Annotated in this window: 82 protein-coding genes (1 of these 82 running past the window's edge); 74 read left to right on the forward strand and 8 right to left on the reverse strand. The window is 64.9% G+C overall.

Annotated elements, in window-relative coordinates; all coding sequences use genetic code 11:
- The 4 genes from NE591_RS01875 to NE591_RS01890 form a co-directional block, all read left to right on the forward strand.
- The coding region (locus tag NE591_RS01875; protein ID WP_256156259.1) for a transposase at nt 1–211 on the forward strand (211 nt) is incomplete at its 5' end.
- Nucleotides 212–625: 414 nt separating this feature from the next.
- Nucleotides 626–850, forward strand: coding sequence for a DUF3791 domain-containing protein (locus NE591_RS01880; protein ID WP_114539996.1), 225 nt, complete (start codon nt 626–628; stop codon nt 848–850).
- On the forward strand, nt 847–1,329 hold the full coding sequence (locus tag NE591_RS01885; protein ID WP_114539997.1) for a DUF3990 domain-containing protein: 483 nt from the start codon (nt 847–849) through the stop codon (nt 1,327–1,329). The genes NE591_RS01880 and NE591_RS01885 overlap by 4 nt, the downstream gene beginning before the upstream one ends.
- On the forward strand, nt 1,326–1,574 hold the full coding sequence (locus tag NE591_RS01890; RefSeq protein ID WP_114539998.1) for a hypothetical protein: 249 nt from the start codon (nt 1,326–1,328) through the stop codon (nt 1,572–1,574). Before NE591_RS01885 ends, NE591_RS01890 begins: the two co-directional genes overlap by 4 nt.
- Before the next feature lie 2 nt (nt 1,575–1,576).
- Here NE591_RS01890 and NE591_RS01895 read toward each other — a convergent pair whose 3' ends face one another.
- Nucleotides 1,577–3,100, reverse strand: a complete 1,524-nt coding sequence (locus tag NE591_RS01895) for a type I restriction endonuclease (protein ID WP_114539999.1) — start codon at nt 3,098–3,100, stop codon at nt 1,577–1,579.
- Nucleotides 3,101–3,336: 236 nt separating this feature from the next.
- Here NE591_RS01895 and rplU point away from each other — a divergent pair, with 236 nt between their 5' ends.
- From rplU to NE591_RS02175, 56 genes are all read left to right on the forward strand, one after another.
- On the forward strand, nt 3,337–3,657 hold the full coding sequence (rplU, locus tag NE591_RS01900) for a 50S ribosomal protein L21 (protein ID WP_022740162.1): 321 nt from the start codon (nt 3,337–3,339) through the stop codon (nt 3,655–3,657).
- A 21-nt stretch (nt 3,658–3,678) separates the two neighbouring features.
- A complete protein-coding gene (gene rpmA, locus NE591_RS01905; RefSeq protein ID WP_022740161.1) occupies nt 3,679–3,939 on the forward strand; it encodes a 50S ribosomal protein L27 in 261 nt (86 codons plus the stop codon).
- A 112-nt stretch (nt 3,940–4,051) separates the two neighbouring features.
- Nucleotides 4,052–5,449, forward strand: a complete 1,398-nt coding sequence (gene obgE, locus NE591_RS01910) for a GTPase ObgE (RefSeq protein ID WP_227069698.1) — start codon at nt 4,052–4,054, stop codon at nt 5,447–5,449.
- Nucleotides 5,449–6,582: a glutamate 5-kinase gene (gene proB, locus NE591_RS01915; RefSeq protein ID WP_022740158.1), complete on the forward strand. Its 1,134-nt coding sequence runs from the start codon at nt 5,449–5,451 to the stop codon at nt 6,580–6,582. Before obgE ends, proB begins: the two co-directional genes overlap by 1 nt.
- Nucleotides 6,583–6,591: 9 nt before the next feature.
- The gene (locus tag NE591_RS01920; RefSeq protein ID WP_227069697.1) at nt 6,592–7,881 is read left to right on the forward strand and encodes a glutamate-5-semialdehyde dehydrogenase; all 1,290 of its coding nucleotides are present in this window, start codon (nt 6,592–6,594) and stop codon (nt 7,879–7,881) included.
- 5 nt (nt 7,882–7,886) lie between these two features.
- Nucleotides 7,887–8,555 carry a nicotinate-nucleotide adenylyltransferase gene (gene nadD / locus NE591_RS01925; protein ID WP_227069695.1) on the forward strand — a complete coding sequence of 223 codons (669 nt, stop codon included), beginning with the start codon at nt 7,887–7,889 and terminating at the stop codon, nt 8,553–8,555.
- Nucleotides 8,536–9,177: a bis(5'-nucleosyl)-tetraphosphatase (symmetrical) YqeK gene (gene yqeK / locus NE591_RS01930; protein WP_227069694.1), complete on the forward strand. Its 642-nt coding sequence runs from the start codon at nt 8,536–8,538 to the stop codon at nt 9,175–9,177. Before nadD ends, yqeK begins: the two co-directional genes overlap by 20 nt.
- Before the next feature lie 280 nt (nt 9,178–9,457).
- Nucleotides 9,458–9,913, forward strand: coding sequence for a ribosome silencing factor (gene rsfS, locus NE591_RS01935; RefSeq protein ID WP_227069691.1), 456 nt, complete (start codon nt 9,458–9,460; stop codon nt 9,911–9,913).
- A 604-nt stretch (nt 9,914–10,517) separates the two neighbouring features.
- A complete protein-coding gene (locus tag NE591_RS01940; RefSeq protein WP_227069689.1) occupies nt 10,518–13,127 on the forward strand; it encodes a BTAD domain-containing putative transcriptional regulator in 2,610 nt (869 codons plus the stop codon).
- Nucleotides 13,128–13,305: 178 nt separating this feature from the next.
- Nucleotides 13,306–14,796 carry a cytochrome ubiquinol oxidase subunit I gene (locus tag NE591_RS01945; RefSeq protein WP_256156260.1) on the forward strand — a complete coding sequence of 497 codons (1,491 nt, stop codon included), beginning with the start codon at nt 13,306–13,308 and terminating at the stop codon, nt 14,794–14,796.
- Nucleotides 14,797–14,801: 5 nt separating this feature from the next.
- The gene (gene cydB / locus NE591_RS01950; protein ID WP_114540051.1) at nt 14,802–15,833 is read left to right on the forward strand and encodes a cytochrome d ubiquinol oxidase subunit II; all 1,032 of its coding nucleotides are present in this window, start codon (nt 14,802–14,804) and stop codon (nt 15,831–15,833) included.
- A gap of 959 nt (nt 15,834–16,792) precedes the next feature.
- Complete coding sequence (locus NE591_RS01955; protein WP_147272707.1) at nt 16,793–17,905, forward strand: hypothetical protein; 1,113 nt, start codon at nt 16,793–16,795, stop codon at nt 17,903–17,905.
- Nucleotides 17,906–18,720: 815 nt separating this feature from the next.
- Complete coding sequence (secA, locus tag NE591_RS01960; RefSeq protein ID WP_114540010.1) at nt 18,721–21,552, forward strand: preprotein translocase subunit SecA; 2,832 nt, start codon at nt 18,721–18,723, stop codon at nt 21,550–21,552.
- A gap of 197 nt (nt 21,553–21,749) precedes the next feature.
- On the forward strand, nt 21,750–22,850 hold the full coding sequence (gene prfB, locus NE591_RS01965; RefSeq protein ID WP_114540011.1) for a peptide chain release factor 2: 1,101 nt from the start codon (nt 21,750–21,752) through the stop codon (nt 22,848–22,850).
- A gap of 23 nt (nt 22,851–22,873) precedes the next feature.
- The gene (locus NE591_RS01970; protein WP_117283960.1) at nt 22,874–23,707 is read left to right on the forward strand and encodes a transketolase; all 834 of its coding nucleotides are present in this window, start codon (nt 22,874–22,876) and stop codon (nt 23,705–23,707) included.
- A gap of 10 nt (nt 23,708–23,717) precedes the next feature.
- The gene (locus NE591_RS01975) at nt 23,718–24,695 is read left to right on the forward strand and encodes a transketolase family protein (protein WP_256156262.1); all 978 of its coding nucleotides are present in this window, start codon (nt 23,718–23,720) and stop codon (nt 24,693–24,695) included.
- Between the two features lie 229 nt (nt 24,696–24,924).
- Nucleotides 24,925–25,629, forward strand: coding sequence for a cell division ATP-binding protein FtsE (ftsE, locus tag NE591_RS01980; RefSeq protein ID WP_197536813.1), 705 nt, complete (start codon nt 24,925–24,927; stop codon nt 25,627–25,629).
- A complete protein-coding gene (ftsX, locus tag NE591_RS01985) occupies nt 25,622–26,536 on the forward strand; it encodes a permease-like cell division protein FtsX (protein ID WP_022740139.1) in 915 nt (304 codons plus the stop codon). The genes ftsE and ftsX overlap by 8 nt, the downstream gene beginning before the upstream one ends.
- Before the next feature lie 103 nt (nt 26,537–26,639).
- Nucleotides 26,640–27,953: a S41 family peptidase gene (locus tag NE591_RS01990; protein WP_114540014.1), complete on the forward strand. Its 1,314-nt coding sequence runs from the start codon at nt 26,640–26,642 to the stop codon at nt 27,951–27,953.
- Nucleotides 27,954–28,010: 57 nt separating this feature from the next.
- Nucleotides 28,011–30,011: a ribonuclease R gene (gene rnr / locus NE591_RS01995; protein ID WP_114540015.1), complete on the forward strand. Its 2,001-nt coding sequence runs from the start codon at nt 28,011–28,013 to the stop codon at nt 30,009–30,011.
- Between the two features lie 46 nt (nt 30,012–30,057).
- Nucleotides 30,058–31,008 carry an NrfD/PsrC family molybdoenzyme membrane anchor subunit gene (gene nrfD / locus NE591_RS02000; RefSeq protein ID WP_114540016.1) on the forward strand — a complete coding sequence of 317 codons (951 nt, stop codon included), beginning with the start codon at nt 30,058–30,060 and terminating at the stop codon, nt 31,006–31,008.
- A 100-nt stretch (nt 31,009–31,108) separates the two neighbouring features.
- Entirely contained in the window at nt 31,109–31,549 is a 441-nt protein-coding gene (locus tag NE591_RS02005; protein ID WP_232325683.1) for a GntR family transcriptional regulator, read from the forward strand.
- A 94-nt stretch (nt 31,550–31,643) separates the two neighbouring features.
- The gene (locus NE591_RS02010) at nt 31,644–32,504 is read left to right on the forward strand and encodes a slipin family protein (RefSeq protein ID WP_114540053.1); all 861 of its coding nucleotides are present in this window, start codon (nt 31,644–31,646) and stop codon (nt 32,502–32,504) included.
- Between the two features lie 286 nt (nt 32,505–32,790).
- Nucleotides 32,791–35,532 (forward strand): molybdopterin-dependent oxidoreductase, encoded by a 2,742-nt coding sequence (locus NE591_RS02015; protein ID WP_114540017.1) that lies wholly within the window; start codon nt 32,791–32,793, stop codon nt 35,530–35,532.
- A gap of 13 nt (nt 35,533–35,545) precedes the next feature.
- Nucleotides 35,546–36,154, forward strand: a complete 609-nt coding sequence (locus NE591_RS02020) for a 4Fe-4S dicluster domain-containing protein (protein ID WP_114540018.1) — start codon at nt 35,546–35,548, stop codon at nt 36,152–36,154.
- A gap of 237 nt (nt 36,155–36,391) precedes the next feature.
- Complete coding sequence (locus NE591_RS02025; protein ID WP_181869717.1) at nt 36,392–36,685, forward strand: hypothetical protein; 294 nt, start codon at nt 36,392–36,394, stop codon at nt 36,683–36,685.
- Between the two features lie 168 nt (nt 36,686–36,853).
- The gene (locus NE591_RS02030; protein ID WP_256156263.1) at nt 36,854–38,233 is read left to right on the forward strand and encodes a sodium-dependent transporter; all 1,380 of its coding nucleotides are present in this window, start codon (nt 36,854–36,856) and stop codon (nt 38,231–38,233) included.
- A 385-nt stretch (nt 38,234–38,618) separates the two neighbouring features.
- On the forward strand, nt 38,619–40,109 hold the full coding sequence (gene ftsY, locus NE591_RS02035; protein ID WP_231699608.1) for a signal recognition particle-docking protein FtsY: 1,491 nt from the start codon (nt 38,619–38,621) through the stop codon (nt 40,107–40,109).
- Between the two features lie 13 nt (nt 40,110–40,122).
- Entirely contained in the window at nt 40,123–41,538 is a 1,416-nt protein-coding gene (gene ffh, locus NE591_RS02040; RefSeq protein WP_022740128.1) for a signal recognition particle protein, read from the forward strand.
- Between the two features lie 294 nt (nt 41,539–41,832).
- Nucleotides 41,833–43,503 (forward strand): ABC transporter substrate-binding protein, encoded by a 1,671-nt coding sequence (locus NE591_RS02045; RefSeq protein ID WP_114540020.1) that lies wholly within the window; start codon nt 41,833–41,835, stop codon nt 43,501–43,503.
- A 185-nt stretch (nt 43,504–43,688) separates the two neighbouring features.
- Entirely contained in the window at nt 43,689–44,687 is a 999-nt protein-coding gene (locus NE591_RS02050) for an ABC transporter permease (protein ID WP_114540021.1), read from the forward strand.
- Entirely contained in the window at nt 44,680–45,555 is an 876-nt protein-coding gene (locus NE591_RS02055) for an ABC transporter permease (RefSeq protein ID WP_114540022.1), read from the forward strand. The genes NE591_RS02050 and NE591_RS02055 overlap by 8 nt, the downstream gene beginning before the upstream one ends.
- A 9-nt stretch (nt 45,556–45,564) precedes the next feature.
- A complete protein-coding gene (locus NE591_RS02060) occupies nt 45,565–46,557 on the forward strand; it encodes an ATP-binding cassette domain-containing protein (RefSeq protein ID WP_173112683.1) in 993 nt (330 codons plus the stop codon).
- On the forward strand, nt 46,551–47,174 hold the full coding sequence (locus NE591_RS02065) for an ABC transporter ATP-binding protein (RefSeq protein ID WP_173112686.1): 624 nt from the start codon (nt 46,551–46,553) through the stop codon (nt 47,172–47,174). The genes NE591_RS02060 and NE591_RS02065 overlap by 7 nt, the downstream gene beginning before the upstream one ends.
- Before the next feature lie 123 nt (nt 47,175–47,297).
- Nucleotides 47,298–47,543, forward strand: a complete 246-nt coding sequence (gene rpsP / locus NE591_RS02070; protein WP_173112690.1) for a 30S ribosomal protein S16 — start codon at nt 47,298–47,300, stop codon at nt 47,541–47,543.
- A 5-nt stretch (nt 47,544–47,548) separates the two neighbouring features.
- The gene (locus NE591_RS02075) at nt 47,549–47,803 is read left to right on the forward strand and encodes a KH domain-containing protein (protein WP_173112693.1); all 255 of its coding nucleotides are present in this window, start codon (nt 47,549–47,551) and stop codon (nt 47,801–47,803) included.
- Between the two features lie 12 nt (nt 47,804–47,815).
- A complete protein-coding gene (locus tag NE591_RS02080; RefSeq protein ID WP_231699609.1) occupies nt 47,816–48,328 on the forward strand; it encodes a ribosome maturation factor RimM in 513 nt (170 codons plus the stop codon).
- Between the two features lie 59 nt (nt 48,329–48,387).
- Nucleotides 48,388–49,197: a tRNA (guanosine(37)-N1)-methyltransferase TrmD gene (gene trmD / locus NE591_RS02085; RefSeq protein ID WP_256156264.1), complete on the forward strand. Its 810-nt coding sequence runs from the start codon at nt 48,388–48,390 to the stop codon at nt 49,195–49,197.
- Between the two features lie 46 nt (nt 49,198–49,243).
- Entirely contained in the window at nt 49,244–49,858 is a 615-nt protein-coding gene (gene lepB, locus NE591_RS02090; protein WP_173112702.1) for a signal peptidase I, read from the forward strand.
- 18 nt (nt 49,859–49,876) lie between these two features.
- On the forward strand, nt 49,877–51,016 hold the full coding sequence (locus NE591_RS02095) for a glycine--tRNA ligase subunit alpha (protein WP_331458084.1): 1,140 nt from the start codon (nt 49,877–49,879) through the stop codon (nt 51,014–51,016).
- Nucleotides 51,017–51,019: 3 nt separating this feature from the next.
- The gene (gene glyS / locus NE591_RS02100; RefSeq protein WP_173112705.1) at nt 51,020–53,107 is read left to right on the forward strand and encodes a glycine--tRNA ligase subunit beta; all 2,088 of its coding nucleotides are present in this window, start codon (nt 51,020–51,022) and stop codon (nt 53,105–53,107) included.
- Nucleotides 53,107–54,018 (forward strand): pyruvate, water dikinase regulatory protein, encoded by a 912-nt coding sequence (locus NE591_RS02105; RefSeq protein WP_114540029.1) that lies wholly within the window; start codon nt 53,107–53,109, stop codon nt 54,016–54,018. The genes glyS and NE591_RS02105 overlap by 1 nt, the downstream gene beginning before the upstream one ends.
- 834 nt (nt 54,019–54,852) lie before the next feature.
- Nucleotides 54,853–55,872 carry a hypothetical protein gene (locus NE591_RS02110; protein WP_114540030.1) on the forward strand — a complete coding sequence of 340 codons (1,020 nt, stop codon included), beginning with the start codon at nt 54,853–54,855 and terminating at the stop codon, nt 55,870–55,872.
- An 880-nt stretch (nt 55,873–56,752) separates the two neighbouring features.
- The gene (gene ppdK, locus NE591_RS02115; RefSeq protein ID WP_161128072.1) at nt 56,753–59,470 is read left to right on the forward strand and encodes a pyruvate, phosphate dikinase; all 2,718 of its coding nucleotides are present in this window, start codon (nt 56,753–56,755) and stop codon (nt 59,468–59,470) included.
- A gap of 381 nt (nt 59,471–59,851) precedes the next feature.
- Entirely contained in the window at nt 59,852–61,045 is a 1,194-nt protein-coding gene (gene mtnA, locus NE591_RS02120; RefSeq protein ID WP_114540032.1) for an S-methyl-5-thioribose-1-phosphate isomerase, read from the forward strand.
- A gap of 94 nt (nt 61,046–61,139) precedes the next feature.
- On the forward strand, nt 61,140–61,901 hold the full coding sequence (locus tag NE591_RS02125) for a ParA family protein (RefSeq protein ID WP_256156265.1): 762 nt from the start codon (nt 61,140–61,142) through the stop codon (nt 61,899–61,901).
- Nucleotides 61,894–62,682 carry a hypothetical protein gene (locus tag NE591_RS02130; RefSeq protein WP_256156266.1) on the forward strand — a complete coding sequence of 263 codons (789 nt, stop codon included), beginning with the start codon at nt 61,894–61,896 and terminating at the stop codon, nt 62,680–62,682. The genes NE591_RS02125 and NE591_RS02130 overlap by 8 nt, the downstream gene beginning before the upstream one ends.
- A 217-nt stretch (nt 62,683–62,899) precedes the next feature.
- The gene (locus NE591_RS02135) at nt 62,900–74,884 is read left to right on the forward strand and encodes an SdrD B-like domain-containing protein (RefSeq protein ID WP_256156267.1); all 11,985 of its coding nucleotides are present in this window, start codon (nt 62,900–62,902) and stop codon (nt 74,882–74,884) included.
- A 288-nt stretch (nt 74,885–75,172) separates the two neighbouring features.
- The gene (locus NE591_RS02140) at nt 75,173–75,961 is read left to right on the forward strand and encodes an AzlC family ABC transporter permease (RefSeq protein ID WP_161128070.1); all 789 of its coding nucleotides are present in this window, start codon (nt 75,173–75,175) and stop codon (nt 75,959–75,961) included.
- Nucleotides 75,958–76,287, forward strand: a complete 330-nt coding sequence (locus NE591_RS02145; protein ID WP_117285282.1) for an AzlD domain-containing protein — start codon at nt 75,958–75,960, stop codon at nt 76,285–76,287. Before NE591_RS02140 ends, NE591_RS02145 begins: the two co-directional genes overlap by 4 nt.
- A 19-nt stretch (nt 76,288–76,306) precedes the next feature.
- Nucleotides 76,307–78,229 carry an ABC transporter ATP-binding protein gene (locus NE591_RS02150; protein ID WP_256156318.1) on the forward strand — a complete coding sequence of 641 codons (1,923 nt, stop codon included), beginning with the start codon at nt 76,307–76,309 and terminating at the stop codon, nt 78,227–78,229.
- Nucleotides 78,226–80,124 (forward strand): ABC transporter ATP-binding protein, encoded by a 1,899-nt coding sequence (locus NE591_RS02155; protein ID WP_114540039.1) that lies wholly within the window; start codon nt 78,226–78,228, stop codon nt 80,122–80,124. Before NE591_RS02150 ends, NE591_RS02155 begins: the two co-directional genes overlap by 4 nt.
- 248 nt (nt 80,125–80,372) lie before the next feature.
- Complete coding sequence (locus tag NE591_RS02160) at nt 80,373–81,230, forward strand: HAD family phosphatase (RefSeq protein ID WP_227069638.1); 858 nt, start codon at nt 80,373–80,375, stop codon at nt 81,228–81,230.
- A 216-nt stretch (nt 81,231–81,446) separates the two neighbouring features.
- Nucleotides 81,447–82,877, forward strand: a complete 1,431-nt coding sequence (locus NE591_RS02165; RefSeq protein ID WP_114540040.1) for a ribonucleotide reductase subunit alpha — start codon at nt 81,447–81,449, stop codon at nt 82,875–82,877.
- Nucleotides 82,878–83,106: 229 nt separating this feature from the next.
- Nucleotides 83,107–83,997, forward strand: coding sequence for an adenine glycosylase (locus tag NE591_RS02170; RefSeq protein ID WP_114540041.1), 891 nt, complete (start codon nt 83,107–83,109; stop codon nt 83,995–83,997).
- A gap of 18 nt (nt 83,998–84,015) precedes the next feature.
- Complete coding sequence (locus NE591_RS02175; protein ID WP_114540042.1) at nt 84,016–84,657, forward strand: manganese efflux pump MntP family protein; 642 nt, start codon at nt 84,016–84,018, stop codon at nt 84,655–84,657.
- A gap of 330 nt (nt 84,658–84,987) precedes the next feature.
- Here NE591_RS02175 and NE591_RS02180 read toward each other — a convergent pair whose 3' ends face one another.
- Nucleotides 84,988–85,920, reverse strand: coding sequence for a DUF559 domain-containing protein (locus NE591_RS02180; protein ID WP_161128419.1), 933 nt, complete (start codon nt 85,918–85,920; stop codon nt 84,988–84,990).
- A 501-nt stretch (nt 85,921–86,421) separates the two neighbouring features.
- Between NE591_RS02180 and pheA the strand changes: the two genes are divergently transcribed.
- The 8 genes from pheA to NE591_RS02220 all read left to right on the forward strand — a co-directional run bounded on the left by pheA (nt 86,422) and on the right by NE591_RS02220 (nt 97,954).
- Entirely contained in the window at nt 86,422–87,270 is an 849-nt protein-coding gene (gene pheA / locus NE591_RS02185; protein WP_114540044.1) for a prephenate dehydratase, read from the forward strand.
- A 553-nt stretch (nt 87,271–87,823) separates the two neighbouring features.
- The gene (locus tag NE591_RS02190; protein WP_114540045.1) at nt 87,824–89,101 is read left to right on the forward strand and encodes a hydrogenase small subunit; all 1,278 of its coding nucleotides are present in this window, start codon (nt 87,824–87,826) and stop codon (nt 89,099–89,101) included.
- A gap of 17 nt (nt 89,102–89,118) precedes the next feature.
- A complete protein-coding gene (locus NE591_RS02195) occupies nt 89,119–90,792 on the forward strand; it encodes a nickel-dependent hydrogenase large subunit (RefSeq protein ID WP_022740096.1) in 1,674 nt (557 codons plus the stop codon).
- Between the two features lies 1 nt (nt 90,793).
- Complete coding sequence (locus NE591_RS02200; RefSeq protein WP_114540046.1) at nt 90,794–91,480, forward strand: cytochrome b/b6 domain-containing protein; 687 nt, start codon at nt 90,794–90,796, stop codon at nt 91,478–91,480.
- A 356-nt stretch (nt 91,481–91,836) separates the two neighbouring features.
- Nucleotides 91,837–94,488: a YhgE/Pip domain-containing protein gene (locus tag NE591_RS02205; protein ID WP_256156268.1), complete on the forward strand. Its 2,652-nt coding sequence runs from the start codon at nt 91,837–91,839 to the stop codon at nt 94,486–94,488.
- Nucleotides 94,481–96,673: a YhgE/Pip domain-containing protein gene (locus NE591_RS02210; protein WP_256156269.1), complete on the forward strand. Its 2,193-nt coding sequence runs from the start codon at nt 94,481–94,483 to the stop codon at nt 96,671–96,673. The genes NE591_RS02205 and NE591_RS02210 overlap by 8 nt, the downstream gene beginning before the upstream one ends.
- Before the next feature lie 333 nt (nt 96,674–97,006).
- A complete protein-coding gene (locus NE591_RS02215; protein ID WP_173112719.1) occupies nt 97,007–97,444 on the forward strand; it encodes a viscotoxin-A3 in 438 nt (145 codons plus the stop codon).
- A gap of 9 nt (nt 97,445–97,453) precedes the next feature.
- Nucleotides 97,454–97,954 carry a hydrogenase maturation protease gene (locus NE591_RS02220; RefSeq protein ID WP_173112722.1) on the forward strand — a complete coding sequence of 167 codons (501 nt, stop codon included), beginning with the start codon at nt 97,454–97,456 and terminating at the stop codon, nt 97,952–97,954.
- Nucleotides 97,955–98,126: 172 nt separating this feature from the next.
- On the opposite strand, the gene NE591_RS02225 is transcribed toward NE591_RS02220, so the two are convergent.
- The 3 genes from NE591_RS02225 to nth all read right to left on the reverse strand — a co-directional run bounded on the left by NE591_RS02225 (nt 98,127) and on the right by nth (nt 100,635).
- Entirely contained in the window at nt 98,127–99,125 is a 999-nt protein-coding gene (locus NE591_RS02225) for a hypothetical protein (protein WP_173112725.1), read from the reverse strand.
- Between the two features lie 190 nt (nt 99,126–99,315).
- Nucleotides 99,316–99,720: a sigma-70 family RNA polymerase sigma factor gene (locus NE591_RS02230; protein ID WP_173112728.1), complete on the reverse strand. Its 405-nt coding sequence runs from the start codon at nt 99,718–99,720 to the stop codon at nt 99,316–99,318.
- Nucleotides 99,721–99,972: 252 nt separating this feature from the next.
- Nucleotides 99,973–100,635, reverse strand: coding sequence for an endonuclease III (gene nth, locus NE591_RS02235; protein WP_173112731.1), 663 nt, complete (start codon nt 100,633–100,635; stop codon nt 99,973–99,975).
- Nucleotides 100,636–100,885: 250 nt separating this feature from the next.
- Between nth and mfd the strand changes: the two genes are divergently transcribed.
- Nucleotides 100,886–104,761, forward strand: coding sequence for a transcription-repair coupling factor (gene mfd, locus NE591_RS02240; RefSeq protein WP_173112734.1), 3,876 nt, complete (start codon nt 100,886–100,888; stop codon nt 104,759–104,761).
- A 159-nt stretch (nt 104,762–104,920) separates the two neighbouring features.
- Nucleotides 104,921–106,030: an EamA family transporter gene (locus tag NE591_RS02245; RefSeq protein WP_173112737.1), complete on the forward strand. Its 1,110-nt coding sequence runs from the start codon at nt 104,921–104,923 to the stop codon at nt 106,028–106,030.
- 379 nt (nt 106,031–106,409) lie between these two features.
- Here NE591_RS02245 and NE591_RS02250 read toward each other — a convergent pair whose 3' ends face one another.
- A complete protein-coding gene (locus NE591_RS02250; RefSeq protein WP_173112740.1) occupies nt 106,410–107,273 on the reverse strand; it encodes a hypothetical protein in 864 nt (287 codons plus the stop codon).
- 376 nt (nt 107,274–107,649) lie between these two features.
- On the opposite strand from NE591_RS02250, the gene NE591_RS02255 reads away from it, so the two are divergent.
- On the forward strand, nt 107,650–108,096 hold the full coding sequence (locus NE591_RS02255) for a hypothetical protein (RefSeq protein WP_173112743.1): 447 nt from the start codon (nt 107,650–107,652) through the stop codon (nt 108,094–108,096).
- A 210-nt stretch (nt 108,097–108,306) separates the two neighbouring features.
- Here the strand turns inward: NE591_RS02255 and NE591_RS02260 are convergent, their stop codons facing one another.
- Nucleotides 108,307–110,595, reverse strand: coding sequence for an LPXTG cell wall anchor domain-containing protein (locus tag NE591_RS02260; protein ID WP_173112746.1), 2,289 nt, complete (start codon nt 110,593–110,595; stop codon nt 108,307–108,309).
- 316 nt (nt 110,596–110,911) lie between these two features.
- Here NE591_RS02260 and gltX point away from each other — a divergent pair, with 316 nt between their 5' ends.
- The 3 genes from gltX (at nt 110,912) to NE591_RS02275 (ending at nt 114,409) form a co-directional block, all read left to right on the forward strand.
- Nucleotides 110,912–112,534: a glutamate--tRNA ligase gene (gene gltX, locus NE591_RS02265; protein ID WP_173112749.1), complete on the forward strand. Its 1,623-nt coding sequence runs from the start codon at nt 110,912–110,914 to the stop codon at nt 112,532–112,534.
- 30 nt (nt 112,535–112,564) lie between these two features.
- Nucleotides 112,565–113,848: a hypothetical protein gene (locus NE591_RS02270; protein ID WP_173112752.1), complete on the forward strand. Its 1,284-nt coding sequence runs from the start codon at nt 112,565–112,567 to the stop codon at nt 113,846–113,848.
- Nucleotides 113,849–113,992: 144 nt separating this feature from the next.
- Nucleotides 113,993–114,409 carry a PaaI family thioesterase gene (locus NE591_RS02275; protein WP_173112755.1) on the forward strand — a complete coding sequence of 139 codons (417 nt, stop codon included), beginning with the start codon at nt 113,993–113,995 and terminating at the stop codon, nt 114,407–114,409.
- Between the two features lie 222 nt (nt 114,410–114,631).
- Here NE591_RS02275 and metK read toward each other — a convergent pair whose 3' ends face one another.
- Nucleotides 114,632–115,343, reverse strand: partial view of a methionine adenosyltransferase gene (gene metK / locus NE591_RS02280; RefSeq protein ID WP_114540531.1) — the 3' portion only. Its footprint extends 557 nt past the window's final position; the window shows 712 of its 1,269 coding nt (coding positions 558–1,269); its start codon lies beyond the right edge, outside the window; it ends in the stop codon at nt 114,632–114,634.

Below are 115,343 nucleotides of genomic sequence, written 5' to 3' on the forward strand. Positions count from 1 at the left end.
GGGCAAGAGCGCGCTCATGATGTTCGACAAGCACGCCAACCTCAAGTACAAGTTCGGCAACAGGCACTTCTGGTCCGAGGGCTACTACGTGTCGACCGTCGGCCTGAACGAGGCGACGATAGCGAAGTACATCAGGGAGCAGGAGGCCCACGACATCGCGCTGGACAAGTTGAGCGTCAAGGAGTACGAGGACCCGTTCAAGAGGAAGTAGGGGAGCCCCTTTAGGGGCTGCCCGGTAGTACGAGGGCCGCTTTGTGCGGCCCGCGAGAGACAAGGGCGGTACGGCTTGAACGAAGTGAGAGGCAGCGCCTTTAGACGCTGCCGGCCCCCCTCGGCCTTATAGGCCCAGAGCAAACCACCCCTTTGAGGGGTGGTTCATGATTGCTCCGCTTGACTTCTCCTCGTTTCGGAAAACGTGCTATTTTGGCTCGCGAAATTTGGAAAACGTGCTTTTTTGTTTTCAGGAAACACCTAGTTTGACCTGGTATAACTCCAGATTTCCCAGGTCAGAGGCCTGAACAAAAAAGCACATTTTCCAGATAGCTGACAGCGTATTGAAAGACTACGTATAGCGGGTTGTTTGATGCTTGTGCTATGATGAAAATCTCTTCGAAAGGAGCGGGCCGTGAGCGAGAAAACGAGGGACGAGATCGCCTTTAGCGTGTTCCTTCTGCACGCTCTTGCTGACGCATGGCGCATATCGGTCCCTGATGCCTTCCGCCTGCTTCAGGAATCGGAGATCATGCAGGGCTATATCATTCCTTGCTACGACGCACTGCATTGCCTTGGCAAAGAATACCTTGTCGACGATATAACGACCTTCGCTCGCGAAAAGGGCTATGCGGTATGAAGCTCTTTCATGGATCGAATACCGTGGTCGATCGCCCCGATGTTGCGCGATCCCGCGATCGTCTCGACTTCGGCCGGGGTTTCTATCTGACGTCGGTGAAGAAGCAAGCAGAGTTGTGGGCGCGCCGGAAGGCGATGCGTGCAGGTGGGAGGCCTCTGGTAAACGTCTACGATTTTACAGAGGGGGACGTTAGCGGCAACGTTCTCGTCTTCGAACAAAATGATCGCGAGTGGGTGGAGTTCGTTTGTTCGTGCCGTCGCGGCGAGTCGCAGGACGAGGGTTTCGATCTAATTGCCGGTGGTGTGGCTGACGATCAGGTGTATCGGGCCGTCGATCTCTATTACAAAGGGCTCTGGACGCTGGATCGCACCATCGAGGAACTGAGCTTCTACGATCGCAACGATCAGTACTGTTTCAAATCTCAGCCCTTCTTGGATCGAACCTTAGTATTCGAAGAGGCCTATGAGGTGACGCAATGATTGACGCGCCAATAAGTCCGGATATTTTGGAAGAAACGCTGAAGCGCAATCAGGACACGGAAATCGTGACGCTTTTGGCGGAACGCCTCAACATTGATGCCGAGGAAGCCCTCCGCATCTATTACTCGAGCCGATTGGCCGAGCAGATTAACGAGGGCGCCTACGGCATCCAGTACATGGATCCCGTCTATCTCGTCGAAGATCTACTGGAAAACGAGCCGGAAGTTGCAGCTCGCCCCATGTAAAATCACGAGGAGAATATGTCCTGCGCGTGGCTTTGGAGCCATGACACGAGATAAGGCCGATCGTTATTCGCGGGCGATTCGTGCCAATCGTTGCAGAGTTTGTAGGCGATGCCCCTAATGAAAAGGGGGGTAGCGTAATATCGCGCGCGGTCGTGGGGGCTTGATGTGGGAACGAGCAACGGGTAGTTGATTCCGAAAACGCGTTTACTGTATTCTCTGGTTTCCATAAGTTGGATTTCTTCAGGAGATACGTTTCCCCTCTCTAGCATGGCCCTCAGGTGGTCGTTCGCAATTTGGCCGACCTTTTTGCCTCGAAAGAGGGAGGGTTCTTTTGTGGGGGAGTAAGATGACTCTCTGTTGGTGTGCTCCTCGCGAGCCGATGTTTGGCCGAGCGGGGAATTGTTCGACCGAGGTTGATTTTCCCATTTGATATCGAGACCATCGAGTGCTTGAGAGACAACCTCCTGGGGATACTCCTTTTGGAGGTAAATTCGGAGGGCGTCGTGAATGACGTCTTTGGCGGCCTCAGAATGGAAAAAATCAGTAAGCGCCTCGTTGACCAGCGTAGCCCCTTGCTCCGAAAGAAGCCGGGACCTCAAGTACTGCACCTGGGTTAAGGTGGTTTGCTGCGAGAGAGTTTCCGCGATATAAGCATTGAGGCTCGATTTAGCGAAGCCGTCTTTCATAAGGAGATCGAACAAGAGCGGCCCCTCTTCGCAGTCGCTCCTTGCAGGGATGCTCTCGACGAGGCGCGGATTGCCTGCATTCGAGGGGTCATCATAGTAGAGTTGGACGACGTCGGAGATCAGCAGGCCCACATTGAGCTTGAGGAGGCGCATGTAGGAGAACAGTTGATCGGCGTTTCGCGGGGTTGCTCCAGATGACGGCTTTTTGAGCTCGACGACAAAGATCGGCGTGCCTTCTTTGGTGATGATGAGATCGGGGCGCACTGAATGGGCTGAGCCTACGGGGATAGTGTATTGGGCGATCACCTCTCCAAGCCTTCGGGACCACCCCAATTTCTCGAAGGCGTTCTCCATTTCGATCTGAAATTCGCGTTCGGGGGCGCCGTCTTTGCGATACTTGTCTATGATGAAAGCTATCTCCTCCCAAATTCGTCGAGCGTTCGCATTCGACGAATTCTGAGCATGATAATCTTGCTGGCAGGCTGCCGATTCGTTTGCCTGTGACGCCGAATAGCTTCCGCAAGAGGAGGAAGCATTCAGAATTTTGGCAGCGTAGTAGATCGAGAGAACGGCAGACTTTTTCGAATAGCCGCTTCGCGCAACATCGTCGACGATATGGGCGTACTCCGGAAGCAGGAGATAAGCGCGCTCGCGAAAGAGAGTGTCGGAGATGATGTTCTTTCCGGCCTTACCTGTATCTGACCCCGTCTTTTCTGCTGCTTCTTTTGACGCCAAGGAAATCATGTTAATGAAGCGCTGGTTGCGACAGAGCGAGCTTAGCTGCTCTTCGTAACGATCAAGGAAGGAACTGCCTCCAAGAAGCTCTCGTTGATAATCCATCGCGCCATCCTATCTCATGCCAACCTATGACCTAGATGCTATTGTATAGTTTCAGTCTTGAAAATGGATGACTTGCCTGTTCTCCGGGCTCGAACTCAGGGAAGTGCCCTCCTCGTCTCTTATATATGTAGATGCTCGGTGAACGGCGGGTTTTTGCGGGAGAAAATCATTGACTCGCGCGGGGGTGTCGGGTAAGATATCGCCTTGCGTTTAGTCACATTCAAGGAGAAACTTACATGTACGCAATCGTGAAAACGGGCGGCAAGCAGTACAAAGTCGCCCCCGGAGACAAGATCAACATCGAGAAGCTCAACGTCGAGCCTGGCGACAAGGTGGAACTTGAGGCCATCTGCGTGGTGGACGGCGACAAGGTGGAGGCCGACCCCGAGAAGGCCGCCAAGACCAAGGTTGTGGCCACCGTGCTCGAGCAGTTCAAGGGCGACAAGGCGCTGGTCTTCAAGTTCAAGAAGCGCAAGAACTACAAGAAGCTGCGCGGTCATCGTCAGAACCTGACCCGCGTGAAGATCGAATCCGTCGGTACGGCCAAGGCCGAGTAACGGGTTAAGGAGGAATCTCTCATGGCACACAAGAAAGGCTTGGGCTCTACCCGTAACGGTCGCGACTCCCACGCGCAGCGACTGGGCGTGAAGAAGTTCGCCGGCGAGGCTGTGAAGACCGGCAACATCATCGTCCGCCAGCGCGGCACCCACTTCCATCCCGGTGAGAACGTGGGCCGCGGCAAGGACGACACCCTGTTCGCCCTGTGCGATGGCACGCTGAAGTTCACGCGCGGCCAGAAGCGCAAGATTCACGTCATCCCGGCCGAGCAGACCGCCTAAACGCTTTAAGTCTCAACGACTGCGTAACATCAACGGTAACCCAATGCCCTCTGAAGTTTCAGGGGGCATTGTTGTATCATCTACTCACCATACTAGCTTTCGAAAGGCTCCTATGTTCATCGATAAGGTTCGCATCAATGTGAAGGGCGGCAATGGGGGCGCCGGGTGCATGTCGTTCCGGCGCGAGGCCCACGTGCCCAAGGGCGGCCCCGACGGCGGCGACGGCGGTCACGGCGGCAACGTCATCGTTGTGGCCGACGCCTCGGTCTCCTCGCTCATCGAGTACCGCTTCAAGCACCACTTCAAGGCCGAGCGCGGTACCCATGGCCGCGGCAGCCGCATGCACGGCGCTACCGGCGAGGATCTCGTGCTGAAGGTGCCCGTGGGCACCGTCGTGCGCGAGTATTTCGAGGAAGAGGGGGAAGTGGGCGAGATGATCGCCGATCTGACCCACGACGGCGAGTCGGTCACCGTGGCGCGCGGCGGCATGGGCGGCCGCGGCAACATCCACTTCGTCACCTCCACGCGTCGCGCCCCGGCCTTCGCCGAGCTGGGCGAGCCGGCCGAGGAGCGCTGGATCGAGCTGGAAATGAAGCTCATGGCCGATGCGGCCTTGGTGGGCATGCCGTCGGCGGGCAAAAGCTCGCTCATCGCGAAGATGAGCGCCGCGCGGCCGAAGATCGCCGACTACCCGTTCACCACGCTCGTTCCCAACCTCGGCGTGGCCACCTCGGGCGACCTCTCCTTCGTCGTGGCCGATATCCCGGGGCTCATCGAAGGGGCTTCCGAGGGCCGCGGGCTGGGACACGAGTTCCTGCGCCACATCGAGCGCACGGCCCTCATCGTGCAGGTCGTCGATTTGACCGGCGACTGGGAGGGCCGCGATCCTTTGGAGGACTACGAGATCATCAAGAACGAGTTGGCCCTGTACGCCGACGAGCTGGCGGCGCGGCCCCGCATCATCGTGGCCAACAAGATCGACGTGCCCGGCACCGAGGAGGCCTGCGAGGCGCTGGCCGCCCGGGTGCGCGAGGACTCCATTGCCGCGGCCGGGGGCAACGAGTTCGTGGAAAGCCCCATTGATCCGAAGCTCTACCGCATAAGCGCGCTGACGGGCGCCGGCGTGGATTCGCTGAAGGCCGCCATCGCCACCAAGGTGCACGCCCTGCGCGAGGCGGCCCGCGAGCAGGCGGCATCCGACATGCAGTACGACCACGTGTGGGAGCTGCGCCGCGAGGCCCGCGAGAAGCGCTTCGACATCATCTCCGAGGGCCCCGGCGCCTGGCGCGTTTCCGGCGTGCAGGTGGGGCGCATGGTGGTGCAGACCGACTGGGAGAACGAGGAGGCCGTGGCCTTCTTCCAGCACCGCTTCAAGCGCATGGGGGTCGATACGGCCCTCGAGAAGGCCGGCGCCCGCGACGGGGACGAGGTGCGCATCCTCGGCTTCTCGTTTGCTTTCGAATCTCCCACGGCCGGTGCCGTGGACGTCTACCAGGAGCTGGATATCTGATGAGTGACGCGACGCACAGGCGCAAGCGCCTGGTGGTGAAGATCGGCTCGGCCACCCTCACCACCTCCGAGAGTTCCATCGACTACGGGTTTCTGAACGATCTGGCCGATCAGGTGGCGCGGGTTCGCGCGGCCGGATGGGACGTGGTCATCGTCACGTCGGCGGCCATTGCCTGTGGCTTGGAGGCGCTGGGCATCGCCAAGCGCCCGACGGACATGCCGAGCCTGCAGGCGGCGGCCTCCGTGGGGCAGAGCGCCCTTTCCACGGCCTATGCCGAGGCCTTCGGGGCGCAGGACATGCTGACGAGCGTGGTGCTGCTCACCCGGCGCGACACGGCGGACCGCTCGGCCTACCTGCACGCGCGGGATACGCTTGACCGGCTTCTGGAGCTGTCCGTGGTGCCCATCGTGAACGAGAACGACACGGTGTCCGTCGAGCAGATCCGCTTCGGCGACAACGATACCTTGGCGGCGCTCGTGGCCTGCCTCATCGACGCCGACCTCATGGTGATCCTCTCGGATATCGACGGGCTGTACACGGCGAACCCGCAGATCGATCCGGCGGCCACGCTCATTCCCGTCGTGGATCGCGTCGGCCGCGACATCTTGGCTGCGGCCGGCGGCGCGGTGTCCGGCGTGGGAAGCGGCGGCATGATCACGAAGATCAAGGCGGCCCGGGTGCTCATGGCCGCGGGCATCCCCATGGTCATCTGCCAGGGGAGGCGCGCGGACTGCATCGTTCAGGCCGCTGCCGGAGAGGCAGTCGGCACGCTGTTCACGGCGCCGGATCGCCCCCACGAGATCACGGCCAAGAAGCTGTGGATCGCGCTCGGGGACTCCGTGCACGGCACCGTCGTCGTGGACGAGGGGGCCCGCGATGCTCTGGTGATGCGCGGCAAGTCGCTCCTTTCCGTGGGCATTCGCGCCGTGGAGGGCGACTTCGGGTTGGATGACATCGTGGACGTGGCCGACGAGACGGGGCACGTGTTCGCGCGGGGCCGTGCCGCGGCGGCGAGCGACCTTCTGAAGCTGGCCTGCGGGCGCAGCCGCGAGGAGGTGGCGAGCAACGCCATCCTGGCCGTGCTGGCCGACCGCCCCGTCATCCATCGCGACGAACTGGTTCTATTCGAATAGGAGAGGCCCATGACTTTGGAAGAGGAAGTGCGCGAGCTGGCGAAATTCGCAAAAGCGGCGAGCGTTAAGTTGGCTCAGGCGACGACCGAGGAGCGCAACGGGGCGCTGCTCGCCATGGCGGCGGCCCTGCGGGCGCAGGCGCCGGCTATCGTGGAGGCCAACGGCGAGGACATGGAGGCGGCCCGGGCGGCCGGCACCACCGAGGCGCTGCTGGACCGGCTCATGCTGGACGAGTCCCGCGTCTTCGCCATGGCCGACGCTTTGGAGGAGGTGGCGGCGCTGCCCGATCCGCTCGGCGTCGTGTCGCTGGAATCGACCCTCTACAACGGCATCGAGCTTCGGCGCGTGTCGGTGCCCCTCGGCGTGGTGGCCATGGTCTACGAGGCCCGGCCCAACGTGACCGCCGACGCCGCCGGGGTCTGCGTGAAGTCCGGCAACGCGTGCATCCTGCGGGGCGGCAGCCTTGCGGCCCGCTCCAACGAGGTCATCGCCGACGTGCTGGCCGCGGCTGCCGTGGAAGCGGGGCTGCCGGAGGGCTCCATCTGCGCGGTGACCACCACCGATCGGGCGGCCACCGATGTGCTCATGGGGCTGCACGGCCTGGTGGACGTGCTCATTCCCCGAGGAGGCGCGGGCCTTATCCGCCATTGCGTGGAGCACGCCAAAGTACCGGTCATCGAGACGGGCACGGGCAACTGCCACGTGTACGTGCATGCCTCCGCCGACCCCGCGATGGCCCGCGACATCATCAAGAACGCGAAGTGCCGCCGCTACGGGGTGTGCAACGCCGCCGAGACCCTTCTGGTGGATGCGGCGGTGGCCGATGCGGTGCTGCCGCCCATTCTCGCGGACATGAAGGAGGCTGGCGTGCTCGTCCACGGCGATGCGCGCGTGCTCGCCATCGCCGAGGCGGCCGGGCTTTCCGCGGCCGGCGACGCGCCCGATGTCGTGCTCGCCTGCGAGGCCGACTGGGAGACCGAGTATCTGGGGCCCGAGCTGGCGGTGAAGTGCGTGGAAGGGTTGCAAGAGGCCATCGACCACGTGAACCGCTACGGCACGAAGCACTCCGAGGCCATCGTCGCCTCCGACGAGGCGGCCCAGGACGCCTTCCTCGCCCAGGTGGACGCGGCGGCGGTGTACGCCAACGCCTCCACGGCCTTCACCGACGGCGGCCAGTTCGGCCTTGGCGCCGAGATCGGCATCTCCACCCAGAAGATCCACGCCCGCGGGCCCTTTGCCGCCGACGCGCTCACCTCTTACAAGTACGTGTTGCGCGGCGCGGGCCAGGTGAGGGCCTAAGGGCGATGGACGGCGCCGTGGATTCGCTGGCGCAGCGGGCACGGGCGGGCGAGCTCGCGCGGCTGGGTATCATGGGGGGCACCTTCGACCCCCCTCACCTGGGGCATCTCGCCTGCGCCGAGGAGGCCCTCGAGGCTGCGAACCTCGATGCGGTGCTGTTCGTGCCCACGGGCCGTCCCGCCTTCAAGCAGGATCGTCTTGTGACCGCCGGCGAGGTGCGGCTGGCCATGGTGGCCGCCGCCGTGGCCGGCAACCCCGCCTTCGCCGTGAGCGCCCTGGAGGTAGAGCGCCCCGGCGTCACCTACGCCGTGGACACGTTGCGCGAGCTGCGCGAGGAGCTTCCGGGGGTGGAGCTCGTCTTCATCGTCGGCGCCGACGCGGCCCTTACGCTGCCCCGATGGCGAAAGAGCGCCGAACTGGCACACCTCGCGGCGTTCGCGGCGGCCACACGGCCCGGTTTCGAGCTGGGGGAGCAGGCCTTGCGCGATCTGCGCGAGCACGGATTCGATGTGCGTCCCTTCGCCGTGCCGGGCCTCGACATTTCCTCGAGTGGGCTGCGGCGGCGCGTGTACGCGGGGCGCACCATCCGCTATCTGGTGCCTGAGGCCGTGCGAAAGATCATTGAAGAGGAATCGTTGTACCGAAGGGAGACCGATGGTGGACGGGTGGCGTAGCGATGCATTCTACGAGGCGCGCCGTGACGAGCTGGAGAAGCGGGTGGGCCCGCGTCGTTTCAAGCACAGCCTCGGCGTGTCCGAGACGGCCGAAAAGCTGGCTCGCGTCTACGGCGCCGACGAGACGGCGGCCCGGGTGGCCGGCCTTCTCCATGACTGGGACAAGGGCTATGACGACCCGGGCATTCTCGCGCGGGCCGACGAGCTGGGGATGGAACTGGACGCCGAGCTTGTCGCCATGCCCCGCGTCCTGCATGGCCTCACCGCCGCCGTGGCCTTGGGGCGCGCCTTCCCGGAGCTGCCGCCCGAGGTGCTCACCGCCGTCGAGCGCCATACGCTGGGCGATGCGGGCATGAGCGACTTGGACATGATCGTCTATATCGCCGATGCGCTGGAGCCGGGGCGCAAGGGCAAGGTCGTGGAAAAGCTGCGCGAGAAGATAGGCGAGATCGAGCTGCGCGAGCTGTTCTTAGAGGTGTACGCCTATTGGGTCCAGCTCATCATGGAGCGCCGCCACCCCATCTATTCCAAGACCACGGAAATTTGGAACTCCTATATGCCCGAGCAGGAAGTCTACCGCGCCGAGGCCAACCCCGACCCGGTACCTTACGGGAGACCTTAGCTCAGTGAAGGCAACGTAGGGGAGAGCTCCGGAAGGGGCGCGCGGAGACCTCTGAGCGCTCCCGGAGAACACAGTTATTAAAGAAATAGCTTCCACTTCAGCAGCAGCAATGTTGGGATGGTACCGACTTATGTGCGTCATCTTCGCTATTTCCCTTAACTGTGTTCGCAGGGAGAGAAAAGCGAACCGGGCTCCGCGCGCCCCTTCCGGAGCTCTCCCCGGAGAGACTTGTGCTAAGGTATGCAAGCAAAATCTGATGTTCCCGAAAGTGAGGATAGCTATGACCGATGCTGTAGAGCAGCAGGCCGCCTTCTCGCGCGAGTGCGCGCTCATCGCCGCCAAGGCCGCCGACGAGAAGAAGGCCACCGACATCATGGTGCAGGAAGTGCGCGATCTCATCGGCGTGACCGACTACTTCGTTATCGCGACGGCCGCCAACTCCCGCCAGGTGGACGCCATCATCGACGAGATCGAGGACAAGCTGCGCGAGGAGGCGTCCATCAAGCCCACCCACCGCGAGATGTCTGCCGACGGAAGCTGGTCGCTTCTGGACTATGGCAACATCGTCGTGCACGTGTTCATGCCCGAGACCCGCGAGTACTACCGCCTGGAGGCGCTGTGGAACGACGCGCCGGTGATCGACCTGGCCGCCGAGGCGGGGCTTGAGAACCTGCAGTACTCCGATCGCATCGCCAAGCTGCTCGGCCGCGAGGCGGCCCAGGGCGAGGAGGCTTAAAGCTCCGAGGGCGTCCGACGGGCGATTGGGCCGGCGCGGCAGTGCGCAGAAAGGCAAGGGGCGCGAGGCGCGCATTCCGAGAAGAGAGACCCCTCCGCAACGGCGGAGGGGTCTTTTCTTATGCCCGCGCCGACCGCCGCGGTTTCGCGGAAGTGCTCTCGCCTGACGCCCGCGCCGACCCCCACGGTTTCGCGGAAATGCTCTCGCGCGAACCGTGGAGAAACCGTGGCGGCGTCCCTGTTTCTTGTCGGCGCCGTCCCTCCTGGGGCGGCAACGGGCGCTGGCGGCTTTCTGCCGGCGGCGCGAGAGGACGGCGAGAGCCCGTCGCGCGGGTGCCGTTCGACTGCTTGTCGCTTGCATGGAGCGCGAATGGCGCTGGAGCTTTTTCGCAGATGACTGGAGACGCCTGCCGCGGGCCTTCCTCGCGCGTTCCTTGTGCTTGCGGGTGCCTTTTGCGAGGCTGCCTGTATGTTGCGGGCGGTTTGTCCGGGCGGCAATGGAAGGGGATCGGCGGCCTTGTGTTCCTTGCTGGTTGCCCGGACGGTTGGGGCTTCGTAAGGTGCGATCTGTTGTTAGCGAGGGCCGACAGAAGAAGGAGATGTCCATGACCCGTTTCATCCAGCAGAGCGCTTGCGAGGGGAGGCGCCCCCACGGAGTGGTTCCCGACCGTCTGAGGAGCCGACCGCGCCTCCTGTCGCGGCTCCTCGAGGATCGCGGCGCCCTGCGTCTAATCGTTGCGCCGCCGGGGTTCGGGAAGGCGACGCTCGCATTTGAGTACGCGTCCGTGATGTTCCAGTTCGAGCACGTATTCTGGCTGCGCGGCTCGTCGCCCTGCTTCTTGCGGGATTTGGATGCGGGGGTGCTGGCCGAGGCGGTGCTTGAAGCCGACGAGCACGCCGCGCTGATGGTGGTGACCGATCTTCCGCTCCTTACCGATGATCGCGCCGAGGCCTTTGCGGAGGTCGTGGAGCGCTTGGCGGATGCGAACTGCGAGGTGATCGCCACGACAACGCGGGCCGATGCGCCGATGGAGCTGTTCGGCAGGCGCGTCGTCATCGGGGCCGCGGAGATGCTGGTAGCGCGGGAGGATTTGGAGGAGGAGCCCGAAGGGGTGACGGATCGGCGCCCCTTGGGGTTGGCCGAGCGCATTGCCGCCCTGCGATGGGGGTCTGCGACGCCGATCCAGCTGGCGCTCGGCGCGAGCCGGGCGGGATGCACTCCGGAAGAGGAGCTTGCCCTGTGGGCCATGACGGTGCTCGGAAGGGGCACGATAGACGACGTGCGCGCGCTGCTCGGGGCGCGCCGGGCCGAGAAGGCCTGGGATGCTCTCGCCGCGCGTTGCCCTCTTGTGGGCATTTCCGCCGGCGAAGAGAGCTTCGCCGCACTTTCCGTATCCCTTGGGGAGGTGAGGGATCACGGGCGGGCGCGTCTTCAGGCGCTCGCCGAGACCTGCGGGTTCGCCGGCAGGGAGGAGGCGATAGAGGTTTTGGCGGAGCGCTTGATGGAGCGCGGGGAATGCGGGCGCGCCGTGAGCGCGATGACGCTGCTGGCGCGCCGGCGGGCCCACGGCCGGTGGCTGGCGGCGAACGGCTGGGCGGCCCTGTGGGGCGGCGCGGCCGTCGAGGTGTGCGAGCTCTACGAATCGGCGACCCGCACCCAAATGGCAGCCCGGGCGGATATCAACGCCATGATCGCCTGGGCCTGGGCGCAGCGGGGCGATCGCGCGCGGGCCGTTCAGTTCGCCCAGCGCAGCCTTGTCTCGGAGAGGAGCACGCCGCGAACGGTTCTCTCTGCGGCGTTGGCGGCCTGGGAGGTGGGCAACGCGGCCACGCGCCGGGCCATGGAGGAGACGGTCGCCTCCTGCCTGGCTGAACTGGATGGCGCCGGGGGAGTCGAGCGGGAGGACGGTCTGGCCGAGCTGGTCGTGGTGGCGCATGGAGTGCTGGCGCTGGGCCGTGGCGGCGACGTCCTGGCGGTCTGGGCGTCCCAGGTCGGCGAAGCGCTGGACTGGGGAGGCGGCTCGCGCATCGACGTGGAGCGCAGGCTGCTCGGCGCCGCGGCGGCGCTGGAGGGCCTGGAGGCGACCGGAGCGCTGGGCGCCGGCGCCGATACGGCCATTGCCGGCCGACCCGAGCTGGTGCGGCTCGTTGCTTGCAGCCATCGCGCCCTGGACGCACTCGTGGAGCGCGGCTGGAGCCTCGGCTTCGGAGCCTACCGGGCGGCCGCTGCACTGGAGCGGGCAGGGGAGGTGCTCGAAGGCCTCGGCCTGCCGCGGCTTTCTGCCCCTGTGGCCGCCGCATTATTTGCGGCTCACGTCGAGAAGGGGGCGGCCCGCTCGCGCCGCGAGAAGTCTTCTGGAGCCCCTGTCGTCGAGGCTCCCGAGCGCGGGCGCAGTTTGCCGGTGCCCAGTGCGCCCCGGACGGCGATGGCCGTCGCGCCCGAGATGTCCGTGGAGCCGCTGCGCCTGAAGCTGTTCGGCACCATGGAAGTCGCTTTGGGGCGCCGCGACATCACCTATCAGTTCGAGGGCCGCCCGAAGACCCGTCTTCTGCTGGCGCTGCTCGCCCTGCACCGCGGGCGCGAGCTGGGACGCGACCAGATCGTCTCCATGTTGTGGCCGGCCGCCGACAAGCGCACGGGGGCGAAGAGCTTCTACCGCGTGTGGGGAGATCTGCGATCCCTCCTTTCCCAGCAGGGGTCGTGCCCCTACCTCATCCGCAGCCGCTATGGCTGCCGGCTCGATCCCGATTTGTTCGAGAGCGACTTAGACGAGTTCGAGGAGCTGATTCGCTGCCTTCTGTTCGGCCCTGCCGACGATATGGCCTGGGAGAGGGCCATAGCGACGATCCAGGGCTCCTTCGGCAGCGTGCTTCTGCCCACCGAGCGCAAGTGCGAGGCCATCGTCGTCTTCCGCGATCGCCTCGACGCGGAGTTCGTGGACGGCCTGGTGGCAGCTTCGCGGCGTCTTCTTGTCCGGGGTGAGCTCCAGGGGGCGCTGTGGCTCGCTCGGGAGGCCTTTCAGCGCGATGCGGGGCGCGAGGACGCGGCAGCGGCCCTCATGCGCGCGCAGATGGCCACCGATCAGCGCTCGGCCGCCGTGCAGACGTTCTTCGCCTGCCGCGACCGCCTGTCGCGAACGCTGGGACTCGATCCCTCGCCGGCGCTGGCCGCGCTCTACCGGCAGCTGTTGGAAGGCGAGTTGTCTTTCGCCTAGGGGTGAGGCAGGCGAGGCGGCGAAACGGGCAGGAAGTGACACCAGGTTGACACGCTGCCTTCCGCAAAGAAGGAGTACCATGGAACCTGACCGTTCCGCTTAGGGATGGGAACGTATTCGATTGCGCCCAGGGGCGGCCGCATCTCGGCCGCGGGCGCGCAGAGAAAGGGGGTGTGCAATGGAGGCTTTCGCTGATGTGGCGGTGCTCTCGCGCATTCAGTTCGCGCTGACGGTGGCGTACCACTTCCTGTTCGTGCCGCTGTCCATCGGACTCGGGCTCATTCTGGCCATCAACGAGACCCGCTATTACCGCTCGCGCAAACCTGAGGACGCTGCGGCGACGAAATTCTGGGTGAAGGTGTTCACCGCGACTTTCGCCATCGGAGTGGCCACGGGCATCACCATGGAGTTCTCCTTCGGCACCAACTGGGCGAACTACTCGCGGTTCGTGGGCGACATCTTCGGAGCTCCCTTGGCCGCTGAGGCGCTGTTCGCCTTTTTCCTGGAGTCGATTTTTCTGGGTGTGCTCCTGTTCGGGCGCGAGCGGGTGAGCCCGAAGTTCTACATGGTGTCCTCGTGGCTCGTGTGGGCCGGGTCGTGCCTATCGGCGCTGTGGATCCTCATCGCGAACTCCTGGATGCAGACGCCGGCCGGCGCGGAGCTTAACGCCGACGGCACCGAGGCCGTCATCACCGACTTCTTCTCGGCGGCCTTCAACCCGTCCATCTTCGCCCGCTACACCCATACCGTGGACGCACTGCTCATCATGGGCGCGTTCGTGGCCATGGCTGTGGCCGGCTGGTATATGCTCAAGGGCCGCAACGCCGAGTTCGCCATGAAGACCATGCGCATCGCCGCCGTGGTGGGCATCGTGACCTCCTGCGCCATGATCGTGTTCGCCCACTCTTCGGCCGTGGTGGTGTGGAACGAGCAGCCCACCAAGCTCGCCATGATGGAGGGCATGTACGATTCCGAGGTGCCCCCGCTGTACGCCGTGGGCATTGTGGATGAGGACAACCAGGAGGTCATCGCTCCCTTCGCCATTCCCGGCGGTACGAGCTTTCTGGCCACGGGCAACTTCGAGACGGAGTATCCGGGCTTAAACGAGCTCGCCCAGACCGAGGAGTACGGCGACATGGTGGTGGAGGACATGCCCGTGGGGCTCGTGTTCCAGAGCTACCACCTCATGGTGGCCATGTACGGGCTCATCATGCTGACGAGCATTCTCGTGCTCGTGTTCACCTTCAAGGGCGGCCGCATCGCGAAGATGCGCTGGCTGCAGTGGGCGGCGGTGCTGTCGCCCATCTGGCCGTTCATCGCCATTCAGACGGGTTGGATCACCGCCGAGGTGGGGCGCCAGCCCTGGGTGGTGTACCCGTCGGTCACGGGCCCCGACGGCGTGTCGCTGCTGACGGCCGGCGGCATCTCAATGTCGGTGTCGGCGCCGGAGCTGTGGCTGACGCTGGGCCTGTTCGTGCTCGTGTATCTGGTGCTGCTCATCGGGTGGGCGCGGGTCATCGGCCGCTTCATCAAGGAAGGGCCGGTTGCCGAGGGCGCTGCTGCCGCCGATGCGGCTGCAGTGGCCGTGGTCGCCGCCGACGCCGAGGGCGATGTCGTCGTTGCGGAGGCCGTCGCCGCCGCGGGCGATAGCAAGAAGGAAGGTGAGTAGCCATGATGGAGTTCTTAAGCGTGCTGTGGTTCTTCCTCATCTTCGTGCTTATCGCGGGCTATTTCGTGCTTGACGGGTTCGACTTGGGTATCGGCGTGCTGTCGCCCTTCATCGCCAAAAACGACGAGGAGCGCGCGGTGCTGCGCCGGGCCATAGGGCCTGTGTGGGACGGCAACGAGGTGTGGCTGCTCACGGCGGGCGGCGCGCTGTTCGCCGCCTTCCCGGACGCCTATGCCACGACGTTCTCCGGGTTCTACCTGGCCGTCATGCTGGTGCTGTTCGGCCTTATCGTGCGTGCCGTGTCCTTCGAGTTCCGTGCCGGCGATCCGTCCTGGGGAAAGCTCTGGGACGCGTGCTTCTTTGTGGGCTCGCTGCTTCCGGCGCTGCTGCTCGGCGTGGCGGTGGGCAACATCTTCGCCGGCATCCCCATGGACGCCGCGGGCGATTACGCCGGCGTGCCCCTGATCGGCCTCATCACGCCTTTCACGCTGCTGACGGGGCTTTTGGGGCTGGCGATGTTTCTGGCCGCCGGCTCCTGCTGGGCCGCGCTGAAGGCGCCGCTGCCCTCTTGCCTTCAGGCCCGCGCCGCTCGTCTGCGCCTGCCCCTGCAGGTGATTGCGCTTGCGCTGTTCGCCGTGGTGTCCGTGTACGCCCTCGTCCTTGTCGGGCCCGAGATGGATCCGAACCTGGGCATCCTGCGGTGGCTGTTCGCGGCGCTTGTGGTGGTGGGGCTGTTGGCCTCGCTCGTCGTGGGCAAGACGTCCGGGGACGACCTGAAGGCGTTTCTGGCCCAGTCCGCGTCCATGATCGCGCTCGTGGCGCTTCTGGCCTGCTCCATGTTCCCCGTGCTCGTGAACGCCACGGCCGATTCCGTGGGGCCGGCCATCACTTTGGCCAACGCCGCATCGTCGGAGCTGTCGCTCACCTGGATGACTATCATCCTGTGCATCGGGCTTCCGCTCGTTCTCGTGTACCACGTGGTCATCTACCGCACCTTCCGCGGCCGCGTGAACCCCGCCGATCTGGAGGAGTACTAGTCTCTCCGCGGCATTTACTGGGGCGTTACGGGCTGCTCGCTTGCATGGGCCGAAGTCTCCGCCATCATGTTTCGGGAGGGGTTGCCGCGATGCCCGGGCCTTGTGGGTCTCACATTGGTGGGCGGCGATGTCTCGTCGGGAGAGGGGCCGCCATGATGCTTGGGTCTCGCAGGATGCTTCGTCTTTGTTGACGTACTTTCGGGGAGGACCTGCTATGGCGGGCCCTCCCCGTTTTTCCGTGGTTCTGTCCGGGCTACTTCGCACTTGTCTGCAGCTTGCGTTTGGCCTTGCCTGGCCCCCTCTGCCTGCAGCTTGCGCCCGGGCTGCCCCGGTTTCTCCTGCCTGCAGCTTGCGCCCGGGCTGCCCCGGTTTCTCCTGCCTGCAGCTTGCGCCCGGATCCTTCTGGCCTATCTGCCTGCAGCCCGCGCCCGGGCTGCCCCGGTCCCGCTGTTGACTATTTTGCCTCTGGCGGTCTTGCTCCTGCCAACTCCCGCCAAATTCTCGGACGGTAATTTCGAGTTGTTAGACTTTTGTTCGGCGCTATGCCGAGGTAGGTCGCCATGACGTTCGTCAATGTATCCGAATATGGTGAATAGCCCCAGGTCAGAGATGTGATGTGGAAAACGAGACATCGTAGGGGGGTGGGGCTGCTGTCTGCGAAACTCTAACAACTCGAAAATCTTGCGCCATTTTAGTTCGCTGATTGAAATGCTTTGATCCCGGACGGAACGGGATCGCACTTGCCCTAATGTCCTTTGCGCTCGGACGGAATGGCCCTCCGCTTGCCCTTGCGTGCTTTGATCCCAGACGGAGTGGGCCTCCGCTTGTTCTTGTCCCGAGTTTGCTTCTGCGACCAATTGCTCGATTACCGCATCTTTCGCAGACGAATTTCCCTCTGGTGTATTTCGCTCGATTGTGATATAGCATACAGTAATACATTATTAAGTAAAGGAGGGGAAATGCGGTGCATCTGCTTAAGTCATGAGACTGCTTTGGAATTCTGGAGGTTGTGGTCCGCTCGCAATGGCATTGCCTTGCATCTTTTCCATTGTCGTAAGACGATACAGACCGATGATCTGCCTTTTCGGATCTTTCCGTCATCGGCCGTTCTGGTGGATTCGTCCTCAGCAAAACGCACCGTTGTCGAAATTATTGATGGTGCGCTAGAGGATGGTGTGCCGGAAGAACTCACTGAGCTGCTTGGCGCTTGTCGCGTTGTCTTGTCGGAGACGCATTCGTCGAAGCGCTCGAAAGAGCCTGGACTCGCTGATAGTTCGAGTGGCGCCGGAAAAGTTCTCCATGTGCTCGGGCATCGCAAGCCCGGGGTGCGTACTGCGGACGGGTTGACGTATCACCACAGCTCGGCAACATATCCGAAAGGGTCTTTCCTTAAAATCGCGCGGGGTGTGTACGTTTGTGCTCCGGAACTCGTTTTTGCCCAGATGGCATCGTTGCTTCCCTTTGGCGCGCTTCTGTCATTGGGCTATGAGCTATGCGGTTGCTATCCTGTCGAGGCCAGCGAGTATCTTGTGCGACATCCGCTCTGCTCGCCGAATCGGCTGGTTGCCTTCTGCAGCCATTTGCGTGGCTTCAAGGGGTCGGCGCCGGCGAAGACGGCTGCGCGATACGTTCTGGCAAAGTCGGCTTCGCCGGCTGAGACGTCCTTGGCGATCATAGCGACTGCGCCGCGTAATTACGGCGGATTCGGCATGAGGGGTGCGCGTCTTAATGAGCCGATCAAGTTGAGGCGAGAGCCGGAGCGTATCGCTCATGGCTCGTCGTTGGTATGCGATGTGCTATGGCCCGAGCGCGGCGTGGCACTTGAATACGATAGCTCGCAGTTCCATGGGAGCAGCTCTCGCCTTTCCCGTGATTCGCGTCGCAGGAGCGCGCTGGCTGCTCAGGGATTGGAGATAAGATCAATCACGGCGAGTCAGCTTGAGAATGTTTTCGAATTCCAAGAGACAATTCTGCATGCATTTCGCGCAGCTGGCTGTGATTTCAAGCGGCTCAACGGAAAGCAACTCGATCGCCATATGAGGCTTCGCAGCGAACTGCGCAAGTGCGTGTGAGGAGGTGGGGCGAAGTGGGCGGCCGAGGCGAAAGGCCGAGATGCGGGGCTGAACCAAATGCACTAACGCCATGAGTTTGTTCATTTGTCATACCTGAGACAATGTCTGGTTTGGTTTGAGGCAAAAATTTTGAGTTGTTAGACGTTTGCGGAGCTGGCGCTCGCATAAATCTGTAATCTGAACGACTGTATATGCTAAAGTATTTAAAAAAATATCTTAATACGTATATCAATCTCAAAACCACTGCGGGGTAGAGTGATGTGAATTGGCTCTAAACTCTAACAACTCGAAAAAAGAAGCATCTGGTTAGGAGAGATTGGCCGGTGGTCGATTTCAAGCGATTTCCGCGAAGACTGCAAGGCTGTATGAGAGTGGGCTTTCGAGCGAGATGCCGTCGGGAAAAGTAGTGGCAACGATTGAAGAAGTGACGCGAAGGGCCGGGGTGTGACGGTGCAGGAGCGCGAAGGGGTCGGGGTGCGACGGCGCTGGACGGCGCAGAAGGGCGCAGAACGGTGCGGGAGAGCGCAACCGGGCGCAACCGGGCGCAGAAGGGCGCAGAAGGGCGCAGAAGGGCGCAGAACGGTGCGGGAGAGCGCAACCGGGCGCAACCGGGCGCAGAAGGGCGCAGAAGGGGGTCTCGTCGCCTTGCAAACCCTGTGAAATTGGGCGCGCCACCTGCGCTCTGTGGTAGAGTGGAGCAGATTTGCACCGAGGCGGCCCGCGCGGTCGCCCAATGAAGGCGACGGGAGTTGTTAAAAGGGAGGCGATCGCCGACCCCATGACCGCTCGCCGACCACAGAAAGAAGACGCAACCTATGGGATTTCTCTCCAAACTGCTCACGATGGGCGAGGGCAAGCAACTGAAACGCTACCAGGCCAAAGTCGATAAGATCAACGCGCTGGAGCCGGAGTTCCAGGCGCTTTCCGATGAGGAGCTGGCCGCCAAGACGCAAGAGTTCCGCGAGCGCTACGCTGCCGGCGAGAGCCTGGACGACCTGCTGCCCGAGGCCTTCGCCGCCGTGCGCGAGGCTTCCGTGCGCACCATCGGGCTTCGCCATTTCGACGTGCAGCTCATCGGCGGCATGGCCCTAAACGAGGGGCAGATCGCCGAGATGAAGACCGGCGAGGGCAAGACGCTCGTCTCCACTCTGGCCGGCTATTTGAACGCCATTCCCGGGCACAACGTGCATATCGTGACCGTCAACGACTACCTGGCCCGGCGCGACTGCGAGTGGATGGGCCAGATCTACCGCTTCCTCGGCATGAAGACCGGCCTTATCCAGAACGGCATGCCGCCGACGGCGAAGAAGCCCGCCTACGAGGCCGACGTCACCTACGGCACCAACTCCGAGTTCGGCTTCGACTACCTGCGCGACAACATGGTCACGCGCGGCAGCTCGCGGGTGCAGCGCGGGCACCACTTCGCCATCGTCGACGAGGTGGACTCCATCCTGATCGACGAGGCCCGCACCCCGCTCATCATCTCCGGCGCCGGCACCCAGGCCGCCGACACTTACAAGAAGTTCGCCCGGGTCATGCCCGGCCTCAAAGAGGGCGTCGACTTCGACATGGACGAGGCCAAGCGCACCATCAACGCCACGGAGAGCGGCCTTGAGAAGATCGAGGTCATGCTCGGCATCGAGAACATCTACGCCGACCCGTCCGGCCAGCTGGCGAACCACCTGCAGCAGGCGCTGAAGGCCCAGTTCCTCTTCCACCGCGATGTCGACTACGTCGTCATGGACGGCGAGGTGAAGATCGTCGACGAGTTCACCGGCCGCATCATGGAGGGCCGCCGCTACTCCGAGGGTCTGCACCAGGCGCTCGAGGCCAAAGAGCACGTGCTCGTGCGCGAGGAGAACCAGACGCTGGCCACCATCACGCTGCAGAACTACTTCCGCCTCTACGACAAGCTCTCCGGCATGACCGGTACCGCCATGACCGAGGACGCGGAGTTCCGCCAGATCTACAAGCTGCCGGTCATGGCCATTCCCCCCAATAGGCCGGTCATCCGCGTCGACGAGAACGATCTGGTGTACCGCACCATCGACGGCAAGTTCAACGCCGTGGCCGACGACATCGCCGCGCGCCACGCGAAGGGCCAGCCGTGCCTGATCGGCACCGTGTCCATCGAGAACTCCGAGAAGCTCTCGCGGCTGCTCGACAAGCGCGGCATCAAGCACGAGACGCTGAACGCCAAGCACCACGAGCGCGAGGCCCATATCGTGGCCCAGGCCGGGCGCCTCGGCGCCGTCACCATCGCCACCAACATGGCCGGCCGCGGTACCGACATCCGTCTGGGCGGCGAACCGGACATGCTCGCCGAGGACCTGTTGCGCGAGCGCGGGTTCGACGTGGACGCCCAAGAGGGCGACGAGGAGGCGCGCGGTCCCATCCCATCGGCCGCCGACCGCGCCGACGCCCTCACCCGCGCCCGCGAGATCTGCGACGCGGAGCAGGAGCAGGTGCTCGCCGCCGGGGGACTCTGCGTCATCGGCACCGAGCGCCACGAGTCCCGCCGCATCGACAACCAGCTGCGCGGCCGTTCCGGCCGTCAGGGCGACCCGGGCGTGACCCAGTTCTACCTCTCGCTGGAAGACGACCTCATGCGTCTGTTCGGCGGCTCGAAGATGGACTCCATCGCGCACATGATGGAGAAGACCAACCAAGAGGACGACATGCCCATCCAGGCCGGCATGGTGTCGAAGTCCATCGAGAGCGCCCAGCGCCAGGTGGAGTCCATGCACTTCGCCGCCCGTAAGAACGTGCTGGAATACGACGACGTCATGAACCTCCAGCGCAAGGCCATCTACGAGGAGCGCAACGCCATCCTGGACGGCAAGTCCATGACCGAGCGCATTCCCGGCATCATCCGCGACGCCGTGGACGCCATCGTGGGGGAGTGCTGTCCCGGGAATTCCGCCAGCGACGACTGGGATGTGCGCGCCATCGATTTGTGGGCCGCGAACATGACCGGCTGCAACGATTTCTCCGTGGCGAAGGTCGATCACGAGGACGAGGCGGAAAACGTCGCCGAGGCTTTGAACGACTTCCTCACCTGGATTTACGAGCAGAAGAGCGAGCAGTTGGGCCACGACCTCATGGAGAACCTCTCCGCCCAGGTGATGCTGCGCATCATCGACACGCGCTGGATGGCGCATCTGCAGGAGATGGACTACCTGAAGACCGGTATCGGCCTGCGGGCCTTCGGTCAGCGCGATCCGCTCGTGGAATACAAGAACGAGGCCTACAACGCCTTCCAGAACCTGACGAGCTCGATGTACGACGACTACCTGCGCACGCTGTTGCGCTTGGAGATCGCCGCGAAGCCCGCCCCGGAGGGCGCTCCGGCCGGCGCCGGCCGTCCGGCACCGGCGGCCCTGGCGGAGCAGGAGGACCCGCTGGCCCGCAAGATGAGCTACTCGGCGCCGGAGCAGGCTCTGGAGGAGTCGAGCATCCGCGGTCGCCACGCCGCCGCGGCCCGCGCCGCCTCCGGCGTTCCCGCCGCGCCCACGCGCCCCGCGGCCGGCAAGCCCCAGACCTACGTCAAGGACAAGGAAGACCCCTACGCCAACGTGGGCCGTAACGACCCGTGCCCCTGCGGCTCCGGCAAGAAGTTCAAGAAGTGCCACGGCCAGAACCTTTGATGCACACTCAACTATGGTTGAGCGAAGCGGGATGCGGGGTGCCGCTCACCAAGCGAGTTCCGCAGATGGTATCGAAGACGGTAAGCGAGGGGGAGTAGTAGCCTTGACGCCTTCGATACCAGCGAGGACTGTCTGAGCGACTGAGCGGTACCCCGCAGCCCGCCCCCGGTGAGTTTCAAGGAGATTTAGATCAAGGCATGGAACTGAGAGACATTCAGAAGGAGATCGAGAAGGCACAGGGACGGGTGTCCGACGCCTTCTCGTTCTTGCGCATCGAGGAGCGTCGCGACGAGCTGGCCGCGCTGGACGAGCAGACGGCCCGTCCGGACTTTTGGAACGACGCGGCGGCCGCCCAGGCGGTCTCGAAGAAGGCGGCGGGGCTCCGCGCCACCATCGAGGACTACGAGCGTGCCTGCGGGCTTCTCGATGATGCGTCGGCGGCGTGCGAGCTGGCCGGCGACGATGCGGCCTTCGCCGAAGAGGCCGAGCGCACTGCCGCCGAGCTTGCGGCGCTGCTCGACCAGCTGGAGATCGAGTCCTGGTTCTCCGGCGAGTTCGACGAGGGCGATGCCATCCTCACGGTGAACCCCGGCCAGGGCGGCCTTGAGGCCCAGGACTGGACCCGTATGCTCTACCAGATGTACGTCCACTACGCCGAGGACAAGGGCTGGAAGGTGACGGTGCTCGATCTGGTGCCCGGCGAGGGCATAGGGCTCGATCGGGCCACCATCCAGATCGAGGGCCGCTACGCCTACGGCATGCTGCGCAGCGAGATCGGCATCCACCGCCTCGTGCGCATCAGCCCCACCGACGCCAAGAAGCGTCGCCAGACCACCTTCGCCTCGGTGGAGGTGCTGCCGGTCATCGCCGACGACATCGAGGTGGACTTAAACCCCGCCGACGTGCGGGTGGACGTGTACCGCTCCAGCGGCCCCGGCGGCCAGTGCGTGAACACCACCGACTCGGCCGTGCGCCTTACCCACGAGCCCACGGGCATCGTGGTGACCTGTCAGAACGAGAAGAGCCAGCTGCAGAACAAGGAGGCCGCCTTCCGCGTGCTGCGTGCCAAGCTCTACGAGCTGGAGGAGCGCAAGCGGGCTGAAGAGCTGGACGAGCTGCGCGGCGAGCGGCGGGACAACTCCTTCGGCAGCCAGATTCGCAACTACGTGCTCTTCCCATACCAGCTCGTGAAGGATCTCCGAAGCGGCGTTGAGACGGGAAATGTGGACGCCGTCCTTTCCGGCGCCCTGGAACCTTTCGTCATCGGGTATCATACGTGGAGAGTAGCCAACTCCTAGCAGCGAACGGGAAAGGGAAGCTTATGGATACTGCCGCCTTGCAGGCGAAGGCCACCGACATTCGCAAGGATATTCTGACCATGATCACGGAAGCGGGCAGCGGGCACCCGGGCGGGTCGCTCTCCTGCACCGATATCCTCACGGCGCTGTACTTCGGCGGCGTCATGGACTACAACCCGGCCGACCCGCACAAGCCCGGCCGCGACCGGTTCATCCTGGCCAAGGGGCACGCGGCCCCGGCGCTCTACGCGACGCTGGCCCACGCCGGCTTCTTCCCGACCGACGAGCTGCACACCCTGCGCAAGCTCGGCACGCGCCTGCAGGGGCATCCCGATTCCAACCTGCTGCCCGGCGTGGAGGTGTCCACCGGCTCGCTCGGCCAGGGGCTTTCCGTGGCCGCGGGCCTTGCGGCCGGCCTGCGCCTGACCGGCGAGGACGGCCTCGTCTTCACGGTGCTCGGCGACGGCGAGTGCGAGGAGGGCCAGGTGTGGGAGGCGGCCATGTTCGCCGCCCATCAGAAGCTCGGGCGCCTCGTGGCCATCATCGACAACAACGAGCTGCAGATCGACGGCTGCATCCACGACGTGTGCGATCCGGGGGATTTGGGCGAGAAGTTCGCCGCCTTCGGCTGGGACGTGCAGCGCGTCTGCGGGCACGACATCCCCGCGCTCATCGAGCTTTTCGGCCGCATCAAGGCCGAGGCGGCCGATACGGCCCGTCCGGTGTGCGTGATCGCGCGCACGGTGAAGGGCAAGGGCGTCTCCTTCATGGAGAACCAGGCCGGCTGGCACGGCAAGGCGCCGAAGCCCGAGGAACTTGAGAAGGCTCTGGCGGAGCTGTCCGCCGACGCGGAATAGGAGGCCCGTCATGGTGAAACTCGCAAACACCGAGACCGCTGCCCAGAAGAAGGCCACGCGTGCCGCGTACGGCGCCACGCTCGCGGAGCTCGCCGCCGAGGGCGTGCCCGTCGTGGCCGTGGACGCCGACCTGACCGGCTCGACCACTACCAAGAAGCTCGCCGACGCGGGATACGCCGGGCGCCTGTTCAACTGCGGCATCGCCGAGCAGAACATGATCGACGTGGCCGCGGGCCTCTCGCTGGCCGGCAACATCGCGTTCACGGGCTCCTTCGCCGTGTTCGGCACCGGGCGCGCCTACGACCAGATCCGCAACACCGTGTGCTACTCGAACCTGAACGTGAAGATCGCCCCCACCCATGCGGGCATCTCCGTGGGCCCCGACGGCGGCTCGCACCAGATGCTCGAGGACGTCTCCCTCATGCGCGGCCTTCCCGGCATGCGCGTGCTCGTGCCCGCCGACTACGCCGCCGCCCGCGCCGCCCTGCGCCTCGCTGCCGCCACGCCGGGCCCCGTCTACGTGCGCATGGGCCGCGCCGCCGTGCCCTGCGTCTACGACGACGAGGCGGAGCTGGAAATCGGGCGCGCCTACGTGCTGCGCGAGGGGAGCGATGTCACCATCGTGGCCAACGGCGTGGAAATCCGCGAGGCACTCGCCGCCGCCGACGCGCTGGCCGCCGACGGCATCTCCGCCGAGGTCATCGACGCGTTCTCGGTGAAGCCGCTCGATGGGGCGACCATTCTCGAATCGGTGGCGAAGACCCGTTGCGTCGTGACGGCCGAGGAGCATTCCGTCATCGGAGGCTTGGGCTCGGCGGTCTGCGAGCTTCTGGCCGGCGCCGACCCCGTGTGCGTGGAATGCGTGGCCGTGCGCGACCGTTTCGGCAAGTCCGGCGAGTTCGAGGAACTGCTCGGCTATTTCAACATTGACGCTACGGCCATTGTTGAAGCTGTGAAAAAGGTTCGTGAGCGCGCGGGCCTTTGCTAAAATACTTCAGTCTCAGTAACGAACAACCTGAACGGAGCAAGCTGTGACGAACGAACGGAACCAGGGAATTCCTGGTCATGCCGGCCGTCACGCCGGCGCGCCGGCCCAGGGCAACAACCCGCGCGCCCGCGCGGCGGCGCCCCAGCCCGGCCACGCCCAGAAGGCGTCGATGACCTCCCAGCTGTCCCAGGCTTTGCCCATGCTCGAAGTGGACGAGATGGCCGCCCCCATGGGCGCGCCGGTCATCACCTTCGATCATGTGACCAAGACCTACCCGGCCCAGCCGAAGAAGCCCGCCTTAAGCGATGTGACCCTGCAGATCTTCGCCGGCGAGTTCATCTTCCTCGTGGGCCACTCCGGATCTGGCAAATCCACCTTCATCCGCCTGCTCACCCGCGAGATCAAGCCCACCTCGGGCAAGATCTACGTGGCTGACGAGGATCTGACCACCATGCGCAACTGGCGCGTGCCCTACCTGCGGCGCAACATCGGTTGCGTGTTCCAGGACTTCAAGCTCCTGCCGAACAAGACGGTCTTCGAGAACGTCGCCTTCGCCCTGGAGGTTATCGGCAAGAGCCGGCACGTCATCAAGACGCAAGTGCCGGAGGTGCTGCGCCTCGTGGGCCTCTCCGACAAGCTGAACAGCTATCCCGATCAGCTTTCCGGCGGCCAGCAGCAGCGCGTCTCCATTGCGCGCGCCATCGTGAACCGGCCGCCTCTGCTCATCTGCGACGAGCCCACGGGAAATCTGGATCCGCAGACCTCCCGCGGCATTATGGATCTGCTCGAGCGCATCAATCGCACGGGCACCACGGTGCTCGTGGCCACTCACGATCGCGAGATGGTCGACAACATGCGCCGTCGCGTCATCGCGCTCGACCGCGGGCATCTCACCCGCGACCAGGACCGGGGGGTGTACGGCTTCGATGTCTAGTCTCTTCTACTTCTTCAAGGAGTCGCTCCAGGGCTTCGCGCGCAACCTCTCCACGACGCTCGGCTCCATCATCACCATCTTCCTGTCGCTGCTCATCATCGGCGTGTTCCTCGTGGGCGGCACCATTGTGGAGCGCCTCGTGTCCTCCATCGAGGACGAGGTCTCCATCACCGCCTACGTGGCCGACGATGCGCCACAGGAGTCCATCGACGCCGTCACCGCGATGATCCAGGGCATGGACGGCGTGGAAAGCGTCGGCTTCACCACCAAGGAGCAGGCGCTGGAGAACTTCAGCAACTCCATGACCACCAACCCCGAGATCATCGAGCAGCTGGACGGCACGAACCCGCTGCCCGCCTCCATCGACGTGAGCCTCGCCGACCCGCAGAAGGTCGACGAGATCGCCGCCGCCATCGAGGCCGACGAGACGTTCCGCTCCATCTGCGACGAGCCCGACAACCCGGCCGATTCGCTGAAGTACGGCCAGAAGACGGTGGATCGCCTGTTCTCGGTGACCAAGTACGTGCGCTATTTGGGCGTGGCCCTGGTGCTGCTGCTCGTGTTCATCGCGCTCGTGTTCATCAACAACACTATCCGCCTGGCCATCATGGCCCGGCGCAAGGAGATCGCCATCATGCGCCTGGTGGGCGCCTCCAACGGGTTCATCCGCGGGCCCTTCCTCATGGAGGGCGCCCTGCACGCCCTTATCGGCTCGCTTCTGGCCGTGGGCGTCCTGCAGGTGCTGCGCATGTACGGCATCCCCAAGCTGCAAAGCGCCCTGTCCTTCCTCTCGCTGGACGTCTCGGGCAACACCTACATCATGATCTACATCGTGCTGGTGGTAGCCGGTCTCGTAATCGGCCTTCTCGGCTCCGCTTTCGCCATGAGGCGGTACCTGAAGGTGTAGAATCTTCCTTAAAGGTTTGGAACGTCGGCGCGACCCCCGCGGCACTGATGAGCCGAGGGGGTCGCGCTTTTCAGATTGACGGAGTCACGTGCAAGGAGCGGCCATGGCCAAAGAACGCAACGGGCGGCATCTCACCCCCAACCCCCGGGCCCGCAGCGAGCGGCGGGTCGATCAGGCGACGAGCCACGGTCTGCTCCGCGTGTTCCTCGCGGTCATCCTCGTCGCCGTCTCCTTCGTCGGGGGCTTCGCCCTGCGCAGCCAGACCGAGCTGGTGGCGAGTTGGGGCATCCCGGTTTCCGATGGCGAGCGGGAGGCGCTTGCGGCTGCGGCGGCCAACAACACCTTCGAGTCCGTCTCGGCCCGGGTGGGCGATGTGGAGGACATCCTCTCCACGTACTCCATGGACGAGATCGACCTTACGGCGGCCACCTATTCCATGCTCGACGACTTGATGAAGTCCACGGGCGACCCCTACGCCACCTACTACAACCCCGATCTGTACAACACCTACATCAAGGAGACCACCGAGCGCAGCTACGCCGGCATCGGCGTGGTGTTCGCCGACTACAACGGGCGCGCCTACGTGTCGGATGTCTTCGAGGGCTCCGAGGCCGAGGCCAAAGGCGTGCAGCAGGGCGACTTCCTCACCTCCATCGACAGCGAGGACGTATCGGCCTGGTCGATGACCGAGGTGGTGAACGCGCTGGCCAAAGACGAGGGCGCGACGGTGTCGGTGACCTGGATGCGCCCGGCGAGCCTGGACGCCCAGACCGGCGAGCAGTTCACCACGACGCTCACTTGCAAGGTCTACGAGGAGGCGAACCTCACCACCGCGCTTTCCGACGGCGTGGGCGTCGTGAAGGTGCGCCAGATCTCGAGCAACGCCGCGGAGCTGGTGGACCAGGCGACGAAATCGCTCATCGAGCAGGGGGCCGGGGCCATCGTGCTCGATCTGCGGGACAACGCCGGCGGATACCTCACCCAGGCCGTCGATATCGCGAGCCTGTTCGTGAACTCCGGCGTCCTCGTGCAGATTCAGGGCAACGATGGGCCGGCCACCACCAAATCGGCCGCGGGCGACGCGCCGTACAAGGACGTGCCGCTTGTCGTGGTGGTGAACCGCTACACGGCCGCCGCCGCCGAGGTGCTCGCCGCGTCGCTGCAGGACAACGAGCGGGCCGACGTGGTGGGGGAGACGAGCATGGGCAAGGGCTCGGTGCAGGTGGTGCGCGAGCTGGACTTCGGCGGGGCTGTGCGCTACACCGCTGCCTACTACCTCACGCCCCAGGGCGAGCCCATCGACAACGTGGGTATCGTGCCCCAGGTGGGGGTGGTAAACGGCGAGGGGGAGGATGGAGCGGACTCCCAGCTGGCCACCGGCATCGACATCGCCCGCTCGCTCATTCCGGCGGCCTAGGATCGGCCGCGCAACGTGCACGGGCGCCTTCGCGTCTCGTAAGGGAAGGGAGATAGGGTGAGCCGCAACAGGAAGCACACGCGCCGCCGCCCCAAGGCGAATCCCCGGGGCGTTCTCACCGTGAGCGCCGGCGGCTTCGGTTTCGTGCAGACGGCCGAGGGGGAGTACTTCATCCCCGCCTCGGGCCTCGCCGGCGCCTTCGACGGCGATCTGGTGGAAATCGCGCCTCTGCGGGCCGGGGCATCGAAGGGGCGGCGAGTCGCGGATGACGACGGGGATATGACAGGTCGTCCCGCCGCCCGGGTGCTCTCGGTCGTCGACCGGGCCCACGACACGCTGGTGGGGCGCTACGAGGTGGCCGAGCCCTTCGGGGTGGTGGTCCCCGCCGATCCGCGCATTCCCTACGACGTGTTCACCATGCGCGCCGAGTCGCCCGAGGTGCCCGACGGGGCGCTCGTGCGCGTGCGCATCGCCCAGTTCCCGACGCGCCGCAGCGCCGCAACGGGCTTTGTGGAAGAGGTGCTCGCCGATACCTCCGACGCGCCGGGGGCCGGCATCGACCTCATCGTCGGCCGCCACAAGCTGGAGACGGTGTTCTCGGAGGGGGCTCTGGCTGACGCGGCCGCGGCGACCTTGGATGCGGAGGGGGCCCTGGCCGCCGGCTACCGCGACTTGCGCGACCGCTTCACCTTCACCATCGATCCGGCCGACGCCAAAGATTTCGACGATGCGCTGTCCTTGGATTATCTGGAAGGGGAGGGGCTGTGGCGGCTCGGCGTGCACATCGCCGACGTGAGCCACTACGTGCCCTGGGGCTCCTCGGTCGATTTGGACGCGCGTCGGCGCGCCACGAGCGTGTATCTGGCCGACCGCGTCATCCCCATGCTGCCCCCGGCTCTTTCCGACGAGCTGTGCTCGCTCGCGCCCGGCGCCGAGCGGCGTTCCATGACGGCCGACCTGTTCCTGAACGATGAGGGAGAGCTCGTGCGCTTCTCGCTGTACCCGGCCCTCATCCGCTCGGACGCGCGCCTTTCCTACGGCGAGGCCGACGACATCCTCGTCGACTACAAGGCCGCCATCGCCGCCGGGGGCGATATTGCCTGGCGGCTCGTGGAATGCTCGCGGCTCGCCCGCGCCCGGGAGGCGGCCCGCGCCCGGGCCGGCGGCATCGACTTCGCCACGACCGAGGCCAAGGTGATCCTCGATGCGGAGGGACGGCCGACCGACATCGCGCTGCGCCGCAAGACCGACGCCACGCGCCTGGTGGAGGAGGCCATGATCCTGGCCAACGAGACCGTGGCCGGCTACCTGGAGCGGCGCGGCTTTCCCTGCCTGTACCGCGTCCACGAACCTCCGGCCTCCGATGCCTTGGGCTCGCTCATTCCCGTGTTCCAGGAGTTCGATTGGTTCGAAAAGCCCATGGAGGCGCGGCTGGTGGCGGGGGATCCGAAGGTCATCCAGGAGATTTTGACGGCAAGCGCGCCCCGCAGCGAGGGGGAGCTTGTCAGCTCGCTTCTGCTGCGGGCCATGAAAAGGGCCGACTACCGGCCCGAGAACCAGGGCCATTACGGGCTTGCCAGCGAGGCGTACTGTCATTTCACGAGCCCCATCCGCCGCTACCCCGATTTGGTGGTGCACCGTATGCTGCGCGCCGCGCTCACGCGCCGTCCGGAGAAATTCGACCAGGAGGTGGCGGCACTTCCCTGGATCGCCGAGCACTCCTCGGCCATGGAACGGGTGGCCGAGGCGGCGGCCCGCGAGTCCCAGGAGCTGAAGATGGTCGAGTACCTGGCCGCATTCGTGGGCCAGTCCTTCTCGGCCGTGATCTCCGGCGTGGCGGCCTGGGGGCTCTACGTGCGCCTCGATTGCACGGCCGAGGGCGTCCTTCCCGTGCGGGCCTTGGGCGACGAGTACTTCGTCTTCGACCCGGTGCGCTACACGCTTGTGGGCGACGAGTCGGGGAAGGTCTACCGGCTGGGCCAGCGCGTCGCCGTCACGCTGAAGAGCGCTGACGCGACCACCGCCTCCCTGGAGTTCGTGCTGGCCGGAAGACGCTGAGGGATGGGGTTGTTGAGGGAGCTGCGAGGGGGAAGGGAAATCGAGTATGGTAAGCATTTACATCGCGCTGTATCTGTTTCTCGCTGGCACGGGGGCCGGCGCGTTTCTTATCGGTGCCGTCGTCGATATGGTTCTGCGCTTTCGTCCTCGTGCAGCGGGAGGATGGTTTGCGCGTGTGAGCGCTGTTACCGATGCCGGTTTGATCCTCGGTCCGGTGCTTGTGGCGGTGAGCGCGCTTTTTCTTTTTCTCGACTTGGGTGTGCCCGATCGGGTGTTTCACCTCTTTCTTGCTTCGACCTCCAGTCTTCTTTCCATGGGTGCGTGGGCTATTCTGGTATTTTGCGTGATGGCGACGCTCGCATTGGTCCTGGGGTCACTTGCTGACGGCGAAGGGGATGGCTATGAATACGAGCTTGCTCCAGGGAAGGTTGTTCTGCGTGTGTGCGAGTTTGCCTGCAGTTTGGTGGCCATGGGAATGGCATTGTTCGTGGTGGTGTATTCTGGCATCTTTCTCGCCATGTATCCTTCGCTCCCCTTTCTTCACACAGGATGGGTTCCCGTGCTTTTCGTGGCTTCAGCGTTGGCGTGCGGGCTCGCGGCGCTCATAGTGACGGCGTTTTTCCGCTTGGCTTCGCCTGGCATGCAGCTGGCTACCAATGCGCTGCTGCCGCTCGATATGGTCTTCGTCATCGTCGAAGCGCTTGTTTTAGCGGGTTTTCTTGCCAGCTGCTTTGCCTCGGATGGGCCAGCGGGCACCTCGGCCCAGTCGCTAATGAGCGGGAGCATAGCACCGCTGTTTTGGGCTGGAGTAGTGATGATGGGGCTTGTTGCGCCTTTCTCCGTTGATGCTGTCTGTCGCCGTCTGCCCGCGCCGGTGGCTGTGGTGCTAGGGAGTACTTGTGCGTTGGTGGGAGGTTTGTGCCTTCGAATGGCGCTGCTCATGGCTACCGAAAGATTTAATCTTGTCTTCATGAGCGCGCTGGGCTTCTGGAGCTAACGGGTGGCTTCCTCTTCGGTGCTATAGAAGCTGAGAGGGTGCTTTGCTGTCGTCGTCCTCTGTGATACTATGACGCAATCACTTAGAGAAGGACGATACCATGAACATGGCGGAGACAGCATCGAATATATCAGCACAGGCGAAAGCCGATCCTATTAGCGACTTTCGCATTAACGAGAAGAGCGTCGTCCCTATCTGGATTCAAATTCGCAAGCGGTTGGTGTACTTGATATCGTCAGGCAAGTTCGAGCGAGGTGAGAGACTGCCATCGGTTCGAGAGCTATCAGTGCAGCTGGGAGTCAATTACAATACTGTGAACAAGGTGTACCAGGATCTTGAGCGCGATGGCTACATCTACACCCAACGTGGCCGCGGAACATACGTCTCCGACCTCAAGAACGCTCATCTTTCGGTTGTTGATGGCGACGTGGAAGCGCTCGCCGTTGATTTTGTCCAGCAGGCGCTCACGGCAGGGATGTCGGCGGAGGATATCCATGATCTTGTGTCCGAGCAGCTCATTCTGCTCGGTGGAGTAGCCTAGCACCAGTTCAAGGGGGAGAAGGGTGAGAAGTAAGGCGAAGCAGGCGCGAGAGGCCGAGCAGGCTCCTGCGCGCGTTAAGGCATTGACGGGGTCTATGGCGGCGCCGACGGCGAAAAAGACGTCGCGTAACAGCGTTTACCTGTTCGCTATAGCGCTCTTCTTGACTTCCGGCGGTCTGTTCGCGTTCCTTGTGTGGAACGCATCGCTGCCCGTGGCCCTTTTGGGCGGCGTAGCAGTGGGTCTGGTGGCCTCGAGTACCGTTCGCATCGCTCCGCAGTGGGAGCGTGTCGTGGTTCTGCGCCTAGGGAAGTTCAATCGCATCGATGGACCAGGATTATATGTGGTTGCTCCTGTTGTCGAATCAGTGGCTGCGCGAGTTGACCAGCGCATTATCACCACGCCGTTCTCGGCTGAGGAGGCTGTGACGGCCGACCTTGTGCCGCTCGGCATCGATGCGGTGTTGTTCTGGATGGTTTGGGATCCCAAAGACGCCTGCGTGGAGGTGGAAGACTATTCATCGGCGGTATGGTGGGCTGCTCAAACCGCCCTGCGCGATGCGGTGGGTCGCATCAATCTCGCCGAGGTGGCGACGCGCCGCGAGCAATTGGACAATGAGATAAAAGCGATCCTCGAAGAGAAAACGCGTGCGTGGGGCATCACGGTTGTCTCGGTGGAGATTCGCGATATCGCTGTGCCGTCAGAGTTGCAGGACGCTTTGTCCAAAGAGGCCCAAGCTGAGCGAGAGCGTAACTCGCGTCTGCTTCTCGCCGAGGTGGAAAAGGACATCTCTGAGATGTTTGTAGAGGCGGCAGCGGTTTACGAGCGCAACGATAAGGCACTTCAGTTGCGTACGATGAACCTCATTTATGAGTCTGTGAAAGAAAAGGGCGGCCTTGTTATCGCTCCGAGCGCCTTCGGTGAGGCTTTTAACAATATTGATGGTTTCTTGAAGTAGCCCACGGCTATCCGGTGCCGATCCAGTTCCGTTAGTGCCGAAATTGCGAGCGGATGTATCCTCCATGGTGTTCGATTTGCAATAAAAGCGCACCATAGTTCTCAGCATTGAGCAGTGAGACCGCGTATCTTCTCAAAAGGGGTTCCATTATATCCTAAATAGGATAATCAAAGTTATTGATTGTCATAGTTGAGTAGTGTACCCTGACAATAGGCATTTGAGGATGCCAGGGGAATGTCCTCTGCAGAGGGCAGGGGAATCCCTTTAGTTTAGAGGGAGGTACACCATGAGCGAGAACGACTTGAACGTCAGTCGCCGAGGGTTCGTGGCAGGAGCCGGCGCTGCGGCTCTCACCGCTGGACTGGTGGGTTGCTCGTCGGGTACGGCAGAGAAGGAGGGAACCGATCTGGCGATCACCTCGCCGGAGAAGACGGCTTACGATCCGAACGCGGGCGAATGGATTCCCACCACTTGCAACATGTGCTTCAACAACTGCTCGATCAAGGCGCATGTTATCGATGGCGTGATCGTGGAGTTGACGGGCAATCCGGATAGCCCTATCGGCTATGGCCACATTTGTGGAAAAGGTGCCGCAGGCATCATGCAGCAGTACGATCCGAACCGTATCACCAAACCCATGAAGCGCACGAATCCCGAAAAGGGGATCGACATCGATCCGGGCTGGGTCGAGATCAGCTGGGACGAAGCGTACGATCTTGTCGATGAGGCGTTCTCGAAGGCAGTTGCGGAATATCCCGGAGCTCTTGGGAGCATGTCCATGGTCGCTAGCCAAACGGGCAGCTTGGTCAAGGGCATGGCGCTCGGTGCGCTCTACGGCGCCTATGAGCCGGCTAATGCCATTGCCGATTTGTGCGGCACCGGCGTTCACCAGGTAAGCTACATCTATACGGGGGCGGGCAACGCGAAGCCCGATTACGAGTATTGCAACTACCTCATTCAGTTCGGCACCAATGCTGGCGTTGCCACGCGTCACGGCTTCAATATGACGGCCGAGCTTTTCTCCAAGCGTCGCGCGGAGGGGATGCGTCTCGTCAACTTCGATCCTCATATGTCGGCGGGCGCCGAAGCCGCTGACCTTTGGGTGCCGATACGTCCCAGCACCGACGCCGCTGCTGCGCTGGCAATGGCGAACGTCCTCGTGAACGAGCTGGGGATCTTCGATGCCGAGTATCTAACGAACCGCACGAACGGCCCGGCTCTCGTCAGCGATGAGACGCAGCGCATCTTGCGTCATCCCGAGTCGAACAAGGCGCTCTACATGGATGCGTCCGACAACACTGCCAAGCCCTACGACGAGTGCGTGCAGCCAGTGCTGGAAGGCACGTTTGAGGTTGATGGCGCTGCTTGCACAACGGCGTTTACCCTTTACAAGGCCCATATTTCGCGCTATACACCTGAATATCAAGAAGAGATCACTACGGTTCCCGCCGCTACTATTCGTCAGATCGCCAAAGAGTTTGGCGAGGCTGCCCATATCGGCGAGACCATCGAGGTCGGCGGGGTGACGATGCCTTACCGCCCTGTTTGCGTCGATCTGTTCTCCGGTCTGACGCGGCACAAACATGCTTACCATGCCTGCTGGTCTGTCATCATGCTGAATGTTATCGTGGGTGCCGCGAACTCGGTGGGAGGCCTTATCGGATTCGATCCCGCCTGCAACGGCATTACCGATGACCCTGAGAACGTTGTTCAGTTCCGTCCCTCAATTTGGGAGGAAGACGGCTTCATGAACGACGTTTCGCTGCTCATGGCCTATCCCGGCTCGTACTACGAGCGCGTGCGCAAGCCGATTGAGGAGTACAAGCCGACCGATATGAGTATGCTCGCCCTCCAGCCGCTCGGAGAGGACGCGCATTTCTTCAACCTGGCCCAGTGCGATCCCGATTTGTACGGCACTCAGCCTATCAAGGCCGCGCTTGTTTACGGCTGCAATCCCATCAAATGGTGGGGCAACCATGACGAGCAGATCGAAATGCTGAAGAATCTCGATTTCATCGTGGGCGTCGACCTGTTCCTCAACGAATCCTCCTACTTGTATGATGTGTTCCTTCCTGAGGCGAACTATCTCGAGCGAATCGATCCTTTGCCTCACATGTTCTTCAACCACCGGGTGATCTGCGGCTTGGATGTGCCGTGGGCATATCCGATCATGCAGCCGGTTGTCGAGCCGAAGGACGGCGTGAAGTCCATTTTCGAGATAATGGGCGATCTTGCCGACCGCAGGGGCATGACCGCGAATTACGTTGGGCTTATGAACATGGTGTACCGGGTTAAGGATGAATACTCTGTTCCCATGGATCAGCCTTTCGACCTCGAGGCGTTCGCGAATTCCGTTGCCAAGAGCCTCGTCGACGAGGAGCATGACTTCGAGTGGTTTAAAGAGCATGGCGTCTACACGCATCCGCGCGACGTTGATGAGGTGTACATTTGGGCTAACAATGCGCCCGGTAAAGTTCCGTTGTACTGGGATTTCATGTTTGAAGCGAAGGAGAAGGTTGAAAAGACCGTTGAGGAGCTCGGTATCTATTGGGAAACTGATGACTATCAGCCGTTCCCGGATTGGAAGCCTTGCACGGAATGGGAGGTGACCGATCCCGATTTCACCTTGTTCCCCATTTACTACACCGATTCCATCAATGTCGACTCGTGGGGCCTCGGCAATCCCTATATCAACGAGGTTAACGAGTCCAACCCTTACGCTTACGCTGTGGAAATGAACGCTGCCGTGGCTTCGGAAAAGGGGCTTGCCGATGGCGATAAGATTCGTCTCGTCAGCCAGCACGATTCCTCCGTTGAGGGCATCCTCATGACTTCGGAGAAGATCCATCCCGAATGCATGGCCGTCATCTGCGGATCATGGGGCTCCCATTCGGAGTTTATTCCGAGCAGCAAGGGCAAGGGAACGCCTATCGCCCACCTCGCGCCAGGCCATGATCCCAAGCGTTTTGACTACATTTGCTCGGCGCTCGATCAGACGGTTCGCGTCAAAGTTGAGAAGATTTCCTAGGGAGGGATAAGCTATGACGTATGGAATGCTCATCGATCTTAAGAAGTGCATTGGCTGCCATGCCTGCGCCGTTGCGTGCAAAGAGGCCCATGGAACGCCGCCTAAGGTAACGCGCGCCCATGTGGAGATCGAGTACGTCGGCGAGTATCCCGACGTTCGCATGACGGCCTATCCCATGCTGTGCATGCATTGCGAGAACGCTCCGTGTGTTGAGGTGTGCCCAACCGGGGCCTCGTTCAAGCGCGAGGATGGCATTGTCGCGATCAACAAGGACGAGTGCATCGGTTGCAAGTCGTGCATGAGCGCTTGTCCTTACGGAGCTCGTTATTACCGCGAGGATGAGAACGGGTATTTTGGCGAGACGCTCAACGAGTACGAGGAGATTATGTATCCCACGATGCCCAAGGGCACCGTTGACAAGTGCACGTTCTGCGCCGATCGCATCGATGCGGGCGACGGGCGCGTCCAGGCCTGTGTGGCCGCTTGCCCCGCTGGCGCTCGCGTATTCGGAGAACTTGACGATCTTCGCTCCCAGGCCGAGGCAGCCGAGGGCTTCCAGCTATTGTCCGAGGAGGGCACGAACCCGTCGGTGTGGTATCTGCCGAAGAAGGTGAATGCATAAGCAAGAGGGAGCACGTCTTAACTGACCTCTCCCAGATGGCGTCCGTTCTTTGCGGACGCCATCTTTTTTTTTCAGCGATCTGCAAATAAGGGGGGGAGAATAGGGCGTCTGGCGCAGATGACCGCAGCTTAACAGGTCGTCAAGGGGTCATCGTCGGATGGGATCATCGCGAGGCGGCGACGGCTGCGGCACGGTATGGTGGATGCACGCGCAAGACCCGATGAAGGGAGATTCACCATGAGTTTCATCGATAAGATGAAGGAAGCCGGCGAGGACATCAAGGAGGCGTTCCAGGATGGCGCCCACGATTTGGCCGATAAGGCGGGCGACCTGAAGGACGCCGCTGCCGAGAAGGCCGCCGACTTGAAGGATGCTGCCGCCGAGAAGGCCGGCGATCTGAAGGACGCCGCCGCCGACGCCGCCGAAAAGGCCAAGGATGCGGCCGATACCGCCAAGGAGAAGGCTGCCGATGCCGCCGATGCCGCCAAGGACAAGGCTGACGACGCCAAGAAGGCCGCCGAGGACAAGTAACGCGCCGGACGCTCCGGGCCACAGTGTTCGGGGCGCTTGGATGGAAAAGGGAAAGCCCGCTGCTTGGAAATCCCCGAGCAGCGGGCTTCTCTGTTCTGTTAGCATGATCTCTCGTGAAAAATCAGCGGTCGTGCTCGTCGGGGCGCGGCTCGTTTAAAGGAGACGTTATTGGAACGTGAGCGATTCGGCAGCCGTCTGGGGTTCATCCTCATCTCCGCTGGCTGCGCCATAGGCCTCGGCAACGTCTGGCGCTTCCCCTACATCACCGGCGAGTACGGAGGCGCGGCCTTCCTCGTCATGTACCTGGTCTTTCTGGTGGTCTTGGGCCTGCCCATCATGGTCATGGAGTTCGCTGTGGGCCGCGGTTCCCAGCGCTCCATCGCCCGCGCCTTCAACGTGCTGGAGCCGGCGGGCACTCACTGGCACAAGTACAAGTGGGTGGGCATCGCCGGGTGCTATCTGCTCATGATGTTCTACACCACGGTGGCCGGGTGGATGCTTGCCTACGTGCCGAAGTTCGCCTCCGGGCAGTTCGTGGGGGCCGACTCGCAGGCCACCTCGGCCGTCTTCGACGCGATGCTGGCCTCGCCGGTGGAATGCGTCTTCTGGATGGTAGTGGTGTGCGTCGTCTCCATCCTCATCTGCTCGCTGGGGGTGCAAAAGGGCGTGGAGCGCATCACCAAGGCCATGATGCTCGCCCTGCTCGCCATTTTGGGGGTGCTCGTGGTGCGCGCGCTCACCCTTCCGGGGGCGGCCGACGGCGTGGCCTTCTACCTGCTGCCGGACTTCCCGAAGATCTTCGGTAGCCCGGATATGTTCTTCGAGGCGGCCTACGCGGCCATGGGTCAGGCCTTCTTCACCCTGTCCATCGGCATGGGCTCCATGACCATTTTCGGCAGCTACATCGACAAGCACCGCTCGCTCATGGGCGAGGCGGCCACGATCGGCGTGCTCGACACCGGCGTTGCCCTGGCCACGGGGCTCATCATCTTCCCAGCCTGCTTCGCCTTCGGCGTGGCGCCGGACTCGGGCCCCGGGCTTGTGTTCATCACGCTGCCGAGCGTGTTCGAACAGATGTGGGGAGGACAGGTGTGGGGCACGCTGTTCTTCGTGTTCATGTCATTCGCGGCGCTTTCCACGGTCATCGCCGTGTTCGAGGGCATTCTGAGGTTCTCGATGGACCAATGGGGATGGTCGCGCAAGCGGGCCGTCACGGTGAACCTCATTGCCATCCCGCTGCTGTCGCTGCCCTGTGCGTTCGGGTTCAACGTGCTTTCGGATGTGGTCATGCCGGGAGTGGGCGACATCCAGACGGTGGAGGACTTCCTTGTGTCCAGCAACATCATGCCCTTGGGCTCGCTGGTCTACGTGCTGTTCTGCGTGTCCCGGCGCGGCTGGGGCTGGAAGAACTTCCTTGCCGAGGCCAATGAGGGCGAAGGGCTCAAGTTCCCTCGGTGGCTGCGCCCGTGGATGCGCTTCGGCGTGCCGGTGCTCGTGGTCATCATCCTCATCATGGGCTGGGTGCCCATCGTCAGCTCCTGGATGTGAGCAAAGCGACTGGTGCCTGAGGCAAACTCGGGTATTTGTGCGTTTAGGGATTGCTGGTTTTCGGGTATTCGTGCGCCGACGACAAACTTTTTTGAAAAAATGGTCACAAAATCGAGTTTTGGTTTTTTATGAGGCGCTCTTTGCGATCATGGAGGCAGCTTTTTACGCAAAACGTCATCTGGAAGGCCTTGGAAAATGCTGATCCAGCCGTTTGACCTTGAACCTCAAACCCAGAAGTCGATTTTGTGACCAAAATAATGAAAGAAATTGTCAGGGCGGCAGTGTGGGGCACTCGATGTCGTAAACTATAAGGAACATTTTAACGAAACGGCCCGACGGCCGTTGCTGACGGGCGCCGTCGCCCATGATTTTGAAGGAGTGCCCGATGGGCTTTTTCGATCGCATCAGCGAGGGGCTTTCCCGCTCGCGCGACAAGTTCAAGGAGTCGATGAACGTCCTTTTGGACCGTGGACCCGATTTGGACGAGGAGTTCTGGGAGGGCTTGGAAGAAACCCTCATCCTGTCGGATGTGGGCGGGGCGGCGGCCAGCGACATCGTGGAGAACCTGCGCGACCAAGCCACCCGTAAGGCGCTGCCCGACGCCTATGCGGTGCTCGACCTCTTGAACGACGAGATCGCCGGTGCCTTCACCGAGCCCGGGGCCGACATCTTCGGTGGCGATGAGGCCGTGGTGCTGTTCGTGGGCATCAACGGCACGGGCAAGACCACCACCGTGGGCAAGCTCGCCAAGGCGGAAACCGATGCGGGTCGCGCGGTCATCCTGGGCTCGGCCGACACCTTCCGCGCCGCCGCCATCGAGCAGCTTGAGGTGTGGGCGCGCCGCGCCGGGGTGGAGATGGTTACCCGAGAGCGCGGAGCCGATCCGGCGAGCGTGTGCTACGACACGCTGGAGCGCGCCGAAGCGACCGGTGCCGAGCTCGTGCTCATCGACACGGCCGGGCGCCTGCACACCTCCGCCGACCTCATGCGCGAGTTGGAGAAAGTAGTGAACGTGGTGCGCAAGCGCTCGAAGCTGCCGGTGTACACGGTGCTCGTCATCGACGCCACCACGGGTCAGAACGGCCTGCAGCAGGCCCGCGAGTTCAACCGCGCGCTGGATTTGGACGCCCTTATCGTCACGAAGCTCGATGGCACGGCCAAAGGCGGCATCGCGCTGGCCGTGAGCCACGAGCTGGGGCTGCCCATCGTGAAGATCGGCGTGGGCGAGGGCATCGACGACTTGCGCGACTTCGACGCCCGCGAGTTCGCCTCGGCGCTCGTCGGCACTTTCGACGAGCGCTTCGATGCGGACGAGGACGGCCTGCGCGGCGAGAACGCCAAGGAGGCGGCCGTCACGGCCGGCGAGCGCCGTCGGGACGTGCTGGAGGGCGCGCCGGCGTGCGCGGCCGAGGCCGAGAAGGCGGTCGAGGGGTCTGCCGGGGAGACGGTCGAGGACGCGACCGTGGAGGCCCTCGCGGAGATTGAGGATGGCGAAGCGCCCGTGGTGGACGCGCAGGGCGATGCGGAAGAGGCCTTCGCCGATGCCGCGGAGGAGGCGGCAGCCGAGCCCGACAATGCCGATCTGCTGGAAGCCGCTTTGGGCCGGCGCACCCACGACACCCTCGTCCTGGAAACCGAGGAGGATACCTCTGCCGGTCTTGAGGCCGCCGAGCTGACGGAGCTCGACCGCAACGCCGAGGCCGTTGCGGAGGCGGCCGAGGAAGGCGTCTTCGATGATGTCCCCTTCACCGACGACGAGCTGGCTGAGCTCGCCATGGCTGCCGCTGATGAAAACGCCGAGGGCGAGCCTGAGCCCGAGCCCGAGCCGGCCCCCGAGCCCGAAAAGAAAAGCTTCTGGAAGCGCCTGTTTGAATAGATAAGGAACCCCCATGCTCGAGAACCTCTCCGAACGCCTTCAGGGCATCTTCTCCGGCCTGCGCAGCAAGGGCCGCCTGACCGAGGACGACATCAACGCCGCCATGCGCGAGATCCGCCTGGCGCTCTTGGAGGCCGACGTCAACTTCAAAGTGGTGAAGAACTTCGTCGCCCGCACCAAGGAGCGTTGCCTTTCCGCCGACGTGCTGGACTCGCTCACCCCGGCCCAGAACGTCGTGAAGATCGTGCTCGACGAGCTGACCGAGCTGCTCGGCCGCACCGATTCCCGGCTCGTGCTCTCAAGCCGCATCCCCAATGTTATCATGCTTGTGGGCTTGCAGGGCTCCGGCAAGACCACGGCGGCGGCCAAGCTCGCCTACCGGCTGAAGCAGGAGAATCACTCGCCGCTGCTCATCGCCGGCGACGTGTACCGTCCCGCGGCGGCCGACCAGCTGCAGACCTTGGGCGACGAGATCGGTGTGCGGGTCTACCGCGGCGACGGGCGCGATCCGGTGGCCATCGCGCGCGAGGGCATCCAGGACGCCATCGACAACCTGCGCGACGTGGTCATCATCGACACGGCGGGCCGTCTGCACGTGGACGCCGACATGATGGAGGAGGCCCAGGCCATCAAGGACGCCACGCACCCCGACCAGATCCTCATGGTGGTGGATGCCATGACCGGCCAGGACGTCGTGAACGTCGTGGAGGCCTTCGCCGAGTCGGTCGACTTCGACGGCGTCATCATGTCGAAGATGGACGGCGACGCCCGCGGCGGCGGCGCCCTTTCCATCCGCGAGGTTACCGGCAAACCCATCAAGTTCATCTCCTCGGGCGAGAAGCCCGATTCCCTGGAGGTCTTCCACCCCGACCGCATGGCCAAGCGCATCCTTGGCATGGGCGACGTCGTCTCGCTCATCGAGAACGCCGTGCGCGTGCAGCAGGCCGAAGAGGAGGAACTGGAGGCCGAGCGCATGATGCGCGGCCAGCTCACCTTGGATGACTTCCTCATGATGAACAAGCAGGTGCGCAAGATGGGCGGCGTCTCCAAGCTCATCAGCGCGCTGCCCGGCGGCGACAAGGCGCTCGGCTCCGGTCAGGTTGATGAAGGGGCACTCGACGCCATGGAGGTCATCATCAACTCCATGACCAAGGCCGAGCGCGCCAAACCGGAGCTTCTGAACGGCAGCCGCCGCGCCCGTATCGCCAAGGGCGCCGGGGTTACCGTCACCGACGTGAACCAGATGATGAAGAAGTTCAACGAGACGAAGAAGATGGTGAAGCAGGCCACCGCCGGCATGGAGCAGCAGGCCTCGCGCAAGGGCAAGAAGGGGAAGAAGGGCAAGCGCCGCCGCGGCCTGGGTATTCCGGGCATGGGCGGCATGTCCATGAGCGACCTCAAGAAGATCCAAGATATGATGGGACAGTAGTTTCTCCGCTGTTGACGGCCGAGACGCCCCTCTGGACGCTGTCGCGGGGCGGGGCTCCGTGCTCAAACAGCAATGGAGTGCACCGTATCGCCGCGGTTTGGAAGGTGATGCGCGCACTCCATTGAACTGCGCGCGGAACCCCGCCCCGCGACAGCGTCCCGCATTGGCGGGGTGCCGGCTATTTACCTTTCGCATCGGCCATTCGTCTTACGAATCGAAATTCCGTAACACTGGTGGCTCGCCTATGGTATTGTTACGCATTGAAGAGACGTAACACTAACAGGAGGAGAAGCCATGGCCCTGACGAGAAGGAACTTCGTGCGTGCAGCGGGACTTGCCGGAGCGGCGGGGAGCGGCGCGCTTTTGGCGGGGTGCGCGCGGGGAGCGGCAGACTCAGGCGCGAACGAACCTGCGGCTGCCGGCGCGGCGGGTGCCGGTGTCGGTCCCGACGGCGTAAGCCAGGTGGTAATCACCATGACGCCCTCCTCGGAACCGGCCGCCGGTTTCGATCCGCTCGTGGGGTGGGGGGCCGGCGAGCACGTGCACGAGCCGCTCATCCAATCGACGCTCATCGCCACGGACAACAACCTCGCCTTCGTGAACGATCTCGCCACCGATTACGGCTGCTCCGAGGACGGCCTTACCTGGACGTTCCATATCCGCGAGGACGTGATGTTCACCGACGGCGTGCCGCTCACGGCCGAGGACGTGGCCTTCACCATCAACGGAATCGTGAACGGCGAAGCGGCCGAAGCGGATCTGTCCATGGTGGACGAGGCGCGGGCCGTTGACGCCACAACCTGCGAGATCGCCATGAAGCGCCCGAACAATGCGCTGCTGTACACGCTCGCCGTGATGGGCATCGTGCCGGCCCATGCCTACGGGCCCGATTACGGTGAGCATCCCATCGGCAGCGGCCGCTATATGCTGGAGCAATGGGATCGCGGCCAGCAGGTGATCCTGCGCGCCAACCCCGACTATTACGGTGATGCGCCGCTCATGGACCGCGTTGTGGTGCTGTTCATGGAAGAGGACGCGTCGTTGGCCGCCGCCCAGTCGGGCACGGCGGACGTGGCTTACACCTCGGCGGCGCTGGCCGGGGCGGTTCCCGCGGGCTACGCCCTGCTCAACTGCGCCTCGGTGGATTCCCGCGGCATCTCGCTGCCCTGCAATCCCGCCGGCACCGATGTCACCGTGGAAGGCGACATGGTCTACGCCGGCGGAAACGACGTCACGAGCGACCTTGCCGTGCGGCGGGCGCTCAACTACGGCATCGACCGCAGCCAGATGATCGAGCACGTGCTGGCCGGCTTCGGCCGAGCGGCCTACTCGGTAGGCGACGGCATGCCCTGGTCGAGCGAGGCCATGCGCGTGGAAACCGACGTCGCGGCGGCCGAGCGCCTGCTGGATACGGCCGGCTGGGCGCGAGGCGACGACGGGATGCGCGCCCGGGACGGGCTGCCCTGCGCTTTCGACCTGTACTACGCCGCCGGCGATTCCACGCGCCAGGCTCTGGCCTACGACTTCGCCGACCAGGCGGCGGCCCTCGGCATCGCCGTCGAGCCGAAGGGGGCCAGCTGGGACGACATCTACCTGCGGCAGTACGCCGATCCGGTGCTGTGGGGCTGGGGTTCCAACTCGCCGGTGGAGCTGTTCGAGCTCACCTACTCCACCGGTTGGGGCAACTACGCCCAGTACATGAACGACACGGTGGACGCGAACTTGGAAGCGGCCCAGGCGGCTCGTACCGTAGAGGAGTCCTATCCCTTCTACCAGGCCGCCCAGTGGGACGCGGCCACGGAAACCGGCGTGGCGCCGGAGGGGGCGGCCACCTGGGTGTGGCTCGCCAACGTGGATCACTTGTACTTCGAGCGCGAGGGCTTGAAGGTGGCCGAGCAGAAGCCGCATCCCCACGGGCACGGGTGGTCTTTGGTGAACAATATCGACCAGTGGTCTTGGAGCTAAAACTATGTTGAACATCGTCGGACGCGAGCTTTGGGCAGTGCTCAGTCGCTCAGACAGTCCTCGCTGGTATCTAAGGCGACATGATTGCCTTTTCCCGTACTCGCTGCGCCTTCGATACCATCTGCGGAACTCGCTTTGTGAGCACCGCCCAAAGCTCGCTGCTGCGAGAGTAATGGGGTTGTGCCATGGCTAGGTACGTCGTGTCGCAGCTTGGTCGGTTCCTGCTGTTGATGGTGGCGGTGGCGGTGGTGACGTTCGCGCTGGTCAGTCTCTCGCCGGTGGATCCTCTGCAGGCCAACGTGGGGCAGGCGGCGCTCATGTCCATGAGCGAGGAGAAGCGGGCGGCGCTGGCGGCCTACTGGGGTGCCGACACGCCCATGCTCGAGCGTTTTCTCGCTTGGGCCGGCGACCTTCTGCACGGCGATTTGGGGATGTCGCTGCGCTACAACGCGCCGGTGGCCGAGGTCATCGCCTCGCGGGCGGCCAACTCGCTCGCCCTCATGGGGGTGGCGTGGGTCGCCTCCGGCGTGCTCGGTTTCGTCCTGGGCGTGGCGGCGGCCCTGCGCGAGGGGCGGCTGCTCGATCGCTTCGTGCGCGGCTACTGCTTCGTTCTGGCCGCCTCGCCGACGTTTTGGGTGGGGCTGCTTTTGCTCATAGTGTTCTCCGTGTGGCTCGGGTGGTTCCCCCTCGGCTTCTCGGTGCCCGTGGGAGTGGCGGCCGCCGATGTCACCTTCGCCGATGCGCTGCATCACATGGCGCTGCCGGCCATCACGCTATCGGTGGTGGGGGTGGCCAACGTGGCGCTGCACACCCGGGCCAAGGCCATCGATGTGCTGAACAGCGACTACGTCCGCTTCGCCCGGGCCCGCGGCCTCACGCGGCGCGAGGCGCTCATCCGCCACGGCCTGCGCAATCTGGCGCTCCCGGCCATCACGCTCCAGTTCTCCCAGATCGCCGAGATCTTCGGCGGCTCGGTGCTCGTGGAAGAGGTGTTCAGCTATCCCGGCCTCGGCCAGGCCGCCGTCACGGCCGGCCTCGGGGGAGACGTGGCCCTGCTCGCCGGCATCGCACTTGTGTCGGCGGCGCTCGTGTTCGCGGGGAACTTGGCCGCGAACCTCATCTACGGCCTGGTGGATCCCCGTATGCGCCCGGTGCGTCGGCAGAAGGAGGTCGCTGATGACTGATGCGGTTTTTGCCAACCAACCCCCCGTGCTCTCGGCGCCGCGGCGCCTTCGGTTGCCCAATCGCCGCCGCGCCTTCGCTCTCGCCCTGGGCGGGGCGCTGCTGCTGGCTGCCGTTGTGGTGGCCGGTCTCATGGCGGGGCCGGCCGCCCAGGCGACCGATTTCGCCGCCAAGAGCCTGCCCCCTTCGCTTTCGCACCCGTTCGGCACCGACTGGATGGGCCGCGACATGCTCCTGCGCACGTTGGCCGGCCTTTCCACCAGCGTGCTCGTGGGCCTCATGGCGGCTGTGGCCTCCTCGCTCATCGCGCTCGCGCTGGCGGCCGCGGCGGCGCTGGGCCCCCGCTGGGCCGACCATGCGGTCAGCTGGCTCATCGACCTCATGATGGGCATTCCCCATATCGTGCTGCTCATCCTCATCTCCTACGCTTTGGGCAAGGGGTTCTGGGGCGTCACCATCGGCGTGGCCCTCACGCACTGGCCGAGCCTCGCCCGCATCCTGCGCGCGGAAATACTCCAGTGCGCATCCTCCGATTTCGTCGCGGCCGCCGCCCGTCTCGGTGCGGGCCGGCTCGCCATCTCCGCACGGCACATGGTGCCCTATGTGCTGCCGCAGTTCGTCGTGGGGCTCGTGCTGCTGTTTCCCCACGCCATCCTTCACGAGGCGGCCATCACCTTCCTCGGCTTCGGGCTGCCGCCGGAGATGCCGGCCATCGGCATCATCCTCTCCGAGGCCATGGGCTACCTGTCGGCGGGGCTGTGGTGGCTCGCGGTGTTCCCGGGGCTGGCGCTTGTCGTCTGCGTCATGTTGTTCGATGTGGTGGGAACGAGCCTGCGCAAGCTCGTCGATCCGGCCTACGCCCAGGAATAGGAGGGGAGTATGGAAGAGAAGCCTGCCGTCGCCCACGAGGCCGTCGATCACGGTGCTCAGCCGGTGCATCATCACCACTCCCATGCGGCCACGTCGCGCCACGGGCACGGCCATCACCTGCTGACGGTGGAGGACCTCTCCGTGTCGTTTCTCATGTACGATGAGGAAGCGGCGGCGATGCGGGCGCAAGGGGATTCGCGCGCAGATCGGGGACGGCTGGGGCGCTATTTGCACGCGCCCCAGCGGGAGGTGGAGGTCATCCGCTCTCTGAGCCTTTCCGTGCACGAGGGGGAGATCGTCGCCGTGGTGGGCGCCTCGGGCTCGGGCAAGACGCTTCTGGCCGACGCGGTGCTGGGCCTGTTCGAGCCCAACGCCCTCGTGCGCGGGCGCATCTGGTTCGACGGGCGGCCCATGGACGCCGCCGCTTTGGCCGCCGAGCGCGGGCGGGGCATCGCCCTTGTGCCCCAATCGGTGGCGAGCCTCGATCCGCTCATGCGGGTGGGGCGCCAAGTGGAAGGCATGCCGCGGGGACGCGGTGCGGCCCGTCGCGCCGACGCCGGCCGCCGCCGCGCCCGGCGTCGGGAGTTGTTCGCCCGCTACGGCCTTGCCGAAGAGGTCGCGCGGCTTTACCCCCATGAGCTCTCCGGCGGCATGGCCCGGCGCGTGCTTCTGTGCTGCGCGCTCATGGACGCGCCGAAGCTCATCATCGCCGACGAGCCCACCCCGGGACTCGATCTGCCGTTGGCCCAGGCGGCGCTCGCGGATTTCCGCGCCTTTGCCGATGATGGGGGCGGTGTCATGCTCATTACCCACGACATCGAGCTGGCGCTCACCGTGGCCGATCGCGTCGCCGTCTTCCGCGACGGCACGGTGGTGGAGGAGACCTCGGTCGCTGCTTTCGCCTCGCCTGACACGCTGGCCCACCCCTTCACCCGCCAGCTCTGGCACGCCCTGCCCGAGCATGGATTTGTCGTGACCACCGAAGGAAGTCCGCTATGCTAGAAGGCCGCCACCTCTCCGTCGCCTTCGACGGTCGCCCCGTTCTCGACGACATCTCCCTCGCCGTTGCCCCCGGCGAGCGCGTGCGGCTGGCCGCGCCCTCCGGCACCGGCAAGACGACGCTGTGCCGTGTGCTGGCGGGCTATCTGGCGCCCCGGGCGGGCGAGGTGCTCGTCGATGGTGAGCCGCTCCCCAAACGCGGCCCGTGCCCGGTGCAGCTCATCGGGCAGCATCCGGAGCTGACGTTGGATCCGCGCATGCGCATGGCGGCGAGCCTCGCCGAATGCGGCGCAAGCGAGGAGGAGCTGGACCGTCTGCGGGAACTTCTGGGCATCCGCGGCGCATGGCTTTCGCGCTATCCCCACGAGCTGTCCGGCGGCGAGCTGCAGCGCTTCTGCATCGCCCGGGCCCTCGGCGCGCACCCGAGCTACCTCATCGCCGACGAGGTCTCCACCATGCTGGACGCCGTGACCCAGGCGCAGATCTGGCGGGCGCTCGTCGCCGAGGCAGAGGCGCGCGCCATGGGCCTTATCTTCGTCTCCCATTCCCCGGCCTTGGCCTCCCGCCTCGCCACCCGCGTGGTGGAGTTGCCAGTCGTTCCGGCTGCCGTCCGTGGATAGTTCGTGGATGGGCGCTTGCCTTTCCCGCGCTCAAGCCGTAATATAAGCAATTGCTGTTTTCGCCGCACTGTGCGAGCAGTGCTTGCGTATAGAGAATGAAAGTACAAGAAGGAGTTCCATTTCATGGCAGTCAAGATTCGCCTCGCTCGCCACGGCGCCAAGAAGCGCCCGTACTACCGCATCGTCGTCGCCGATTCCCGCTCTCCGCGCGACGGCCGCTTCATCGAGGAAGTGGGCCGCTACAACCCCTGCGCCCATCCGCATCTGATCCAGTTCGATATGGAGAAGGTCGACCGCTGGATCGCCGACGGCGCCCAGCCCACTGATCGCGTGGCGAAGCTTTTGGCGGTTGCCCGCGAGAACGCTTAAGCGCCATGGCCGATCTCACGGAAGATCTCGCCGGCCTCACCGACGCCATCGTCCGTCCGCTCATCGACGAGCCCGATGTCCTGGACATCACGGCCGCCGAGACCGAGGACGGCAACATCATGGTGGAGATCCGCGTGGCCGCCGACGACGCCGGCAAGGTCATCGGCCGTCAGGGCCGCGTCATCAAGTCCATCCGCACCCTGGCCCGCGCCGCCGCGTCGAAGTCGGGCAAGCTGGTCGATGTGGAGCTCATCGACTAAATGCGCGGCTGGATGTCTATCGCCTATCTGGCGAAACCGAAGAATTTGAACGGAGGGCTCGTCGCACGAGGTGCGTCGGGCCTTCCCTTTGTGCTGCACCCCGGTCTCACGCTGGCCGTCGTGCCGCCCCAGCTGGATGCGCCCCGCACGCTCACCGTGCGCGAGGTGACGGAGCGAGCCGAGAACGAGGCGCTCGTCTTCTTCGACGAGGTGTCCGATCTGAGCGGTGCCGAGCTTCTGGCCGGCTGCGAGCTTCTGGCCCGCGAGGAGGGCATCGACGCCTCGGTGCTGGAAGAGGCCGAGGCGCTGCCCGCCTGGGAGGGCTGGTCGGTGCACGATGAGCGCGCGGGATACGTGGGCGAGGTCGTGGAAGTTGCCGAGCGCGCGACCCAGCCTTTGCTCACGGTGCGCCGCCTCGAGGGGGGAGAGGCGCTCATCCCGCTGGTGGACGAGTTCATCGTTGGCATCGACGAGGGCGGCCGCCGCATCGATGTGTCCCTACCCGCCGGCCTGCTCGATCTGTAGGACGCCCCGCGCGTCGTCTTCTTTCCGCCCGTTCGCGCCACCCATCGACAAGGGATCCCATGCTCATCGAAACCCTCTCCACGTTCCCGCATATGTACGACTCGGTCATGGGCGAGTCCATGATGAAGCGCGCCCAGGAGAAGGGCATCTTGGAATTTCGCGCCCACGACCTGCGCGACTGGACTCACGACCGCCACCGCACCACCGACGACGACCCCTACGGCGGCGGCGCCGGCCTCGTCATGAAGTGCGACCCCATCTTCGAGGCGGTAGAAGCCATTCTGGGAAAAGAGTTCGTGGAAGCGAAACTTGCCTCAGCCGTGGAAGAGTCGCAACAACACCGCCCCCAGATCGTCTTCCTAGCCCCCCAGGGCCGCCCCTTCGACGACGCCTATGCCGATAAGCTCGCCGCCGCCGATCACCTGCTGTTCATCTGCGGCCACTACGAGGGTATCGACGAGCGCGTTTACGCCCTGGCCGACCACGTCATCTCGCTGGGGGACTACGTGCTCACCTCCGGCGAGCTGGCCTCCATGGTGGTCATCGATGCCGCGGTGCGCAAGCTGCCCGGCGTGCTGGGGGCGGCAGACGGCCCCGTGGACGAGTCCTTCACCAGCGGCCTTCTGGAATATCCCCAGTACACGCGTCCGGCTGACTTCCGCGGCATGAGGGTGCCCGAGGTGCTCACGAGCGGCAACCACGCCGCCATCGCTCGCTGGAGGCGCGAGCAGTCCCTCGCCCGCACGGCCGCCGCCCGCCCCGACCTCATCGCCGCCGCCGAGGCCGCGGACCTTCTTACCCCCGCTGACCAGAAATTTTTGAAGTTGTTGGAACCAGCGCCGACGGGCGCGGCCGAAGGGGTATCATAGCGTTTCCGACAATTATGAGCGCAGACGTGGAAGGGGCATCGCGAAGATGTACGACAACGGCTATGGGACCGATCCTTACGGCTACCAGCCGCAGCCCCAGCCCCGTCCCTCGCGCGCCTCGAGCTTTTTGCGCACAGTGCTCTCCGTGCTCGTGCTCGTGGTGCTCGTGGTGCTGCTCTCCTGGGGGCTGCGCACCTTCGTCTTCCAAGCCTACGAAATCCCCTCCGGCTCCATGGAGGAGACCATCATGCCCGGCGACATGGTCTTCTCCGAGAAGATCACCTACTACGGCAGCGACCCGGCCCCCGGCGACATCGTCACCTTCCAAGACCCCGATCCGGAGCAGGGCGGCCGCATCCTCATCAAGCGCGTCATCGCTGTGGGCGGCCAGACCGTCGATCTGCGCGACGGCCGCGTCTATGTAGACGGCGTGCTGCAGGACGAGCCCTACACCCGCGGCGAGCCGTCCTATCCGCTAACGCCCTACTACGGGCTTACCATCGACTACCCCTACACGGTGCCCGCCGGCGGCCTGTGGGTTATGGGGGACAACCGCACCAATTCCCAGGATTCCCGTTACTTCGGCGCCATCAAGGAGTCGAGCGTCACGGGCAAGGCGATATTCATCTACTGGCCGCTGACCGACGTCGGCCCGCTGTAATTCGAGCAAAGGAGACCCATGGCACAAGACATGCCCGGGAAGGCCGGGAAGGCGACGCCCCCCACCTTCCAAGACGTCATCATGAACCTGCAGCGCTACTGGGCGAGCACCGGTTGCGTGGTGCTGCAGCCCTACGACAACGAGGTGGGCGCCGGCACGAACGCCCCGGCCACCACGCTGCGCTCGCTGGGGCCCGACACCTGGCGCACCTGCTACGTGCAGGGCTGCCGCCGTCCCACCGACGGCCGCTACGGCGAGAACCCCAACCGCGGGCAGTTCTACTACCAGTTCCAGGTGCTCATCAAGCCCTCGCCGGACAACATCCAGGACCTGTACCTGGGAAGTCTTGAGGCCATCGGCATCGATGTGGCGGCCCACGACGTGCGCTTCGTGGAAGACGACTGGGAGAGCCCGACGCTGGGCGCCTGGGGCCTGGGCTGGGAGATCTGGATCGACGGCATGGAAGTGACCCAGTTCACCTACTTCCAGCAGGTGGGCGGCTTCGAGTGCAACCCGGTGCCCGTGGAGATCGCCTACGGGCTTGAGCGCCTCACCATGTTCGTCCAGGGCGTCGACAACATGTACGACATCGTGTGGGCCCGCGGCGACGACGGCGTGGAGTTCACCTACGGCGACGTGTACCTGGAGAACGAGCGCGAGTATTCCAAGTTCAACTTCGAGGTGGCCGACACCGACTTCCTCTTCCAGGAGTTCGCCGACCGCGAGGTGGAGTGCCTGCGCACCCTGAAGGCGTCCCTGCCGCTGCCGGCCTACGACTCGGTGCTGAAGTGCTGCCACGCCTTCAACCTGCTCGATGCCCGCGGCGTCATCTCGGCCACCGAGCGCATGGCCTACATCCTGCGCGTGCGCACCCTGGCCAAGGCCTGCTGCGCCTCCTATATGAAGAACGTCGTGGGCATGGATGTCGACACGTCCGATTTGGACGCCCTGCTCGCCGATGTGCCCGATCCGCTGGCGAAGCCGGCTGCCGAGGCAGCGTCCAACGTCGTGCCGGCGTGCCCCGAGCCTGCGCCCGGCGGCGGATGCCCCGGCGCCGCAGCCGCTGCGGGCGACCACTCCGAGCGCGCCTTCGAGTTCGTGACCATCGCCGAGGACGCCGTCTCCGCCCCGTCCGAGTCGTCCGAGAAGGAGGCCTAGAAGATGTCCGATACCGCTACCCTCGCCTTCGAGATCGGCACCGAGGAGATCCCCGCCTTCGATTTGAAGCGCGCCACCGAGCAGCTCGCTGAGCTCGTACCCGCCGCCCTGGATGCCGTGCGCATCCCCCATGGGGAGGTGGCCATCTACACGAGCCCGCGCCGCCTCATCGCCATCGTGGCCGACGTGGCCGCCCGAACCGAGGCCCTGGAAGAGGTCTTCCGCGGGCCCGCCGCCAAGATCGCCTTCGACGAGGCGGGCAACCCCACCAAGGCCGCCATCGGCTTCGCCCGCGGCAAGGGGCTCGACGTGGACGCGCTTGAGCGCCGCGACGAGAACGGCACCGAGTACGTCTACGCCGTGCGCCAGGTTCCCTCCCAGGATGTGGCGGCCCTGCTGCCCGAGGTGCTGCGCGGCGTCATCGACGGCATCTCCTGGCCGAAGTCCTGCCGCTGGGGCACCACGACCGAGATGTTCTCGCGCCCGGTGCGCTGGCTGGTGGCGCTTCTGGGCGATACGGTGATTCCCGTGGAGTACGCGGGGCTCGTGGCCGATCGCGAGACGCGCGGCCATCGCTTCCTGGCCCCCGGCCCGCACACCGTGGCCTCGGCCGACGACCTCGTGTCCGTGGTGGAGGGCGCCTTCGTCGTGCCCACCCAAGAGGCCCGCGAGGCGGTCATCCGCAAGGGCGTGGCGGCCATCGAGGCGGCTACCGGCTTCACCGCCGATTTGCCGGCCAAAACGCTCACCGAGGTCATCAACCTCTCCGAGTACCCCACCCCCATGGTGGGCACCTTCGACGAGGAGTTCCTGAAGGTTCCCGAGGAGATCATCGTCGACGCCATGCTCATGCACCAGCGCTACTTCCCGCTGTACGACGCCGATGGCAAACTCACCAACAAGTTCATCATCGTCTCCAACGGCGACCCGGCCCACGAGGACACCATCGTCGACGGCAACGAGCGCGTGGTGGCCGCCCGCCTCTACGACGCGAAGTTCTTCTACGACGAGGATCTGAAGATGCCGCTGGATGCCTACGTCGATCGCCTCGATGAAGTGGTCTTCCAAGAGGCGCTGGGCACCATGCGCGACAAGACCGCTCGCGTGGTGAAGCTGTCGGCCCGCATCACGTCGGCCGCCGGCATTGAGGCCGCCGAGATGCGCGATATCGCGCGATCGGCCTACCTGGCCAAGGCCGACCTGGTGACGAGCGCCGTCATCGAGTTCACGAGCGTCCAGGGCATCATGGGCAGCTACTACGCCACCGCCGCCGGCGAGGCGCCTCGCGTGGCCCGCGCCATCGCCGAGCACTATCGCCCGCGCTTCTCCGGCGACGCCATCCCCACCGACATCATCGGCCAGGTGGTGGCGCTCTCCGACAAGATCGACACCATCTGCGGCCTGTTCGCCGTGGGTCAGGCGCCCACCGGCTCCTCCGATCCCTTCGCCCTGCGCCGCGCCGCCCTGGGCGTGCTGGCCATCCTGGAGGAGACGGGCCTGCCGATCAGCCTGGTGGAGACCATCGACGGCTCGCTCATCATCTACCGCGAGGCCGGGCTTCAGTTCGACAACGCCGAGGTGCGCCGCGAGATCATCGACTTCTTCGTCACTCGCGAGAAGGTGGCCCTGCGCGATGTCGGCGTGAAGGCCGACACCATCGACGCCGTGCTCGCCTGCGGCATCGAGGAGCCGATCGTGCTCGCTCGCCGCGCCCGCGCCCTGGAGGCCGCCCGCACCGAGAACCCGCAGGTCTTCGACGACTTGGCCACCGCTTTTGCCCGCGCGAACAACCTGCGCGAGATCGGTCTGGGCACCGGCTACAAGAAGGCCGAGCTCACCGAGGTGGAAACGGCGCTCGCCGAGGCCGTGGCCACCGCCGAGGGCAACGTGGCCGCCGCTCTCGCCGACGACCGCTACGCCGACGCGCTTGTGGCCCTGGCGGCCCTGCGCGCGCCGGTGGACGAGTTCTTCGACACCACCATGGTCATGGACGAGGATCCGGAGGTTCGCGCGAACCGCCTGAAGCTCTTGAACCGCTTCGCCAACGTCTTCGCCCACGTGGCCGACTTCTCCCAGATGGCGAAGAAATAATGCATAACAAGACGCCGGCTGAGCGCGCGGCTCGCGTGCCCACCATCCACATCATCTCCGATTCCATCGGCGAGACGGCCCAGGTGGTGGCGCGCGCCGCCGCGGCCCAGTTCGGCGTCACGAGCCCGCATCTGGAGATCTTCTCGAAGGTGAAGAGCTTCGAGGAGGTGCGCGGCTACCTTTTGGAACATGCGCGGCATCACGAGGAGGTGCTCGGCGACGACCGCATGCTCGTCATGTACACGCTGGTCAACGCCGACATTCGCGAACCGTTGCAGGGCTTTTTGGCCGAGCATCCCAACATTGTGGCCGTCGACGTGCTCACCGCCGCCGTTGCCGCCGTCTCCGAGATGAGCGGCATGGAGCCGGTGGGCAAGCCCGGTATGCTGCGCGTGGTGGATCACAACTACTTCAAGCGCATCGGCGCCCTGGAGTTCACCATCGCCCACGACGACGGCCAGAATCCCGAGGACCTCACGAAGGCCGACATCGTGCTTTTGGGGGTCTCGCGCTCTTCCAAGACGCCACTTTCCATCTACCTGGCCCAACAGGGGCTGCGCGTCGCCAATGTGCCGCTGGATCCTACCACCGAGCCGCCCTCGCAAATCTACGATGTCGATCGCACGCGCCTGTTCGGCCTCATGATCACGCCGGAGGTGCTGCTGGACATCCGGCGCAAGCGCATCAAGAAGGCGGCGGGGAAGGCCGGCGGCGGCCAGTTCGCCATGCTCGCGAAGAACTACGCCGATCCGGAGTACATCTACCGCGACCTGGAGGCCAGTCGCGCCCTCATGCGCCGGCTCGGCTGCATCGTCGTGCACACCGAGGGCCGCGCCGTCGAGGAGACCGCCCAGGAGATCCTCCGCTACTACGAGCGCAGCCACCCCTCCAATACCGACATCATCGACTAGCCCCCGCTACGCCGCCTTGCCCGCGCCCGCGCCCCGCCTTGCTCGACTTTGTTCCCAATGCTGGTCAAAAAAGTGGCGGAAACTGCTTTTGCGGAGGCTTTGAGGGCAGGTTCTGGCCAAAAAGGAGCCGCTGGCTGCATCAGCTTCACGCTGGGCTCAATCGGAGTACTAACTGCGCGCTCCTGAACAGGGAAAACTTTAGTCTGCTATAGAGCTCTTTTCGGAAAAACAAATTAGTGGGCAAAATAAGGGCGATAGCTGCCAGCTAGCGTGGCATTTTTGGCCAAAAGAATTCATGAGGCGCGCCAGAGGATCCTGATTTGTCGGTCGCGCTCTGCTGCATGTGTTGCCGGGCACGCTCCTCTTGTGTCTCGTCGAGCCCTGCGCGCCTTGCTGCTCGCGCCCCGCCGCAAGCTTCGTCGAGCGCACCCCGCTGCGGATCCAGATATCTTTCAGAGCAATTGCGTGGAATGCCGTGAATGTGCGGATCTTGTGCAGTGGGTGCTCGCCGAAGAAGAGCAACGAGAAATTTGTTCCTGAAGTATTTTGCGTTTTGGGAACGGCACGACGATCGGCTTGCGTGGTTGTTGATAACTCCCCTCATGTGACCTCGTGCTTTGAAAACTTCAACGCAATGTCTCGTTTCATTCCCGATGGAGTCCCGACTGGCGCCGGGGATGACGGCAAAATGCACCCCTAGTCAATTGCCTGCTTCTGGCATAGAGTACGCGGAACACTTTCCTCTCGCCCGTTGCGTCGGATCGCTCAAGCTGCGCGCTGCGGAGGCGAAACGAAGCGAGAGGCGGTTGTTCAAACGATCGGAAGGGGAGGTTCATGCGCGTTGCTCTCTACGGCGAGTCGGCATTCGCCTACTATCTCGTTGCGGGCGATGCGCCTTCTGCGGTGGCGCCCCCCAGCGTCCTTGATAAATCCTGCTACCCTACGCAGGCTACCCTGGACTATGTGCGTGAGCGAATGCCTTACCTTACGCGCCCCGTGCATTGCTTGGTTCCTAAGTGGGAGCGCTGCACCCTCGATGATGTGCATCTGCATGGCTCGTCGTATCCCTATCGATCGGGATCCTTTTTGCGCATCGATCATGGCGTTATTGTTTCGTGTCCCGAATTATGCTTTCTTCAGCTGGCCCAGAGCCTCGATCTTCTCCCGCTGATTCAAGCGGGATGCTTTCTGTGCGGGACTTTCGGCCTCGATCCCTCGGTGCCGTCGGGGCTTATGGGACGAACCCCGTTGACAAGCCCTCGACGCATCGGCGCCTATCTCGAGCGATGCCCAGGTCACGATGGCCTTGCACGTGCACGGGAGGCTCTGCGGTTTGTCTGTGCCGAGGCAGCATCGCCGCCTGAAGTGTTCATGCGACTTGTGCTCGGACTCCCAGCACGGTTGGGCGGTTTCGGATTGAGCGGGTCGGTGATGAACAGGCGCATTAAGCCGTCGAAGCGGGCAAAAGCGCTTGCTGGACGGGAGAGCTTGGTTCCAGACCTGTATTTGCCGGACTGCAAGCTCGACATTGAATTCGATTCGAATGCCGAGCATCTTACGGCGCGCCAGGCGACGCTTGACGCGACAAAGCGCATGGCGCTGGAAAGTGACGGCCTGAAGGTAATCACCGTTACAACTTCGCAGTTGGCCAGCGCTTCGGCTATGCGCCACGTCGCCCAGGAGGCGCACGCAAGACGAGGCACGCGATTACGCTTGCGCTGCAAGAACTTCGCATTAAGGCAAAAACGACTCTATCAGCTGAGATGGTCCATGGACGATTATCTCGACGAGGGGTGGGTTGCGGCGCAGCGGTCTTGCTGTCGGTCAAGCGCGCTGCACGTAGAGGTGTTTTAGCGGGGGTGCCCAGCCACGGGCTCTGATCGCTAGCGTTGCTCGGGTACTTTCTGGACAAAAAAGCATTGCGAACTGGCAGTTAAGACGGGAAAATTGACCACTGTCTTCAGCTGGGAAAAGAAGGGTTATCAAAAGGCCAGGTCACGGGCTTGTGGTAGAGGACGGAGATGCGATTTGCGCGTCGCTTTTGCAGCTGAGGAATGCTTTTTGGCCAAAACCCACGAAGATGGCTTGCCAAAATGCAGTCAGCGCCACTTTTTTGGCCCGTGATGCAGTTAACGCCGATTTTCTGGCCGTGGAGGGCTTGCATCGAAATGCGGCTGTATGCCACTGTGTCTATTTCCTAGACTGTTCAGACTGTCGTGTGCCGCTGTGCTCGTTGTCCAGAGTGTTTTTCCTGCTGCGTTTCTTGAGCGCCATTGTCTCGGGCGAATGATGCACCATCGGCAGATGAGCGGGGAGAGTTGGGGTTGCAAACGACCGCTTGTGAGATTTTGGGGTACTGCGGCCTGATGGGGGAGGGGAATCGCGAAATAGGCGAGATTATCCCTTATAATTGAAGCCAACTTGTTTCGTTTCGGTGCTCAGGCAACAGGGATGCCCGCGACTCGGGGATGTTCGCGACGTTCGGGATATCCACGATGCTCGGGGATGCCCGCGATGTGCCTGCGGCTAAGCTCGGAACGAAGCGGGGCGCCTTGTCCGGCTCGGCTGGCATGGCGGGAAAGGCAACCGCGCCAATGCGCGCGCACGCCGCCACTTGCGCTCGACGCGCCCGAGAGGGCGGCGGGGCGGTAGCGGATGCAGCGGGTGTAAAAGCGCGGGTAAGGCAATCGCGGCGCGCACAAGGGGCGTCGCTTAAGCTTTAAGGAGAAGTAAGGTGACAGAAGCAGTGAAGCGCGTCTACGCCTTCGGCAAGGACGCCAACGGGAACAATGTGACCGAGGGCAACACCGAGATGAAGTGGGTGCTCGGCGGCAAGGGCGCGAACCTCGCCGAGATGGCCAACATCGGGCTGCCGGTGCCTCCCGGATTCACCATCACGTGCCAAACCTGCATGGAGTACGCCAACGCCGGCAACGTGTGGCCGGAAGGCGCGCTCGACACCATCGCCGAGTACCGCGCCGACCTGGAGGAGCGCATGGGCAAGCGCCTCGGCGACGCCGAGGACCCGCTGCTCGTGTCCGTTCGCTCCGGCGCCCCCTTCTCCATGCCCGGCATGATGGACACCGTGCTGAACCTCGGCCTTAACGATGAGTCCATCAACGGCCTCATCAAGCAGACCGACAACCCGCGCTTCGCTTGGGACTCCTACCGCCGCTTCATCCAGATGTTCTCCAACGTCGTGATGGGTCTCGACGGCGATCTGTTCGAGAACGCCATCGTCGCCATGAAGAACGACCGCGGCGTCGCTTCCGACACCGATCTGACTGCCGAGGACCTGCAGGAGCTCGTCGACGAGTTCAAGGCCATCTTCGCTGAGAACGTCGACGGCGAGGCCTATCCGTCGCTCGTCGTCGATGGCGCCGTTGCCTTCCCGCAGGATCCCATGGTGCAGCTGCAGCTGGCCATCGAGGCCGTCTTCGGTTCTTGGAACAACCCGCGCGCGGTCCTCTACCGCCAGAAGGAGAAGATCGCCGACGATCTGGGCACCGCCGTCAACGTGCAGTCCATGGTGTTCGGCAACAAGGGCGACACATCCGCCACGGGCGTGGCCTTCACCCGCAACCCCGCCAACGGCGAGCGCGAGTTCTACGGCGACTACCTGGTGAACGCCCAGGGCGAGGACGTCGTGGCCGGCATCCGCAACACGAGCCCCATCGCCGATCTGAAGACCGTCGAGGGCTTGGAAGAGGCCGGCGCCCAGCTCGAGGAGATCTTCGACGTGCTGGAGAACCACTTCCGCGATATGTGCGACATCGAGTTCACCATCGAGCAGGGCAAGCTGTGGATGCTGCAGACGCGCGCCGGCAAGCGCACCGCAGCGGCCGCCCTGCGCATCGCCATCGAGATGGAGAAGGAAGGCCTCATCACCAAGGAAGAGGCCATCATGCGCGTGGCCCCCGACCAGCTCGACCAGCTGCTGCACCCGCAGTTCGACAAGAACGCCACCTACGACGTGGTGGCCCGCGGCCTGAACGCCTCCCCGGGCGCCGCGGTGGGCGAGGCCGTCTTCTCCGCCGCCGACGCCGTGGCCGCCGCCGAGGCCGGCCGTAAGTGCGTGCTCGTGCGCTGGGAGACCAACCCCGACGACCTCGCCGGCATGATCGCCGCCGAGGGCATCCTCACCTCCCATGGCGGCAAGACCAGCCATGCAGCCGTCATCGCCCGCGGCATGGGTGCGCCGTGCGTGTGCGGCGTGGAAGCGCTGAAGATCGACGCGGCCAAGAAGGAGGCCGCCATCGCCGGCACTGATCTGGTCATCCGCGAGGGCGACATGATCTCCATTGACGGCACCACGGGCATCGTGGTCTTGGGCGCGGTGGATCTGGTCATGCCCGAGCTCACCGGCGACTTGGACACCATCCTGGAGTGGGCCGACGAGGTTCGCACCCTGGGCGTGCGCGCCAACGCCGACAACCCCGAGGACGCCCAGCTCTCCCGCGACTTCGGCGCCGAGGGCATCGGCCTTTGCCGCACCGAGCACATGTTCCTGGGCGATCGCAAGCAGATCATCCAGACCTTCATTCTGAACGACGACGAGCTCATCCGCGAGAAGGCCGTCGCCGATCTGTTCGAGGCCCAGGTGGGCGACTTCTACGGCATGTTCAAGGCCATGGACGGCCTGCCGGTGATCGTGCGCCTGCTCGACCCGCCGCTGCACGAGTTTTTGGAGAGCCCGCGCGAGCTGGCTGTTGAGATCGCCAAGATGGAGGCGACCGGCGCCGCCCCCGACGCCATCGCCGAGAAGCGCGACCTGCTCGAGAAGATCGACGGCTTCGCGGAGCAGAACCCGATGCTCGGCATGCGCGGCTGCCGTCTGGGCATTGTGTATCCCATCCTCCCCGAGATGCAGGTGCGCGCCATCGCCACGGCCTGCGCTCGTCTACAGAAGGAAGGCTTCTCGCCGAAGCCCGAGATCATGATCCCGCTCGTGTCCGTGCTGCCCGAGCTCGCGAAGCTGCGCGGCGTGGCCGAGGCCGTCATCGCTGACGTGTCCGCTGCGGAGGGCGTCGAGCTGGATATCCCCGTTGGCACGATGATCGAGCTGCCGCGCGCGGCCGTCACCGCCAACGAGATCGCCACCGAGGCCGACTTCTTCTCCTTCGGCACCAACGACCTCACCCAGACCACCTTCGGCTTCAGCCGCGACGACGTGGAGGGCGAGTTCGTCCCGCAGTACCTCAACGAGCACCTGCTGCCGTACAACCCCTTCGCCACGATTGACGCCGGTGTGGCGAAGCTCGTGGAAATGGGTGTGGCGCTGGGGCATGAGGGCAACCCCGATCTCGTCTGCGGCGTCTGCGGCGAGCACGGCGGCGACCCGGAGAGCATCCACACGTTCAACCGCATCGGTCTGGACTACGTGAGCTGCTCGCCCTATCGCGTGCCGGTGGCCCGTCTGGCCGCTGCCCAGGCAGCCATCAAGCAGCGCTAGGCGTCTGCTGAACAAGCTTGAGTCCCGAGGGCCGCTCCGCACGACGGGGCGGTCCTCTTTTGCTTGACAGCGCGAACGAGGGCGCTATAATCGCAACTGAAATGGCAGGTGGACACCTTGGGTAGGACGGCCGCCTCTCATTGTCACATTACGTGAAGAGGGGCCGTTCCGCTGCTGGTGGGACGGCTCTTCTACTCTTTTCTTCGACTCAAAAGGTCTACCGTCAAGCGTATGAGCTCAATTACTATTAAGCAGAACGCGAATAGCTCTTGCAAAGAAACCATGGTAGCTCCTTCCGAAGAAGAGGCGACCACACCACCTGCCACGATTAATATAGCACAATAGTATCATGCACGAAAGTGCTAATATGAAAGATATGACATGAATCTTGATTTGGGGAACCTGCCGCGGACGATCTGGGTTGAGAAGAGCGAGGGAGGGCCCGTGGTGGGGTTCGTGGACCAGCGGCTTCTGCCAGATGATCTGGCTCTTGTGCGCACCGCGGACTGGCGCGAGGTCGTGGATGCCGTGAAGACGCTGGCCGTTCGCGGCGCGCCGGCTATCGGCGTGGCGGGGGCGGCGGCGGTGATGCTGGCCGCCTTCGAGTGCGCGGCGGACGAGAGCGCCGCCAACCTCGTGAGGCAAGGCGATCCGGAGGCAGGTGGCGGTTTCGGGAGGGAGGGCGCTCGTGCCGATTTCGACCGTCGCTTGGAAGAGGCTGCCCGCGTGATCACCGGGGCGCGGCCGACGGCGGTCAACTTGTCCTGGGGCGTGCGCAGGGCCGTGGAGGCGGCCCAGGAGGCCCGCAGCGCCGGCAAGACGGCCGCAGAGGCGGCCGAGGCGCTCTACGGGCTCGCAGGGGCCCTCATTGCCGAGGACGAGGCGGTGAACCGCCGTATCGGCGCCCATGGGGCCATGCTGCTGCGCGAGATTGCGGATAAACGGGACGGGAGGGGAGACGCCCCGGAGGCCTCCCATGGCATCGACGGCTCTTCGCGTGTGGCCGCACCTGTTCGGCGGCAGGGTCTCAACATCCTCACGCACTGCAACGCGGGCAGCTTGGCGACGGCTTTCTACGGCACGGCGCTCGGCGTTGTTTATGCGGCTGCGCAAGAAGGGCTTATCAACCGCGTCTATGCCGACGAGACGCGCCCGGTGAACCAGGGGGCGCGCCTGACGGCGTGGGAGTTGGCGCGCGCTGGGGTGCCGGTGACGCTGCAGTGCGACGATATGGCGGCGTCGCTTATGGCCGAGGGGAAGGTGGATGCCGTGATCGTCGGGGCCGACCGCATCGCCGCCAACGGGGATACGGCCAACAAGGTGGGCACCTTGGGGCTGGCGATCATGGCTCGTCATTTCCAAATTCCGTTTTATGTGGCTGCCCCAAGAAGCACCATCGATTGCATAACGAAGACAGGCGACGACATCTCCATTGAGGAGCGCGATTCGTCCGAGGTGCTCGCCGAACCCCTCTTCGGCGTTACGGTGCGCAACCCGGCTTTCGATGTGACGCCCTACGCCCTCGTCACGGCCATCATTACCGAAGATGGGATTTGGAAGCCCCTTGAACTCTAGAACCCTATAGACAACATAACATTATATGTAATAGTACGTCCCATAGAGAACGGCGCAGTGGGGCGAGGCCTCGTCGCGGCAGTAAGGGAAGGCTATGATCACACTGGCGGCCGCCTCTCAAAAGGGCGGCGTTGCGAAGGCGACGACCAACTTGGCCATCGGGGCGAAGCTGGTCGAAGACGGGGCGCGGGTGCTCTATATCGACCTCGACCCCCAGATGAACCTCTCCACCACGCTGAAGGCTCAGACAGGCGGCGTTCTGTCGTCGCTTGACGTGCTCACGGGCGAGGCGGGCGTGGCCGCTGCGGCGCAGACCATCGATGGCTACGATGCCGTGCCGGCCAGCCGCCTGAACGGGAAGGCCGACGACCTCATGCCCTCGGTGGGGAAGGACTACCGCTTGCGCAAGGCGCTGGAGGCCGTCTCCGATCGCTATGACTTCGCGATCCTCGACACGCCGCCGGCGCTCGACACGCTCACGGTGAACGTGCTCACGGCGGCCTCCTGGGTAGTCATACCCGCTCAGGCCGATGCCTATTCCCTGGACGGCGTCACCGATTTGGCGGCCACCATCCAGGCCATCCGCGAGTACACCAATCCCGATCTCAAGATAGCCGGCATCCTGCTGATGCGCTACAACCCGCGCACGCCCATATCGAAGATCATCCGTGAGGACGCCGAGGCGATGGCGGCCGAACTCGATACCAAGGTGTTCCGCGCCTGGATTCGCGAGGCCACCGTCATCAAGGAGTCCCAAGCGGTGAAACAGTCACTTTTCGCGTACGCCCCCTCGGCGAAGGTGGCCTACGACTACCGGTTCTTCATCGAGGAGCTGCTGGAGGACATCAATGGCTAAGAAGGATCTGCGCGCCCAGATGGATGCGGCGCGCGCGGCAGCCGCCTACATCGGCGCCGCCCAGGAGGATCTGGCGGCGCCCGAGAGGGGGATCTCCCCTTCGGGCAGCTCGGCGAGATCGTCCGAGAAGGACGGCGCGAAGGCGGCGCCGAGACGGTCGCGAACCCATGAGGTGAGAAGCGCCTCCCTTGATGTGACCCAGGCCGCCGCGATGCCCGATTTTTTCGCCGAGGACTATACGGAAGAGCCTCGGTGCGAGGCAATCCCATCGGTCTCCTACGGCATCGCCTCGGTGCTAGCGGCATCTGACGCGGCGGGGACGGCCGAGGCCGCCGATGCGGCGGGGATGGTCGAGGCCGCCGATACGGCGGGGATGGTCGAGGTCGCCGGTGCGGCGGGGACGGCCGAAATCGCCGGTGCGGCGGGGACAACTGAGACCGCCGATGCGGCGGCTGCTGCGGTGGAGGATGCGGACGCGCCTTCCCGGGCCGCCGGCGCGTCTAGGGCCGCTGCCCGTACGCGCAAGCCGCGCAAGAAAAGCGTTGAGGCCGAGCCGCCGGTCCAAGCCGGAGAGGGGACGAGCGGACGTATGACCGCCCAGGTGCGGGTGCCCATGACGGCCGAGCAGAGAGAACACGCCGACCTTTTGGCGTCGGTCATGAAGATCACGCGAGCCGAGGTTATGCGCCAGGCCCTTGACGAGTACTGGGAGAGCCACAAGTCCGACCTTCAGGCGGCAGTCGCGGCCTACGAGGCGCTCATCAAAAAGCTCATGAAGTAAAACCGCTCGCCCTCGATTGAAAAGAGGGGCGGATCGCTTCGTTTGCGCCAAGGTTGAAGCACCCGACCAACGGATTCGAATGCTGAGTCCGTTGGTCGGGTTTTTTGCACGGAAATCTCCTCGACGAAAAAATTTTTCCGAAGTTTCTCCTCTGTTACCTAACAAGGGCCAGGACGTTGAGCTCGCCCAGTGGTTCTACCTTGAGGGCACGGGTACCGTGGCCGAGGTGACCGAGGGCGAAGGCGAGGCGAAGCGCACCTACAGCAAGGTGACTTTCACCGCCGCCAACGTTGTGAACAACAAGGGCACCGAGCTGCGTCCCGCCAAGACGTTCACCGGCGAGGAGTACTACGAGATCGAGCTGGTGCGCGACGACGCGAACGCGGTCGTGGGCGCCTGGATCAAGAACCCGGCCTTCGGCGACAAGGTCACCAAGACCGTGACCGACGAGGCCTCCGGCACCACGGCCACCGTGGTCACCGGGTATACCGGCTTCTACACCATGAAGACCGACGCCGATGGCGCCTTCGCCTTCAACGACGACAACACCGCCGGGCTTCTGCCCTACGTGCAGTTCGACACCAACGGCAACCCGGTGGCGGCCGGCGATGCCGCGGCTACCGACGACACCCTGGCCATGGCGTCCTACCGCCTGACCGAGCCGAACCTGCCCGAGGGCCACGTGCTCACGGTGTTCCACAACGGCGACAAGAGCTCCTCGCCGGTGTGGGCCACCAACGCCGACTCGGATGCCAAGCGCGACATCCACCGCTCGGCCATGGTGGACGGCTACGACACGGCCATCGTGACGAGCTACCCGCAGTTCGCCGCTACCGACAAGAACGGCGCCATCACCGGCGCCGATGGCAAGCCTGTGGAGCAGGACGGCAAGGGCCTGGCCGAGAAGACTGGCTTCATCGTGACCGCCAACTCCTCCACGCCGGCCGCCAACACCCCCTACACCTTCTCTATGGAAGGCGTGGCCTACGACGTGGCCAACCAGGTGTTCAAGCGCGAGCACGTGAACACGGGTCTCTTCAAGGCGCCTACCTCCCAGATCACCGGCATCGTGTGGGACGACACCGAATCCGACGACAACACGGCTCCCGATGGCGTCCGCGCCGATGACGAGCAAGGGCTTGTCGGCGAAACGGTGCTTGCCACCCAGTGGCACTACGTGCCCAAGGGCGCCGCGGCCTTCGCCCAGATCAAGACCGGCGATGACGCTGGTCTCGTGGAATGGGTCGCCGCTGACGGCACCAAGTCCACCGACGATACGGCCAAGGCGTCTGCCGTGGGTGCCTGGGTGCAGAACATCGGCTTCGGTTCCGACTGGGTGACCACCAAGGCCACCATCGTCAAGGATCCGACCGACATCACCGACCAGGGCAAGGTCGTCTGCATCCCGGTTGTGAGCAACGGCGAGAACCGTGCCGATGCCCGCAACAAGATGGGCGTGGTGGCCGTGAAGACCTATGCGGCCGGAGGTGCCCAGAAGGTCGTGGCCGACGCGAAGGAGGCCGCCGGCTACAAGCTGGTGGACGTGGTCGACGGCGAGTACGTCTTCGACAACCTGCCCACGGCCGTGGTGGTGCTCGACGCCAACAGCGGCATCGACGAGTACTTCCTTGCCGCCTACCGCGTGGAGCTGGCGGCCCCCAAGAACTACCTGAAGAGCGGCTACGTGAAGGGCGAGCGGGACCCCTGGCACATCACCACGCCGCATCAACCCGTAAGCTTCGCCGACGCTGACGCGACCGCCAAAGGGCTCGCCGTCGACTCCGACGTGCCCGGCACCAAGGCGGGCGTGGCCGGCAACGCCGATGAGCTCGACATCACCGATGGCGCCATCAAGGCCCTGTACCAGAGCTGGCCCATCCAGCACCGCTACGCGGCAGACGGCTCGGTGCGCGCCAACGACGGCCAGGTCATCCTGGCCGAGGTGAACAACGGCAAGACTGATGGCATCCAGGCCAGCTTCGCCGACATCCCGGTATCCAACGCCATGGACACCGCCGATGCGGCCACCTACCAGTGGACGCATCCGGTAGTGACCGAGGTGGCCGGCGACGTGGGCGAGATCGCTCCGGCCTACCGCGCCATCGGCGGCTACGTGTGGAAGGACAACGACTACAAGGACGGCATCTACAACCTTATTCCCGGCACTTACGAGGATATGGTCAACACTGGCATGACCATCGAGCTGAAGAACCCCGAGAAGCAGCCGGTGCCCGATCGCCCGACGAGGCTGTACCTGCGCCAGTGGTACTACGATCCCGACCGCACCAACGGCGGCAACGCGAACCCCGAGGCGGACGCCCCGGCCGACCACTGGTTCCCGGTGCCCCAGGGCGCGTTCACGGAGTACGGCAACGATCGCGACTGGAGCCCGACCGAGACGACCAAGGCGCCCTTCTACTACAAGACGGTGACCACCCGCAACAAGAGCGTTACCGGCAAGGAAGCGGACAGCTACTACCAGTTCGACGACCTGCCCGTGCGCGTGTTCACCAACGGCAAGGAGTACCTGGCCGGCTACACCGTGGCCATCCGCGGCAACGCCGACTTCAAGCCGGGCAACTACGAGGTGCAGACCTCCGACTACCCGGTGAAGAACAAACTTGCTGCCCCGAACTACCTGGTTGATCAGTGGAGCTCCAAGGGCAAGGCCAACGTGCGCGGCACCTCGTCGTTTGCCTACCGCTACGGCCCCGAGACCTTCCCGCTCGTCCGCAGCCAGAAGTTCAGCTCCAACGGCGACATCCATACCATGGACTCCGTCATCGTGCTGGCCGGCTCCACCACCGCCGATGCCAAGGGCGCCCGCACGGGCAGCACGCCGTATGTGGTGAACTCCGCCGAAAAGAACGGCGACGCGCCGCTGGCCTCGTTCGATCTGGCCTTCGGCAAGAACGAGACCCGCATGAACGGCGGCTACATCGTGCCGCCCTCCGCTCCCATTGAGGGCTACATCTGGGAGGATGCCAACTACGACGGCATCCGCCAGGAGGATGTCTACGATAAGGACGGCAACCTCGTCTCCGAGGGCGAGCGCGGCATCGGCGGCGTGCGCATCCGCCTGACCAAGTACTACCTGGACGACACGGACAAGACCGGCGGCCCGGACGGCACGTGGAAGCGCACCTACAGCCTCGACGAGGACGGCAACCGTGTGCTCGACCCGTACTATCCCTTCACCACCTCCTACGGCACCGACCCTGAGGAGGATCTGGAGCTGGGCCAGTACCGCACCGACCTTGTGCCCACGAGCTTCAAGAAGCCCGATGCCCAGAAGCTGGGCGAGGCGAGCGACCGCGAGTATCTGTGCGGCTACACCGTAGCCGTGGCCGACACCAACCCGGCCGACCTCTACCAGCAGGTGCCTAACGAGGCCATCGCCGGCTACACCCTGACCCGTCCGCACGTCGCGGGCGACCTGGACGACGTGGTGGCGGCGGGTGACGCCGAGGGCATGCGCACCGAGTCCGATGCCTTCCGCTACTACACCTCCGAGGGCCTGGACGCCCTCGACAGCACCACCAAGGCCTTCGGCCTGGTGAACCGCTTCATCGATATGCAGGACTCCGTGCCGGCGATGGGCGATACCGACACGAACGCGGCCTTCAAGAACCGCGTGCCGGCCGGCCGCGCCGACGGCATGGTCATCGTAGCCCACGAGGCGGTGGAAAGCTCCACCAACAGTAGGACCCGGAAGAAGTACAAGGGCGTCACCTACGACACCGATGAGAACGTTCAGGTGCAGCAGGGCGGCGACGGCGGCTTCATAAAGATTCCCGAGACCTCCGTCACCGATGTGGTGTGGGACGACTCCTACAGCGACCAGTGGGCCGCCAGCAACCCGGTGCTCGACCGCGCCGAGCGCGAGCGCTCCTACGACGGCATCTACCAGCCTGCCTTCGAGAACGGCCTGCCCGGTCGCACCGTGGCGCTGACCCAGTGGCACTACGTGACCCACGACCTGTGGAAGAGCTTCGCGTTGCGCCATGCCCATCTGGTCTACAACCTGCTGACCAAGGAGGATCTTGAGAAGCTGGGCATCGACAAGATGGATCCCATCGAGGCCATGAAGACCATCGACAAGTCCACCGACGCGACGCTCGAGCTCGCGTGGCAGCTGCTGTACGACCGCGCCGAGCAGGGCGCGGCGGGCGATGTGCGCGCGGCTCGCGGCGACGAGGGTTCCCTGGGCTTCTGGGTGCGCACCCGCGCCTTTGGCGGCGATGTCACCTGGAAGAACAACGGCACCGCCGAGAATCCCGATTGGGAGCGCGTGGTCACCTACAATCCGACTAAGACCGAAACAGTACGCGACGGGAAAGTCCAGTATGTCATCAACGGCGACGGCGACCGCACGGTGACTACCGGTCCTCTGGGCCTCGACTACCTGGGCAATGTGGTAGACGACCTGGATCCGGGCACCTACGCCTTCTACAACCTGCCCACCAGCTGGGTGGGCTGCGGCGACGAGGTTCACAAGGAGATCGAGCTCGCGCCGCGCTACGTCGGCAAGGCGGACGCCGCGGATGCCGGCACCACGCTGGTGAACGCCGATAAGGCCACCGACTACCCGGCCGGCTCGGCCCCGATGTACGGCGATACCTATTCGCTGGCCAGCTACGAGGTGGAAGTGGACGGCCTGGCCCACGACGGCTCCGACGTCGAGGCCAACGGCACCAGCTGGATGCTCACCCGCTACCACGCCGGCAAGGCCGATGAGGTGGAGTCCGACGTGGCCTCTACCGACCGCTTCGGCGTGGTGAACTTCGCAAAATACGAGGGCGACGGCAAGACCGTGCGCCTGGGCCGCACCGTTACCGACCGCACCGTCATTGCGGCCGAGGGCGGCCTTGAGATCGCTGGCACGCGCACCTCGGTGGGCGATGTGGACGGAGAGGAGCACGGCGGACGCATCGTGGTGGCCAGCGAGGGCGTGACCGAGGGAGAGAATAAGACAAAGCTTGCTCACGCGAGCGACTTTGCCCGCGTGAGCACCGAGCAGCTGGTTCGTCCGGACGCGCCGCTGTACGGCGTGGCGGCCTACGACTGGCTCACGGTGGACATGGAAACGGTCGTGGTGGATTCCATTCCCGACGGCAACGGCGGCGCGTGGGAGCATAAGGTGCCGCTGCCCAAGGTTGTCCAGGGCGGCGACATGGGCATGGTGCACCCCACCCTGCAGTCCATCTCCGGCGTGCTGTGGAACGATGAGAACAACAACGGCATCCAGGACGTGACCTTCGACGAGAACGGCAACGTCGTCGAGGAGGAAGAGGCTCTCGACGGCTACGAGGTCACGCTCGAGCGCTACTACTTCGATGGCGCGAACTGGGTGCCCGACACCACGAAGTGGGCTGCCGGCAACACGGCGTCTGCAGCCGTGACCACGACCGATCGTGTGCTCATCGAGCGCGATACCGACAAGACGAAGCCCACCGAGCTCGGCGAGGACATCGACGGCGCGCTGACCGGCACGCCCGATCTGTACCGCTCGGGCACCTACCGCTTCGACAATCTCGAGACGGCGGGCCTGCGCAACGTGAACGGCACCGACACGTGGGTGGCCTACGGCTACAAGGTGCGCGTGAGCGATCCGCGCGTCACCGAAAACGAGCTCTTCCGCGCGAAGTACCACCTGACCGGCGCCGGCTATCGCGAGAACTCCGACCTTGCCGGCGACAACAAGCTGGTGGAGCCCGACGAGTACATCATCCTTCTGGAGACGGTGGCCGACGACGGCACCACGCCCGATGGCTTGGTGTCCCACGAGTCGAACATCGTCTACGCGCCGGCGTCGAACAACGACGACCAGACGCCGAATCTGGTGCTGGACGAGAACGGAAACCCGGTGCTGGATGCCGACGGCAAGGTGCAAGTGAAGGACCCGATGACCGCCACCGTCGGCGGCAAGACGCTCGTGGCCTACGACCTCATGATGGGCGCGAGCCGCGACCACAACGACGGCGGCCTCATTAAGCCTCCCGCCTACGCCATCGACGGCTACGTCTGGGAGGACGCCGACTACGACGGCCTGTACAACTACAACACCGAGACGCGCGTGACCACCGAGAAGGACGGCACCAAGACCGAGGCCGACTACCTCGAGTACGGCTACAACGACAAGCAGGTCATCCTGAAGCAGTACGTGCTCGGCGCCGACGGAACCTGGAAGCTCAACCCGCACTTCGGCAACGACGGCAACGTCATGGCCGAGAAGGTGGCCGACGGCGTGACCGAGGCGAAGACCGACACGCTGAACCCGACCTCTGGCACCTACAAGGTGCGCAACGAGGCGGGCCAGATGGTGGACGCCTCCCCGGCCGAGCGCCTCACCTTCACGGTGCCGAACTCCACCTACCTGGGCGGCGGCAAGGTGGCCGTGCTGACCGGTGACAACGAGAACCTGAAGGCGCTCGCCAAGGACGGTACGACCGAGCTGCACGACGTGTCCGGCTACTACCTGTTCGATCAGCTGCCCACGGCCGTGCGCACCTGGAACTCGACGGCGAAGAAGTACGAGTACGCGCTTGCCTCCTATACGGTGGAAGTGAACGGCGAGAAAGCCGCCGACGGCATGTCCTCGCTGCTTGTGACCACCTTCGAGGCCGAGACGACCGCCCACGACGTGGTGAACTCCCGCGTCCAGCCCATGGTGACGGCCGAGGAGCAGCACGAGGACACCAACACCGACGGCATGGCCGAGGTGTGGAGCCGCTACGAGACCAACAACTACCCGGTGTTCCTGGACGAGCAGAACATCCAGACCGCCGATGCGACGCACTCCGATGGATCGTGCACCATCAAGGAGTGCGAGACCGTCGAGGGCGAGATCTCGAAGAACAACGCCGCCTGGCGCATCGTGCTGGCCGGCTTGGTCGATGGCGCCAGCTGGGCGAACCAGCGCACCGCCTACGGCTGGTCCGAGAAGCACGAGGCTGTCGACGCCAACGGCCGTCCGACGACGGAGACGGTGACCGGCACCTTCGATTACGACTTCGCCATCGGCCAGAACCAGAACGCCATGAACGCCGGCTTCGTGCCGCCCGACCGCTCGAGCCTGGTGGGCCAGGCGTGGTACGACGAGGACTACGACGGCAAGAACGATTCCGACACTTCCGACGACCGCATCGACACCGACGACCGCGACAAGACCGAGCAGGGCGTCGAGGGCCTGCGCGTCATCCTGACCCAGTACTACTTCGTGCCCACCTACGACAACCACGGCAACCAGCTGCTGGAAGACGAGGACAACAACGTCTTCTTCCTCGACCGCGACCGGGCCAACGACGACTACCCGGACGGCCAGCTGCATCTGGTGGAGTCGCGCGGCGGCAACGTGGTGTCCGGCGCCGACGACAAGGTGTACCTGGTTCGCTCCGGCCGCACCTACGACTACGACGCCCTGTACAAGGCCGGCGTGCGCGAGCTGAAGGACTCCGGCTACTGGGTGGAGAACACCAACCTCAACGGCGGCCGCCAGTACAAGGACGGCGAGGACGTCGAGGTGCCCGAGACCCCGGTCGAGCCGGAGAATCCGAACCCGACCGACCCGGAGAACCCGGGCGAGACGACCGATCCCGAGAACCCGAGCCCCGTGGAGCCGGGTACCGGCGAGGATGCGGGCATCCGCATCGTGGCCGAGCCGGCCATGCGCAGCTTCTCGCTGGCGCGGATGGCACTGGCCGCCACCGAGGAGACCGAGGGCTTCGCCGACGGCGAGAGCACCGAGGTGACCGACCCGGGTGAGGAGACCTGCACCCACGAGAACAAGACCTATACGGGCAACAAGAACGGCACCCACGACTGGACGTGCGACGCCGAGGGATGCACCGCCTCGGCGACCAACGAGGCCTGCTCCGACGGCGATGGCGACGGCCGCTGCGACGGCTGCGGCGACTGCCTGCACCTGCACGACCGCACCTACACCTACAAGGATGCCGACGTCCACACCGTCACCTGCGCCGACTGCAACGAGGTGCTGGGCGAGGAGCCCCATGCCGACGCCAACGGCAACGGCATGTGCGACGGCTGCGGCGCCGATGTGTGCAAGCACACCGAGCTTGAGTGGAAGGACAACTTCGACAACACCCATACCTCTGTTTGCAAGATCTGCGGCAAGCAGACGAGCACGGCGGCCCATGTGGACGCCAAGCACAACGACGAGGCCGGCACGGAAGGCCCCGACGGGCGCTGCGATGTCTGCGGCGGCCTCATTATCGAGGATCACCAGCTGTGGACCTACACCGACGCCGAGGGTGTCTATGACTTCGACAACCTGCCGGGCTACGTGCTCGTGAGCAGCGAGGTCGACCATCCGGCCGCTCCGGGCGAGGACATCGACAAGGTGTTCCAGCCCTACGGCGTGGCCAACGCCAACGGCACGGCGCTTTCCACCTCCGACCTGGTGGCCCTGCAGAAGCGCCCCGTGTCGGTCGGCATGATCCGCCAGCTCTCGGCCTCCGAGATCGTCTCGCTGTCCGCCAGCCAGGTGGAAGCCATCAAGGCCGATGCCGACATGATGGCCGCCTATGAGGCGCGCCAGACCGAGCTCGCCACCAGCGATCCGGCCTTCACGTCGGCCACCCCGTACCTGACCGGCTACGCCATCAAGGTGGTGGACGACTCCGGCGAGTACGTGGCCAGCCGCTTCCATGTGGAGGGCGCCAGCACCGGCGACAACTCCGACCTCACCTCCTTCGAGTCCTCGCTGACCGACAACGTCAACGCCGAGAACGAGAAGGTCAACGAGGTGTACGCCGTCGTGGCCGAGAAGATCGCCGACGACGCCGACCTCACCGGCGGCATCCTGTCGAGCGCGTACGCGGTCCGCTACCTGAAGACCAACTACGACCTGGCCAACCGCATGTACTACAAGCGCGCCTTCGACGCCGGCCTCACCAAGCAGCTGCCGGTGCTCATCGACGGCAACGTGTGGAACGATGTGAACTCCGACGGCCTCATGGACGAGGAAGAGGAGCGCATCGAGGGCGCCGTCGTGCGGCTCGTGCGCTACTGGTACGACGAGACCGGCATCGGCTACTGGGAGCAGGTGCCCGGCCAGACCCCCGGCGGCGACGGCAGCTTCGAGAACTCCGGACTCACCCGCGAGGAGTACGACGAGATCGTTGCCATGGCCGACCCGTTCAAGCTGGACGAGGGCGAGACCATGACCTCCGAGGAGCAGAAGGCCGCGGCCGACGCCATGACGGCCTACATCAACGAGCTGTACGCGTCTGTGGCCGCCATGCCCGAGGGCGCGGCGCGCGCCGAGGCCGCCACGAAGAACCTGATGAAGCTGAACGTGCTGTACCACAACCACACCGAGTTCCTCACCAGCTACATGGAAGTCGTTCCCGGCGAGGACGAGGATGCTGGCGACGTCGGCACGGGCGGAGAGCCGGCGGCCCAGGCCGAGGGCGACGTTGCCGGCGACGGTGAGACCACCGAACCGGCCGGCGTCGAGGAGCTCGTGATCTACAGCGCCTGGGCCAACGCCAACCGCGACCTGACCGTCCTCGTGGGTGCCGAGACGCCCGAGGAGGAGAAGGGCGCGTGGCGCCGCGACTGGACCTTCACCCAGGATATGCTGGAAGACCTCACCGGTCGCCACGATCTGTCCAAGGACGGTCTGGGCACGAACTATCCGTACCTGCCGCTGACGGCCGACGAGGCCCTGGCGGTTGCCGACGACGACGAGAAGTTCTTCGACCAGAACGGCTACGAGTACGTGCCCGGCGCCGGTTTCGATAGGACCGACGAGAACGGCCACTGGCAGTTCCTGGCCTACGGCACCGGCACCCATCAGGCCTCCAGCGACTCGGCGGCCTTCAAGGTGCTGTTCTCCTATCGCGCCGAGATCGTGAGCTACCCGGACGAGGATGTCTGGGCGCCCACGCTGCAGCATATCGGCAAGACGGTCAACGACTGGATCAACTCCGACTTCGACGACGAGACCCAGGCCCTGAAGCCGAACGTGGAGGATGCCGCCAGCCATGCCGGCGACTACACCTTGCCGGCCACGGACAACCTGAACGAGGCCATGCGCAAGGCCGGCGACCTCATCGTGCTGACGCGTTTGGCCGACGAAAGCGAGTCCTCCACGACCTCCGGCGCCTACGCCACCTACGCCTCCCAGCCGGGCGGTTCCGAGGACGTGGAGTGCGAGCACGTGGATGAGGACACCGCCACGACGGCGGCCGACGGCCTGTGCGACAAGTGCGGCCTGTGCCTGCACGAGAAGGACGAGAACGGTCTGTGCACGGTTGAGGGATGCCAGCATATCGGCATGGAGTGCTGCGGCACGGCGACGCCGACCGAGCCCGGCGAGGACGAGGGCGACGGCGACGGCGACGAGGGCGATACGCCGGTCATCGACGTCACCAAGCCCGAGGGCGGGGACACCACTCAGCCGAGCGAGGGCGACGGCGGCGAGGTCGAGACCTTCACCACGCGGGTCATGGCTGCCAGCGCGGTTGACGCTCGGGCCGATACCAACACCAACACCGGCAACGGCATCTACAGCGACGACTACGTGACCGAGATGCTCGCCTGGATCGCCACAGCCACCCAGGACGATCTGGACAACATGGATCAGCAGCGCCACGACGCCATCTTCGGCAAGCACCAGAAGGACGCCGCCGGCAACCTGCTGTACCTGGAGACGACGATCGAGAACGGCAAGGAGGTGGAGAAGGTCGTCACCAACGAGACCAACGTCACCACCGGCGAGCCGAACCTGCCCTACTACGACAACACCGGCAGCCAGCGCCTCTACGAGGCCTACCAGGCCCGCGTGGCGTCGCTGGTCGGCGACAACCAGTGGTCCGACCTGAACTGGTTCAGCTCGCTGGCCCACGGCTACGGCCTGTTCCGCATCGCCCAGGCGCACATCGCCGGTGTGGTATGGCAGGACGACAACTACAACGGCATCCAGGACGCCGGCGAGAACGTGCGCATCCCGAACGTGCCGGTGAGCCTGAAGCGCTACTGGTTCGGCACCGATGCGACGGGCACCGGCTGGCATCTGGACGAGACGTTCAGCCAGACTACCGTGTCGGACGGCCAGGGCCACTGGATCTTCGACAACCTGGACGTCGCCGGCAAGCGCATGGTGGGCGGCAAGGAGACCACGGTGCTCTACGGTTTCGAGGTGACGGTGGACGACCTGCCGCGTGGCTACGGCGTCACCCATATGAACCGCGGGACTGCCACCACCGACTCCGACCTGAACGAGGACACCAAGCTCATCGAGCCGGGCGATCCGCAGGGCGGCCTCATCGTACTGGCCCAGCCTTCCGACCGTCGCGATCTGGTGGGCAACGGCGCCGCCTACATCCTGGGGCCGAATGGCACCGTGTGGGTGATCTCGCTGTCCGAGGATTCCGACTACAACGACACGGGCCTTGTGCCCTACGCGCTCGCGGCCATCGCCGGCGTGGTCTTCGACGACCCGGAGGCCGACGGCCTGCAGGATGACACGGCCGTTGCGGTGCCCGGGCAGAAGGTCTACCTCGACCGCATGGTCATCGACGTGGACGCCGTCGGCTTCAACGGCGCCTCCTACGCCCCCACGGCCCTCGCGGCCGTCGAGGGCCAGAAGGTGCGCTCCGAGGACGGCTGGGCCGAGGTGGCCTCCATGGAGACCGACGTCGACGGCGCCTACCGCTTCGACGGCCTGCCCATGGTGGACGGCAACGACAAGCCCTACCTGTACCGGGTGCGCTCCTACATGCCCGACGGCAAGGAGTGGGTGGCCATCAACGTCGGCTCCGACGAGAACAACGACTCCGACTGGGGCGAGGCGGCCAACTCCGTGGTCGGCGCCGGCGGCCGGGTCGGCATCACGCCGGCCATGTCGGTGCTCGGCGCGTTCCAAACGGTGCGCACGACGCCCAACGCCTACGGCCAGAAGTTCAACCTGCTGGTTCCCTACAACTGGGTGCCGGAGGACGGACGGTCGGTCGACCTCGGCATGACCGGCGACGCCGACGCGTGGCGCACCCTCGTGTTCACGACGCCGTGGGGCACCCGCCTGTTCTACGTGAAGCTCCCGCAGACCGGCGACGAGCTCCTGCCGTGGATGGTGGGGCTGGCCCTGGTCGCGGCCCTCGGCCTCGTTCTCGCCGTGGCCGCCCGCCGGCGCGACGATGACGACGAGGAGGAAGAAGAGACCCCTGAGGAGTAGGGGAGACCGCCGGGGCGGACGGAGCGCCCTCCGCCCCGGCACCTGAGACCTTTCCGAGTAGGCAGACTGCTTCGCGGAACCCTGATTACCCGCGAAGTCACCTGCCGAAGCCCGCCGGCTGCCGCCGCTTATGCGCGCGGCGGCAGCCGGCACATCATATATGCCATCTCCGATGAAGCAGACGGCCCCGCGGAATCCTGATTACCCGCGGGGCCACCTGCTATTTAGGGGTTGTGAAATCGGGGGAAGGGTCTTTCAAAAATCTGCGAGTCGATTATCATAGGCGTCATGTTTTCTCGCGAGCACATACTTTCGGCGTTCTCCGCCGCCGTTCCCATCATGCTGGGCTATGTGGCCATTGGCCTTCCCTGCGGCATTTTGGGGAACACCATCGGGCTGAATCCCTTGCAGGTGGCGCTTCTGTCCATCCTTCTGTACTCGGGCGCCGGCCAGTTCATGATTCCCAACATGTTCCTCGCCGGCTCTTCGGTGGCGGCCATCACGGCGTCGGTGTCCCTCGTGAACACGCGCCAGATGCTCTACGCCGCCTCCTTCGCGCCCCAGTGCGCTGCAAGCCCCCGTTGGCTTGCGGCCCTGTTCGCCGCATCGGTGACTGACGAGTCCTACGGCGTGAACACGGCGCGCTTCGCCGAGGGCAACTGGTCGGTGGATCGGGCGCTCATGGTGAACCTGTTCTCCCAAAGCTCCTGGACGATCTCGAACATCGTGGGCTGCGCGGTGGGGGCGGCCGTCGACATCCCCGTGCCCATCGCCGCCTTCGCCATGACGGCCATCTTCATCTGCCTGCTCGTCACCCAGAAGTTCACCTCCGCCAATATCGTCGCCATGATTGTGGCGATGCTCGGCGTGTACCTGTGCAAGGCGCTCGGGCTTACCGGGCCGGCCATTCTCATCGGCGCTGTTGCCGGTGTCGTGTGCGCCCTGGCGTTCTCGGCGCTGTTCCCGCGCCGTCCCGTCACGGCAAGCGCTCCCGGTACTGATCCCGTAGGGGGCGACCTTGGTCGCCCCTCCTCGAGTGGGGACTCCTCGCCTGATGAGGGCGGTGAGCGCCGATGAGCTGGGAGCAGTTCTGGTTCGTTCTCATCGGGTGCGTGCTGGCCATGTGGGCCTGTCGCGTCATCCCGCTGTTTCTGCTGAAGGGCCGCGAGCTGCCCCCGCGCCTCGCCCAGGCCCTCGGCTTCATCCCGCCCGCGGCGTTCGCGGCGCTTGTGGCCAACGACCTTCTGAACCCCGGCATGTTCGACGCGGGCGTGTGGCCGGCGGCCATCCCGCTCGTGGCCGCTGTGGCATCGGCGCTCGTGGCCGTGAAGACCAAGTCGCTTCTGTGGACCGCCGTGGCTGGCGTGGCCGTTTACGCGGCGCTCGCCTTCTTCGCTGTGTAGGGGAGGGGCAGCCTTGGGCGTGATCCGGTTTCTCGGGCAGCACAAGGGGGCGGTGGCGCTCGTTATGCTGCTTCTGCTCCTGAAGGCCGGCTGCGAGCTGGCCATCCCGGTGCTCACCTCGCAGATCGTCGATGTGGGCATCGCCCAGTCGGGCGTGGAGGATCTCGACGTTCTTGCGGGCTACAAGGCGGCCGGCGTCGATCTGTTCCCCATTCAGATGGCCTATCTCCTGCGCATCGGCGGCCTCATGCTGCTCGCCGCCGCCGGCTCCATGGTGCTCGATGTGGCCGCCGGCTTCGTGTCGGCCCGCACCGGCGCCAAGATCGGCCGCGACTTGCGCCGGCGCCTGTTCGCGCGGGTGGTGGCCTTCTCCGATGCCGAGATCAACCAGTTCTCGGCGGCCTCGCTCATCACGCGCGGCACCAACGATGTCACCCTCATCCAGAACGTGTGCACCATGGTGATGCGCATGGTGCTCTACGCCCCCATCCTCGCCATCGGCGGCGTGGTCATGGTCATGGTCACCAACCCCCAGTTGGGGTGGATCGTCGTGCTCGCCGTGGCCATGGTCTTCGCGGTCATCGCCGTTCTGTTCCGCTTCACGCTGCCGCGGTTCAAAATCATGCAGACGCTCATCGATCGCGTGAACCTCGTGGCCCGCGAGATGCTGAACGGCCTGTCGGTGGTGCGCGCCTTCAACCGTGAGGGCTTCGAGGAGAACCGCTTCGACGCCGCCTCGCGCAAGCTGCGTGATACCCAGCTGTTCACCAACCGCGCCATGGCCTTCATGATGCCCACCATGATGCTTGTGATGAACCTCACCTCGGTGGCCATCGTGTGGTTCGGCGCTCAGGGCGTGGCCGCGGGCACCATGCAGACCGGCGATCTCATCGCGTTCATCACCTACGCCATGGTCATCATCATGGGCTGCCTCATCATGGGGATGGTGTCCATCATGCTGCCCCGCGCCGACGTGGCCGCCCAGCGCCTGAGCGAGGTGCTCGCGACCGAGCCCACCGTCCGCGATCCCGAGGCGCCGACTCGCGTGCGATCCGATGCCGCAGCGGGCGCGCGCATCACTTTCGACGACGTCTCCTTCCGCTACACCGACGACGGCGATCCGGCGCTCTCCCATGTGTCGCTCACGGCCGAGCCCGGCACCACGCTGGCCATCGTAGGCCCCACCGGTTCGGGCAAATCCACCATCGTGAAGCTCATCGAGCGCTTCTACGACCCGACGGAGGGCTCCGTCACCCTCGACGGCGCCGATCTGCGCGCGCTTTCCCAGGCCGACCTGCGGGCGTGCTTCGGCTATGTGCCCCAGAAGGCCTTCCTGTTCGAGGGCACGGTGGAAAGCAACATCGCCTACGGAGACGAGAGCGCCGACGAGGCGGCCATCCGCGGCGCCCTGGAAGTGGCCTGCGCCCTGGATTTCGTGGAAGCGCGCGAGGGCGGCATGCTCGCCCCCATCGCCCAGGGAGGCGACAACGTCTCCGGCGGCCAGCGCCAGCGGCTGGCCATGGCCCGCGCCCTTGTGCGGCGCCCGCGGGCCTACCTGTTCGACGACTGCTTCTCGGCGCTCGATTACGCCACGGATGCCCGCGTGCGCGCCGCGCTGCCCGCCTGGGCCGCCGGCTCCACTGTGATCCTCGTGGCCCAGCGCATCTCCACCGTGCTTGCTGCCGATCGCATCGTGGTGCTCGACGAGGGCCGCGTCGCCGGCGTGGGCACCCACCGCGAACTCATGGAAACCTGCCCCGCCTACCAAGAGATCGCCTTGTCGCAGCTTACCGAGGAAGAACTGGCTGACCCCATCCCCGTAGGGGGCGACCTCGGTCGCCCCTCGTCAAGCGAGATTGATCCGCTTGGGGAGGGCGAACCAAGGTTCGCCCCTACGGAGGGGAAGACGGAAGAAGAGGCTGCCGAAGGGGGTGCGCGATGAGCGGGCATCCCTCTTTCATCCCCAAGGGCGGCGGTCACGGGCGCGGCCCCGGCGGCCACGGGCACGGCCCCGGCGGCCACGGCCCGGCGGCCCGCATGATGGGCGGCGAGAAGGCGCTGGCCTTCGGCCCCACCATGAGGCGCATGCTCTCCTTTATGGGCCAGTTCAAGGGCCGGCTTCTGCTCGTGCTCCTGTTCGCCGTGGCCTCCACCGCGTTCTCCATCGTGGGTCCGAAGGTGCTCTCCGAGGCCACCACGGTGCTCTTCGACGGCGCTGTGGCCTCTGCAGCCGGCACCGGCTCGATCGATTTCGACGCCATCGGCCGCATCCTTCTGGCGACGTTGGCCCTGTACCTGCTGTCGGCGGCGTGCTCGTGGGTGCAGTCCTGGGTCATGAGCTACATCTCGCAGCAGACGTGCTACCGGCTGCGCGACGCCATTGCGAAAAAGATCGACCGCGTGCCCTTCGGATATTTCGAGAAGACCTCCACCGGCGACACCCTCTCGCGCATCACCAACGACGTGGACACCCTGGGCCAGAGCCTCAACCAGGGCATCACCCAGGCCATCACGTCGGCAGTCACGGTGGTGGGCGTGCTTGTCATGATGCTCTCCATCAACTGGATCATGACGCTCGTGGCCCTGGTCATGGTGCCGGTCTCCATGGCGCTCGTGGCGGTGGTGGTGAGGCTCTCCCAGAAGCACTTCGTGGCCCAGCAGCGCCTGCTCGGCGCGCTGAACGGCCGCGTGGAGGAGACGTTCTCGGGCCATGCCGTCGTGCGCGCCTTCGGGCGGGAGGACGAGACCGTGCGCGCCTACGAGGCCGACAACGAGGCGCTGTACAACGCCGGCTGGAAGGCGCAGTTCCTCTCGGGCCTCATGATGCCGGTGCTCGGGTTCGTGGGGAATCTGGGGTACGTGGCCGTCGCCGTCACCGGGGCGTTCTTCGCCGTGGCAGGCACCATCACCGTGGGCGACATCCAGGCCTTCGTCCAGTACGTGAAGAACTTCACGCAGCCCATCACCCAGCTGGCCCAGATCTCCAACGTGCTGCAGTCCCTGGCCGCGGCGGCCGAGCGCATCTTCGCCTTCCTCGATCTGCCCGAGGTGCCGAAAGAGGCCTCCGCCGTGGATCCCGCGGCGCTTTCCACCGACGTGGAATTCGACGGCGTGCGCTTCGGCTACACGCCCGATGCGCCCGTCATCCGCAACTTCTCCGCCACGGTGGCCGCCGGGCGCACCGTGGCCATCGTCGGCCCCACGGGCGCTGGCAAGACCACCATGGTGAAGCTGCTCATGCGCTTCTACGACGTGGACGCGGGCGCCATCCGCATCGGCGGCGCCGACATCCGCGAGCTTTCCCGCCCCGATGTGCGGAATCTGTTCGCCATGGTGCTGCAGGATACGTGGCTGTTCTCCGGCACCGTGCGCGAGAACATCCGCTACGGGCGGCTTAATGCCACCGATGGGGACGTGGAAGCGGCCGCGCGCGAGGCCTGCGCCGACCATTTCATCCGCATGCTGCCCGGCGGTTACGACTTCGAGATCAACGAGGACGCGAGCAACTTGAGCCAGGGCCAGCGCCAGCTCATCACCATCGCCCGGGCCCTTCTGGCCGACCGCCGCATGCTCATTCTGGACGAGGCCACCTCTTCGGTGGACACGCGCACCGAGCTGCGCATCCAAGAGGCCATGGACCGGCTCATGGCGGGACGCACGTCGTTTGTCATCGCGCATAGGCTCTCCACCATCCGCGCGGCCGATCTCATCTTGGTCATGCGCGACGGCGACATCGTGGAGCAGGGCAGCCACGAGGAGCTGCTCGCTGCGGGCGGCTTCTACGCCGAGCTGTACAACTCCCAATTCGCCTCCTGCAACGACCGCTTCGAGGAGTAGCCTCTCTTTCCTCCCGTAACCTCTTCGTAGACGCCGGCCCATCCGTAGGGGCAGATCTTGGTCTGCCCTCCTCAAGCGAGGCCACCGCACCTGAACAGGAACGATCAAGATCGCCTCTTGCGGGAACAGGCGCGAAGCCGTTCTTCGGCGAGGCGGCTCCATTCCTTCAATTCCGTAAAAGTTTCCTGCAGAAACGTCGCAGGACGGGCGGGGTCGTGCCGGGTCGGCTATCATAGGCGAGGCAAATTTTGACGAACCTGACCGCACAGCTGGAGGACGAGCGAGTGATTATGCCCCAGGCGAGCACCTATGTGAGAATTCCCGACGACGCGGCTTTTCGCGGCGAGACCGGGCCACTTCCCGCCGGGGTGCGCCGCGTGACCCCCGACGCCTTGGGCGCCATCCGACTCATGGACGGGCCGATTGCGCGCAACGCCGAGGGAAAAGTCCAGGTGGCGGCCTTCGATTTCGACGGCACGTGCATCCAGGGCAACTCGCCGGTCATGCTCGTCCGCTACCTGGTGCGCCGGCGCATGCTGTCACCCTCGGTGGTGGCCCGCATTCTCAGCTGGGCCTTCGCCTACAAGACGCGCCTGCCCCAGAACGAGGCCTGGGTGCGGGGGCTAGTGTTCCGCGCGTTCGCGGGGCGGCCGGTCGCGGAGGTGAACGGGTTTCTGCGCGACTTCTACGACCAGGTCATCGACCGGCGTTTCCGCGCCGATGCCGAGGCCGAGATGGCGGCCCACGAGGCGGCGGGGCATGCCGTGGTGTGCGTGTCGGCCACCTTCGAGCCCATCATCGCCGCGGCCATGGAGCGCCGCCCCATCCAGTACGCCATCGCCACGCGCATGAGGGTCGACTTCCAGGGCAACTATACCGACGAGGTGGAGGGCGAGCCCATCGAGGGCCCCGAGAAGGTGGTGGTGCTCCGTCGCCTGTGCGACGAGCTGTTCGGCGCGGACGGCTGGGAGCTCGCCTGGGCCTACGGCGACCATCATTCCGATAGGGCCATGCTGGCCGCTGCGAAGAGCGCCTACGCGGTCACGCCGGATCGGCCCCTTACGCGCACGGCCAACGCCCAGGGCTACGATATCTTGGAATGGTAGGGCGCGCGAGGATAGTTGCGAAGCGGCGATGGCGGCGATCGCGCGGCGGCAGCGGCGATGGTGCGCGGTAGCGGGGCGCAATGGTGGCGCGGCGGCCGATAAATTTTCTCCCGCGAAATACGAAAATACTCTTGGCAATCGTACTTATGTACGATAAAATGGCGGCAGAACACGATCGGGGCCCTGAAAGCCCCCAGCATTTGAGAGGTAACGGCCATGTTAGAGAATATCAACACGTCCCCTAATTCCCGCGACGATGGCGCGGGCACTCCGGAAAACTACCTGTCTCGCGCAGTGGCCGCCTGCGAGGCCGGCGACGCGCGCCTCGGGCTCCATCTGTACCTGGCCGCCTTCGAGCAGGCCGCCGAGCAAAGCGACGCCCCCTCCGAGGACGCTATCATGGGTCTCAAGCAGGCATGGCGCGTGGCCTGCTCCACCAAGGAGCGCGCTCTGGCCGAGTACATTTTCGAGCGGCTCGAGCCCTACCTGTCCGATGACGAGGTGCAGGCCTGCGTGGAGCAGCTGCAGGTGCTCGCCATGGAGCGCCTCGAGGGCATCGGTCTTTCCGGCGATGATCTCATGGAAATGACGGAGGCCCTTTCCGGCGACTTCATGGAAATGGTGGGGCCGATGATGGCCGCCGCCGTTCACGGCGAGGACGCGGCCATGGCCCAGGCCGAGGCGCTGGCAGCGCCGTCGGGGGCCGCTCCGGCGGGGGAGGAGGCCTCCCAGCCCGTCGATATCTTCTCCTACGACAGCATCTCCGGCTACGGCGCCGCCGTGGCGCGCATGCGCTCTTTGGGCGTGGGCCTGGCCGGCACTCCCGAGTTCGACGATTTCGTCGCCATGCTGAACTCCCGCCACGGGCTGGACGCCATGCCAGTCGTCGACAGCCTTCTGTTCTGCTCGCCGGCCCGGGAGGATGCGAGCCGCTTCATGCTGGCCACGGTGGGAGAGCTGGGACTACCGGCCATCCGCATGCGCATGGAGGAGACCTTCCAAGGCGTGCCCATGCTCTGCGTCAGCGCCCAGGCCACCGATGCCGAGAAGCTCGCCAGCCTGCGCCACGGCTTTGCGGGCCCGGGCATCCTGGTGCTGGAGGATCTCGATCTGTGGGGAGCGCCGGTCATCGATGCCGCCGACGACATGGCGGGCTTCTTCATGGCCGCCATGTCCCGGGGCGCACGGGAGGCGGTGAACCTCATCCGCCAGGCGGTGGAGAACCCCGACGTCTACGTGCTGGCCTCCGCCTCGTCGCTCGAGGCCATCGATCCGTTCTTCGCGGAGCTTCTGTTCCCCCTCACCTGCGTCGATATCGACTATCCCACCGCTGAGGAGCGCGCCGACATTTGGATGGATATCGCCCGCGACCACCCCTCCATCCGATCGGTGAGCCGCGACGAGCTGGTGCGCCTTTCGGCGAACCTGCCGCGCTACGACATCTACATGGCGGCCCGCGAGGCCATCGAGGAAGCCTACAAGCAGGGCCTTGTGGAACGCCGCTACATTCCGGTGTCCCGCGAGAACCTTTTCGACAAGCTCGCCGCCTACCAGCCGCTCGATTCCGCCGAGTACGCCGAGCTCGAGCGCCTCGTCGTCTCCGACTTCTCCGCCTCCTTGGGCGATTTGAACGACTTGGTGGGATAGCCGAGGGTGCGCAAGTGAACGAGAAGGAGCGAAGTCTCAGACCTCGCTCCTTTTGTCTGCGGCAAAGTGCAGCCAGGGGCGGGCGAATGGCTGCGCATTAGGGCGACGCGACGCTTTCCAGAAGGGCGGCTGTCGCGCGAATTGGTCGCGTTTTCGCTGACGCATCGTAACGTCGATCGTTTTCTTCTGGGTTGTTTGCATGGAATGCGAAAGGGAGGTGTCATTATTGATGAGCAAGGGCGATGGGCGAAACAGCTGTTGGATCGAGAAGGGCGTCTCTCTCGATGACTTCGTGGCCGCGATGCTCGCCCGCGGCGACGAGCTGTACCGCGACCTGCCCTGGCGCCACGTGGACGACCCCTACGCGGTGCTCGTCTCGGAGATCATGCTGCAGCAGACCCAGGTGGCGCGCGTCGGCCGCTTCTGGGAGCGGTTCTTGTCGGCGTTTCCCACGGTGGATGCCCTGGCGGCCGCCGCTGTGCCCGATGTGCTCGAGCTGTGGCAGGGCCTCGGTTACAACCGTCGCGCCCTGGCGCTCAAGCGCACGGCCGACAGGTGCGCCGCCGAGGGGGCCGGTCGGCTTCCGGAGACCTACGAAGGGTTGCTGGCGCTGCCCGGCATCGGTCCGGCCACAGCGGCGGGGGTGGTGGCCTTCGCCTATCAGCGGCCGGCCGTCTATCTGGAGACCAACGTGCGCTCGGTGTTCTTGCACGAGCTCTTTCCCGAAGAGGAGGCCGTAAGCGACAAGGTGCTTCTGCCCCTGGTCGAGGCCGCCGCTTTCCACCCGGCTGCCGCAGCCGACCCGCGCCGCTGGTACTACGGCCTGCTCGACTACGGCGCGCATCTGAAGGCCACGGTGCCGAACCCCTCCCGGCGCAGCGCCGGCCACAGCCGCCAGTCGGCCTTCGAAGGCTCCCGCCGCCAGAAGCGGGCCTGGATCACCCGCCGCGTGCTCGCCGCTCCCGAGGGCGTTTCCCGCGCGGCCGTGCTCGCCGACCTGAACGCGGCCGAGCTTGCTAGCGGTCGTCCCGAGGTGGATCCGCCGCTCTTCGATTCCATCGTCGCCGACCTCCTTACCGAGGGCTTCTTCCGCGAGGAAAACGATACGTTGACCCCCTGAGGGAAGAAAGGGTTTGCTGTGGGTTTCATCGAGTTGTTCCTGACGGGTGTCGGGCTTTCCATGGACGCCTTCGCCGTGGCCATCTGCAAAGGTCTCGGCATGCGGAAGATACGTTGGCGCGATGCGCTGGTGATCGCCCTGTTCTTTGGCGGCTTTCAGGCGCTCATGCCGCTTATCGGTTGGGCGGCAGGCTCGCTGTTCGCCAGCACCATCACCGCCGTCGACCACTGGATTGCTTTCGGGCTTCTCGCCTTCATCGGCGGCAAGATGCTCTGGGACGCCTTCCACGAGGAGGACTCCCCGTGCGTGTGCGGGCGCGATTGCGCGACGTGCCCGCGCCGCGGAGGCGCCGATTGCGACGATCCCGAGGCGGCGCGGCAGGCGCCGATCGCCCCGCCCCTCGATTATCGCGAGCTTGTCATGCTCGCCATTGCCACGAGCATCGACGCTTTGGCCGTGGGCATCACCTTCGCCTTCCTCGGTGTGAGCATCTGGGTCGCCATCGCGATCATCGGTGTCACCACTTTCGTGCTGTCGCTTGTCGGCGTCGTGGTCGGCAACCAGTTCGGCTCGCGTTTCGAGAAGCCCACCACCATCGCCGGCGGCATCGTCCTCATCCTCATCGGTCTGAAAATCCTCATCGAGCACCTCACCGGCTAACGCGTCCCTGCGTGTCGCGGCCCTAGCCGACCGGTGCGCTCTCGCAGCTGTCCGATCCCCGCAGTCGCCCAATTGCCCTCACCAGCCGACGCGTCCGATCCTGCACTTTTTAAAATCCGCAGGTGAATGCCGCTTCGACTCCGAAATGGTCGACTTGCTGAGGGGAAATCCCTCGAAAATGCCACTTTAACCTAGAAATGGCCAGAAAGATTGGAGGGGGATGAGCCATTTCGGGGTCGAAGTGGCATCTACCTGCCATGTTTCCGATACGTACCCGCTTGCATTCGTTCTCGGCGATTGACGCGATGCATACTTGTCGAATTCCGAAACTTACCTCCAGAACTCCGCAATCGAATCGGGTGCAAGAAGCAACCTGCGAAGCTGCATTCGGCTATCTCGGCAATGCGCCGTCTCCGGACGGCTTCGCACGCCAAGTTCACGGCGGACGTTATCTGCGAATTGGGAAAACAGTGCGGCGGAAGAAACGATGGAACGATTGGCGATCATGACGCGATAGCCGATGGACTCGAGATCGTTACGCCTCCGGGCGTCATGCTCTGTCTTTTTCGGCGTGCTGTGGTGCTTGAAGCTGTCGTATTCGACGATGAGCTGCTTGTCGGGCCAGAATAAATCCGGGTAGAAATTGTGCTGGGCGACAAGGTGCGCTTCGCGGGACTTGGGCGCGATCGGTTGGTTGGCAACGGGCTTGGGGAGGCCGTAGCCTCCAAGCTTGCGGGGCAGGCAGAGAAACAGGTAGAGAATGGTCTCATAGGGGGAGCCTAGGTGGTCGATGGCGAGATCGATGGCCCTGAGCGCCTTCGATGCTCCACGAATTTGTTGATGAGCGTGAAGGAACGCACGCATCTCTCGCAACGATGTGAGCGGTACTGCCGAGGTGACAACGTCTTCGGGTTTGGAGGCGAAGCGGTAGTTGCCGCTCAGGGCGCATGCGAGCTCAGTGAGTTGCGCGAGAGGCAGCTCGCCGGCGAACTGCGCCAGGCACATTGCCGGTGAAACTGTGGCAAGCTTAGGGGCAATTCCCCATACCGTGCCTTTGTTGCCGAGTTGGCGATCGATGTGGGAAACGCAGCGCAAGACGCGGCAGCGCTCGGATGGAGACCCGACGGCAATGTGAAGCGGTTCGGTGAAGAAGCTTCCTCGATTCAGCCAGAAATCAACGTCCTTCGCCGCAACGCCGACGGCGCCCTTCTTGGACTTGAGCGTCCGGTCGTAGCATGTGGGCGCAGCATTGGTTTCGGCCATATGTGACCATAGTTCAAGGGAGCTTTTATGTGCTAGCGTGCATTCCATGAGCCCACGATACCAGGTCTCAATTCCGTGTCAATACGATTTGAAATAATGTGCAAAACTCTTTGTAAATCGGGAATTTAACGAGACATCAATGCGGTTTCAACGCGAATTTGGCGAGAATGAGAGTAGACGAGATGACGAAAGAGTGGAAAGTCGTTTCGAGATGGTGGATAACGTACCCTGAAGGATGCTTTGCCGGAAAAGCATCCCGGAAACGCTTTGTTGATGCTGTCGTGTTCGCCCAAGGCTCAGCAACCGAAGAGCACGTGAAAGAGATCGGAACGGGGCTGTTTCAAAGCCGTTCGGGCGCCGACGCGCTATGATGATCGCAGACAACACGCGACGTCGCGTTCTGGCATGCAGCATCGCGAGCGACGTGCGACGCGGCTCGCGATTAGTGGCGCAGTGATTGGCGCGCGACATCGCAAATGACGCACAACAGATTGGTTTAACATGAGCTACGAGAACTCCATCGCTTTTTTGGGTCCTGCCGGAACGTACTGCAACGAAGCGGCTTTGCGTTTCGCCGCCCGTCTCGGCATCGACGACCCCGATCTGGTGGAGTGCGCTTCTTTCGACGAGGTTTTCGATTGCGTCGACGATGGGACGGTGCGCTTCGGCGTCGTCGGCAAGGAGAATTCGCTGGAAGGTCCCGTCACGGCGACGCTCGACAACTTCGCCTTCCGCACCGACTCGGTTATCCTGGCCGAGGAGGTGATCGATGTGCGCCATTGTCTGGCGATGCATCCCGAGGCCGCTCGATCCGACATTCGCAGGATCGCCTCCCATCCGCAGGGCATCGCGCAGTGCCGCCGCTTTCTGGCGGAGCATTTTAAGGGCGTTTCAACGCTTTCCGTGGCCTCAACGGCCGAAAGCGCGCGGATGGCGGCCGGCGATCCTGCCACGGCGGGTATCTGCAACCCCCTTGCCGCTCGGTTGCACGGCGCGCGCGTGGTCGCGGAGTCGATACAGGACAACCCCGAGAACCAGACCGCTTTCGCATTGGTGGGTCGCCTGGTCGATGCCGAGCTTTTGCGGGGTTCGCGCTACAAGACGTCGCTGGCGCTCTTTTTGCGCGCGGACAAGCCCGGTGCCCTACAGATGATTCTTTCCGAATTCGCCTACGCGGGCATCAACCTGACGATGCTGCAGTCGCGTCCGACAAAAAAGCAGCTGGGAGATTACATGTTCTTCGTTGAGCTTGACGGGTCAATGCATGATATCGACGTTCAGACTGCCCTCGATTGCCTGCGGCTGAAGTTGCGTGAGGTTAAGGTGTTCGGTAGCTATCCGGTGGAGTAGCGGCCGTTCCCTGCTCTCTGTTTCGAGCAAGTGGTCGGTAGATGCCACTTCGACCCCGAAATGGACGGGAGCCACCTTCCTTTTTGGCCATTTCTAGGTCGAAGTGGCATTTTCGCGTGCTTTTTCTTTGGCCCGTCGACCATTTCTGGGTCGAAGTGGCATCTACGCGGCAAATACCGAAGACGAGAGAGCGGGCGACCCGCGATTCTTTCGTGCGGCAAAGCGGAGTTGCGGCTGAGGGCGCTATCGCAAGCGGCATGTGTTGGTCGCGCAGTCGTCTGCCGCCGCTGGCGAATTCGGGCATGCAAGGGGATTGCGGCCGACAGCTCGCCAGGGCCGCGCGAGCAGGGCCTTCCCGCCGACGGCGCAAATCGGGCGCGAACGGCGCGGCGCCGAAAATGCCTTGTTACCAGCAGGGGAGCGCGTAACATTTTCTCGCCGCTGGTAGATGATTTGACCGTTTGTGACCCATTGTGCAGCTTTTGTGGCGATCGAACGGATAATCTAACCCCTGCATGTAAGAGAGACGAGACACCTATAAGGAGGTGTACGCATGGAAAATCAGGCAACGATGTCAGACTTTGACAGCATCCTTGCCTCGCGTGGCGTTACCCGTCGCAGCTTCATGAAGCTGTGCGCCGGCATCGCCGCCGCAGCCGGGCTCTCCCAGCTCGCGGTTCCGCGCGTGGCGCAAGCTCTGGAAGAGTCTGTTATCGGCGCGACGTCCGGCAACCTGTATCCGGTCATCTGGATCGAGGGTGCTTCCTGCACCGGTTGCACGGAGTCCTTCGCCCAGGTGGAGACTCCCGATGTCGCATCGGTCGTGCTCGACATGATCTCCCTGAACTACTCGGAGACCCTGTCGGCCGCCGCTGGCCACTCCATGGAGGAGGCCAAGGCCCAGACCATCGCGGCAGGCAACTACATTCTCATCTACGAGGGCGCCGTGCTCGAGGCCTTCGACGGCAACGCTCTGCGCGTGGCCGGCGAGACCGGCATCACGGCCCTTGTGGAGGCTGCCGAGTCGGCCAACGCCGTTGTGGCGGTCGGCTCCTGCGCCGTGAACGGCGGCTGGATGGCCGCTGCCCCCAACCCGGCCCAGGCCCTTGGCGTCCAGCAGTACCTGAAGAAGGTCGGCGTCGCCACGCCGGTCGTCAACGTTCCGGGCTGCCCCGTGAACCCCGAGTGGGTCATGTCCGTGCTCGTGGACGTCGTGGTCATGAAGGACATGGACCTGCTGGTGAACCGTCTGAACGAGTTCAACATGCCGGGCGATCTGTTCAACCAGACCATCCATGACAACTGCGAGCGTCGCGGCCACTTCGAGAATGGCGAGTTCGTCTACGAATTCGGCTCGAAGGAAGAGGAGATGGGCTACTGCCTGTATCCCGTCGGCTGCAAGGGCCCGCAGACCCGTGCCCTGTGCGGCGTCACGCTGTGGAACAACCGCCGCAGCTGGTGCGTGCAGTCCGGCGCCCCCTGCATCGGCTGCTGCGAGGCCAACCCGAACAACCCGGGCGACAACTGGGCCGAGGTGAACACCCCGTTCTACAAGCGCATGCGCGACCTGCGCATCGGTCCTCTGAGCCTGCAGCCCACCACCATCGCCGTGACCATCACCGGCATCGTGGCGGCGGCGCTCGTGGTGCACGGCTTTGGCATGAAGCTCTCCGGCCGCATGGACGGCGGCGCTCCGTTCGAGAAGATCCGCAAGTGGGATGCCAAGCATCCCGACCAGGAGATCGGCACCTACGCCGACCCGGTCGCCGGCGGCCCGGTTCTCGACGACGAGCTGCTGCAGAAGAACGCCGAACCCCGTAACAACGATTAAGAAGGAGGTGAGCTGACTTGACACGTTCTGTTATTGATCCCATTACCCGTATCGAGGGCCATCTCCGCGTCGAGATGGAGGTCGAGAACGGCGTGGTCGCCGACGCCTGGGTGTCCGGCGGCTGCTTCCGCGGCATGGAGCTCGTCGTGCAGAACCGCACCCCCGAGGATGCGGCCCAAATCGTCGAGCGTATCTGCGGCGTGTGCCCCGTTTCGCACGCGCATGCCTCCTCGATCGCCGGTGACAAGGCCTACGGCATCACCATTTCGAACAACGCCCGTATCGTGCGTAACCTGCTGGAGGGCGCTCAGTTCCTGCACAGCCATATCCTGTGGCTGTACAACCTGGCGGCTCTCGATTACGTGAACCCGCTGAATGCGCTTCAGGCCAACGTCGACGACGCCTACGCCGTGGCCCTGGAGAACGGCCTGGCGCTGCACTCCGACCTGAACCAGCTCTACGAGAAGCTGGCGGCCTTTGCCGACAACGGCCAGCTGTCCATCTTCTCGGGCAACTGGTTCGACGCCGACGGCGGCGAGGCCTACGTCGACAACCCGGAGGCGAACCTGATCCTTACCTCCCATTACCTGGAGGCTTTGAAGATGCAGGCCCGCTCCTCCGAGATGGCGGCGCTGCTCGGCGGCAAGATGCCCCACGTCATGACCTCCATCCCCGGCGGCAACATGTGGGTGCCCACCGAGAGCAAGCTCGACGATCTGCTCGCCATGGCCACCGAGGTCCGCGACTGGGTCAACGACACCGTCCTCGCCGACACCGTGATGCTCGCCAAGCTCTATCCCGAGGTGCTCACCTTCGGCAAGGGCTGCGGCCGCTACATCGCCTGGGGCGTCTTCGAAGGCCCCGACTGGCCCTACGGCGACAACTACACCGAGCAGATGCTCAACCGCTACCTGCCCATGGCCGTCCTCGACGAGCAGTTCCAGGCGTCGGACGTGCAGGAGAACCTCATCACCGAGTACATGGGCCGCTCCTGGTACAAGGGCAGCGAGACCTACACCTCGCCGTACTTCGTCACCGATCCGGACTTCACCGAGTACAACGTCGACGACCGCTACAGCTGGGTGAAGGCCCCCGCCTACGACGGCAAGCCCATGGAGGCCGGCTCCATGGCCCGCATCTTCGCGGCCTACGTGCGCGGCGTGCCCTTCATCAAGGAGCAGGTCGACGCCGTTCTCGGCATCCTCGGCGCCAAGCCGGGCGACCTGGCCGCCTTCCAGTCCACCTTGGGACGCACCGCCATCCGCCAGATCGAGACCATCTACATCGCCAACCTCATGGTGGAATGGGTCAACGAGCTCGCCGAGGCCATCAAGGGCGGCGACTCCGAGTACTTCCGCGAGCCTGCCCGCCTCACCGGCGAGGGCACGGGCTTCTGGGAGGCCCCCCGCGGCGCGCTCTACCACTCCGAGAAGGTGGTCGACGGCAAGATCGAGGGCTACCAGATCATCATCCCGTCCACGTGGAACCTGGCTCCCATCAACGGCGACGGCGAGCACGGCCCGCTCGAGCAGGCGCTCATCGGCGTTCCGGTGGCCGACATCGAGAAGCCCATCAACGCCCTGCGCACGGTTCACTCCTTCGACCCCTGCACCGCTTGCGCCGTGCACGTCACGGAGCGCGGTACCGGCAAGCACTTCGAGACCGTCACCAGCCCTTGGGGGGTGAAGTAAGATGGCCCATCTCGCTCACTACAAAGAGGCCCATCCTCTTATCTTCGTGGTGACCCACTGGATCAACCTGATCGCCATGATCATGCTCATCCTGTCGGGCATCATCATCCACTTCCCGGTGCTGCCGTTCCTCACGGGCATCGCCCGCGGCTGCCATCTCTTCTTCGGTTTCGTGCTGTTCATCAACTGCGTGGCCCGCGTCATCATGGCCTTCTTCGTGAAGACCGCGCCGACCGGCGGCACGCGCCAGCAGGTGACCGACTTCAAGACCTGGCTGCCCCAGAAGGACAACCGTCATCAGGCCCTGGAGTGGATCAAGTACTACCTGTTCCTGAAGAAGGATCATCCCCTGGGCGCCAAGCTTGGCGTGCCGCAGAAGATCAGCTACTTGCTGATCCCGATCCTCATCGTGCTGATGTTCTGGACGGGACTCTGCCTGTGGGGCGTGACCATGAACGTGCCCGTGTTCGCCGCGACGACGAACCTCGTGGGCGGTCTCATGTCCATGCGCATCATCCACTACTTCGGCATGTACGTGTTCATCATCTTCATGTTCATCCATATCTACCTGGCCAATGTCGAGGGCTTCGCCCCCACCAAGCTCATGTTCATCCACAAGGAGCATGGCGGCCTGGTGTACGACCCCGATCTGCACAACATCGTCGGGGAGGACGCCGACCTCCACTAAGGGTCGCGCACGTCGAAGTCGAAAGGGGCGGTCTCGCAAGGGGCCGCCCCTTTTTGTTGCGCGTCTCCCGTTGACGGGCCACGGGGTAATGCTCAGTCGCTCAGACAGTCCTCGCTTTGGAGAACAGGACATTGAGTCCTGTTCTCGTCGCTGCGGAACTCGCTTGGTGAGCACCACCCCGTGTCCCTTCGCGAGTTATACGCAATTGAGTGCACGTTAAGAGGAGACGCAGCCAAGATAGTTGCTTGACTGATCGCTTCAGTCCGTCAACAAGGGGAAGCAAATTTGCCGGGGTTGCGCTATGATTATCGGCAACTCTGTTCGCTTACCGACTGCAGGCGGAAAGGATCCGTTTCGTGCGGAATGTTCTGAAGATACTTAAGCGCGATCTTCTGCGTCTTTTGAAAACGCCGCAGGCGCTCGTGGTCGTGTTCGCCCTCATGGTGATTCCCTCGCTGTACACCTGGTACAACGTCATCGGGTTCTGGAACCCCTACGACAACACCGGCAACCTCACGGTCTGCGTGGTGAACCAGGATGCGGGCGGTTCCTCCGAGCTCACCGGCGAGCTGAACGTGGGGGAGCGCATCGTGGACCAGCTGCATGAGAACGACCAGTTGCACTGGGAATTCACCGACTACGACGCGGCCATGAACGAGCTGAAGAGCGGACGCGCCTACGCGGCCTATGTCATCCCCGAGCATTTCACCGCCGATCTGCTCACGCTGACCACCGGCGATTTCACGCAGCCCAAGATCGAGTACTACGTGAACGAGAAGTCGGGGCCGGTCGCCCCCAAGATCACCGACACGGGCGCCACCACGCTGGACGAGACCATCAACTCCACTTTCGTCGCCACGGTAAGCGACGTGGTGGTCAAGACCATCGACGAGAAGGTGAACGAGGGTCGCGAGAACACCAAGGAGATGCAGTCGAAGGCCGCGCAGAAGATATCGGAGGCCGTCGCCGCCACCGGCGAGGTGCGCCGCGTGCTCGCCGATTTGGGGGATGCGTCGAAGGCGGCCAAGGACAAGGCGGCCTCGGCCAAAGAGACGCTCTCCAAAGCGAGTGCCGGCATCGATGCGGCCGATGAGTCCTTAGGCCAGATGGGGGAGACCGCGACGGCCATGCAGAAGACCTTGAGCGACTTCTCCGCCTTCGCGCTGCCGGCCGTCACCGCCGGTCTCGACGACATTACCCAGGCGTCGAACGACGCCACTTCGGCCGCCGCGCGCCTCACCGCCGCCTTCGGCGAGGCCCAGGGCGGCATCCAGGCGGCCCTGGCCCAGGGGAGCGCCGCCGTGCAGGAGAGCGGCCAGCTGGCGTCCTCCGTGCGCGCGGCGGCGGGCTCCCTTCCCGCCGGCAGCAGCGAGCGCGCCGCCCTGGAGGCTCTGGCCGACTCCCTGGACGAGCGGACCCGGGCAGCCTCGACGGCCCTGGACGCGCTGACGGCTGCCAACGATCGCGCGCAGTCCTCGGCGGCCGCGCTCTCGGATGCGGCATCGGCCCTCGATGGCGCGGTGCGCCAGGCGACCAGTGGCGCGTCGGCCTATTCCACGACGTTGTTCGGCACCACGCTGCCCGCCGTGAACGATGCGCTGGACGCGCTGGCCGAAACTTCGTCGGCCCTTTCCGGGGCTCTTGAGACCCAGCGGCTCCTCGTGGCCCAGACCGGGCTCGTCATCGACCAGCTGGACGCCACCATGGACACGGCCGCCTCAACGGTGGCCGAGACCGACCGGCTCTTCGCCGGCCTGGAAAGCGAGCTGGGCATCGTCTACAACGACGTGCTCGCCTTCGGCACCTCCGACGCGCTTTCCCGGCTCGTGGGCGAGGGCGGTCTTGACGCCGACAAGATCGCGGCGTTCATGGCGTCGCCCACCGAGGTGGTCACCGAGCAGCTCTATCCGCTGAACGCCTACGGCAGCGCCATGGCACCTTTGTTCATGAACCTCACGTTCTGGATCGGCGCCTTCATGCTGCTCGTCATCATGCGCCAGGAGGCGGACGGCGAGGGCATCCCCGGCCTGACGTTGGCCCAGCGCTACTGGGGTCGGTATTTGTTCCTTGCGGCCATCGCCGTGATGCAGGCGGTCATCTGCTGTGTCGGGGTGCTCGCGCTCGGCGTGCAAACCGTCTCGGCGCCGGCGCTCATCTTCGCCGCGGCGCTGGCGTCGCTTGCCTACCTCTCCATCATCTACGCCTTCTCCGTCACGCTGCAGCATATCGGCAAGGGCATCTGCGTCGTTCTCGTGTTCGCCCAGATCCCCGGCGCCACGGGCCTGTATCCGATCGAGATGACCTCGCCGTTCTTCCAATCCATCTACCCGCTGTTCCCCTTCACCTACGGCATCGGGGCCATGCGCGAGGCCATCTGCGGCTTCTACGGCGGCCAGTACGTCTCCGACCTGCTCGTGCTCGCGCTGTTCCTCGTGCTGTTCATGGCGCTCGGGCTCCTCATCCGCCCGCTCATGGCGAACGTGAACCGCATGGTGGCCCGCCAGGTGCGCGACGGCGGCCTGTTCAACGGCGAGGACGTCGACATCCCCGTGCGCCCCTACCGCATCTCCCAGATCATGCGGGCGCTCTCCGACAAGGACACCTACGCCACGGCCCTGCAGCAGCGCTATGCGACGTTCAACCGCTGGTACCCGCGGCTCATGAAGGGCGCGCTCGTTTTGGGCGTGGCGGTGCCGGTGGTCCTTGCGGTCATCTTCGCCCTGACGCCGACCGAGAAGGTGTGGCTGCTCACGGGCTGGCTCATTTGGATCATCGTCATTTTCGTGGCGCTCGTGGTCATCGAGAGCCTGCGCTTCAGCTTCGAGCGGCAGCTGAAGCTAGAGAGCCTCTCCGACGCGAGCCTGATCGACCTGTACGGCGCCACGGCGGACGTGGAGCGGGCCGCCTGCATGGATGCGCGCGATGCGGGCTTCGGCGGTCGGGAGCACGAGAGTGACCGCGATGGCGCGCGCGATGGTGCGGAAGGGGAGGAGGCTCGTCATGAATAACGTCTGGCGCCTGTTCCGCTTCGATTTGGGCCGCTTGAAGGCCAACGTCATGTCCATCATCATCACGCTGGGCCTCGTTCTCGTGCCCTCGCTGTTCGCCTGGTACAACATCATCGCCTGCTGGAACGTCTTCGACAACACGGGCAACCTCACGGTGGCCGTGGCCAACACCGACGAGGGCTACCAGAGCGACCTCATCCCGCTGCGCATCAACATCGGCGACCAGGTGGTCTCCGCCCTGCGGGCCAACGACCAGATCGACTGGCACATCACCGACGAGGAGGACGCCATCGACGGCGCGAAGTCGGGGCGCTACTACGCCGCCGTGGTGATCCCGAAGAGCTTCAGCCGCGACATGCTCACCTTCTACACGGGCGACGCGGGCCACGCCGATATCGTCTACTACGCCAACGAGAAGAAGAGCGCCATCGCGCCGAAGATCACCGATCAGGGAGCCGACACGGTGTCCTACCAGGTGAATGCCGTGTTCGCTCAGACGCTCTCCGAGGTGTCGCTCTCGCTGGCCGAATCGATTTCCAGCTTCGCCGACGAGGACGACTGGGACGGCCGCATCGCGGTGGTGGCCGATCATGTGCGCGAGATGGCCGATGCCTTCGACGACGCGTCCGGGGTGCTTTCGCTCTACGGCTCGCTGGCTCGCTCCTGCGAGGATCTCTCGCGCCATTCGGCCGACCTGGCCACCCAGGCCTCCACGGCTCTGGACGAGACGCTGTCCGCCGCGACGGGGCGGGCCGACGCGGTGCCGGCCACGGTGGACGCTCTGAAGAGCTCGGCGGATACGCTCAAGAGCTCGCTGGCCGACAGCGCCGCCGCCTTCGGGGCGGTATCCGATTCCGTCGACGCGCTGTTCGATGCGGCCTCCAGCGACAGCCAGGGCATTGCCAAGGATCTGCGCGCCCAGGCCGATGCGCTTGCGTCCCATGCGACGGTGTACCGCCAGGTGGCCGACAGCTTGGAAGGCGCCGCTCCGTCGCTGCCCGAGAGCCTCCGGCCCCAAGTGACCGCCCTGGCCGGCCGTGCGAGAGCGGTGGCGTCCCAGGCGGATTCCATGGCCGCGAGCCTGCGGACAGCCGCCGATAAGCTGGAGGCGGGCGACACCGATCTTTCCGCCGAGCGCGATGCCGCCAAGGCCAAGGCGGCCGAGGCCGCCGCCTCCATCAATTCCATCAAGGACGATTACGAGGCGAATGTGGCGCCGGGGCTCGCCTCGCTGGCAGAGCAGGCCGCCTCCATGGCCGATGCGCTCTCCGGCGTTTCCGACGACCTGAAGGGCGTCGGCGGCGAGCTGTCCGCCTCGGCCACCTCGGCGGCCGATGTCATGGCCGGCACCGCCGACAAGATCGCCGAGACCACCGAGAAGCTCAAGGGCGTCTCCTCGGGGCTGCGGGAGATGGCCTCCGATATCGACGGCGCCATCGCCTCGGGCGACCGCGACGCCCTGCGCGCCGTGCTCGGCTCCGATGTTTCGGCCCTTTCGAAGGCGCTGGCGAGCCCGGTGGGCGTCGAGCGCATCGCGGTGTTCCCGGTGGAGAACTTCGGCAGCGCCATGGCGCCGCTCTACACGACGCTGGCCCTCTTCATCGGGTCGCTGCTCATTCTCGTGGTGTTCAAGCCGAAGGCGGGCCTCCGCATCCAGAAGGAGGCGGGGCTTGTGAATCCGAAGCCGCGGCAGCTGTTCTTCGGTCGCTTCGCCGTCATGGCCGTGGTCTCGCTGGCCCAGTCGACGGTCATGGCGCTGGGCAACCTGTTCTTCCTCGATGTGCAGGTGACCTCGCCATGGCTGTTCATGGTGTGTTTCTGGGGCGCGGGACTTGTGTTCACCTTCATCATCTACGCGCTGGTGGTGTCCTTCGCCAACCTCGGCAAGGCCATCGCCGTGCTTCTGCTCATCGTGCAGGTGACCGGCTGCGGCGGCTCGTTCCCGCTGCAGATCATGCCCGATTTCGTGCAGGCTCTCTCGCCGTGGCTTCCCGCCACCCACGTGGTGAACGCCATGCGAAGCGCCATGATGGGCACCTACGGCAACGACTTCTGGGTGCAGATGGGCACGCTCGCCCTGTTCCTCATCCCGGCGGCGCTTTTGGGCCTGGTGCTTCGCAAGCCCCTGGAGAAGTTCATGGAATGGTACGTGGAAAAGGTGGAGAGCTCGAAGCTCATCAGCTAGCGCGCGCTGCGCGACCGTATCCGACCCCCATCCCCCATGCTTCCCTTTTTGGCAGTGAATGCCACTTTGACCCCGAAATGGCAAGCCAAATGCCAGTTGAAGGGCGAAATGGTCGAAAAAACTCTGGTATGTTGCCGAAAAATCGACCATTTCGGGGTTGAAGTGGCATTTATCCCCGAAAATTGGAAAACGAGAATTGAGATGGTCTTGTTGAATGAAACTGGGACCTGGATGGGACGTCCTGCCAATGATAGGGCGGGGTTGGAAATAACGGCGAGCACACGAAGGGGCCACCCGACGTGCCGCCGATCAAAGAGAGGAAAGATAGGCGACATGGGCGAGCCATTGACCGATGAACAGATTGTCGAAGAGGAGAAGTTTCTCGCGGGTTTGCCGCGGGTGAACCTGGGGGCACTGTTTTTGGCACCCGTGTGGGGGCCCGCCCATGGGATGTGGGCGGCGTTCCTCTTCTTCGTCGCGTGGCTGTTCGCGGACAACGTGATTTACGCGGCTACGGTGGAGCCGACAGCGATGAACGTGGTGCTGGCCATTCTCATGGCCGCGGGGCTGGTGGGCGCAACCGTGGTGTTCGCCATCGTGGCGCAGCCTTTCGCGGCGCATCGGGCCGAGAACATGGGGGTGAGTCGCGAGACCTACCTGCGGCGGCAGCGCATCTGGGCCGTTGTTGGCGCGATCATCGCCGTGGCCATCGTGGCGTTTGCCACCTGGTACAACTTGGATCTGCGCCCGACGCTGGATACCTGGGCCTAAGGAGAAGGCATGGAAGCGAGCGAGCGCACGGCGGCGGTGTTCTTCGTCGGGAACCGACTCATGCTGGACGATGGCGTGGGGCCGGCGGCCTACGACGAGATACTTGCCGGCTATGACATCCCCGAGAACGTGACGCTGGTGGACGTCGGCTGCATGTCGCTGGACATGCTGCCCTACGTGGAACGCTACGATGTCATCCTCACGGTGGACGCCGTGGACGGCACGGGCGACGCGCCGGGCACCGTGTACCGGTTCGAGCCGGATGCCATGGCGCGCCATTCCGGCCCCGAGGCGTCGCTGCACGATTTGAAGCTCGTCGACCTGTTCGACGCCGCATCGCTCATGGGCTACGAGGCCGAGGGCTTCTGCCTGGGTATGCAGGTGGGCAACCCCTCCCCGGAGCAGTTTGTCGTGGGCCTCACCCCCGAATGCTCCGCCGCGCTGCCTTTGCTGGTTGAAACCGTCGTGGCCGAGCTGCACCGCCGCGGGTTCCCTCTGCGAAAGAAATAAGAAGAAGCGACCGAAGTCGCTTTCTGCGAAGGAGCTCTCGCCGGAAGATCCCGTAGGGGCTGGCCTTGGCCAGCCCTTCCAACCGGAATGAAGCCTCCTGCTGCGAAGGGGCGACCGAGGTCGCCCCCTACGGGTTCGATACTGAGTGGTTCCCGCCCTCTGCGCGTCGCTTTTACTGACGCATATCCACGTAGCCCAGGGCCAGGTCGGATTCGTCGAAGCTGGCATAGGTGCCATCTCCGGACAGGTTCAGCAGCAGCTTGTCCAGCTCATCGGCGGGCACGATCCAGGCGAGCTGCACCGTGGCTGCCTCGCCGGGCGTGGCGCCCACGGCGTGCAGGGCGCTCATCTCTTCAGCGCTGGCATCAAGCTTGAACTCTGCAGTCTCGGTCTCCTCGCTGGCGCCCCTCGCCCGGGCGATCTCCTCGGACCAGGCGCGGAGGGTCCCGTCGCTGCCGGGGGTGACCTCGGTGCCCGTGGGAGTAAGGCGCGCGGCCTCGGCGATGCGGGTCAGCTCGTCGGAGGTGAGCGAGTCGGTCCACAGCCACAGGACGCGCTGCTCGTCGGGGAAGACGAGGTACATGTCTAGGGTATGATCACCCTGGACGATGCCCGGCTTCTCGAAGACGACGCCCTCGGCACCGTTCACAGACACCGGGGTCGCTCCGGTCGTGAACGACACGGGCAGAGGCTCGCTGGAATCCAGGTAAAACAGGAAGGCGGAGAACCCCTTCTCGTGGTCGGCCCAGTCGTATTTGGCGAGGTGGTCGTCGCGGTCGAAGGCGGCCGCCCCCTCGGGCAGGTTCGCGAACTCCAGGCGGTAGTCGGCCACGGGACCCGTCGCCGGTGCGGCGACCTCGCCGGCATCCACGGCCATCAAAGTCTGGTAGTCGCCGGACTGCTGCAGGCTGATGAGCCCCAGGACGTCGGCGGCGTAGGCGGTGCCGCCCACGCCCAGGCACACGGCGCAGGCCACGGCGGCCGCCCGGGCCCAGCGCGGCACGAGCACCGGCGCCAGGCGATGGCGGCTCGTAGAGGGCGCGGCACTGCGGGCGGCGGCCTCCTGGGCGATGGCGGCGAAGGCTTCATCCATGGCCGCCTCGGCCTCAGGGGTCGGGCGTGCATTGTCCATGATGGCGCGGATGCGGCGCTCCAGGTTGTCGTTGTTCATGGCGGCTCCTCTCATCGTGCCACGAATTCGGAAGGCGTGTGTAGCGCCCGCGCAGCAGGTAGGCGGCCGCGAAGCTGCTTCGCTTTCGCACGGTGGCATCGAAGGGTCGTAGGTGAAAAGGGATTGCGGTTCGGAGGAGGCGTCCTCGTCGGCTTCCGGGGTGATGGATCGCGAGAAGGGCCCTCCGCGCTCAGGCGGGGTTGGCGGCCTGCATGAGGGGCGCGTCGGTCTCGGCGAGAGCCCTCGGACGGTAGCCCCGCTCGGATATTCGCCGCGGGCCGTCCGGCTCTTCATCCGCTGCGACGCCGCGAGGGTCGCAGCCCAAGGCGCGCGCGATGCGCTTGCGGCCGCGGGAGAGCCGCTGGCGCACGTTCTCGGCGGTCGTGTCCAAAAGCTCGGCGATCTCGGCGGTGCTGTAGCCCTCCCCGTAGTACAGGGTGATGGCCAGCGCGCAGCCCTCGCCGGCAGCGGCGACAAGGGCGCGGAAGGAGGCGTCGGCGTCGCTTGCGGCTGCAGCTCGGGTGGTCTCGTCGCTGCTCCCCGCCTGGCGCACGAGACGCGCCAGCGTAGCACGGTGCAAGGTTTCAGGGGTCATGGGTGCTCGCTTTCTCTGCTCAGGAAAACAAGATATCCTGTTCGCCCTTTAGATGCGAGCGCCCCCGCCCAATGTGACAGACCTTACGGAAACTTAAGAGCCCTCATCCCCATTGGATCGACTGCGTCCCGTAGGGGCTGACCAAGGTCGGCCCTCTCGACCGGAACGACGTTCCCAGTTGGGAGGGGCGACCAAGGCCGCCCCCCTACGGGGGTGAGACGGCGACTATCCGCTATGGAAGCGGGAAGGGTCCTATCCCCAAAGCCCGCGGGTGGGGCACAGATCGCCGACGATGCAGTCGGCGCAGCGCGGGCTGCGGGCGCGGCAAAACTCGCGGCCGAAGTGCACCCACTGGTGGTTGATGAACAGCCACTGCTCGCGCGGGTACACTTTCAAGAGGATGTCCTCAACCTTCTGCGGCGTGTCCGCCGAGGGGCCGGCCAGTTTCAGCCGGTGCGCGATGCGGAAGACGTGGGTGTCCACGGCGATGCCCTGCGGATCCTTGAAGGCCTCGCACATGACGCAGTTGGCGGTCTTGCGGCCCACGCCGGGCAGCTTTTGCAGCAGATCCACGTCGGCGGGCACCTCGCCGCCGAAATCCGCCGTCACCATTTGGGCGAGCGCCACGAGGTTCTTCGCCTTGCTCCGGAAGAACCCCAGCGAGTGGATGATCTCCGCCACTTCGTCGGGCGAGGCGGCCGCCATGGCCGCCGGGGTGGGGAAGGCCGCGAACAGGCGTGGTGTTACCTTGTTCACGGCGGCGTCGGTGCACTGGGCCGACAGCACCACGGCCACGGTGAGCTCGAAGGGCGTGCGATAGTCGAGCGACGCCTTCCCAGGGCCGTAATGCTCGAACATGCGCTCCTCGATGGCCGCCGCCCGCTCCCGCTTGCTCGCCAGGGATTCCCGTGCCATGCTGCCTCCTTACCTTTTGCGCCGGCCTGCGTCGGCGCTGCGTTGTTTTTGCTATTGTCGCACAGCGCGGGCTCCTTCTCGGGGAATACTTAGGGGAATCGCGGCGGGACGGTTTACTTCTTTGCTACTATTGGGGCCCTCCTGCGTCGCTACACGCCCCAGTGCGCTACACTGTGCGAGGCGCTCATCCCGGGCGCCGACCGCCCGCTCGGGCGGCTTTTGCCGTTTGCCTTGCAGAAAAGAGACCGCTGTGCTCATCGATTCGCTCGCCTTCACCTTGGAGAAGTCTGGCTGCTTGGATACGTTCTGGGGAAAGCTCGACGCCGGCGAAGACGCCACCTTGGGCGTGGCCGCCTCGGCGCGGCCCTTCCTCGTGGCGGCCCGCTTCGCCGCCTCGCCCCAGCCCACGCTCGTCGTCGTGGCCGGCGAGGACGCCGCCGTCGCTTTCGCTCGCAACGTGGCCGCCTATGTGGGGGAGGAGCGCGTGCTGCGCTTCCCGGAGCGTGCCGATGTCCCCTTCGACCCGAAGCCGGCCGACCGTCGCGTCATCGCCCAGCGCATGGAGGCCGCTTGGGCGCTCAAGAGCGGCCGCGAAGTCGTGGTGGTGGCGAGCGCTCGGGCGCTTCTGCGTCTGTTGCCGCCGGTGGAAGCGAACGCCGCGCGGCCGATCGCGCTTACGGCTGGCGAGGAGCTTGAGGATATGGGCGTCGAGGGCGTCGAGGAGCTGGGAGACCTGCCCCGCGCCCTGGAAGCCGCCGGCTACGCCAACACCGGCGAGCTGGACGGCCCGGGCACCTTCGCCGTGCGCGGCGGCACCGTGGACGTGTTCCCCGGCAACCTGTCCTATCCGGTGCGCCTCGACTTCTTCGGCGACGAGCTGGACGAGATCCGCCGCATCGTGCCAGCCACGGGCCAGACCATCTCCTCGCTGCCCTCTGTGGAGATCTACCCCGTCTCGGAATTTCCCACCTCCGCCCGTGCGCTGGCCGACGCGCGCCGCGCCCTGGAGAAGCCGGCGCTCACCAACCCGGCTCTGCGCGACGTGCTGGAGAAGCTCGAAGGGGGGCTTCGCTTCGACGGCGCCGATGTGGTGCTGCCGTTTCTGTACAAGAAACCGGTGACGCTGGGCGCCTATGCGGGGCCGGGCACGTGCGCGGCCCTCATCGAGCCGCGCTCGCTCTTCGATGACGCGGCCCATGCCGCGGAGGACATCGCCGAGCGCGCCCGGGGTACCAACATCGCGCTCGCGGGCCTGTTCGCCGAGCCGGCGGCGTTGGACTTCGGGGGCGAGGTGCGGGCCACTTATGTCTCCATCATGCGGGTCGGCGGCGCGCTGGACGACGAGCTGCCGGTGAAGCGCGTCGATGTGGCCGGGATGCCCGACAAAATATTCGGCAAGCTGAAGAGCCTCGCCGCCGACCGCTACACCATCGTCTTCTCGGCTCCGAACTTGCGCGCCCGCGAGACCATGCGCCACGCCTTCGTCGATCACGGTATTCCCATCCAGATTGTGCAACCGGAAAATTTGGACGATGGCGAGTCGCAACCCGAAAGCACAGAGGCCGACACCCCGGCCCAGGCCAAACGCCGCCTGCGGCGGGGGGTCGTCAACATCGTGGACAACGACATCCCGCTCGGCATGATTATCCCGAAGGCGCATCTCGCGCTGGTGTCGGCCGCCGACACCCAGGGTTCGCGCGCCGCCAGCCGCCGCGTGCGCTCCCGCGTGGATGCCACCGAGGTCACCTTTCCGTTCAAGCCCGGCGACTACGTGGTGCACGCGGCCCACGGCATCGCTTTTTTCCGCGATCTGGTGCGCCGCGAGGTGGACGGCACCGAGCGCGACTACCTGCAGCTGGAATACGCCGAGGGCGACAAGCTGTTCGTCCCCGTGGAGCAGCTCGACCGCGTGACCCGTTACGTGGGGCCGGAAGGCGGCAGCCCCCGTCTTACCCGCCTGAACACGAGCGACTGGGCTCGGGCCATGAACCGCGCCCGCAAGGCCACCAAGAAGCTCGCCTTCGACCTCGTGGACGTGTACGCCCGCCGCGCCGCCACCCAGGGCTTCCGCTTCTCGCCGGACACCCCCTGGCAGCGCGAGATGGAGGAGGCCTTCCCCTACACCGAGACCCGCGACCAGCTCGCCGCCATCGCCGATGTGAAGCACGACATGGAATCGCCGCGACCGATGGACCGTCTCATCTGCGGAGACGTCGGCTTCGGCAAGACCGAGGTGGCCCTGCGCGCCGCCTTCAAGGCCACTCAGGACGGCAAGCAGGTGATGGTGCTCTGTCCGACCACCATTCTGGCCCAGCAGCACTACACCTCCTTCAAAGACCGCTTCGACCCCTTCGACGTCACCGTGGAAGTGCTCTCGCGCTTCCGCACGCCCGAGCAGCAGAAAGCAGCGCTGGAGGGCTTCGCCAAAGGCGACGTGCAGGTGCTCGTGGGCACGCACCGGCTGCTCTCGCGCGATGTGAACCCGCACGATCTGGGACTGGTCATCATCGACGAGGAGCAGCGCTTTGGCGTGCAGCACAAAGAGCAGCTGAAGAACTTGCGCGAGTCCATCGACGTGCTGACGTTGTCGGCCACCCCCATCCCGCGCACCATGCAGATGTCGCTGTCGGGGGTGCGCGATATGTCGCTCATCCTAACGCCGCCCGACGAGCGGCGCCCCGTAGAGGTGCACGTGGGGGAGTGGGATCCCGACGTCGTATCGGCCGCCATCCGCTACGAGTTGGCGCGGGGCGGCCAGGTGTACTACGTGTCCAACCGCGTGCGCTCCATCGACGAGGCCGTGGACCGCGTGCATGCCGCCGCCGGGGAGGCGCGGGTCGGCGTGGCCCACGGGCAGATGACCAAGGAGGAGCTGGAGCAGGTGATGGAGGAGTTCGCCGCCGGCGAGCTGGACGTGCTCGTGGCCACCACCATCATCGAGAGCGGCATCGACAACCCCCACACCAACACGCTCATCATCGAGGACGCCCAGCGTCTGGGCCTCGCCCAGATGTACCAGCTGAAGGGCCGCGTGGGCCGCTCGTCCACCCAGGCCTACGCCTACTTCATGTTCCCCGAGAACGTGCCTTTGACCGAGGAGGCCGCCGCGCGCCTCACCGCCATCAACGAGCACCAGGATCTGGGCAGCGGCATGCGCATCGCCATGCGCGATCTGGAGATCCGCGGCGCCGGTTCTATGCTGGGCGCCGAGCAGTCCGGCAATATGTCAGCCGTGGGCTTCGACCTGTTCGCCCAGATGCTCAACCAGGCCGTGAACGAGACCCGCGAGGGCGTGGGCGCCTCAGGCGAGCTGCCGCCGGCGCTTTCCGACATCACCGTGAACATCCCCGGTCACGCCTACCTGCCCGAGGAGTACATTCCCGACGCCGACGCCCGGGTGCTGTGGTACCGCAAGCTGGCTTCGGCCTCCACGGTGGAGGAGGTGGCCGCCCTCCGCGAGGATATGCTCGCGGAGGCCCCCGAGATGCCCGAGGCGGCGGCCAACCTCTTCGAGCGCGCATGGCTGAAGGCCTTCGCCAACGAGCACGGGGTCAAGCTCATCTCCGTGGCGGCGGGCAAGCTCATCGTGGAGCCCATCGACATCCCCGCTGCTGCCATGAAGCCCCTGCGCCGCGCGGCCGGCCGCTACCAGACGGACAAGCGCAAACTGACGCTGCCTTTGCGCTACTTCTCGGAGGAGGAACGCGACAACCTGCTTCCGGCTATCGTGCACTTCCTGGAGAAACTCTTCGGCGAGACCGACGCCGAAGAGGGGGCTCCTTTCGCGGAGATGGAGGGCGGCGCTTCCGGCTCTGCCTCCGATCCTGCCTCTTCTGTCCCCCGGGGTATCGCAACAGATCCCGCTGCGGGCGTTTCCAAAAATGCTCGGACAGGCTCTGCTAAGGCTGTTTCGCAAAATGCCCCGACCGATTCCCGCAGGGGCGGACCGAGGTCCGCCCTGGGCCAGGACCCGGCCAAGGGCTCAGCGTCAGCCGCTCCCGCTCCCACTCGCCCCACGGGGCGCAGCGAACGGCGCGCCAACAACCTCGCCAAGGGCGATGCCGCCCGCGAGCGTTTGGCCGCCAAGCGCGCCGCCCGTGCCGCCAAGCGCGAAGAGGGGCGATAGCCGCGCCGCCCGCGCCGCCAAGTGCCGAGGGCGGCAGTAGGGAGGTCGCTTTGCCCACAGCGGTCGAAGGTGCGTCCTCTCTGGCTCCTTGTGCATGGGATGGTGTATGCTGCCTCTGCGGCAACGGATTTCGATGGATTGCACGGAGGTGAGACGGCGGTGAACGCTTCTAAGGTCTTCTGGCGAGGGGTGGTATGTGCCCTGGCGGGTGCGACGCTGTGGGGATTCTCAGGAGCCTGTATCCAGTTTCTCGCGGAGAGTTACGGGGTAAGCTCCGCCTTCATCTCCGCCGTACGTGCCGGCGTGGCGGCCCTGCTGTTCGCCGTCTTCGTATTCGTTACGCGTCGCGAGGCTCTGCTCTCGCTGCTGGGGAGCCCCGCCGCCCGTCCGACGCTCGTTCTGTTCGGCGTGGGGCTGTACCTCTCGCAGATCACCTATGCGGTGTCGGTGGCCCTCACCAACGCCGGCACGGCCACGGTGCTCCAGGCCACCTGCACGGTGTTCGTCATGCTTATCACCTGCGCCCGAGCGCGCCGTCTGCCGCGCGTCGCCGACTTTGTCGGGCTGATGTGCGCGATGGCCGCCGCGACGCTCATCGCCACCCAGGGAGACTGGGGCGTCATCGTGCTGCCAGTGGCGGGCTTGGCTTGGGGCATTGCCAACGCCTTGTCCGAGACGCTCTACATCATGGCACCCCAACGGCTCTATGGCCGGTGGGATCGCCCCACCATCATCGCCTGCGGCATGGTCATCGGCGGTATTGTCGCCGTTCTCGTGTGGCTTATCGGCGAGGCGGTCGTTTCGCTGCTCGCTCCGTCGGTCGGCCTCGGGCCTGCTTTCGCTTCTCCAGGGTCTGATACCGCTCTTTCGACCACCATCCAGGCCTCTTCTGGCTCCGGCGCAGGAGTGTCGTTTGCCGACAGCGCCCCCGGCGCCCCAAGTTCCGTGCTCGCCGACATCTTCGGCATCGGCGGCAGCCTCGTTCCCGTCATGGACGCTGCGGGTTGGCTCGCCCTGGTCGGCGGCGTGGGCGTGCTCGGCACGTTCGCCGCCTTTGGGCTGTTCCTCTACGGCGTGTCGCTCGTGGGCTCGGTGAGGGGGAGCCTTCTGGGCGTGGCCGAGCCGGCCGGCGCCATGATCATCGCCGCGATGTGGCTGCACACCCCGTTTTCCGCCGCCGATTGGGCCGGCCTCGTCCTCATGGCTGCCATGATCGTCCTCGTGTCTCTCTCGGGCCGATCCGTCGACCGCCGCACCGACACCCCTTAGCCCGCCGCACCGACACCCCCTTAGCCTGCTGCGCTGATGCCCCTTAGCCCGCCGCGCTGCTTCGGGTTGCCGCGCCTGCTAATCGCGCCTCAATCGCGCTGCCGCCGGTTGCGCTCGCGGCCGCACGACACTTTTTCTCCGAACTTTTGACAAAAACCCAAGAAATGAGTCCTCCTTGCGCGGGAATTCGCTTTTGTCCCTAGGGACTGCAGCAAACACGATACGTTAGTTTATGAAAAACGCAATAGAAAATACGTATTGCTACTCAACAAATTTAATAATAGCAACACGTCCTCCAAAAGACTCATTTCTCGGCTTTTTGGCAAATAAAGAGAAAAATCGTGTCGCAGGGGGGTTCCTGGCCTACTCAAAGACTGCCCTACCTCCCGAGGCGCAGAAGCTCCTTATGAAGTGCCGCCTGCTTGAGTCGGAAGCCCCGCGCGCGGCAGCGTTGGTATTTGCCCATGCCGCGATAGATGGCCTTGACGACTTTGTCCAGCTCGCTGATACGGCGAAACTGATCATTGGTAACGACAATGACCTCGCACCCCGCGGCCTGAAGAAGCGTTCGCCGTCGCGCATCCTGGGCCAGTTTCTCCGGGTTGCTGTGGAACTCGTCGCTGTCGTACTCGACGCCGATGTTCAGTCCTGGCCAGCCTATATCGGTCCAACGCAAGTCCTCCCTCCAGGCGACGCCCGTCAACTTGCTCACGTCGATCGATTTGTTCAGTATCGGCTTCGGAAGTCCTGCTCCGCCGCGACTCATCGGAAGGGAGAGGTACAAGGCAAGCGCGGTCTCCCTGATAGAATTGGAGTGCTCGCAGACGAAGTCAAGGTTGCGAAGGGCGCGGGCGGCGTGGCGCTCGTGCTGGCATCGCCTCAGGTAGCTCCTGATCTTGACGACGCTGGAAACGGGCGGAATCCCGTAGATAACGTGCTCGTCGCTTACGCGAATGTAGGTTCCGCAAAGTTCGAAGCCCACGGCGATGGCCTCGATGTCAGATGCGGAGTGGTGGATTTGGAGGAAGACGGCCTCGGGCGAGGAAACGCACAGCTCGGCATCGTGGTGGAAGAACGAGCCTCGGGCAAGCGCGGACGATTTGACGTGGCAGATGACATCGGGGTGCTTGCGTCGATCCTCGCGACGGGAAACGATGCAGTGCACCGGCTGGTTGCGGCATCCCAGCAGCTTTTGCGCGGCATCGATTTGGCTGACGGTGGGAGGGGAGAACCGGTTCGGCATTGCCCGTAGGTTTGTTCGGGGCGGAAATGCCCGCTGAGAGCGTTCGTTGCGGATGTGTCTGAGGGCGCTGCGCCCAGATATGAGCATTGCCATGGTGTCCTCCTCGGTCTGTGGGGCGGACTGTACCAATGAGGTGTCGCAAAAAAGTCGCAGCAAAGTCGCGTTTCTTAAGAATGAGCATATTCGACCTGGGCTTTTGTGCAGCGTCGTCGCAAAATGAACATAAAAGCGCTTCTTTGCGCCAGGGAAACAGAATCTTCGCATGAGCCGCGAGGTGGCCAGGCGGTGCCATAATGAAGGGGCCGCAGAAGCGGAAAGCGAAAAGCAAAGCACGGAAAGCAAAAGCGAAATGTCGAATGAATCGGAGGAGCGAACAATGGAGAAATTGCCTCCCGTGGAAAAGGTGTACGAGGCGTGGACGGCGTTGGCCGACGATCGTTACGATTTGAGTCCGGAGGCGCTTGTCGTGCGGTCGTCGGACGGATCGAAGGAGTATCGGGTGACGTGGGACGACGGGGGTCGATATCGCTCCAACGACAACGCGACGTTCTGGCAGGGCTACGCGGGATACCCTGTCATCATGGCGCTCATGCTGCAAGGGCGCGTGCCTTTCAACGGGGAGGTGGCGGCCTGGTTCAAGGGCATTCCGTGGAAGGCGCTCAACGACGCCCATAAGCGCGACTATGCTGCCGCGCTGACCGAGGCCTTCGAGCGCGCGGGCCTCGACATGCCCCGGCAGCTACAGGCCGAGGAGGCTGCCGCCGAGGCGATGGAGGCCCTGCGGGAGCTGCCTGTTAGCGTGGGGAGGCCGGCGAGGAAATAGCAGACAGGGCGGTGGCCGCTCGAAGAGGCGCTTTCGTCCGGCGCAGCGCCGGCGCTAGGGGACGCCTCCGTCGGACGCTGGCGCCATGGGGCGCCTTCAGCCGGCGCCTGTGCTGGGAGGCGCTTGCGCCGCATATGGACGGCGCCTCCGACGCGCGCTCCCAGGAAAGGAGGGTCACGACGATGGCGGTTCCGTGCGAGCGAGGCCGGGCTATTTCGTCCGGGAGCGCTTCACGCGGGCGCGGGCGAGGGCTGCGGCGCCGCCTGAGACGATGGCCAGGGCCCCCACGGCCAATAGCGCATCGGTGGCCGCGTCGCCGGTCTGCGGAACGCCGCGGTAGGCGGTCGAGCTACGGTGGTAACCATGCGTGCCGGACGTCGTGCTGGGTTTGGCTGTCGGCTTCGAGGCGTCATCTTTGCCTGAGTCCTTCGTCCCGTTGTCGTCGGTCTGGTCGTCGGCTGCGGTGCTGCCATCCGCCTTGCCCCCAGCATTCGCGTCGGCGCTTCCGCTCAGCTGCCCATTGTCTCCCGTTCCCGTCTGTCCGCCACCCGGGTTGCCCTCGCCGCCCTCGTTGCCCGATGGCGTGCTCGGGGCGTTCAGCTCCTCCACGGTGGCGCCGGGAGCGGCCATTGCTGCCGCCCGGGCTGCGTCGGCATCGCCGTAGTAGACGGTCTTGGCCCCATCGTGCACGGCCGCGCGGGCGTCGTGCTTGGCCGTTGAGGCAGGCACGACGGAGAAGGGGGTCGTCGTGCGAGTGTCGGCGGGGACGAACTCGGCGTAGGAATCGGCCACATAGGGCGCAACGTCCTGGTTGTAGCTGCCGCCCTTAAGCGCGAGCGACCCCGTGCCGCTCACGGTGGCCAAAGGCTCGGGTTTGCCGTCGGCTCCCTCGGCGGTCGCCACGTCGCCCTGTCCGGTTACCGTCAGGGCTCCATCCTGAAGGGACAGACCGCCGTCCGTGGCGAAGAAGAGGTTGAAGCTGGTCAGATCCAGCGTGAGCTCGCGCCCGTCGGAAACGGAGAGGGTTGGCTGGTCGCTCACGCTGCTGACGAGCTTGATGGTGCTGTGGTCAGGGGCCGTTTCGAAGGCGCCTTCCAGCGTGGCATAGCGCGTCGCTCCGGCCTGGGCCACCCAGGCGCTCCCGTTGTCGCGCACGGTGAAATCGCTCGGCGTGTTGTTGTAGGCGTAGGGACCCTTCAGGGGAGCCGTGATGGCATTGAGCGGGGTGGTGCTCACGTTGTTCTCCACGAGGATGCCCTCGGGCACGGTGGAGGGCAGCGACGAGATGTCGGCGTTCTGCAGGTTGCCCACGATGCCCCCGGCGAAGTTCGAGCTGGCGATGGACGCGGCCGTATTGGCATTCCCGCTTACAGTGCCCGCGTTGTAGAACGTGCCGACGATGCCGCCGGCGCAGCTGCCGCCTTGCACGGAGGCGCTGTTGGCGCAGCCGGTTACCGTGATGGGCGCGCTGGCGGCGTAGGCGGGCGCGGCACCGTCGTAGCGGGCCCATCCCACGATGCCCCCAATGCCGTAGGCACCGGCGTTGCTTGTGGAAACCGCCCCGGAATTGGTGCAACCGCTCACGGCGCCGTAATTCTTCTGCTCGCCGACGATGCCGCCGACGGAGTAGCTCGTGCCGTTAATGGCGCCGCTGTTCTCGCAATTCGACACGAAGGCTGCGCTGAGGCCGGCGATACCGCCGATGCAGTCGGTGCCGGAAATGCTTCCGCTGTTGCGGCATCCGGTGATGGCCATGCGGCCGGTGGGGGTGGTGTAGTAGGCGGCGCCTACGATCCCGCCGGCGTTGCCCACGCCATCCGCGGCGGCGACCGAAGCGCTGTTCTCGCAGTTCTCGATGGTTCCGGACAGTGTCATGCGCCCCGCGATGCCGCCCACGCCCGCCTTGCCTGCAACGGATCCGGAGACGCTTACGCCGGATGCGGTGGCATCGTTCGCCATCATGCCGCAGAGGATGCCCGCCAGCTCGCTTTGGGGCACGGTGACTTCCGCATCGGCCACGGTGAGGTTCTTCACGGTGGCCCCGTCCAGAATGCCGAAGAGGCCGATGGCGAAGTCGGCGCCCTGGGTTGAAGCGATCTTCAGACCGCTGATGACGTGGCCCGCGCCGTCGAAGGTGCCGGCGAAAGGCGTGCTGCCCTCGGCGATACCGCTGCTCTTGCGCGTGCCGACGCCGATGGGCGTCCGTTCGGCGCTCTCAAGATCTATGTCGGCGCCGAGGGCCACGTATTTGCCGTCGTAGTCGTCGCCTGCGTTCACGGCATCGCGGAAGGCCGCTAGCTGGCTCGCATTCGCGATAAGGTAGGGGTCGGCCTCGGTGCCCGCGCCCGAGGCGAAGACAGCGCTGTCCGCGGCCCAGGCCGGGGACGCCCAGCAGAGGGCGGCGAGAAGGGCGAACGCGGCAACGGCCCAGCGGAGGGACACCGACGAGTGCGGAAAGAAGCGGGCGGTGAAGGCGTGTACGGAACGGTGCGGGGCCATGGTGGTTTCCTCTCTTACGGCGTCGTGCGGGCATGCGAAAAGGGACATGGCAGGCGCATCCCTCGAGGATGGCCGTGCGAAGCCCCTGCAGCGACGCTTTCAGTCTAGGCGCGCCCCGGCCTCGCCTTCGGGTTGCCGTCCAACCGATACGGCTCCACCGCCGAACTGTCACGGAGCGTCACGGCACCGTTGCGCTGCGGACACGAGCCCTGCACCGAACCGTCGCCGAGCCGGATGTGGTCAATGAATGATGGGTCTGCCCCCGTGCTATACTGGCGCTATTACCTGAAACGACCCCGAGGACTGAAGGAAACCCATGACCACGACCAAGCCCGTGCGCGTCCGCTTCGCGCCTTCTCCCACCGGCAAGCTGCACATCGGCGGCGCCCGCACCGCCATCTACAACTGGGCCTTCGCCCGTGCTACCGGCGGCACCTTCGTCCTGCGCATCGAGGACACCGACCCGGAGCGCTCCACCGAGGAGAACACCCAGATCATCCTGCGGGCCCTCCGCTGGATGGGACTCGATTGGGACGAGGGCCCCGAGGTGGGCGGCCCCTGCGGCCCCTACTTCCAAACCCAGCGCACCGCCACCTACGAGGCGGCGCTGCAGAAGCTCATCGACGCCGGCGCCGCCTACCCGTGCTTCTGCACCAAGGAGGAGCTGGACGCCAAGCGCGAGGCCGCCGAGAAGGCCGAGGGAGGTTACGCGGGCTACGATCGCACCTGTCGCGCCATTCCAGCCGACGAGGCCGCCGCGCGCGTCGCGGCCGGCGAGCCCCATGTCTGGCGCCTGAAAGTGCCCGACGACCACGGTCCGGTCACGTTCAAGGATGCCGTCTACGGCGACATGAGCTTCCCCATCGATGTGATGGACGACATGATCCTGCGCCGCACCGACGGCACGTTCACCTACAACTTCGCCGTGGTCTGCGACGACGTGAACATGGCCATCACCCACGTCATCCGCGGCGACGACCACCTCTCTAACACTCCGCGCCAGGTGCTCATCTACGAGGCGCTGGGCGCCGAGGTGCCGCTGTTCGCGCACCTGTCCATGATCCTCGGCGCCGACGGCAAGAAGCTCTCGAAGCGCCACGGCGCCACCAATGTGGAGGAGTACCGCGACCGCGGGTATCTGCCCGACGCGCTCGTGAACTTCCTCGCGCTCCTTGGCTGGTCGCTCGACGGCGAGACCACCATCATCCCGCCGGCCGAGCTCTGCCGCACCTTCTCGCTCGACCGCATCACGAAGAAGCACTCCGTCTTCGACGAGAAGAAGCTCGACTGGATGAACGGCGTCTATATCCGCGAGATGGGCGCTGCCGCCTGGGTCGACGCCGCCAAGCCCTGGCTCGCCCAGACCAACTTGGACGGCTCGAACGTGCCCGACGGCATCACTATCGCGCCCACGCCCACCAAGGAGGAGGCGGAGGCGGCCGCCCGCGAGTTACGCCTTCCCGGAGCCGACGTGGACGCCGACACCTGGGAGGCGTGCCTGGCCGACGTGGACGACGATCGCGAGTTCTACGAGGCCATGTACCCGCTCGTGGCCGAGCGGCTGGCGCATTTGGACGAGATCCCCGCCAAGCTGGCGTTTCTGTTCTGGGGCGACTCGGTGGTGCTCGACGAGAAGAGCGTCCAGAAGGTGCTGCTGAAGGAGGGCGCGCGGGCCGACGAGGCGCTCGCCATTTGTCGGGCCATCCTCGCCGACGACGACAACCCGTGGGACGCCGAGGCGCTCGAGGAGCTCTGCCGCGCCGCCGGTGAGGAGGCCGGGCTCAAGCCGAAGCTTCTGTTCCAGCCCTTGCGCGTGGCCGTGTGCGGCAACATGGTGTCGCCGCCTTTGTTCGAGGCCATGATGCTGATGGATCCCGCCGACATCGTCGCCCGCATCGACGGCGTCACCGAAACCGTGTTCAGCGAGCGCGCCAACTAGCGGCCGCGTCAACCAGAAAGGTCGAAGACCATGGACGAGAACAGCAACATCCCAAGCGCTTCCGGCGCGGAGCCTCAGCAGCCGGCGCCGGAGCCGGCGCCAAGCGCCGTGCCCGAGAACCCCTTCGCTGCCTTCGGAGCGCCCGGTCCCGGCTCTCAGCCTGCGCCCGCGGCGCCCTCCGATGCTGTGCAGCCGGCGCCTGCCGCAGCCGCTCCGGCTCCTGAAATAGCGCAACACGCGCCCACGGCGCCGACGCAGCCCTACTACGACGCCACGGCGGCACAGGCCGCCCAGCAGCCCTACGCCCCCTACGGACAGTCCGCCGGCGCTGGGCAGTCGTATGCCTACACTCAAGCTACGGCCCAGCAGCCGACCTACGCGCCCTATGACGGCGCCGGCTACGGCTCCTACGGCGCGGGCAGCCAGCCGCCGGTGCCCCCGGCGCCCGCACAGAACATCTATCCGGGCTACGAGCCGCCCAACCCCAACCAGAAGCGGCGCTGGCCGTGGTTTCTGCTGGGCCTGGCCGTGGGACTCGTCGTCGGCATGGGCGGTTGCGCCAGCTGCGTGGGGATCATGGCCCTGGCCGACTACGATAGCAGCTACGACAGCTACAACAGCTACGATGACGGCTACGACTACAACTACGATTACGACTTCGGCGACACCGATATGTGGGCTCCGGAGGACAGCTACGGCACCGACGAGGACGCCTCGCCCTACGGCACCTTCACCTTGGACGAGATCGCCTCGGTGTTCGAGGCCGACGGCATCTCCCAGGGCGAACCGGGGGAGGGTGACGTCTGCACCAAGGGCTTTTACACCGTAGGGCCCGCCGGCCAGATTCCCGCCGGCCTGTATTACTTGGAAGGTTCCAACGAGAAGCTCTCCCACTACTACGTGTTCGACGGGGACGACGGCCGCTATTCCGTTGATGACTCGGTGCAGTACTTCGGCAACTACTTCGTCGATTTGGACGAGGGCGATCTCATCGTGTTCGATCCCGGCGACGAGGCGACCATGTATCCGGCCCCCTCTACCTCCACGGATCCGACGGCGCCCTACACCAACGGCTGCTACCGCGTGGGCATCGACATTCCCGCCGGCAGCTACACCATCACTGCGGCTACCGTGGGCGAGGGCGAGACCGACGAGGACTCGGCGGCCTTCGTCATGAAGAACCTCGACTTCGACGACGACTCCATTGTGGACACCAAGTACGTCATTCCCGGCGGCGAGCAGACGGTCACGGTCAGCAACGGCCAGTACTTGGAACTCTTCGCCGCCACCGCCACCCCCGTCGCTCAGGGGTAAGGGCAACCACCTGCGTGGACGCCAGTGCATTAGATCCGTAGGGGGCGACCTTGGTCGCCCCTTCCAACCAGAGAGATTTTTCTTGCTGATGAGGGGCGACCGAGGTCGCCCCCTACGAAGGTTGACCGGAAGGAAAGGATTCCTATGGCGAAGCAGCTAAGCGATCACCCCACGTTGGAAGAGCTGAACGACTTCTTCGGTCACGACCGGTTCGCCGAGCACGCGGGCTGCCGCATCGTGGAAGGATCGCGCGATCACGCCGTGTGCGAGCTGGACATCCAGGACCACCACCGCAACGCGCTGGGCAACGTCATGGGCGGCGCCATCTTCACCTTGGCCGATTTCGCCTTGGCCATTGCCAGCAATACCGGCGGGAACCCGAGCGTGTCGGTATCGAGCACCATCGAATATCTCAGCGCCTCGAAGGGCACCTGCCTCATTGCGACGTGCAACGCGGACAAGTCCGGCCGCCGCCTCGGCTTCTACACCACCGATGTCACCGACGACACAGGGCGCCGCATAGCGCGCGTCACCACCACCGTCTATCGCGAAAGCGAGTGAGGACAGCAAAAGGGCCCCAACCGGGGCCCTTTCACTTATGAAAGATGGGGTTTTGCTGGACGACCCGTAGGGGCTGACCTTGGTCAGCCCTCTCGAGCGGAATGACGTTCCCGGGTTGGGAGGGGCGACCAAGGTCGCCCCCTACCGAAGGAGCGGCCAGCGAGGACTGTCTGAGCGAATCAGAATGCCGCGCGTCTCCCCGTCGGGAGAGCCGCAGCCAGGTTACTCGACCCCGCAGGCCGCCCGCAGGGCGTCGGCGCGGTCGGTCTTCTCCCAGGTGAACTCGGGCAGCTCGCGGCCGAAGTGGCCATAGGCGGCCGTTTTCTGGTAGATGGGCCGGCGCAAGTCCAGCTCGTCGATGATGGCGCCGGGGCGCAGGTCGAACACCTCGGACACGGCGCGCTCGATATCCTCTTCCGGCACATGGTTCGTGCCGAAGGTCTCCACCATGACCGACACGGGCTTCGCCACGCCGATGGCGTAGGCGATCTGCACCTCGCACCGGTCGGCCAGTCCCGCGGCCACGACGTTTTTGGCCACCCAGCGCGCCGCGTAGGCCGCCGAGCGATCCACCTTGGTGCAGTCCTTGCCGGAGAACGCCCCGCCGCCGTGGCGTCCCATGCCGCCGTAGGTGTCCACGATGATCTTGCGGCCGGTAAGACCGGCGTCGCCCATGGGGCCGCCGATGACGAAGCGGCCCGTGGGATTCACGTAGATCTCGCAGTCGTCGGCGAGCGCCACCCCCTCGGCCTCGAAGACCGGGCGGATGACCGTCTCGATGACGGCCTCGCGCAGCGCGTCCTGTTCGATGTCCTCGGAATGCTGGGTGGACACGACCACCTTCTCAACCGCCGTGGGCGCCCCGTCGATATAGCGCACGGACACCTGGGTCTTGCCGTCGGGGCGCAGAAACTCAAGCGTGCCGTTCTTGCGT

It is taken from the genome of Adlercreutzia sp. DFI.6.23, from assembly GCF_024462535.1.
Taxonomy (GTDB): Bacteria; Actinomycetota; Coriobacteriia; order Coriobacteriales; family Eggerthellaceae; genus Adlercreutzia; species Adlercreutzia rubneri.

Coding starts and splice junctions, on each gene's coding strand:
- NE591_RS01885 (WP_114539997.1), top strand. CDS start 847: ATGAAGCTCTTTCATGGATCGAATACCGTGGTCGATCGCCCCGATGTT.
- NE591_RS01890 (WP_114539998.1), top strand. CDS start 1,326: ATGATTGACGCGCCAATAAGTCCGGATATTTTGGAAGAAACGCTGAAG.
- NE591_RS01895 (WP_114539999.1), bottom strand. CDS start 3,100: ATGGATTATCAACGAGAGCTTCTTGGAGGCAGTTCCTTCCTTGATCGT.
- rplU (WP_022740162.1), top strand. CDS start 3,337: ATGTACGCAATCGTGAAAACGGGCGGCAAGCAGTACAAAGTCGCCCCC.
- rpmA (WP_022740161.1), top strand. CDS start 3,679: ATGGCACACAAGAAAGGCTTGGGCTCTACCCGTAACGGTCGCGACTCC.
- obgE (WP_227069698.1), top strand. CDS start 4,052: ATGTTCATCGATAAGGTTCGCATCAATGTGAAGGGCGGCAATGGGGGC.
- proB (WP_022740158.1), top strand. CDS start 5,449: ATGAGTGACGCGACGCACAGGCGCAAGCGCCTGGTGGTGAAGATCGGC.
- NE591_RS01920 (WP_227069697.1), top strand. CDS start 6,592: ATGACTTTGGAAGAGGAAGTGCGCGAGCTGGCGAAATTCGCAAAAGCG.
- nadD (WP_227069695.1), top strand. CDS start 7,887: ATGGACGGCGCCGTGGATTCGCTGGCGCAGCGGGCACGGGCGGGCGAG.
- yqeK (WP_227069694.1), top strand. CDS start 8,536: ATGGTGGACGGGTGGCGTAGCGATGCATTCTACGAGGCGCGCCGTGAC.
- rsfS (WP_227069691.1), top strand. CDS start 9,458: ATGACCGATGCTGTAGAGCAGCAGGCCGCCTTCTCGCGCGAGTGCGCG.
- NE591_RS01940 (WP_227069689.1), top strand. CDS start 10,518: ATGACCCGTTTCATCCAGCAGAGCGCTTGCGAGGGGAGGCGCCCCCAC.
- NE591_RS01945 (WP_256156260.1), top strand. CDS start 13,306: ATGGAGGCTTTCGCTGATGTGGCGGTGCTCTCGCGCATTCAGTTCGCG.
- cydB (WP_114540051.1), top strand. CDS start 14,802: ATGGAGTTCTTAAGCGTGCTGTGGTTCTTCCTCATCTTCGTGCTTATC.
- NE591_RS01955 (WP_147272707.1), top strand. CDS start 16,793: ATGCGGTGCATCTGCTTAAGTCATGAGACTGCTTTGGAATTCTGGAGG.
- secA (WP_114540010.1), top strand. CDS start 18,721: ATGGGATTTCTCTCCAAACTGCTCACGATGGGCGAGGGCAAGCAACTG.
- prfB (WP_114540011.1), top strand. CDS start 21,750: ATGGAACTGAGAGACATTCAGAAGGAGATCGAGAAGGCACAGGGACGG.
- NE591_RS01970 (WP_117283960.1), top strand. CDS start 22,874: ATGGATACTGCCGCCTTGCAGGCGAAGGCCACCGACATTCGCAAGGAT.
- NE591_RS01975 (WP_256156262.1), top strand. CDS start 23,718: ATGGTGAAACTCGCAAACACCGAGACCGCTGCCCAGAAGAAGGCCACG.
- ftsE (WP_197536813.1), top strand. CDS start 24,925: ATGGGCGCGCCGGTCATCACCTTCGATCATGTGACCAAGACCTACCCG.
- ftsX (WP_022740139.1), top strand. CDS start 25,622: ATGTCTAGTCTCTTCTACTTCTTCAAGGAGTCGCTCCAGGGCTTCGCG.
- NE591_RS01990 (WP_114540014.1), top strand. CDS start 26,640: ATGGCCAAAGAACGCAACGGGCGGCATCTCACCCCCAACCCCCGGGCC.
- nrfD (WP_114540016.1), top strand. CDS start 30,058: ATGGTAAGCATTTACATCGCGCTGTATCTGTTTCTCGCTGGCACGGGG.
- NE591_RS02005 (WP_232325683.1), top strand. CDS start 31,109: ATGAACATGGCGGAGACAGCATCGAATATATCAGCACAGGCGAAAGCC.
- NE591_RS02010 (WP_114540053.1), top strand. CDS start 31,644: ATGGCGGCGCCGACGGCGAAAAAGACGTCGCGTAACAGCGTTTACCTG.
- NE591_RS02015 (WP_114540017.1), top strand. CDS start 32,791: ATGAGCGAGAACGACTTGAACGTCAGTCGCCGAGGGTTCGTGGCAGGA.
- NE591_RS02020 (WP_114540018.1), top strand. CDS start 35,546: ATGACGTATGGAATGCTCATCGATCTTAAGAAGTGCATTGGCTGCCAT.
- NE591_RS02025 (WP_181869717.1), top strand. CDS start 36,392: ATGAGTTTCATCGATAAGATGAAGGAAGCCGGCGAGGACATCAAGGAG.
- ftsY (WP_231699608.1), top strand. CDS start 38,619: ATGGGCTTTTTCGATCGCATCAGCGAGGGGCTTTCCCGCTCGCGCGAC.
- ffh (WP_022740128.1), top strand. CDS start 40,123: ATGCTCGAGAACCTCTCCGAACGCCTTCAGGGCATCTTCTCCGGCCTG.
- NE591_RS02045 (WP_114540020.1), top strand. CDS start 41,833: ATGGCCCTGACGAGAAGGAACTTCGTGCGTGCAGCGGGACTTGCCGGA.
- NE591_RS02050 (WP_114540021.1), top strand. CDS start 43,689: ATGGCTAGGTACGTCGTGTCGCAGCTTGGTCGGTTCCTGCTGTTGATG.
- NE591_RS02055 (WP_114540022.1), top strand. CDS start 44,680: ATGACTGATGCGGTTTTTGCCAACCAACCCCCCGTGCTCTCGGCGCCG.
- NE591_RS02060 (WP_173112683.1), top strand. CDS start 45,565: ATGGAAGAGAAGCCTGCCGTCGCCCACGAGGCCGTCGATCACGGTGCT.
- NE591_RS02065 (WP_173112686.1), top strand. CDS start 46,551: ATGCTAGAAGGCCGCCACCTCTCCGTCGCCTTCGACGGTCGCCCCGTT.
- rpsP (WP_173112690.1), top strand. CDS start 47,298: ATGGCAGTCAAGATTCGCCTCGCTCGCCACGGCGCCAAGAAGCGCCCG.
- NE591_RS02075 (WP_173112693.1), top strand. CDS start 47,549: ATGGCCGATCTCACGGAAGATCTCGCCGGCCTCACCGACGCCATCGTC.
- NE591_RS02080 (WP_231699609.1), top strand. CDS start 47,816: ATGTCTATCGCCTATCTGGCGAAACCGAAGAATTTGAACGGAGGGCTC.
- trmD (WP_256156264.1), top strand. CDS start 48,388: ATGCTCATCGAAACCCTCTCCACGTTCCCGCATATGTACGACTCGGTC.
- lepB (WP_173112702.1), top strand. CDS start 49,244: ATGTACGACAACGGCTATGGGACCGATCCTTACGGCTACCAGCCGCAG.
- NE591_RS02095 (WP_331458084.1), top strand. CDS start 49,877: ATGGCACAAGACATGCCCGGGAAGGCCGGGAAGGCGACGCCCCCCACC.
- glyS (WP_173112705.1), top strand. CDS start 51,020: ATGTCCGATACCGCTACCCTCGCCTTCGAGATCGGCACCGAGGAGATC.
- NE591_RS02105 (WP_114540029.1), top strand. CDS start 53,107: ATGCATAACAAGACGCCGGCTGAGCGCGCGGCTCGCGTGCCCACCATC.
- NE591_RS02110 (WP_114540030.1), top strand. CDS start 54,853: ATGCGCGTTGCTCTCTACGGCGAGTCGGCATTCGCCTACTATCTCGTT.
- mtnA (WP_114540032.1), top strand. CDS start 59,852: ATGAATCTTGATTTGGGGAACCTGCCGCGGACGATCTGGGTTGAGAAG.
- NE591_RS02125 (WP_256156265.1), top strand. CDS start 61,140: ATGATCACACTGGCGGCCGCCTCTCAAAAGGGCGGCGTTGCGAAGGCG.
- NE591_RS02130 (WP_256156266.1), top strand. CDS start 61,894: ATGGCTAAGAAGGATCTGCGCGCCCAGATGGATGCGGCGCGCGCGGCA.
- NE591_RS02140 (WP_161128070.1), top strand. CDS start 75,173: ATGTTTTCTCGCGAGCACATACTTTCGGCGTTCTCCGCCGCCGTTCCC.
- NE591_RS02145 (WP_117285282.1), top strand. CDS start 75,958: ATGAGCTGGGAGCAGTTCTGGTTCGTTCTCATCGGGTGCGTGCTGGCC.
- NE591_RS02155 (WP_114540039.1), top strand. CDS start 78,226: ATGAGCGGGCATCCCTCTTTCATCCCCAAGGGCGGCGGTCACGGGCGC.
- NE591_RS02165 (WP_114540040.1), top strand. CDS start 81,447: ATGTTAGAGAATATCAACACGTCCCCTAATTCCCGCGACGATGGCGCG.
- NE591_RS02170 (WP_114540041.1), top strand. CDS start 83,107: ATGAGCAAGGGCGATGGGCGAAACAGCTGTTGGATCGAGAAGGGCGTC.
- NE591_RS02180 (WP_161128419.1), bottom strand. CDS start 85,920: ATGGCCGAAACCAATGCTGCGCCCACATGCTACGACCGGACGCTCAAG.
- pheA (WP_114540044.1), top strand. CDS start 86,422: ATGAGCTACGAGAACTCCATCGCTTTTTTGGGTCCTGCCGGAACGTAC.
- NE591_RS02190 (WP_114540045.1), top strand. CDS start 87,824: ATGGAAAATCAGGCAACGATGTCAGACTTTGACAGCATCCTTGCCTCG.
- NE591_RS02200 (WP_114540046.1), top strand. CDS start 90,794: ATGGCCCATCTCGCTCACTACAAAGAGGCCCATCCTCTTATCTTCGTG.
- NE591_RS02210 (WP_256156269.1), top strand. CDS start 94,481: ATGAATAACGTCTGGCGCCTGTTCCGCTTCGATTTGGGCCGCTTGAAG.
- NE591_RS02215 (WP_173112719.1), top strand. CDS start 97,007: ATGGGCGAGCCATTGACCGATGAACAGATTGTCGAAGAGGAGAAGTTT.
- NE591_RS02220 (WP_173112722.1), top strand. CDS start 97,454: ATGGAAGCGAGCGAGCGCACGGCGGCGGTGTTCTTCGTCGGGAACCGA.
- NE591_RS02225 (WP_173112725.1), bottom strand. CDS start 99,125: ATGAACAACGACAACCTGGAGCGCCGCATCCGCGCCATCATGGACAAT.
- NE591_RS02230 (WP_173112728.1), bottom strand. CDS start 99,720: ATGACCCCTGAAACCTTGCACCGTGCTACGCTGGCGCGTCTCGTGCGC.
- nth (WP_173112731.1), bottom strand. CDS start 100,635: ATGGCACGGGAATCCCTGGCGAGCAAGCGGGAGCGGGCGGCGGCCATC.
- NE591_RS02250 (WP_173112740.1), bottom strand. CDS start 107,273: ATGCCGAACCGGTTCTCCCCTCCCACCGTCAGCCAAATCGATGCCGCG.
- NE591_RS02255 (WP_173112743.1), top strand. CDS start 107,650: ATGGAGAAATTGCCTCCCGTGGAAAAGGTGTACGAGGCGTGGACGGCG.
- NE591_RS02260 (WP_173112746.1), bottom strand. CDS start 110,595: ATGGCCCCGCACCGTTCCGTACACGCCTTCACCGCCCGCTTCTTTCCG.
- gltX (WP_173112749.1), top strand. CDS start 110,912: ATGACCACGACCAAGCCCGTGCGCGTCCGCTTCGCGCCTTCTCCCACC.
- NE591_RS02270 (WP_173112752.1), top strand. CDS start 112,565: ATGGACGAGAACAGCAACATCCCAAGCGCTTCCGGCGCGGAGCCTCAG.
- NE591_RS02275 (WP_173112755.1), top strand. CDS start 113,993: ATGGCGAAGCAGCTAAGCGATCACCCCACGTTGGAAGAGCTGAACGAC.